Genomic DNA, 114,524 nt, shown 5'->3' with positions numbered 1-114,524 from the left:
CGTCGGGGGAGCAGGTGGTGAGGCGGCGTACGGACGCGGGAGAGCGCAGTGGTACAGAGTCGGCAGGGGGCGACGGCCGAGCACGGCGTCCTGACCAGGATCGGGCAGGCCGTCATGCTGCACCGCGGCGGCGACCGTGAAGAAGCCCGTAAGCGGATGACCGCACTGTGGCAGGAGCTCGGGCCGTACGCCGACGCGTACCAGCGCTGCACGCTCGCCCACTATCTGGCCGACACGCAGGACAGCCCTCTGGAGGAACTGCGCTGGGACCTGCGGGCCCTGAGTGCGGCTCAGGGGTGCCGGGGGCATGCGGACGCGGGGCGTGCGGAGCTGCGGGCGCTGCTGCCCGCGCTCCATCTCGATCTCGCGGCGGATTACGCCCGGCTGGCCCGGCACCCCGAGGCCCGCTGGGAGCTGGGGCGCGCCCGTACGGCACTGGCCGCCCTGGAGGACGACTCGCACCGCCAGGGCATCCGCGCCGCCATCGAGCGCCTCCAGCAACGCCTGGACCGAGCGGGCGGCTCCCGGGCGTAGCGCGCACCCTCGGGGCGACGGACGACGAACCGGCAGGCCGTCCGGCGGGCCAGGCGGCGTGCGGCGCCCCGGGGTGGGTCAGACGCCCGTGTCGCCGTCCAGGCGTTCGCGGAGGAAGTCGGCGTGGCCGTTGTGGCGGGCGTATTCCTCGATCATGTGGAGGTAGATCCAGCGCAGGGTCAGCTCCTTGCCCGGGAGGCGGTCGGGGGCCGGCTCGTCCAGCGTGCGGCCCTCGGCGGCCTTGGCGGCGAGCTCCACCTCCGTCCGCCAGGTGGCCAGTGCCTCGGCGGCGGTGTCGTGTTCGCCGAAGTGCCAGTCGCGGTCCCAGTCCTCCTCGTCGCAGTAGATCCACGGGAGGTCCTCGCCGGTCATGATCCGCCGGAACCAGTGGCGCTCCACCTCCGCCATGTGGCGCAGCAGGCCGAGCAGGGTCAGCTCCGAGGGCGGTACGGAGGCGGTCCGCAGTTGTTCTTCGGTGAGCCCCGCGCACTTCGTGGCCAGGGTCGCGCGGTGGTAGTCCAGCCAGCGCACCATCTGCGTGAGTTCGTCGCCGGTGCCGATGGGGACGGTGCGTGCTGGATCGGGTGTGGTCATGCCGCCCAGCATGGCCGCTGCGGCGCGCGCCGACCCGGTTTTTCCCGGTTCGGCCCCTGTGGCCCGCAATTTTGCGCCAGCCTTCAGAAAACGGGGTACGGCGGGCGCCCCGGACTGCTCCAGGAGGGGGCGCCGAGCATGTGTCGCCGACCGGTCCCCGCCGGGTGGCCCGCGTCCGTCGTCCGGCCGCTCGGGGCCGCCGTCCGACCGCGTAGGCTCGGGGCCGCCCGGCAAGCCGGGCCCGGACGTCCAGCGATTCTCCAGACCAGAGGTGAAACAGAGTGAAGGTAGGCTGCATCGGCCTCGGTGACATCGCGCGGAAGGCGTACCTTCCGGTGCTCGGGGTGCAGCCCGGGGTCGAGCTGCATGTGCAGACCCGGACCCCCGCCACCCTCGAACGGGTCGCCGACAGCCTTCACCTGCCTGCCGCGCAGCGCCACGGCGACCTGGAGTCGCTGCTGGGGGCCGGGCTGGACGCGGCGTTCGTGCATGCGCCGACCGGAGCGCACCCGGAGATCGTCAGCCGGCTCATAGAGGCGGGCGTGCCGACCTATGTCGACAAGCCGATTTCTTACCATTACGAGGAGAGCGAGCGGATCGTGCGGCGGGCCGCCGACCGTGGCGTCAGCCTCGCGGTCGGGTTCAACCGCCGCTACGCCCCCGCCTACGCGCAGTGCCTGGAGCACCCGCGCGAGCTGGTCCTGATGCAGAAGAACCGCGTCGGGCTCCCCGAGGACCCGCGCACCCTCGTGCTGGACGACTTCATCCACGTCGTCGACACGCTGCGGTTCCTGGCGCCGGGGACCGTCGACCAGGTGCACGTGCGGGCGCGTGTCCGGGACGGGCTGATGGAGCACGTGGTGCTGCATCTGGCCGGGGACGGGTTCTCCGCCATCGGCACGATGAACCGGCTCAGCGGTTCGGCCGAGGAAATCCTCGACGTTTCCGGGCAGGACACCAAGCGGCAGGTCGTCAACCTCTCCGAGGTGATCGACCACAAGGGGCAGCCGAGCGTACGGCGGCGTGGCGACTGGGTGCCGGTCGCCCGGCAGCGCGGGATCGAGCAGGTGTCGCTCGCCTTCCTGGAGGCGGTACGCGCCGGGACGCTGCTGACCGCCGAGGACGCGCTGCGTACGCACGAGCTGTGCGAACGGGTGATCACCGAGGCGCTGGACCAGGCCGCCTGAGGTCTCACCGCCCCGCCCGTCAGCCCGGCCGCCGCAGCGCCCGTACCCCCGCCCGCAGGCAGTACGCCGCGACCGCGAGGAGCGCCGCGTACAGGGGCCAGTCGCCGAGGCGGACGTACGGGCTGGTGCCGTGGGCCAGTGGGACGTCGTAGACGGTGGCGGTGGTGCGGTCGGTGGTCAGCCGGTCGCCGAGCTGTTCGCCGTGCGGGCCGTGGACCGCGCTGACGCCGGTCAGCGTGGCGTGCACCATCGGGCGCCAGGTCTCGGCGGCGCGCAGTGCGGCGAGCGAGGCGTGCTGTTCGGGGGCCCAGCTCTCCTGGAAGGAGGAGGTCGCGGACTGGGCGACCAGGAGTCCCGCGCCCTGGCGGACCAGACGGCGGCTCATGTCGGGGAACGCCGTCTCGAAGCAGACGAGGGGACCGAAGCGCAGCCCGGCGGCCGGTGCGGCGTCCGTTGCCATGACGACCTGGCGGGTGCCGCGGTGGCGGTCCTCGGTGGCGGCCTTGCCGACGCTGGTGGCCCAGCCGAGTATCGAGCGGGCCGGTACGTACTCGCCGAACGGCACCAGGCGCATCTTGTCGTAGCGGTCGCCGGTCGGGCCGTCCGGGCCGATCAGTACGGACGACTTGTAGATACCGGGGCGGTCGGCGCGCCGGGCGTCCACGTTGACCAGCAGGTCGGCGTCCACCTCGCGGGAGAGCGCGGCCAGCCGGGCCCGCAGGTCCGGGCGGCGGGTCAGGTCGGCGCCGACGCTGCTCTCGCCCCAGACCACCAGGTCCACGCCGCGGCCCGCGAGAGTACGGGTCAGCCGCTCGCCCCGCGCGAACCGGGCGTCGGGGCCGACCACCACGCCCGCCTGCACCACCGCGATCCGGGCCGTACCGGCGGGTTCGGGGCCCGGTGTCCACGCCCAGGCCGCGCCCGTCAGCAGGGCGACGGCCAGCAGCCCGCCGAGTGCGGCCCGCCGCGCCGTGGGGACCAGCAGCAGCACGGCCAGCCCGGTGTTCACCGCGACGAGCAGCAGCGTCAGCAGCCAGACACCGCCGAGGGAGGCCAGCCGCAGGGCGGGCGCCACCTGCCACTGGCTCGCGCCGAACACCCCCCACGGCCCGCCCAGGTACTCCCAGGACCGGACCAGTTCGATCAGCAGCCAGCCGGACGGTACGAGGACCAGCGCGGCCAGGCACCGCCTGCCGCCCGCCCCGGTGCCTGGCCGCCGCCGCAGCAGATCGCGGACGAGCATGCCCCACGGCGCCCACAGCGCCCCGAGCAGTGCGGCCAGTACGAGGAGGAAGACGTGCAGGCTGGGCAGCAGCCAGTGGTGCACCGCCAGCATGAAGCCGGTGCCGCCCAGCCAGCCCTCCAGCGCGGCGCGGCGCCGGGTGGCAGCCGTGGCGAGCAGGGCCAGCCAGGGGACCAGGGCGACATAGGCCGACCACCACAGGGCGGGCGCGGGGAAGCACAGGGCCGGCAGGGCGCCGGCCGCCGGCGCGGCGACCGCGCGCCACCAGGGGGAGCCGGGGCTCCTGTCCTCTCGGCCGGCCGGGCGGCCCATACCGTGTCCCCCTCTCGGGTCGGACGCCCAGTGTGCGCCACGACGCCGATCACGCACAGGGGGCGCGGCGGCACATGTTCAGGAGGACACCGTGCGGGGGAGGCCCCTCACGGCTTCTTCGCCGGCCCGACCTGGCGCCATTTCTCGTGGACGACCACCTCCGCCAGGCGCCAGCCGTCCGGGGTGCGGTGGGCGGTGAAGGCGTAGCGGCCCGCGCAGGTGTAGTTCGGGGCGAGGGCGCCGTGGCCGCGCGGGTCGGTGCCGGAGGGATCGGAGGCGGGCGGTGCCGCCGGGTCGGCGAGCCGCATCGGGTTGAGGTAGTCGGCCCGTACGGTGGCGGTGTCGCCGGGGGCGCCGTCCCGGGTGTCCAGGGTGATCCTGCGGTTGACTATCAGGTGCTGGCGGACGGGGAAGTGGCGCATCATCTCCGCGAGCCAGGCGGCGATCTCCTCGGAGCCGCCCTCGATGCCGCCGGCCGAGCGGTAGTCCGCCCGGCCGTCCTTGGTGAAGAGCTCCCGGTAGGCGGCCCAGTCGCCGTCGTCGACGGCGATGGCGTAACCGGTGACCAGGTCGTCGATCGCGAGGCGGTCCATGACGGTCGAGTGTTCAGCGCGCTGAGTCACCCTCCGAGTGTTCGGCATCGGCCGGTCGCCGCCAAGGGGCGGGACCGGCCGGTGTGATGCCGTATCAGCTCACGGCCGCTGCCGGTGCGCCGCCGCGACCGGTGCACGACCGTCACCGGTGCACGGTCCGCCGTCAGGCGACCGCCGGCGCCGTCAGTTGACCGCCGCCGCCTTCGGCGTGGCCGGCGACCCGGCGAACTGGGTGCGGTACAGCTCCTCGTAGCGTCCGCCCGCCGCGAGCAGCGCCTCGTGGGTGCCGCGCTCCACGATCCGGCCGTCCTCGACGACGAGGATCAGATCGGCGGACCGTACGGTGGACAGCCGGTGGGCGATCACCAGGGAGGTGCGGCCCGCCAGCGCCTCGGTCAGGGCTTCCTGCACCGCCGCTTCGGAGGTGTTGTCCAGGTGCGCGGTGGCCTCGTCGAGGATGACCACCCGAGGGCGGGCCAGCAGCAGCCGGGCGATGGTCAGCCGCTGCCGCTCCCCGCCGGAGAGCCGGTACCCGCGCTCGCCGACGACCGTGTCCAGGCCGTCGGGGAGGGAAGCGATCAGGCCGTCCAGGCGGGCCCGGCGCAGTACGTCCCACAGCTCTTCCTCGGTCGCCTCGGGCCGGGCCAGCAGCAGGTTCTCGCGGAGCGAGTCGTGGAAGAGGTGGCCGTCCTGGGTGACCATGCCGAGGGTGTCGCGCAGCGAGGCGGCGGACAGGTCGCGTACGTCCACGCCCCCGACGCGTACGGCGCCCTCGTCCACGTCGTACAGCCGCGGCAGCAGCTGCGCGATGGTGGACTTGCCCGCTCCGGAGGAGCCGACCAGGGCGACCATCTGGCCCGGCTCGGCGCGGAAGGAGACGTCGTGCAGGACCTCGTCGCCGCCCCTCGTGTCCAGCGTCGCGACCTCTTCGAGGGAGGCGAGGGAGACCTTGTCGGCGGCCGGGTAGCCGAAGCGTACGCCGTCGAACTCCACGGCCAGCGGACCGTCGGGCACCTGGCGGGCGTCCGGCTTCTCGCTGATCAGCGGCTTGAGGTCCAGTACCTCGAAGACCCGCTCGAAGCTCACCAGGGCGCTCATCACCTCGACGTGGGCGCCGGAGAGCGCGGTGAGCGGGGCGTAGAGCCGGGTCAGCAGCAGGGCGAGGGAGACGATCGCGCCGGGGTCCAGGCTGCCGCGCAGCGCGAAGAATCCGCCGAGTCCGTAGACGACGGCCAGGGCGAGGGCGGAGACGAGGGTGAGCGCGGTGACGAAGTACGTCTGCACCATGGCGGTACGGACGCCGATGTCGCGTACCCGGCGGGCCCGCGCGGCGAACTCGGCGGACTCCCGCTCGGGCCGCCCGAAGAGCTTGACCAGCGTGGCGCCGGGTGCCGAGAAGCGCTCGGTCATCTGGGTGCCCATCGTGGCGTTGTGCGTGGCGGCTTCCCGGCGCAGCTGTGCCAGGCGCCGGCCGACGCGCCGTGCCGGCAGGACGAACACGGGGAGCAGTACGAGGGCGATCAGGGTGATCTGCCAGGACAGGCCCAGCATCACGACCAGTGTGAGGACGAGCGTGACGATGTTGCCGACGACTTGGGAGAGGGTGTCGCTGAACGCCCGCTGCGCGCCGATGACGTCGTTGTTGAGCCGGCTGACCAGGGCGCCGGTGCGGGTACGGGTGAAGAAGGCGACCGGCATGCGCTGGACGTGGTCGTACACGGTCGTGCGCAGGTCGAGGATCAGGCCTTCGCCGATGGTGGCGGAGAGCCGGCGGGTGAGCAGGCCGAGGCCCGCCTCGGCGACCGCGATCGCGGCGATCAGCCCGGACAGGCCGAGCACGAGCTCCGTCGAGGAGCGGTGCACGATCGCGTCGACGACCCGGCCCGCGAGCAGCGGAGTGGCCACCGCGAGCATCGAGGTGACGGTGCTGAGCAGCAGGAACGCCACGAGGTTGCGGCAGTGCGGGCGGGCGAAGGCCGCGATGCGGCGCACCGTCGCGCGCGAGAAGGGGCGCTTGTCCTGCTGCGCGGTGACGGTGCTGTGCATCGAATGCCAGGCGGCGACTTCCATGTCCATCGCGGACCTCCGGGATGCGGTCGTCCGTCGCGGTCGGGAATGACCGGCGACACAGCAGGAAGCTATGACCTCAACCAATGTTGAGGTCAATTGCTTCCCCGGAGGTCCCCGTGAGGAGTACTCTTCGGTCCTCAGTCCGCCGCGCGGCGCCAGGCGGCCGCGCGCAGCAGCCGCAGCCCGTTCAGCCCCACCAGGACGGTCGAGCCCTCGTGGCCCAGCACGCCCAGCGGCAGCGGCAGATGGCCTGCCAGGTCCCAGATCACCAGGCCCCCGATGCACACCGACGCGATGACGAGATTCTGGGTCACCAGCTTGCGGGCGCGCCGGGAGAGCGCGACCACGGTGGGCACGGCGCCGACCTCGTCGCGGACGACCACCGCGTCGGCGGTCTCCAGCGCCAGGTCCGAACCGGCCCGGCCCATCGCCACGCCGCTGTCGGCGGCGGCCAGCGCGGGCGCGTCGTTGACGCCGTCGCCCACGACCAGCACCCGTTCGCCCTGTTCCTGCCAGGCGCGTACGGCCGCCACCTTGTCCTCGGGCAGCAGTCCGGCCCGTACGTCGGACATCCCCGACTCGTCGGCGGTACGGGCGGCGGTGCGGGCGTTGTCACCGGTCAGCAGGGCGGGTTCGGCGCCGGTCAGGGCGCGCAGCCGGGCGACGGCCCCGGGCGCGCCGGGACGCAGCCGGTCGGCGAGCGCGAGGACGGCGGCGGGCGTTCCGTCGATCAGTACGACGACGGCGGTGCGGCCCTCGTCCTCGTATGCGGCGACGGCCTTACGGGCATCGGCCACGCGGTCCCCCGAGTCCAGCAGGCCCGCCGGGCTGCCGACCCGGACCGTGCGCCCGCCGACCTCCGCGCGGACGCCCTGGCCCGGTACGGAGGAGAAGTCCTCGGCGTCCGCCAGGTCCAGGCCGCGGTCGCGGGCCGCGGTGACCACGGCGCGGGCGAGCGGGTGCTCGCTGGGGAGTTCGGCGGCGGCGGCCGCCGCCAGCGCCTCGTCCTCGGCGAAGCCGGGCAGCGCCCGGACGGCGGCGACCCGCGGGGTGCCCTCGGTGAGGGTGCCGGTCTTGTCCATCGCGACGCGGGTGACCGAGCCCAGCCGCTCCATCGCCACCGCCGACTTCACCAGCACGCCGTGCCGGCCGGCGTTGGCGATGGCGGAGAGCAGGGGCGGCATGGTGGCCAGCACGACCGCGCACGGCGAGGCCACGATCATGAAGGTCATGGCGCGCAGCAGCGTGGACGTGAGGTCGGCGCCGAAGGCCAGCGGTACCGCGAAGAGCGCGAGCGTGGCCACGACCACGCCGACGGAGTACCGCTGCTCGATCTTCTCGATGAACAGCTGGGTCGGCGCCTTGGTGCCGCTCGCCTCCTCGACCATCGTCACGATGCGCGCGATGACCGATTCGGAGGCGTCCTTGTCGACGCGGAGGCGAAGGGCGCCGGTGCCGTTGAGGGTGCCGGCGAACACCGTGTCGCCCACGCGCTTCTCGGCGGGCAGCGGTTCGCCGGTGATGGACGCCTGGTCCACCTCGCTCGCGCCGTCCAGCACGGTGCCGTCGGCCGGCAGCCGCTCGCCGGGGCGTACCAGGACGGTGTCGCCGACCGCGAGCGCCGTGGCGGCGACGGTCTCCTCGCCGTCCGCGGTCAGCCGTACGGCGGTGGACGGCGCGAGGTCGAGCAGACCGCGTACGGAGTCCTCGGTGCGCCGGGTGGCCAGCGCCTCCAGCGCACCGGAGACCGCGAAGATCACGATGAGCAGTCCGCCGTCGAGGTACTGGCCGATGGCGGCGGCGCCGATCGCCGCGACGACCATCAACAGGTCGACGTCGAGGGTGCGTTCGCGCAGCGCCGTCAGGCCCGCCCAGCCCGGCTCCCAGCCGCCCGCCGCGTAACACACGGCGTACAGCGGGCCCCACGCCCAGGCGGGGGCGCCCGCGAGGTCGAGCGGGAAGGCGATCAGGAAGGCGAGCGCGGCGAGCGCGGCCCAGCGGACCTCGGGCAGCGCGAAGAGCCTGGTGCGGCGGGGGAGCGCCGCCGGGGCGGGTGGCGCCGGAGCGGTGGCCGTGGCGGCCGGGTGCTCGTCGGCCAGCGTGGAAGCCATGGGGAGGACACCTCGGGGAGCGGACGGAGACGCGCGCGGGACGGGCGGGGGACCCGGACGCGCGACGTGACGGACGGGGACGGTTACCAGGTACGCATGAAGACCTCTTCATGCGTACCTGATGAAGTCACCATAGCGGAATACATGAAGAGGTCTTCAAATATGCTGGTCGTTACGATGGGCGCATGGGACATGGAGTCGACGCCCGGGTCACGCCGGCCGAGCATCTGGACGCGGAGTCCGCCGCGACCATCGCCGCCACACTTCAGGCGCTGGCCACGCCGTCACGCCTGATGATCCTCACCCGGCTCCGCCAGGGCGCCTGCCCGGTGGGGGAGCTGGCCGAAGCGGTGGGCATGGAGCAGTCGGCCGTCTCCCACCAGCTCCGGCTGCTGCGCGCGCTGGGCCTGGTCACCGGCGCCCGCCGGGGCCGCCGCATCGTCTACAGCCTGTACGACAACCATGTCGCCCAGCTCCTGGACGAGGCCGTCTACCACATCGAGCACCTCCGTCTGGGCGCCCGTGACCTGCCCGCCGACGACGCGGCCGAGCAGGACTGAAGCCCCGCTCGGCCGTCGCCGCACACCTCACCCCTCAGCCGTCCGAGCGGCTTCCCGTCCGGGCCTTGACGTCGTCCGCCGAGAAGTAGACGTCCGTGCGCTCGAAGTCGCGCAGCGTCGCGTCCCGGCCCGACTGGAACCCGGTCCGTACGAAATCGTCCCCCGCGGTGGCGTTGAGCAGCCAGTTGGCTACGGTACGGAACCGCGCGGTACCGGTCCGCAGCGCCATCAGGTGATAGCCGCGTGCCACCACCTGCGCGGGCAGGCCGACCAGTTCCTTGCCCAGCGGCCGGGACACCGCGTCGACGCCCCCGAGGTCGACCACCAGCCCCAGGTCCTTGTGCTTGTACGGCGTGCAGAGCCGGCCGCGGAGCGAGGCGATGATGTTCTTCGCGGCGTGCTTGCCCTGGCGCTGCGCGTGCTGCGCGGTGGGCGGGCAGACCGCGCCGCCCTCCTTGGTGATGTCCGGTACCGCGGCCGCGTCACCGCAGGCCCAGACGCCGGGCATGCGCGGCACGGACAGGTCAGCGTGGACCGCCAGCCGGCCCTTCACGGTCTCCGCGCCGAGCGTGGCGATGAGCGGGCTCGCGGTGACGCCGGCGGTCCAGATCAGCGTGTGGCAGGGGAGCACCCGGCCGTCGGTGAAGGTCACCGTGTCCTCGGTGACCGATTCGACGGACACCCCGAGCGACACCTCGATGCCGCGCTTGCGCACCAGTTCCATCGCCTTGGTGCCGAGCCGCTCGCCCAGCTCGGGCATCAGCCTCGGTGCGATGTCGATCAGATGCCACTTGATCTCGTCCGGCTCGATGCGGCCCGCGTACCGTTCGACCGCCGCACTGGTCAGCCGCTGCAGGTACGCCGCCGTCTCGGTACCCGCGTAACCGCCGCCGACTACGACGAACTGCAGCCGGGCCTCCTTCTCGGCCGGGTCTGCGCAGCACGCGGCGATGTCGAGCTGCGCGATGACGTGGTCGCGGATGTACGCGGCCTCGGCGAGCGTCTTCATGCCGAGCGCGTGCTCGGTCAGGCCCGGGATGTCGAAGGTCCGGGTCACCGAGCCGGGGGTCAGGACGAGGTGGTCGTACGGCACGTCGACGGTGTCGCCGGTGATCTGGCGGACCACGCAGACCTTGGCGGCGGTGTCCACGCCGACCACGCCGCCCGGCACGAGCCGCGTCCGGCGCAGTATGCGGCGCAGGGACGGGGCGATGGACTGGGGTGTGACCACGCCGGCCGCCAGGTGCGGCAGCAGTGGCAGATAGAGCTCGTAATTGGTGGGGGAGACCAGCGTCAGCTCGGCCTCGCGGGCCTCCAGGCCGTGTTCGAGGGCGCGGGCGCATTCCACGCCGGCGAAACCGCCGCCCACGATCAGCACTCTGGGTCGTTCCATCACGGTCCTCGCAATATCGGCAGCAGGAGCCCGGTGGCGACGCCACCCCTGGACACGCTGGCACGCACCCCTCGGGCCCGCCATCGGGCCGGGGTCCGGGTCGCGCGACCGGGTGAGTACCGGGCGTTCCAGGGGCGCCGGGTGCCCCGCGAGGGCGCCGGTAATCACCGTGCGGCCGTCGCGTTCCCCTGAGCGTCCCTCGTGGCGCGCTGATAAGCGCTGCTGCATCAATACGCACCGAAGACCTATCACGATCTTCTTCTCAGGGCCCGTCGCAGGCGGCAGGCTGTTCCCAGCGGCGCCGAGGGGCGCCGAACGGGGGACGGCGGGGGCGTCGGCGCAGGTCCGTGTGTGCCGGCGCGCCCGCCCGCCCGGACAGCACGGCACGCGGGTCTTCCCTCTGTGCACACGACAGCGAGAAGGAAGCGCGGAGGGTGGCGAAGAGTGGCGGAAGGGGGTCAACAACTTTCCGGTACAACCAAGTTGTTGACTCGGGACAGCAGAGCCGGGTACACCGTATTCACACGTAACGGACCGGCCGATGACCCGGACCCTGCCGACGGCCGGCACGGCGCGGATTCCCGAACGCTGACGGTGGTCGTTGCAGACCTTTCTCCGCGGGTGTCCCCCACCTCCGCAAGCCTCCATCGCCGGTGTACGGCGTGATCGCGCGCCTCGGCCGAACAGTGAAGTGGGGACGGGGATGGCCGAAGAGAGGCGGTCCTTCGGGGGCCGCGAACGGGCCGTGGGTGCCACCACGGTCATCGAGCTCTGCGGGGAACTGGACATTCTGGCGAGGATCAACCTGGCCGAGCGGATGGACGTGCTCACCAGCACGGTCCGGCCCGACCTGATCGTCGACCTGCGTCAGGTGACCTTCGTGGACTGCAGTGGACTGTCGCTGCTGTGCCGGGCACGGCTGCGGATCATCGACCGGAAGGGACGTCTCCGGATCGTCTCGGACGACGGCAGTGCCGGTGTGGTCCGGCTGCTGCGCCTGACCGGCCTCCTCGACTGCTTCGAGGTCCATCCCGATCTGCTCTCCGCGCTCGACCCCCTGGGTGCGACATCCGACGACGCCATCGCCTGACCGGCCGCCCTCTGTCCGGCCGTCGCTCGTGCGGTCATTGCCTGTGAGGTGCGCGCATCCCTCCCCGATGCATTAATGCACCGTTCCGTTCGATAGATTAATGCATCAACTCGCCGCGGCCAAGGGGTAGGTGAGGATCGCCCGCCCCTTCCCGGCTCGCCGCGCGCCACTCCCCGACGAACTGCCGCACGCTCGGGTGACGGTGCGGCGGATCGGCGCAGGTGGCCTGGGCTATCACGGCGCGCTGCCGCGGCGTGCCGCGCCAGGCCCGCTCCTCGTCACCCGCGTCCAGCAGCAGCCGTGCCGTCCGCCCGAGGGTGAACACCGTCGTGCGGACATCGATGATCGCGCCGCGCACCCACTCCTCCGGCGCCATGAACCGGCGCGACCCCGGCAGCCGGTCCGCCTGGAGGACGAACGGCCCGCGACGGTACTCGTCGAGGTCGATGAGGTGCGGGGTGTGCGTCGCGAAGTCGTACAGCACCGCCCCGTCGTAGAAGTCCACCGCGACGTGGCCCGCCTGCTCCACCGCCAGGTGCGCGTCCATGATGCGGTCCAGCGCCGCCAGCACCCGCTCCAGGGGCAGCGCCCGGAAGCGCGCCATCGCGGCGCCCGGCGGCTGCCCGGGGAGCTTCGCCGGGGCACGGTGGTACAGCGGCTCGCCGTCCCGCCAGGGCAGCACCGTGGCGGTCCGCTCGCCCACCCGCAGCCGGTGCACCTGCGGGACGATCGCGGGGTGCTGTACGGCCCGGTGGAACGCCCAGCCGCGGTCCAGCGACCGCTGCGCCGCGTCCGTCAGCGCCTCCTTCACGCACCAGCGCTCGCCGTCCGGGAGTCGCACACCGTACGTACGGCACCCCGAGTCATGGACGGGCCCGGCCGCGAACACCTCGCCCACCCGGGCGAGATACGGCTCGACGGCGGACACCTCGTACGTTCCGAGCAGCGGATGGTCGGTCATGCCGAGCATCCTGCCAGCGGCCCCGGGCCGGGCGGCGCGGCCCCGCACGCGGCCGACGATTTCCGGCCTCGCCCGCGAGCAGCCCCGGCAGGCGCCCGGCGACGGGCGGGAACCGCCCGCTGAGCCGCCTGCCGGGGCCGGCCCACCCGTTCACGCGCCCTGACCGACGGAAACATCCCGTATTGAGTAAAAATGACGTATACGCGATGTGGAAGTGAGCGTGATGGTGACTGAGCAGCCGCACGGGGCCGGGGCGGGGGACGGGGCGGACGGACCCGTCGGGGAGTCCTCGGTCGTGCCGGCGCTGAACGTGTTCGACCCGGCGCCGGTGGCCGTGGCCGTCTTCCAGGGGCCCGAGCACGTCCTCACGTACACCAACGCCGTCTACCGGCGGCTCTTCGGCGACCGGCCGCTCGGCGTGCCGGCCCGTCAGGCGCTGTCCGACCTCCAGCCGCAGGAGCACTTCACACTGCTGGACCGGGTGTACTGGACGGGGGAGCCGGTCGCCGTCGGCTCCGACCGGCCGGTACGCCTGGAGGACGGGCGGGGCGAGGTGCACGACCGCTGGTTCAGCCTCAGCCTCTCCCGGGCCGTGCCCGCGGGCCGGGCGGGAAGCCGGGAGGAGGCGGGCGTGCTGCTGGTGGCCATGGAGGTCACCGGCGAGGTGACCGCCAAGGAGCGGGCCCGCCTGCTGTCGGAGAAGCGGCTGCGCGCCCTCCACCGGTACCAGAGCCTGGTCACGGCCGGCGCGCAGAAGGTGTGGGTCACCGACCGGGACGGCGGGCTCATCGAAGGCAGCCCGGCGTGGGAGCGGGTCACGGGCATGTCGTGGGAGCAGCTGCGCGGCCACGGCTGGCTGGACGCCGCGCACCCCGAGGACCGCCCCGAGCTCGCCGAGGCGTGGTGGCGCGCGGTGCGGGAGGTGCCGGAGCTGTTCCGGCACCGCTTCCGGCTGCGGCACAAGGACGGCTGCCACCGCCACTGCGAGCTGCGCGCGGTCCCGATCAGGGAGGGCGGCCGGGTCGTGGAGTGGGTCGGTGCCTGTGCCGACGTCGAGGACCAGTGGCTCGCGGAACGCCGCAAGGAACTGCTGGCGCGGGCCTCCGCCGCGGTGACCGAGTCGGCCCGCGCCGACCATGCCTTCGCGGCGGTGGGCCGGGTGATCGTGCCCGAGCTGGCCGACGCCTGCGGGGTGTATCTCTTTCCCGAGAGCGAGCCGGGGGCCGAGCAGGAGTCGGGGGTCATCCACCGGATCTCCGCCACCATCCGGGACGGGCTGTCGCCGGGCGTGGCTCCGCTGGGCCCCGAACGGGTGCTGCCCGGGTCGGCCTTCGACCAGGCGATCCGTGAGCGCCGCCCGGTCCACCGCAGGATCGGGCCCGGCCCCGTGGCGCCCGAGGCGGTGCCGCCGGGTGTCGCGCCGTGGGCGGAGACGGTGGGCGTCCACGACGTGGTCATGTTCCCGGTGACGGTGGCCGGCAGCGTCCATGCGGTGGTCGCCGTCTACGCCTGTCATGACCGGGAGGGGTTCAGCCGCGACGAGCTTCGCCTGGTCCGGGCCGTGCTCGACCAGTCCCTGCCGGTCTTCAGCACCAGCCTGGAGCTGCGCCACACCCAGCGCATCGCCCTCGCCCTGCAGCGGAGCCTGCTCACCGACCCGCCCGTGGTCGACGGCCTGGAGATCGTCGCCCGTTATCTGCCCAGCTCCATGGCGGACGAGGTCGGCGGCGACTGGTACGACTCCTTCCTGCTGCCCGACGGTGCCACCACCCTGATCATCGGTGACGTCGCGGGCCACGACCTGACCGCGGCCGTGGCCATGAGCAAGATGCGCAACATGCTGCGCGGCCTGGTCGTCGACCGGCAGGAGCCGCCCGGCGACATCCTGCGCAGGCTGGACGTGAGCACCCAGATCCTCGGCACCGAGGAGGGCACCGCGACCTGTGTGTACGCCCGTATCGAGGGCCCGGAGGGCGGGCCCTGGCAGCTGCACTTCAGCGTCGCCGGACATCCGCCGCCGCTCCTGGTCACGGCCGAGGGCGAGGCGCGGTTCCTGGACGCGGCCCAGGACATCATGCTCGGCGGGCTCGCCCCCGACCAGGAGCGGGCGAGCACGAAGGAACCGCTGCCGCCGCGCAGCACCGTCCTGCTCTACACGGACGGCCTGATCGAACGCGCCGACGAGGACATCGACGAGGGACTGGAACGGCTGCGCCGGCACGCCGCCAGGCTCGCCACGGAGCCGCTGGACGACTTCTGCCGCGCCCTGGTCGCGGAGCCCGCCGCGTCCAGCAACGACGACATCGCCGTGATCGCGGCCCGCATGCCCGGCCCCGAGGGGCAGGAGCCGGAGGGCTCGGCGACCGTCTGCTGAGCGGCGGACGCGCCCGCTCTCCCGCAGGCTCTCGCCGATCGGGGGTGTCGCCCCGTCACCGGGGGCGGTGCCACTCCGGAGCCGGCGGAACGGCTGCGGTTCTGACGAACTGTCCGCGGTGGTAGACCAGCGGGCGGGACTCACGGCCCGGTTCCAGCGCGAGCACCCGCCCGATCACCACGTCGTGGTCGCCGGCGCCGTGCACGTCGGTGACCTCGGCGTGCACGCGCAGCAGTACCCCGCGCAGTGACGGTGTGCCCCACCGCGACAGGTCCCAGCCCAGCCCCTCGTACTTCCGTCCCGTGCGCGACCCGAAGCGTGCGGACAGCTCCGTCTGGTCCTCGCTCAGTACGTTGACAGCGAACCGGCCGGCGGCCCGGATCCGCGGCCAGCTGCGGCCTCGATGGTCGGCGCAGAACAGCACCAGTGGGGGAGCGAGGGACACCGAGGCGAAGGACTGGCAGGTGAAGCCGACCGGTTCGCCGCCGTCCAGGCCGGTCACCACCGTCACCCCGGTCGCGAAGGCGCCCAGGGCGCGCATCTGGCGCGGTGTCGGGGGAGCGGCGGCGGGTGGCGGCTCCGCCTGGGGCCGGCCGGTCGGCACGGGCTGGGCTGTCGTCGCAGGCTGGGCTGTGGTCGTCATGAGGGTCACCTCGACTGGTCCGGCGCGGGGCAGTCCGCCGCGCTGTGGCTCGACGGTGGACCGTCGCCGCCGGGCCCCGCCGCGCCGCAGGCCACTGCCGCGCGGTGCTGTCGAGTTCCCCCGGTCCCCTTGCGTACACGGTCCCAAAGCCGTACCGCCCCAGGGAAACCAAGGTCAGAACATCACGGACCGGAGTGTCGAGTCCGTGCCCCCGGCCGGGGTCATGACACAGGCTCTCAGATGGCCGCGCGGATCGCCCGCTCGAAGCCCTCGACATGGCTGCGGGCCAGCTCGGCGGCCTTGTCCGGGTCGGCGGCCGTGATGGTGCGGATCAGTGGGCCGTGCTCGCCGATGTGGCCCGCCATGCCGGGCAGGCGGTCGACGAAGAGGCACCACACACGGGTGGCGAGGTTGTCGTACCGCACGAGGGTGTCCTCCAGGTACGGATTGTGCGTGGCGGCGTAGATCGCGCGGTGCACCGCCAGGTCCAGGCGCATCAGGCCGTCCGGGCCGTGGCCCTGCTCGTCGGCGCTCTCCAGCTCGCGCAGCAGGCCGGTCAGCCGGGTCCGGTCGCCGTCGGTGGCGCGCCGGGCCGCCTGCGCGGCGGCCATCGGCTCCAGCTGCCGGCGGACCTCGGAGATGTGCGCGAGGTCGGTGATGTTGACCTCGGTGGCGAAGGTGCCGCGGCGGGGGAACGTGGCGATCAGCCGCTCGTACTGGAGTCGTTTGAGCGCCTCGCGCACGGGGGTGCGGCCGAAGCCGAGGGACTGGGAGAGCTGGTCCTCGTTGATCGGGGCGCCGGGCCGGATGTCCAGCATGACCAGCCGGTCACGGATGGCGCGGTAGGCCTGCTCGGCGAGCGAGAGCTCCTCGGTACGCAATTCGGCAGCGCTCATGAAGGCACCTCTTGACCTGTTCTCCGGACTCCCATACCTTACCGCACAGCCTGATATATCAGTTGCTCTTCAACTGGATTCTAGGAGTGCGCCATGACAGCGAACCCTACGAACGCCCTTATCTCCCCGCTCGGCGCGCTCGACCCCGAGGTCGCGGCCGCTGTCGACGCCGAACTCCACCGTCAGCAGTCCACCCTCGAAATGATCGCGTCGGAGAACTTCGCTCCGGCCGCCGTCATGGAGGCCCAGGGCTCGGTCCTCACCAACAAGTACGCCGAGGGCTACCCGGGCCGCCGCTACTACGGCGGCTGCGAGCACGTCGACGTCGTCGAGCAGCTGGCCAGGGACCGGGTCAAGGAGCTCTTCGGGGCCGAGGCCGCCAACGTCCAGCCGCACTCCGGCGCGCAGGCCAACGCGGCCGCCATGTTCGCGCTGCTCCAGCCCGGTGACACCATCCTCGGCCTGGACCTCGCGCACGGCGGTCACCTCACCCACGGCATGCGCATCAACTTCTCCGGCAAGCTCTACAACGTCGTCCCGTACCACGTCAGCAAGGACGACCTGCGCATCGACATGGACGAGGTCGCGGCACTCGCCCGCGAACACCGGCCGAAGATGATCGTCGCGGGCTGGTCGGCCTACCCGCGCCAGCTGGACTTCGCCGCCTTCCGCCGGATCGCGGACGAGGTCGGCGCGTACCTGATGGTCGACATGGCGCACTTCGCCGGGCTCGTCGCCGCCGGGCTGCACCCCAGCCCCGTCCCGTACGCCGATGTCGTCACCACGACCACCCACAAGACGCTCGGCGGCCCGCGCGGCGGCGTGATCCTCTCCAAGGCGGCGCTCGCCAAGAAGATCAACTCGGCGGTCTTCCCCGGTCAGCAGGGCGGCCCGCTGGAGCATGTGATCGCCGCCAAGGCCGTGGCGTTCAAGGTCGCCGCCTCCGAGGAGTTCAAGGAACGGCAGCGGCGGACGCTGGAGGGTGCCCGCATCCTCGCCGGGCGGCTGCTCGCCGACGACGTCGCCGAGACCGGCGTCTCCGTCCTCACCGGCGGCACCGAGGTGCATCTCGTCCTCGTCGACCTGCGCGCCTCAGCGCTCGACGGGCAGCAGGGCGAGGACCGGCTGCACCGCATCGGCATCACCGTCAACCGCAACGCCGTCCCCTTCGACCCCCGCCCGCCGATGGTCTCCTCCGGCCTGCGCATCGGCACCCCGGCGCTCGCCACCCGCGGCTTCGGCCGGGAGGAGTTCCGCGAGGTCGCCGACATCATCGCGCAGACGCTCAAGGACGAGCCCGACGAGGAGCGGACCGCCGCGCTGCGCGGCCGCGTCACCGCGCTCGCGCAGAAGTTCCCCCTGTACCCGGGCCTGGACGGAGCCACCGTATGAGCACGACACCGCTGCCCGAGCACCCCGCCCACCTCTGGCGCAACCCCGAGCCCCGCTCCTCCTACGACGTGGTCATCGTGGGCGGCGGCGGACACGGCCTGGCCACCGCCTACTACCTCGCCACCGTCCACGGCATCACGAACGTCGCCGTCCTGGAGAAGGGCTGGCTCGCGGGCGGCAACATGGCCCGCAACACCACCATCATCCGCTCCAACTACCTCTGGGACGAGAGCGCGGGGATCTACGAGCACGCGCTCAAGCTGTGGGAGGGCCTGCCCGCCGAGCTGGACTACGACTTCCTGTTCAGCCAGCGCGGCGTCCTCAACCTCGCGCACACCCTCCAGGACGTACGCGAAGGCGTCCGCCGGGTGGGCGCCAACAAGCTCAACGGCGTGGACGCCGAGTGGCTGGGCCCGGAGGAGGTCGCGGAGGTCTGCCCGATCCTCAACGTCTCCCGCGACACCCGCTACCCCGTACTCGGCGGCACCTACCAGCCGCGGGCCGGCATCGCCAAGCACGACCACGTCGCCTGGGCGCTGGCCCGCCGCGCCGACGAACTGGGCGTCGACATCATCCAGCACTGCGAGGTCACCGGCTTCGTGAAGGACGGCGGCCGGGTCGTCGGCGTGGAGACCGACCGCGGCCGCATCAACGCCGGCCGGGTCGGCCTCGCGGCCGCCGGTCACAGCAGCGTCCTCGCCGAGAAGGCCGGTTTCCGCCTCCCGGTGCAGTCCCACCCCCTCCAGGCCCTGGTCTCCGAACTCCACGAACCGGTCCACCCGACCGTCGTGATGTCCAACCACGTGCACGTCTACGTCTCGCAGGCGCACAAGGGCGAGCTGGTGATGGGCGCGGGCGTCGACTCCTACAACGGGTACGGGCAGCGCGGCGCCTTCCACGTCATCGAGCAGCAGATGGCCGCCGCCGTCGAGCTCTTCCCCGTCTTCGCGCGGGCGCACGTGCTGCGCACCTGGGGCGGCATCGTCGACGTCACCCCCGACGCCTCGCCGATCATCTCCACCACACCGGTGGACGGCATGTACGTCAACTGCGGCTGGGGCACCGGCGGTTTCAAGGCCACCCCGGCCGCCGGCTGGACCTTCGCGCACACCATCGCGACCGGCTCCCCGCACCCGCTCAACGCCCCCTTCGCCCTCGACCGCTTCGTCACGGGCGCCCTGATCGACGAACACGGCGCCGCCGCCGTGGCCCACTGAGAGGACGGCACGGTGCTCCGACTGAACTGCCCATGGTGCGGTCCCCGCGACGAGACCGAATTCCACTACGGGGGCCAGGCCCACGTCCCCTACCCCGGTGACCCGCACGCGCTCGACGACCGGCAGTGGGCCGAGTACGTCTTCTACCGCGACAACCCCAAGGGTCCCTTCGCCGAGCGGTGGATGCACGCGACCGGCTGCCGCCGCTGGTTCAACGCCGTCCGCGACACCGCCACCTACCAGGTGCTGGCCACCTACCGGCTCGACGAGCCGCGCCCCGACGTCCTGTCCGAGGGAGGGACCCGATGACCGACCAGCACCGCCGCCTCCCCTACGGGGGCCGCGTCGACCGCGCCACCACGCTCCGCTTCACCGTCGACGGACGCGAACTGACCGGCCATCCGGGCGACACCGTCGCCTCCGCGCTGCTGGCCTCCGGCATCGTCGAGGCCGCGCCCTCGATCTACCGCGGCCGTCCCCGCGGCATCACCGCCGCCGGCGTCGAGGAGCCCAACGCGCTCCTCCAGCTCGCCGGGCCGTGCTCCGAGGGCATGCTCCCGGCCACCACCGTCGAGCTGTACGACGGCCTGGCCGCCACCACGCTCTCCGGCCAGGGGCGGCTCGACCCGACGCCCGACACGGCCGTCTACGACAAGAAGTACGTCCACACCGACGTCCTGGTCATCGGTGCCGGGCCGGCCGGACTCGCGGCCGCCGCCACCGCCTCGGCCACCGGCGCCCGGGTCGTCCTCCTCGACGAACAGCCGGAAGCCGGGGGCTCGTTGCTCTCCGGGCGCGGGCAGACGGTCGACGGCCGGGGCGCCCTCGCCTGGGTGCGGGAGACCCTGGCCGCGCTGGACGCGGCGCCTGAGACGACCGTGCTCACCCGCACCACCGCCTTCGGCTCGTACGACGACAACTACGTGCTCGCGGTGCAGCGCCGCACCGACCACCTCGGCTCCCAGGCGCCCGAGGGCGTCTCACGGCAGCGGCTGTGGCACATCAGGGCGGCGCGGGTCGTGCTGGCCACCGGCGCCCACGAACGGCCGCTGGTCTTCGCCGACAACGACCGCCCCGGCGTCATGCTCGCCTCCGCCGTCCGGACGTACGTCAACCGGTACGCCGTGGCCCCCGGCGCCCGCGTCGTCGTCGCCACCACCAACGACAGCGCCTACGAGACGGCGGCCGACCTCTACGCGGCCGGTGTCGAGGTGGCGGCGGTCGTCGACACCCGCACCGAACTAACCGACCTGGCGGGGGAGTTCGCCACGGAGACCGGTGTCGAGGTGCTGACCGGCAGCGTGGTGACCGGCACCGCCGGAGACCCGCGGCTGACCGGCGTCACCGTACGGGAGCCGGCGGAGGACGGGCGGCTGACCGGCCCCGCCCGGTCCTTCGACTGCGATCTGCTCGCGGTCTCCGGCGGCTGGAGTCCCGTCGTCCACCTGCACAGCCAGCGGCAGGGGAAGCTGCGCTGGGACGAGGGCCTGGCCGGCTTCGTGCCCGACGGCGCGGTGGGCGGCCAGCACCTCGCGGGCGCGGTGTGCGGGACGTACGGCCTGGCGGACTGCGTCGCGGACGGGGCGCGGGCCGGCGCACTGGCCGCCACGGAGGCGGGGTTCATGACCGCCGTGCCCGACGCGCGGACACCGGAACAGCCCGCGCCGGTACGCGCCGTCTGGCTCGTCCCTGGTGAGGGGGACGACCCGGGCGCCTGGGACACCCACTTCGTCGACCTCCAGCGGGACGTCACCGTCGCCGACGTGCGGCGCTCCACCGGGGCCGGGATGCGCGGCGCCGAGCACGTCAAGCGGTACACCTCGCTCGGCACCGCCAACGACCAGGGCAAGACCTCCGGCGTCAACGCCATCGGCGTCATCGGCGAGCTGCTGAAGGAGGGCAGCGCGCCCGTCTCGCCCGGTGACATCGGCACGACCACCTACCGCGCGCCCTACACCCCCGTCGCCTTCGCCGCCCTGGCCGGGCGCGAGCGCGGCGAGCTCTTCGACCCGGTGCGCCGGACCGCGGTCCACGACTGGCACGTCGAGCAGGGCGCGGAGTTCGAGGACGTCGGGCAGTGGAAGCGGCCGTGGTACTACCCGCGGCCCGGCGAGGACATGGCCGCCGCGGTGGAGCGCGAGTGCCGCGCGGCCCGCGAGGGCGTCGCCTTCATGGACGCCTCCACCCTCGGCAAGATCGAGATATGGGGAGCCGACGCCGGCGAATTCCTCAACCGGATCTACACCAACGGCTTCAAGAAGCTGAAGCCCGGCTTCGCGCGCTACGGCGTGATGTGCAAGCCGGACGGGATGATCTTCGATGACGGGGTGACCCTCCGGATCGCCGAGGACCGCTACTTCATGACCACCACGACCGGCAACGCCGCCGCCGTACTGGACTGGCTGGAGGAGTGGCTGCAGACCGAGTGGCCCGAGCTGGACGTCAAGTGCACCTCGGTCACCGAGGAGTGGACCACCGTCGCGGTCGTCGGCCCGAAGTCCCGCGACGTCATCGCGCAGGTGGCGCCCGGCCTGGACGTCTCCAACGACGCCTTCCCCTTCATGACCTTCCGCGAGACCACCCTCGCCTCCGGCGTGCCGGCCCGCATCTGCCGGATCTCCTTCTCCGGCGAGCTGGCCTTCGAGATCAACGTCTCGTCCTGGTACGGCAGGGCGGTCTGGGACGAGGTGCACGACGCGGGCCGCCCGTACGGCATCACCCCGTACGGCACCGAGACCATGCACGTGCTGCGGGCCGAGAAGGGCTTCATCATCGTCGGCCAGGACACCGACGGCACGGTCACCCCGCAGGACGCCGGGATGGACTGGGTGGTCTCCAAGCTGAAGGACTTCATCGGCAAGCGCTCCTTCACCCGTCCCGACACCGCACGCACCGACCGCAAGCACCTGGTCGGGCTGCTGCCCACCGACCGCACCACCCGGCTGCCCGAAGGCACCCAGCTCGTCGACCAGGGCGTCCCCGTGACGCCGGAGGCCGGCCCGGTCCCCATGCTCGGCCATGTCACCTCCGCCTACTACAGCCCGGCGCTCGGCCGCCCGTTCGGCCTGGCACTGGTGAAGTCGGGACGGGACCGGATCGGCGACACCCTGCTCGCCGTCGTCGGCGACGACCTCGTACCCGTCGAGGTGACCGGACCCGTCCTCTACGACCCCGAAGGGACCAAGCGCGATGGCTGAGCCGACCTTCACCGACACCGCCACCGGGCCGGCGGCGCTCCGCCGCAGCCCGCTCGCCCACCTCGCCGACCGCCTCCGGGAGGCCACGGTCACCGGGCGGCGCGGTGTCGCCGTCAGCGAGTGGCCGTACGCCACCATGGTGAGCCTGCGCGTCGAGCCGGGCTCGGCCGCCGCCGGGCGTATCGAGAAGTGTCTCGGCGCCGCGCTGCCCGCGTACTGCGGGGAGACGGCGCCGGCCGGACCGCGTACCACCCTGTGGCTCGGGCCCGACGAGTGGCTGGTGGTCGCGCCGCCCGGCGCGGCGCCGTTCACCGCCGAGCTCCACGAGGCGCTGGCGGGCGAGCCCGGCTCCGTCGTCGACGTCTCCGCCCACCGGACCGTCGTGGAACTGCGCGGCCCCGCCGCCCGGGACGTCCTCGACAAGGGCTGCCCGCTCGACCTGCACCCGAGTGTCTTCACCCCGGGCCAGGCGGTCACCACCCAGCTCGGACCGGTCCCCGTCATCCTCTGGCGGACCGCCGAGGACACCTACCGGCTGCTCCCGCGCTCCTCCTTCGCCGACCACCTGGCGCGCTGGCTGATCGACGCGATGGCCGAGTACGCCCGGCCGGAGGTGCCCTGACGGTGCGCCACTCGTGCGCGGCGCCCGCCTCGGCCGGGCAGTAAATACCACAAAAGGCGGTCATTCCGTGTCAGTCTGAAAGGGTATGACATGGAATGACCGTTCTGTGGGTCGACGCGCCGCGCGGGACGTACCGCGAAGGAAGGGGAACTGATGACTGGGCGGACGGCTTATGAGCCGGCGAACTGACCGGATGGGGGTGGCCCTGGGGGTGCTGCCGCTGCTCGGGCTGCTGACCGCCGCGTGCTGGGCAGCGGCACCCGAGGAGAAACCGCCGTCCGGGTTCTGGGTCGACCCGGACTCCGCGGGCGCCCGCAAGGCGCGGGTGCTGGCCGAGCGGGGCCGGGAGGCGGAGGCGGGCCTGCTGCGCCGCATCGCCGACCGGCCCGTGGCCGTCTGGCTCACCGAGGACGACCCCGCGCCCCGCGTGGCCCGCATCACCAAGGAAGCGGCCGGCGACGGCCAGGTGCCGGTCTTCGTCGCGTACAACATCCCGCAGCGGGACTGCAACCACTACTCGGCGGGCGGCGCCGGCAGCGACCGCGCCTACCGCCAGTGGGTCACCCGGCTGGCCGAGGGACTGGGCAGCCGCAAGGCGGTCGTCGTGCTGGAACCGGACGCGGTGCCGCACACCGTCGCCGGCTGCCGCAACCGCGCCCGCACCGACCGCATGGCACTGCTGGCCGAGGCGGTCGAGAAGCTCAAGGCGCGCCCCGGCGCTTCCGTCTACGTGGACGCGGGCAACGCCTCCTGGATCAAGGACATCGACGCGCTCGCCACGTACCTGACGTCGGCAGGCGTCAAGCGCGCCGACGGCTTCGCGCTCAACGTCTCCAACTTCCAGACCACCGAGGCCAGTCAGGTCTACGGCGACAAGCTCTCCCGGGCGCTCGGCGGCTCCCACTACGTGATCGACACCAGCCGCAACGGGAACGGGCCGCCCCCGGACACCCAGGACCACGAGACCGGCGCGGAGAACTGGTGCAACCCGCCCGACCGCGCGCTCGGCACACCGCCCACCACCCGCACCGGCCACCCCCTCGTGGACGCGTACCTGTGGGTCAAGCGGCCAGGGGAGTCGGACGGCACCTGCCGCGGCGGGCCGCCGGCCGGCCAGTGGTGGACCGACTACGCCCTGCAGCTGGTGCGCGGCGCCGTGGAGACCCCGCAGGCACCGCAGCCGCCACGGCGGCCGGAACCGGAGCCCCCGCAGCGGCCGTCGCCGGAGCCTCCGCAGCAGCCGGCACAGGAGCAGGCCGGCGCCGGAGCTGCCTCACCGGCGCCGGCCGCCTCCCCGGTCACTTCACGTGAACCCACTTCGCCTGCGACGGAGTCCCCCGCGCGTCCGTGAGGAAGAGCATGTACCAGCCCCGGGGCACCAGCGAATAGCTCTTGGGCACCTTCACCGACAGGGTCCCGCCGCGCCGCGTGAAGTCCAGCGCGACGGACCGCTGCTCCACGTCGGTGACATGGGTGACGGCGCTCGGGCGCATCAGCCGGACGGACCGCACCTTCCCGGCACCGGCCACGGTGAAGCGGGTCGTCCCGCCCCGCTCCACCTCGGCCGGGCCGTGCGCCGCCGCGGGCCGCGTCCGCGCGTAGAGGTACGGCGGCGTGTAGACCTCGATGCGCTTCTCGAACTCCCCGCCCCGGCTGTTCGCCCGGTCCGCGAAGAGCGGGTCCGAGCCGAAGACCGCGATCCGGCCGTCCGGCAGCAGCAGCGCCTCGGAGTGGTAGTTGCGGCCCACCGCCGGGTCGGCGACCCGGGTGAAGGCACGCGTGCGCGGGTCGAAGATCTGGGCCTTGTGGTTGTCGCTGGCGCCCTTGCCGCGGTAGTCGCCGGACCCGTTGCTGGTGAACACCTTGTCGTCCGGGGTGAGCACCGCGTTGAGGTAGCGGGTGCCCTCCGACAGCTCGGGTCCGTTCCGGTACCGCGGCTTCTTCTCCGTCAGGTCCACCAGCGCGGTGCGGCCGGTGGACCGCGGGGACTCGCCGACGCCGCCTCCGCCGAGGAGCATGACCTGCTGCTTCTGGGCGGGCGGCAGCAGCACGGACGCCGAGGTCTCGGTCAGGCCGGGCTGCGGCAGTCCCGGTACGGGGGTGAAGGTGTTCTTCTTCACGTTCCAGATGCCGGGCACGCGGCCCTTCTCGGCCGGGCCGTAGCCGGCGTTGGAACCGGAGTAGAAGAGCGTGCCGTCGCCGGTCAGGAAGAGCGCGGGGTAGGTCGGGAAGTAACGGTTCGGCCCCTTGGACCACTTGCGGGTCCTCGGGTCGTAGATCTCGTTCTTGCCCGGGATGATCTGACCCATGTCGTCCAGCCCGGACACCGCGAGGACCTTGCCGCTCTTGAGGGTCACCAGGGTCGGGTACCAGCGGGCCTCGCGCATCGGGTCGACGCGGAGGTACCGCTCGGCGACCGGGTCGAACTCGTACGCGTCCTTCAGCCCCTGGAAGTCCTTCTTGTCCAGGCCGAGCTTGGTCGCCAGCCCGTAGTGGTTACGGGCGTCCGCGCCCTTGAGCCCCTTGATGCTGTACTGCGCGGCCGCGTTGGTCACCCCGGCCTTCCCGCGCCGCACGGCCTCGACGAACACCCGCGCCTCGCGCGCCGTGACCCGCAGCTTGCCGCTCCCGTCGGGCGTGGCGCTCTTCTTGGCGCGCGGCACGACCACCGGGAACTGCGAGCGGTATTCGACGCCCTTCGGGCTGCGGAAGACGGTGCCCTTGGGCAGGGTCCTGGGCTTGTCGGGGTCCTCGTTCTTGACGACCATCAGGCCGCCGGCCCGGGTGACGTCGCCCTTGAGCTTCTCGTACCGGCGGGTGCCGCCCGCGACCAGCAGCTTGCCGCCGGGCAGTTGGGCGTGGCCGGCGCAGAACATGTCCTTGGGGGTGTGGATCTCCTTGAAGGTGTTCTTCACCGGGTCCCACAGCACGCTCTGGAAGGTGCCGGCGTCGAAGTTCTTCTCGTCGTTGCCGGAACCGGCGATCATCAGCACCTTGCCGGTGTGCAGCAGCGCGGCGTGGATGGAGTTGATCCGGTAGCGCTCCGGGACGTCGACCAGGTCCCAGTGGCCGTACCGTGCCTTGTAGGACGGCTGATTGATCTTGTACTCGTGGTACTTGTGCGAGGCATAGCCGATGACCGCCGGGGCGTTCATCGCGCCGACCGCACTCAGTGCGAGGGCACCGACCGCCATCTTGCGGGTGCGGGGGCTGGGTCTGAATCTCACGGTGGAAGCCTCCTGAGGGCGAGGCGGTCCGAGAGGACCAGAGAGAACGGGCGGGGTGCTGCACAGGGGGACGAGTGGGGGATCAGGGTGGCGTGGGCGCGTCGGCCGCGTCGGGACCGGGCAGGCCGCCCCCGGTGTCGGGACTCCGCAGGTACTCCGCCACCGCCCACCGGGACGAGGCGACCTGGACCAGGTCCTTCAGCCGCGAGGCCGACGGCCCGTAGCAGACGTAGTACGAGATCCCGTGCGGGTCGCCGCCGGACCGCCGGGCCAGCACCCAGTGCCCGTAACCGTCCTGCGCGGCCGGGCGGATCGTGACCCGCGCCCACGTGCAGTCGCGCGCGTCACAGGGGCCCGCCCGGCCCGGGACGCACTTCCACGCCTGCACGGGGAGGGCCGTGACCAGCGTGTCGACGCGGGCGTCCGCGCCGTCCCCGGTGTCCACCGTGTCGTTGCCGCCGAGGGCCAGCACGTACGGGACGCGGGACCGCTCCAGCCAGTCACGGAGCGGCTTGTCCCGCCCGTACGCCGCGTCGGCGGTGATCCAGGAGAACGGGGCCTCCGTGTCGAGTGCGTGCCGCACCAGCTCCCGGAAGCGCTCCGCCTCGCTCGCGGTGGCGGTCTCGTCCTCGTGCGTCGCGTGCCCGTCGTCGTCGGTCCCGAGCCGCCCGTCGTCGTCGGTCCCGAGCCGCCCGGCGGCGGGGACCGGCTCCGGGCGGGCCGGTGCCGGGCGCCGGGCGCGTCGCCGCTCGTACGCCAGCGAGACACGCCAGACGGCCGCCGGGGCGACGGCGGCCACCAGCGCGAGCGAGGCCCAGGTCCGCATGGCCACATGGGTGTTGCCGAGGAAGACCGAGGCCACCAGCGTCGCGGCGAACGCGCCGGCCCACACCAGGTGGGTGGTGAACGTCCGCAGCCGGTCCGGGTTGGCGGTGTCACCCTTCGAGGTGACGACGAAGCCGGCCTTCCGCCGCAGTACGGCGCCCGTCAGGGAGCGGGCGTACAGCGGCGCGGACATCGCGGACATCGCCATGCCCGCGATGCCCGAGGAGCCCTGCGGTTCGTGGGGACTGACGTTGTGCCGCCGGTTCCACAGGTACAGCCCGATCTGGAGGGCCGCGGCGTCGCTGTACAGCATCATCCACATCTCCGACTGGACCTGGACGCCGGAGGAGCCGAGGCACAGGAACAGCGCGCAGGACAGACCGCCGATGACCCAGTTGATCCCGGCGATCGGGTAGTACGTCACCATGAGCCCGTAGTTGAGGGCCTGGCCGGGGGAGAGGCGGAAGACCGCCCGCCAGAACTGCCGGAGGATCGTTTCGTAGGTGCCGCGGCTCCACCGCAGCTGCTGGTTGAAGAAGTCGGTCCAGGTGGCCGGGCCCTCGCCCACGGCCAGGACATCGGGGGTGTAGACCGAACGCCACGGGCGGCCGGTGGCGGGATTCCGCCGGCGGTGGATCTCCAGACCGGTGGCCATGTCCTCGGTGATGGAGTCGTAGAAACCGCCGGCCTGCCGCAGGGCGCTGATCCGGGAGCAGTTGTTGGTGCCGACGAACATCGGGGAGCCGTAGGCGTTCCCGGCTCGCTGAATCAGCGCATGGAAAAGGAACTGCTGGCTCTCCGAGGCCTTGGCGACCGTGCTGTCGTAGTTCCCGTACACCTGCGGGCCGACGACGAAAGCCACGTCCGGGTCCCGGAAAAAGCCCATCATGCGTTCCAGGTACGCGGGCAGCGGAACATGGTCCGTGTCCACGCCCGCCAGGAATTCATAGGCGTCGCCGTGGGCATCCAGCCAGGCATTGTAATTGCCGTGCTTGGTTCTCGCGCGGAACGGTCCGGACGGCTGATTCCATTTCTCCACGCCCTTGCGGGAGAAGTGCCGGACGCCCAGTTCCTCGCACAGCCGCCGTACTTCGGGGACGTTTCCCTCGTCCAGCAGCCAGACGTCCAGCGGCCCGTCGTGCCGCAGGGCGACGGCACCGGTCAGCGTCGCCCGGACCATCTCCAGGGGCTCCTTGCCGGGGACGAAGGTGGTCAGGAACGCCACCCGGGTGCCGGGCGCCGCACGGACCGGCACCGGGTCCCGGGCGACGAGCGTGGCGTGCGCGATGGAGACGACGTTCAGGACGCGGAAGGTCTCCAGCAGGCCGATGGAGACGAGCATGACCGTGTCGGCGAAGACCTGCCAGCCCGCTGCGTACTCGCGGTGCACCCAGTGCTGCGGCCGCATCAGCCAGATGAGCAGCGCCAGCGAGGCCAGCGGCGCGCAGGCCAGCAGCAGGGCCGTCAGCAGCCGGTGCGAACTGCTGCTCAGCAAGGACCGGTACCGCACCCGGTACGGCTCGGCACCGGATTCCGGCGTGGTCAGCGGACCGGCCAGCCGGCTGAATTTCTCGTAGTCGTAACGGGGGACGGACGGCGGGTCGCCGGCAGGGGAACGGATTCCGGCTTCTGTGCCCCCTTGCGCTGGTGCGGAACGGTCCATGACCGCCCCCGTCGGGTGGCCGCCGTGCTCATCCATGGCAGTTTTCCGCGAGAACGCCACGTTACCCCTCGTCACGTATGTCTTTATCAGATCGAACGGGCCACTAAAACGCTAAGCTAACAAACCTTCTGTATGGCGGTCGGTCAGCGTCCCCGCGGGCCCGCCCGAATGGCGGCGGGGGCCGGTCGGGGCAGCCCGGCGGCGGCGGTTTTCGATGCGTCCGAACAGGTGAAAAACCGATATCTCCGCAACTTCGGGTGCAGCTCGTCCGATCAAGAGGGGGAAGGGATGCGGCAGCACGGCCGCCTCTCACGCTTTTGCAGAAGAAAGGCCAGTTGTCATGTCACGAATGGCGAAGTTCACCGCTCTTACGGCTCTTGCGACCACCGCGCTCTTCGGCGGGGCGACCGCCGCCTCCGCGCACGGTGGCGGCGGTGGCGGCGCCTCCGCCGTGGGCGGCGCCGCGGGTTCCCCCGGTGTGCTGTCGGGCAATGTGCTCCAGGTTCCGGTCAGCGTCCCGATCAACGCCTGCGGTAACACCGTCGACATCATCGGCCTTCTGAACCCGGCCTTCGGCAACAGCTGCGCCGGCACCGTTCCGCAGCAGCAGAACCACAACAACCACCACCACAACAACCACCACAACAACCACCACCACAACCACCACAACAATCACCACAACGGGCGCTGAGGCAGCAGCACGGAGCCCCTCCCGTCCGGTGCTCCCAGCCCGGCACCGGACGGGACCAGCATTCGCGGGAGGGGCTTTCGAGGAAGGGGCTCTCAGAAGGGCAACCGTGCTCAGCGGCGCTCCAGTACCTCCGGGTTGGCGCAGTGGGACAGGGCCTCGCCGCGGACGAAGCGGCCCACTTCGGCTCCCACGATCCGGGCGGCCTTGTGGGCGACGCCCTGGCTGCCGCCCGCGATGTGCGGGGTGAGGACGACGCCGGGGGCGGTGAGCAGGGGCGACCCTGCGGGGACCGGCTCCTCGGGGAAGACGTCGAAGCCGGCGGCGGAGAGCCGGCCGGAGGCGAGCGCGTCACAGGCGGCGTCGTAGTCGAGCAGGGCGCCGCGGGCACAGTTGACCAGTACGGCCCCCTCGGGCATGAGGTCGAGCTGCTTCCGGCCGAGCATGCCGGTGGTCTCCTCGGTGACCCGGGCGTGCAGCGAGACGATGCGCGAGCGGCTCAGCAGCTCTTCCAGGGAGACCTGCTCGGCGATGCCCGCCAGCCGCTCCGGATCGGCGTACGGGTCGTGGACCAGCACCGTCGCGCCGAGCGCGAGCAGCACCTTGGCGACCCGGCTGCCGACCGCACCGAAGCCGACCAGCCCGACGGTCGCGCCCTCGATCTCGATGCCGCAGTTGTCGTAGTCGAAGTAGTCGCCCCGCCAGACGCCGCGTCGCAGGTCGGTGTGGACGTCGCCGAGGCCGCGGGCCGCGGCGAGGATGAGTGCCAGGGTGTGCTCCGCGGTGGCCACGGCGTTGCGGCCGGGCGCGTAGCAGACGGCGACGCCGTGCCGGGTGGCCGCTTCAAGGTTGGCGTTGACCGGGCCGCCACGGCTGGCGCAGAAGAGTTCCAGGTCGGGGCAGTGGGCGAGGATGCGTTCGGTGAGCGGGGCCAGCTGGGTGACGCAGACGCGGACGCCCTGGAGCGCCTCGATCATCTGGTCCTCGGTGCCGGAGGCCTCCTGGACCTCGGCGACCGGCCCGAAGGGGGTGTGCGGCCAGGGCAGCAGCAGTTCGCGGACCTCGGCGGCGCCGCCGGTCGCGGCGCCGACCTGTTCGGCGAGCAGACGGGGCAGGACGAAGTGGTCGCCCGCGGCGAGGACGGTGGTGGACATGTGGTTCGTTCTCCGTGGGTGCGAGGTACGGGGTGCGAGGTACCGAGGTACGGGGTACGGGTCAGTGGATGCCGGGAACGGGCACGGCACAGGGGGCGTTCAGACGCAGCAACGACGCCTGCCCGTCGCGGAGACGCAGTTCGGTGAGGGCGCCGTTCTCCAGCGCCGGGAAGACCGTGCGGTACGTACCGAGGGGAATGCCGAGCTCGCGGCAGAGCAGCAGACGGACGAGGGTGGAGTGGGCGACGACGAGGACACGCCCTTCGGGCAGTTCCCCGGCGAGGCCGGCGAGGCAGGCCGCGGCCCGCGCGGCGGCCCGCTCGGGGTCCTCGCCGCCGGGGAGGTGATGGGTGACGGGGTCGGCGAGGAACGCGTCCAGCCGCTCCGGGAACACCTCCCGCATCTCCGTCCGGGTGAGCCCGTCACCCCGCCCGAAGTCGACCTCCACCAGGCGCTCGTCGATGCGCGGTGTCAGGCCCAGGGCGTGCGCGGCCGGCTCGGCGGTGAGCCGGGCGCGGGAGAGCGGGGAGGAGACCACCGCGTCGATGCGGGCCCCGGCGGCCCAGGCGGCCAGCTCCGCCGCCTGCGCGTGGCCGCGTTCGGTGAGGGCGACGTCGGTGCGCCCGGCGTAGCGGTTCTCCGCGTGCCAGACGGTCTCGCCGTGGCGTACCAGAAGGAAGTCGGTCACTGCTGGGCCTTTCTGACGGCGTGCTCGGCCACGTCGGGGGCGAGCAGGCCGCGGTCGTTCAGCGCGGCCACGAACGCCAGGTAGGCGGGGACGAAGCGGGCGGTGCGGGCGGGATCTGGGCGGAGTTCGGCGCGGTCGCGGACCATCGCGGCGGCGGCCTCGGTGAGCGGGGTGCCGTCGGCGGTGGCGGCGAGCACGGCCATGCCGAGGGCGCCCTCGGCGTGTTCGGGCAGGGTGACGGTCCGGCCGAGCACGTCGGCGCGCAGCTGGTTCCAGTACGTATTGCGGGTGCCGCCGCCGGTGAGGGTGAGCGGCCCGTCGACCGGGGCGCCGAGGTGGTCGAGGTAGTCGAAGCAGAGCCGTTCGAGGCAGGCGACGCCGAGCAGGTGGGCGTGGAAGCGCTCCGCCTCGTCGGCCGGCTCGCCCAGCACGAACGGCCGCGCGTCGGGCGCCCGGAAGGGGAAACGCTCCCCGCCCGAACCGGCCAGTGGATACGCGACGGCGTCGTGGCCCCCGCGCGCCGCGGACGGGCCGCCGCGTACGGCCCGCTCGGTCAGGTCCGCCAGGTCCGCGCCCGGGAACTCGCGGGTCAGTGCGCCCGCGCCGCTGCTGGACGCGGCACCGGGCAGCCAGACGTCCCCCGGGCCGCGGTGGCAGTAGACGAGGCCGCCGGGGTCGCGGACCAGGCGCGGGCTGACGCCCTTGAGGACGAGCGTGGTGCCGAGGACGGAGTTCCACGCGCCGGGAGTGAGCGCGCCGGCCCCGATCTGCGCTGCGCAGCCGTCCGTCATGCCCGCGACGATCTGCACGCCTTCGGGGATGCCGGTGGCGCGCGCCGCGGCGGCGCACACCGTACCGAGCACGGTGCCGGGACGTACCACCTCCGGCAGCAGGGAGCCCGGCACGCCGAGCGCGGCGAGCTCCTTCTCCGGCCAGCACTCCGCGAGCAGGTGGTAGCCCGTCTTCAGGGCGTGGCCGGCGTCGCTCGCCACCTGGCGGCCCGCCAGCCGCCAGGTGATCAGGTCCACTTGGTGCAGCAACCGGGTCCCCGGGACGGTGGCGGCCGCGGAGTGCTCCAGCAGCCACAGCAGCTTCGGCAGTGCCCACGAAGGCTGCATGGCGTGGTAACCCAGCTCCTCCCACACCGTCGCGCCGGCCTCGTTGACCCGTACGGCCTGCGCTGCGGCGCGTCCGTCGTCGTACATCAGGCCGGGGGTGAGCGGGGTGCCGTCCGCGTCGGCGAGCAGGATCGTGCCGGACGTGCCGTCCAGGGCGAGGGCGGTCACCCGTGGCGGGTCGATGTCCGCGAAGGCTTCGCGGCAGGCCGCGGCCAGCGCGTGCCACCACTCCTCGGGGTCCTGCTCGTGCCGCGCGCCGGTACGGCTGCTGTGCAGCGGCCGGGAGGCGGCGGCGAGCACCCGGCCGCCGGCGTCCACGGCGACGGCGCGGGCGCTCTGGGTGCCCAGGTCGAGGCCGAGCCGTACGGGGTCGGGGTGGCGGGGCATGTCAGTTCTCCTCCTTCGGGGCGTACGGCTGCCGGTCCTTCGGGGCGTACGGCTGCCACCCGGCGTCGCGGGCCAGTGCGCGCCAGGACAGGAAGGCGGCGTACCGCTCGGTGTAGAGCGCGGCGCGCTCCGGGTCTGGCTCCCAGGCGGGGCCCATGTGGACGTACGTGTCGGCGGCGCGGTGCATGCTGGACTCGGCGCCGGTGAGGACGAGACCGGTGAGGAAGGCGCCCTTCGCGCCCAGTTCGGTGTCGGTGGAGCGGGTGGTGGGCACGCCCGTGACGTCCGCGATCAGGCCGCACCACGCGTCGCTCCGCGCCCCGCCGCCGCACAGCCGCAGTTCGCTGACCTCCGTACGGGAGGCGGTGAGCGCGTCGCGCAGGGTGAGTGAGAGCCCTTCGAGGACGCCGCGGGCGATGTCGGCCCGGGAGTGCTCCAGGCTCAGCCCCCAGAAGGTGCCGCGGGCGCGCGGGTCCAGGAAGGGCGCACGTTCGCCGGCGGGGGAGAGGTACGGCAGGAAGGCCAGGCCGTGGGCGCCGGGCGCGGAGCGGAACGCCTCGGCGCACAGTTCCGCCGCGCCGGAGAGGCCGAGCACCCCGGCGGTCCAGTTCAGGACCTCGGTGCCGGAGAGGGTGGGGAAGGCGCGGAGTACGCGTTCCCGGCCGCGGTAGGCGATGTTGATGCCGCTCGGCTCGCCGGTGGTGTCGACGGCCGTGCGGACCACCTCCGCGCAGAGCGTGGTGCCGAGGACGGCGCACGCCTGGCCTGGATTGACCACACCGATGCCGCGTGCGGTGGCGGCGATGTCGTACGGGGCCATGACGACGGGCAGCCCGGCGGGCACGCCGAGTTCGGCGGCGGCCGCCGTGGTGATCTCGGCGATGCGCCGGTCGTCGCCGACCACGTCGGGCAGCAGCCGCTCGGCCCACCGGAGCCCGAAGAGGTCGATGACCTCCTGGTCGTACGTGCCGGTCGCGTGGTCGAGGAAGGGCGCCGAGGCGTCCGACTCGTCGATCACCCGCTCGCCGGTGAGCCGGAGGAAGAGCCAGCCGGCGGCGGTGAGCGCGGTGGCGGAACGGGCCGGCCGCTCGGGGTCGTGCTCGGCGAACCAGGTGAGGAGCGCGTTCGGCAGGCCCGCGAAGGTGAGCGAGCCGTTGCGGCGGAAGGCGTCCGCCAGGACCCCGGCGCGCTGCCACTCGGTGACCGTGTCCGCGGCCCGTCCGTCGGACCACAGGACGGCGGGACCGGTGGGCCGGCCGTCCTCGTCCACCAGCCAGCAGCCGTCGCCCTGCGCCGTGAAGGTGACCAGCCACACCGGTGCGGCGCCCCGGTCCCGCACCGCGGCGAGCGCCTCCCGCACGGTGTGCACCACCGCGTCCCACACGGCGTCCATGTCCTGCTCGGCCCAGCCGGGATGCGGGCGGTCGACCTCGGTGGCGCGCCGGGCGACGGCCACCTCGTGGCCCCCGGCGTCGTAGACCACGGACTTGATCAGCGAGGTGCCGACGTCGATGGAGAGTACGGACACGGGTCACACTCCTTCGGAGGCGCCGACGGCGGCCGGGGCGGACGGGACGGAGGGCCGGGCGTCGCGTTCGGCGGGCGTCCGCAGCCACAGGGCCAGCACCCCGCTCAGCGCGTACAGACCGGCGAAGATCCAGATGACGCCCTGCACACCGAGCGGCCCGAGGAAGACCGCGACCAGGGCCGGGCCGACGAACGTACTGGCACCGGCGCCCAGATTGAGGGCCGCCATCGCCTGGCCCTTGTGCGCGGGGGCGAGCGACGGCATCAGCGCGGAGAGCGGCACGTACCCGGCCAGCGTCGCGCCGAACAGGCCGGCCACCAGCAGGCACAGCGCGTACTGCCCGCCCAGCACGGTCGGCACGTAGTACAGCAGCAGCGAGGTGACCGTGCAGCCGAAGCCGCCGCACCAGGCGACCGTGCGCCGCCAGCCGATCCGGTCCCCGAGCACACCGAAGACCAGGTTGAAGACGATGTTGACCGCGAACATCACGGACAGCAGGCGCAGCCACTGCGACAGGCTCAGCCCGACGGTCTGCGTGAAGAACGCCGGCAGGCAGACCAGGAAGCCGAACTCCGGCACCGTATTGATCATGCGGACGACGGCCCCGGCACCGATCCGCGGATTGCGCCCCAGCAGCGCCAGGCTGCCGAAGAGCGTGGCCAGCGGCCGTTCACCGGCCGGGGCCAGCCGCGCGAAACCGGTCCGCTCGCGGACGAGCAGCAACGCGATCAGCCCGCCGAGGACGACCAGGCCGAGCGAGAACCACAGGGTGCGGTAGGCCCCGATCTGCGGGACGAGGAAGCTCGCGGTGAGCGAACCGAGCGTCGGCAGCCCGCCGGTGAAGGCGAACCAGAACCAGCCGACGGCCGTGCCGAGCCGCTTCTCCGGTGCCGTCGCCGCGATCCACACCAGGAAGCCGAAGGCGAAGAGCGGATAGCCGATGCCGCGCAGGCCGTAGCTGAGGAGCAGCAGCGGATAGTTCATCGAGGGCACCGCGATCGCCAGCATGAGCACCTGGAAGCCGATCCAGGCACCGAACCCCGCCATCATGACCCGGCGCGGTCCCCACAGGTCCGACAGCGCGCCGGACAGCCACGCGGCGACGGACGCCGTGATGCCGTACACCGTGAACAGCATCGCCACCCGCTGCGCGGACAGGCCCTGTTCCACGAGGTACGGCGAAAGGTACCCGGACTCGACACCGTCACCGATCATGAAGACGAGCACGCCGAGGAATCCCCAGGCCAGCCCGCGCGGGATGCCGAGCCGGTCGGTCCAGGCAGGCCGCCGCTCCGCGTACGGCGGCCCGGTCGGTGGGGGAGCGTCACTGGCCACGAGGCACCTCTTCCGGTGGTACGGGGCGGCCGCGCCCCTGACCGACGCCGCCGGGCCCCTTCGGCGTCGATGCAACGCGGGCCGCGCGGCGCCGGTCAACGGCCGCTGCCGGACCTCTCGCGGACCCGGGCGGCCGCCGCGTGAAAACGGCCGGCGGCGGAGTGCCCTACCGCGGGCTTAACATGACGGCAATGCGACGTGAGCTCGGCATTCCCGCGCTGACCTGGGGCGGGGGAGCGGCTCCGCCGTGTGAGATCCGAGTGAAGTTCACGAGAGGTTCCCGCAGTGACCGAGGACGACGGCAGCGCGCCCGGTGGCGCCGTGCGGCGGGCGGACGTCCAGCAGGAGCGGCGGCAGCGCATCCGCGAACAGGTCGCCGCCGAGGGCTTCGTGCGCACCGCGGAGCTCGCGCGGGAGTACGCGGTCAGCATCATGACGATCCACCGCGACCTCGACGTCCTCCAGTCGCAGGGCTGGTTGCGGAAGGTGCGGGGCGGCGCCTCCTCGCTGCCCTCGCTGCTCTTCCACGGCGATCTCAGCGAGCGCATGCACGCCATGAACGCGACCAAACACCGGCTCGCCAGGGCCGCACTGCGGATGCTCGCCCCCGGCCAGGCAGTCATGATCGACGAGTCCACGACCTGCCTCGCGCTGGCCCAGCACCTCACCGAACGCGCCCCGCTCACCGTGATCAGCAACTTCCTGCCGGTCATCAAGCTGCTGGCGGGGGAGCCCGGCATCAGCCTCCTCGCCCTGGGCGGCTCCTACTACCCGGCGTACGACGCGTTCCTCGGCCCGCACACCGCCGAGTCGGTCCGCTCCTTCCGCGCGGACGTGCTGTTCATGTCCACCACGGCCGTCACCGGCGACACCTGTTACCACCAGTCGCAGGAGACGGTGCAGGTCAAGCGGGCGCTGATGAACCGGGCCGGGCGCCGGGTGCTGCTCGTGGACCACACCAAGTTCACCCGCCAGGGCATCTACGCGCTGGCCCCGCTCACCGACTTCGACACCGTCCTCGTCGACGACGCCCTGCCGGTCGCCGAACTGCGCCGGATGCGGGACCTCGGCGTGCCGGTGACGACCGTCAGCGGCGGGTAGCCCCGAGGCGGCGCACGGCCCCCGCAGCGGGGCCGGGCGCCCGGCGCCGCACCTGGCGCGGGGCCGCCGCCCGGTCGGCGGCGCCCCGCTGCACCACGACGACCGCGACGAGCCCGAGCGCGAGGCCGGCGGCGGTCCGCAGGGAGAACGGCTCGCCGAACATCAGGGCGCCCCAGACCGCCGTGACCGGCGCCATCAGGAACATCAGGGTGTTGACGGCGGTGACGCCCCGGCGGCGCAGGACCAGCCAGTACAGCCCGTACCCGCCGAACGTCGCGAACGCCACGAGCCAGCCGATCGCGAGCCAGAACGACGCCTCGGGCGGCGGCGCAGCGGCACCCGTGCACAGCGCCAGAACGGTGAAGACGACCGCGCTGGCGGTGCAGTGCACGGTCAGCGGGACGGACGGCGCGACGCGGGTGCGGGACCGGCTCTCCAGGAAGGTGGCGGCGACCAGCGCCAGCATGCCGAGGAACGGCACGGCGTACGCCCACCAGGGCACGCCCCCGGCAGGGCCGCCGGGCGTACCGCCGGACGTCGCGTCCGCCAGGGTGACCACGGCGACGCCGGCCACGCCCAGCCCGAGTCCCAGCCACTGCCGCCGCGAGACGTACTGGTGCAGCAGCGGCCCGGCCAGCGCCCCCGCGACCAGCGGCTGCACGCCGTCGATCAGGGCGGTGGTACCGCTGGAGACGCCCAGCTGGATGGCCGCGTAGACGCTCAGCAGATAGCCGCTCTGCGAGAGCACGCCGATCACCGACTGGCGGGCCAGGTCGCGCACGGTGAGCCCCCGCCACGCGGCCCGGCGCATCACGGCGACCGCCACCAGTACCACGGCGAGCGGCAGGAAACGCCACATCAGGATCGTGACCGCCCCGGCGCTCCCCGCGCCGAGCTTGGCGCCGATGAAGCCGGAGCTCCAGGTGAGCACGAAAGCGGCCGAGAGGAGGAAGTTCATACGGGCCCCCGGAAGACAGCTGGACAGGGCAGCTGCATACCGACAGGTATACAGAACGGTTTACTCGCTGCTTCGACCGTACTATACAGATCGGTATAGTGGGGGCGTGGGTACGGACGAGAACACGACGGACGCAGCGGCGCCGGCCGAGCGGATCCCCATGACGCCCGGCGCGCGGCGGGTACGCGACGCCGCGGCGCGGCTGTTCTACGAGCGCGGCATCCATGCCGTGGGGGTGGACCTCATCGCGGCCGAGGCCGGGGTCACCAAGAAGACGCTCTACGACCGGTTCGGATCCAAGGACCGGATCGTCGTGGAGTACCTCGCGGACCGGGACGAACGCTGGCGGACGTTCCTCGACGGCCGGCTCGGGGAGGCGCCGCCCGACCCCGCGGCACGGATCCTGGCGGTCTTCGACGCGTCACGGGAATGGGCGGGCGAGCACAGCAGACGCGGCTGCAGCATGGTCAACGCGCACGCCGAGATCACCGACCCGGCCCACCCCGCGTACGCGGTGATCAGCTGCCAGAAGGCCTGGATGCTGGAGCTGTTCACCGGGCTCGCGCGGCAGCTCGACCCCGGCGGGGCCGAGGAACGGGGACGCACGCTGATGCTGCTGCACGAGGGCGCCCTCGTCACGCACGGCATGGGCGTCTTCCCCGACGCACTCGGCCACGCCCGCCGTCAGGCGGCGGCACTGCTGGCCGGAACGGCCCGCGGGGCTCAGTCCGGCAGGTCGGGCAGCCGGCCCGGGTCGGCGAAGGAGTAGGGGGCCCAGGGGCCGGTCAGCTCGATGTGCAGCTCGGGGGAGCGGGCGACCAGGCCGCCGACCGTTTCGGCGAACGCGCCGGCCTCCTCACGGGGCACCAGGTACGCACTGTCGAGCAGGTTCCGGCCGTGCGGGTACGGGGCACCGGCGATCGGGGAGGTCCAGTAGGCGGAGGTGGCGCAGGCGGCGGCCATGCCGGACGGACAGGCGTCCTGCGGGTGGTGCACCCGGCTGCACTCGGCGGCGTCCGCCAGCGCATGGTGCGCCGCGCGCGCCAGCCCGTCCGCCGACCCGACGGTGCCGCCCGCCGTGGCCCCGCCGGAGCCCGCGGCACCGTCGGGCTCCGCATCGTCCGCGTACGCCTTCACGCCCCACTCCAGCCGTCCGTCCAGCCGGGTCAGCAGCCGCCGGTACAGGTCGGCACGGTCGGCGAGCGCCCGGCGTACCTGTTCCACGTCGCGGTGGACCGTACCGAGGCGCAGCGGCAGCACACACACCGTGGCGGCCGCCTCGTCGACGACCCTGCGATGGGCCTCGGCGGCGGCCTGCGCGGACAGGACGGAGACATCAGCACGGGAGTCCCCCGGGGCGTCCGGGGGACCGCACGCCCCGCGAGGCCCGTAAGGGGCGGACACCAGTGCGGCCAGCGGCCCTTCCGCCACCACGAGAACGGCGCCGCCGCCGACCCCGGTGAGCCCCGGTCGCGGCCGGAACCCGCTGCGGACGATGCCGTGGACATGGACCGGGCCCGCGCGGGGGCCTGTATCGGAATGCGGGGTCACGCCACCGCCCTCTCCGTACGCTCTCGCGTTCGAACGTTCTCCCGTTCGAATCTCTGGCGGTACGAGTACCGGCGTACCGCCCCAGCAAACCCGCCCACCGAGCGAAGGCGCGGCCCGCGCGGGGACGGGCTAGCCTGCTGACAGGGCCACTCAGCGGCCGAAACGCGAGCAACAACGCACTCGTACGCGCAGTCCCCCGCATTCCCACCGGTACCTTCCACCGAATGGGGGTAGCCGGACCACAGGGACACGGGGGAACGGGGAGCAGAGGGAGCGGAGCGAGCCGAGGGAGGCGGCAGCCATGCAGCACATCGGCGGGCGATGGCGGTGGCGGCGGTGCCCGCTGCGCCGCAGGTGGGACGTGTGGGACGCCTGGCTCGGCCTGGTGACGGCCCTGGCCCTGCTCCTCGGCGTACCGGCCGTCGGCCTCTCCGCCGGCCTCGCCACCTACGGCGCGCAGCGCGTGGAGCGCGCCGAACAGCTCGCGGACCGCCGGACGCTGACCGGCCGTCTGCTGGAAGCCGTCCCGGCCGACCCGTCCGCCACCGGCTTCGCCGCGGGCATCGACCAGGTGCCCGCCAAGGTCCGCTGGACCGGGCCCGACGGCCGCCGGCACACCGGCACCGTGAAAGTCGACCCCGGCACCCGCAAGGGCGCGGCCGTCACCGTCTGGACCTACCACGACGGGCGGCTCGCCGACGCACCCATGACCACCGCCCAGGCCGCGGACGACGGCGTCGCCGCCGGCCTCGGCACCGGCATGGCACTCGGCCTGGCCATACTGGCCGTCCGCTGGGGCGGCCGCCGCTACCTGGACCACGCACGCCTCGCGGACTGGGAACGCGAATGGGCACAGATAGGCCCGCGATGGGGACGCAACCCCATCTGACCCCCGCACCGCCGCACCCCACGCCTCCCGCACACCGCCGCACCCCACGACGGCCCACCCCCCGGACCACCCGGCCTACGCGCCCCCGGCCAGCAGCCCCGCGATCTCCTCGTGCAGCCCCGCCGGAAACTCCGTACCCCACCGCCCGGCCGCCTCCGCCACGAGCTCACGGCTCCACCGCCAGCTCGCCTCCGCCGCCGACCGCAGCTCCTCAGGGCGCGCGGCACACGTCGTCGCCGTGTACCGCGCCACATCCGCCGCGGGCAGATCCGCCTCCAGCGCCCGGCTCGGAGTCAGCCAGTGACCCGTCGAGCCGCGCAACAGCCGGCACAGCTGGAGCTGCTGCGGAGCGATGATCGTCTGCAGCAGGGCATGACCACGGGCCGTCTCCCCGCGCGCCAGCACATGCCCCAGCATCAGCGTCCAGTTCGCCAGCTCGTCCGCACACCCCTGCGCCGTCGCGACCGGCTCCGGCGGCCGGAAATCCTGGAGCGTACGCGCCGCCTCGGTCAGCCGCCCGGACCGGTCGAGCAGCACGGCCGCCCCGGGATCCGGCAGGTGCACCATCCCCCGCCAGCCACGCACCTCCTCGACACCACGCCCGGCCGGCTCGAAGTGGAACTCACCGCGCATCAGATCGGCGAAGACCACGGCGAGGATGCCGTACATGTTCGTGTACGCCAGCGACACCGGCGCCAGCCGCTCGACGAACTCCCGCCCGTCGAAAGCGGCCGGCTCCGCGTCCGCCACGTACACATACGCATCGAGATCCGAGTGCTCGTCCGCCTCGCCGACCGTCCACGACCCGTACAACAGCACCCCCGCCACCCGCGGATCGGCCTCCGCCACCTCCCGCAGCCGCGCGACGCGCGCCGCCAGCCGGACCGGCCGGGACCGTTCCGACCCTCGCTCAGCAACGCCGAAAGACACCTCAACACCTCCTGGAACGACAACCGCCGCCACCCTAGGGACCGGCCTGCGCCACCCGCGAGGCAATAACGACGCGCACCGCCGACACCGCACGGACCGGCCCGGCACACCCCCGCTCGCTATCCTGGGAACGGCGCGGTGAGATGTTCCGGCCCGGCGGTCCACCGCGGGAGGCACGGTGACATGGACCTGAACACGGTGACCGAGGTACGGGACGCGCGGGAGCGGGCCCCCTGGCAGCCGGGCGACTGCTGGCTCGCCGGCGGCACGTTCCTGTTCTCCGAACCACAGCCATGGATCCGCCGCCTGGTGGACCTGGGCCGGACCGGCTGGCAGCCGGTCACCCACCTCCCGGACGGCGCCCTGGAGATCGCCGCGACCTGCACCCTCACCCAGCTCTCCCGCTACGCCCGGACCTCCACGGCACCGGCCGCACCCCTCGTCGAACAGTGCTGCCGCGCCTTCCTCGCCTCCTTCAAGATCTGGAACCTGGCCACCGTCGGCGGCAACCTCTGCAACGCCCTCCCCGCCGGACCGATGATCTCCCTCACCGCCGCACTCGACGGCCGATGCCTGCTCCGCTCACAAGCCGGCGTCCTCCGCCGCATCCCGGTCACCGCATTCGTCACCGGCGCGGGCGAGAACGACCTCGGCGAAGGCGAACTGCTGCGCTCGGTGACCCTGCCCGCCCGCGCGCTACGCCGCCGAACGGCCTTCCGTCAGGCCTCCCTGTCCGGACTGGGCCGCTCCGGAGCCCTGCTCATCGGCACCCTCGACCCTTCCGACGGCACCTTCACCCTGACGGTCACCGCGTCGACCGCACGACCGGTACGGCTGTGCTTCCCGGCCCTGCCGGCCGCCGCCGGCCTGCGGGACGCGCTCGCCGGCACCGTACGCGACGACGACTGGTTCGACGACGTGCACGGGCTGCCCGCATGGCGGCGCCACATGACCTTCCGGCTGGCCGAGGAGGTACGGCGGGAACTGGACGAGCTACGACAGGAACCGGACGGGAGGGACACCCGCCCATGACCCCCGCCATCCGCGTCAACGGGCGGCCCTGCGGCACCGAGCCGCGCCCCGGCCAGTGCCTCCGCACCTACCTGCGCGAACACGGCTGGTTCGGGGTCAAGAAAGGCTGCGACGCGGGGGACTGCGGCGCCTGCACCGTGCACGTCGACGGAGAGCCCGTGCACAGCTGCCTCTATCCCGCCTTCCGCGCGGCCGGCCGCTCCGTCACCACCGTCGAAGGACTGGCGGCACCCGACGGCGCACTCCACCCCGTACAGCAGGCGTTCCTCGACGCGCAGGGCTTCCAGTGCGGCTTCTGCACCGCCGGCTTCCTGATGACCACCGCGGCACTGGAGCCGGAACACCTCACCGACCTGCCCCGCGCCCTCAAAGGCAACCTCTGCCGCTGCACCGGCTACCGCGCCGTCGAGGACGCCGTACGCGGCGTACGGCACACCGAGGACCACGACACCGCCGGGACGGTGGGCCACAGCCTCCCCGACCCGGCAGGCCACCACATCGTCACCGGCACCGCCCGCTACACCCTCGATGTCGACGTGCCGGGACTCCTCCACATGAAACTGCTCCGCTCACCGCACGCACACGCCCGGATCACCGCCCTCGACACCACCGCCGCCCTCCGGACCCCCGGCGTACGCGCCGTCCTCACCCACCACGACGCACCCGCCCCGCACTACTCCAGCGCCTGCCACGAACACCCCGAGGAGGACCCCGCCGACACCCGGGTGCTGGACGACACCGTGCGCCACGTCGGCCAGCGCGTCGCGGCCGTCGTCGCCGACACCGAGGCCGCCGCCGAAGAGGGCTGCCGCCGCATCGCGGTGACGTACGAGGTGCTGCCCGCCGTCCTCGACCCCGAAGAGGCCATGCGGCCCGGCGCCCCCGTCGTGCACGACAAGGACCCGCACACCTCGCGGACCGCCCGGCCCCGGACCAACATCGTCGCCGAAGTGCACACCGGGACCGGCGACCTCGCGGCCGGACTCGCCGCGGCCGACGCGGTGTACGAGGAGACCTTCCGCACCCAGCGCGTCCAGCACGCCAGCCTGGAGACACACGGCGCGATCGCCTGGTTCGAGGACACCGGCACCGACGAAACGGCGGCCGAAGGTACGGTGGCCGAAGGGACGGCGACCGACGAGGCGGCAGCCGACGCAGCGGCGACCGGACAGCGGCTCGTCGTCCGCTCCAGCACCCAGACCCCCTTCCTCACCCACCGCACCCTCTGCACCCTCTTCGGCCTCACACCCCGCACCCTCCGCGTCGTCACCGGCCGCATCGGCGGCGCCTTCGGCGGCAAACAGGACATGCTGGTCGAGGACATCGTGACCCTCGCCGCACTACGGCTGCGCCGCCCCGTGAAGCTGGAGTACACCCGGGCCGAGCAGTTCCACGGAACGACCACCCGGCACCCCTTCACCGTCCACGTCACGGCCGGCGCCCGCCGCGACGGCACCCTGACCGCCCTCCGGCTGCGCCTCGTCGCGGACACCGGCGCCTACGGCAACCACGGACCGGCCGTCCTCCACCGCGCCTGCGACGAAGCACTCGCCCTCTACCGCTGCCCGGCGGAGCAGGTGGACGGCTACGCCGTCTACACCCACACCGTCCCCGCCGGCGCCTTCCGCGGCTACGGCCTCGGCCAGGCCGTCTTCGCCGTCGAATCAGCCCTGGACGAACTGGCTCACCGCCTCGGCCTCGACCCCCTCCACCTCCGCGCGCAGAACCTCGTCCGCCCGGGCGACCCCCTCCGCACGCCGCCCGGCGGAACGGCGGAGCCGCACCTCGGCGACGACGGCCCGGACCGGTGCCTGGAAGCCGTCCGCCGGGCCCGCGCCGAGCCCGCGCCGCCGGCCCCCGACGGCTGGCTCACCGGCGAGGGGGCCGCCCTCGCACTGCTCGCCTCCGGACCGCCCGGCGGCCACCACGCCACGGCCCGCGCCGCCCTGACCGCCGACGGCACCTACGTACTGTCCGTAGGCACCCCGGAGTGCGGCAACGGCACCACCACCGTCCACCAGCAGATAGCCGCGGAGGAACTGGGCACGACAGCCGCGCGCGTGACGGTACGTCAGTCCGACACCGACCTCGTACCGCACGACACCGGCGCCTTCGGCTCGACCGGCACGGTGGTCGCGGGCAAGGCGACACTGCGCGCCGCGCGGGCGCTGGCCGACGTGCTCCGCGCCGCCGCGGCACGGCACGTGGGCGTGCCGATCGCCGACTGCCGCCTCACCGAGGACGCGGTGATCGCCGGAACCCGACGGGTACCGCTCACCACGCTGTACGCGGAGGCCCGCGCGGCTTCCGACGAAGGCCGGGAACTGGCCCCCGGCGAGGGCCGGGATTCGGTTGCCGGCGAGAGTCGGGAACTGGCCGCCGGCGAGGGCCGGGAACTGGCCGCCGACGGACACTCCGGCGGTACCCGGCGCTCGGTCGCCTGCAACGCACACTGGTTCCGCGTCGCCGTCGACCCCGGCACCGGCGAGATCCGCATCCTGCGCAGCGTGCACGCCGCCGACGCGGGCACGGTGGTGAACCCGGCGCAGTGCCGCGGCCAGATCGAGGGCGGCGTGGCCCAGGCCCTGGGCGCCACCCTCCTCGAGCACCTCGACATCGACGAGCGCGGCGCGGTCACCACCGACACCTTCCGCCGCTACCGGGTGCCCGCCCTCGCCGACGTTCCCCGTACCGAGGTGCGCTTCGTGGCGACGACGGCGGACGCCGTCGGGCCGCTCGGCGCCAAGCCGATGAGCGAGAGCCCGTTCAACCCGGTAGCGGCAGCCCTGGCCAACGCGGTACGGAACGCGACCGGAGTGCGCTTCACCGCACTGCCGCTGACCCGCGACAGAGTATGGCCGGCGCTGGACTGACCCATGACCGGTCCACGGTCACCGCCCGGCGCGCGCCCGACGGGCCGTCATGTGCGGGCAGCGGGCGCCGCGCGCGAGGAACGGGGCGGGGAAGGCGACGGCGGTCTCCTCGGTCATCGCCGCGAAGAACCGGCGGCCGTCCGCGGTCTGCCGGGAGGTGTACCAGCGGTAGGCCGCCGCCGGGGCGAGCGCGCGGTGCAGCGCCTCGCGGGCCAGGCCACGGCCCCGCCAGTGCTCGGCCACGGCGATGTTACGGATCCAGCCCCGCCGGCACTCGTGGCACAGCTGGTAGTCCAGCCGCCCCACGGCCCGCCCCGCCGCGTCCCACATCCCGATCTCCCGGCGCCCGGCCGGCACCGTGGGCCCGGACTGCCGGTAGCTGACGGATGCGGCATCCGGGACGGGCCCGCGGCGGGGCACCGGCGCCACCCGCCGCGCAGGCCTCCGCCGCGCGGGCTCTCGGTCCAACGGCACTCCACGCCCTCCCGCCCGAAGCGTCGCGCCCGGGTTCCGCCCCGGCCGCGCTTCTACAGACTTGTAGAGTACGCGCGTCCACGGGCCGCGGGGGCGGCGGTTCGCGGATTCGGTGGTTGCGGCGGGCCGGCGGGAGAGCGGTTCGGTGGGGTGGCGGGGCGGTGGGGCGGTGGGGCACCGGCGTTGTCAGTACCCCCGAGTACTGTGTTGAGAAGGGGACCTCGTCACCCCCAAGGGGGAGAAGGGGGGCGGAAACGGTACGCCGCCGCCTTCACCCCCGGGCCACTGCCGGGCTACGGTACGGCGCTGACGCACCGGTACGGTGATGCGCGGTGCGCATACCGCGGTGGGAGGCAGGAGTCGGTGGCTGAGCTCGGGCTGCAGGACACCCATGGGATCCTGGCGCAGCCGTGGGTCAGGCAGGACCGTACCAGCGCGGGCCTGGGCTGGGAGCACCTCTACCTCTCCACCCAGCGCGAACTGCCCTACCGTGCGGCCTTCGACGGCGCCCGCAGCCATCTGCTGATCCTGCACCTGGACGGCCCGGTCACCGTCAGCCGCGGCCGGCGCGGGCTCACCGCCGCCCGCCGCGTCCCGCCCGGCGGGCTCTTCCTGCACCCCGCGGACACGGAGCTGGACGTCGAGCTGGGCGGCCGGCTGGACACCGTGCACGTCTACCTGGCCGACGAGGCGCTGCAAGCAGCCGCGGGGGACCGCCCCGTGCGGCTCGCCGAGGAGTTCGGCGTCACCGACCAGCTGATGGAGCAGCTCGTCCTGGCGCTGGAGGGCGTCGTACGCGAGCGGGACCCGGGCGCGCGCACGTACGCCGACCAGCTCGGGATGATGATCGCTGGGCAGCTGGCGCGGCACCACAGCACCCGCCGCCGTCCGGTCCAGGGCCCGGTCCGGCCCCGCGCCGGGCTGACGGAGCGCCAGTTCGCGGCCGTACGTGAACTGCTGGACGCCCGGCTGGCGGACCCGTTGCCGATGGCCGACCTGGCCGCGGCGGCCAACTTGAGCGTCAGCCAGTTCGCCCGCGGCTTCAAGGCGCGTACCGGGCTGCCGCCGCACCGGTACCTCATGCGGCTCCGGGTCGAACAGGCCTGCCGGCTGCTGCGCACGACCACGGTCCCGATCAGTGAGGTCGCGGCCCGCTGCGGCTTCTCGCACCAGGAACACCTGACGCGCGTCCTGCGCGCACAACTGGGCACCACACCGGGCGCACTGCGCCGCGCCCGCTGACGCCCGTACGGCAGGCAGCCGCGTACGACGAGCAGCCCGCCCCGGCCCCTGCCCGGACGCGCTTTTCGTGCAGCGGGCGCGGCAGGATCGTGCAGGCGTCGGGGCGGTCGCCCGGCCGATACTCGTCACCCCACCTGCCGATCACGAACCGTGAGAGTCGGAGCGAGTCGCATGCGCGCATTCACCTACGCCGGCCACCCCGCCCGGGTGGTCTTCGGTACCGGGACGCTGAGCCGCCTGCCCGAGGAGCTGGCCCGTCTGGGTGCCGGCCGGGCCCTGGTCCTCACCACGCCGGGGCGGGCGGACCTGGCCCGCCGGGCCCGGGAGGTCCTGGGCGCGGCGGCGGCCGGGGAGTTCACCGGCGCGGCGATGCACACCCCCGTCGAGGTCACCGAACGGGCCGTGGCCGCCGCCCGGGAGCTGGCCGCCGACTGCCTGGTCGCCGTCGGCGGCGGTTCGACCACCGGCCTGGCCAAGGCGGTGTCCGCACGGACCGGACTGCCGCAGGTCGTCGTGCCGACCACGTACGCCGGGTCCGAGGCCACGCCGGTGCTCGGCGAGACGGAGAACGGCGTGAAGACCACCCGTTCGGCACCGGAGATCCGGCCGGGCACGGTCCTGTACGACGTCGACCTCACCCTCGGTCTGCCGGTGCGGGTCTCCGTCACCAGTGGCATCAACGCGATGGCGCACGCGGTCGAGGCGCTGTACGCGGCGGAGACGGACCCGGTGACCGAGCAACTCGCGTTGCGTGCGATCGAGTTGCTGAACGCTGCACTGCCCCGCATCATCGCCGACCCGGCCGACCGGGAGGCGCGGGCCGACGCGCTGGAGGCCGCCTGGCTGGCCGGTACCTGCCTCGGCAGCGTGGGCATGGGGCTGCACCACAAGCTGTGCCACACCCTCGGCGGATCCTTCGGCCTGCCGCACGCCCCCACGCACACCGTCGTGCTCCCGTACGCCATGGCGTACAACGCGCCCGCCGCGCCCGACGCGATGCGCCGTATCGCCCGTGCGTTGGGTGCCGCGGACGCGCCCACCGCCGTACACGACCTGATCCGGCGGCTCGGCGCGCCGACGAGCCTCGCCGGCCTGGGGCTGGCCGAGGCCGACCTGCCGCGCGCGGCCGAGCTCGCGACCGCCACCCCCTACCCCAACCCCCGTGCGGTCACCCGGGACGGCATCGCGACGCTCCTCGCCGACGCGTTCGCGGGCCGCCGCCCGGCCCCCGCCGATCCCCTCGCGGACTCCCTGCACACCCTCCTCGGGCAGGTCACCGCCGGGTTCGCGGGGGCGCCCGACGCGCGCGTACGGCAGCTGCTCACCGATCTGACCCGCCGGCTGCACGGTTTCGTCGCCGACAACGGCCTCACCGACGCCGAATGGCGGTACGCCATCGACTTCCTGACCCGCACCGGACAGCAGTGTTCCGCGACGCGTCAGGAGTTCATCCTGCTCTCCGACACCCTCGGGATCTCCAGCGCCGTCGACCTGCTCACCCACTCCCGTACCGCCGGGAGCACCCCGTCCGCCGTCCTCGGCCCCTTCTACGTCGAGGGGCCGCCCGCGCTGCCGGACGGCGCCGACCTCGCCGAGGGGCTGCCCGGCACCCCGATGTACGCCGACGTGCGGATCACCGATCTGGACGGCGAGCCGCTGGCCGGTGCGGTCGCCGACGTCTGGCAGTCCGACGAGAACGGTCACTACGACGTCCAGCTGCCCGACCTCGACGGGCCGCAGCTGCGCGCCCGTTTCCGCGCCGACGACGAGGGCCGGATCCGCTTCCGTTCCATCCTGCCCTCGGAGTACCCGATTCCCGACGACGGGCCGGTGGGGCACATGCTCGCCGCTGTCGGGCGGCATCCCTACCGTGCTCCGCACGTCCACTTCATGATCAGCGCGCCGGGGCGGCGCACGCTCGTCACCCAGCTCTTCGTGGCCGGCGGCGCGTACATCGATGCCGACGCCGTCTTCGGCGTCAAGGACGCGCTGGTCATCGACTTCCCCGAACACCACGGCCCGACCCCCGACGGCCGCCCCGCCGACGGCCCGTGGCGCTCCCTCGACCACACCTTCCGCCTCGCCCCCGAAGCCACCTCCGGAGACCGGTAAGACCATGACCGACCCCACCGCCTGTGCCGCCACCGCCGACGCGTACGACACCGACGTGCTCGTCGTCGGCAGCGGACCCGCCGGCAGCAGTGCCGGCCTGCTGCTCGCCACGTACGGCATACGCACCACCCTCGTCAGCAAGTACGGCTGGACCGCCGACACCCCGCGTGCCCACATCACCAACCAGCGGACCCTGGAAGTCCTGCGCGACCTCGGCATCGAGGACCAGGCGCTGGCCGCGGGCACCCCGCAGCACCTCATGGGCGACACCGTGCTGTGCACCGCGCTCACCGGCGAGGAGATCGGCCGCATCCGTACCTGGGGCACCGGTGACGACCGGCTCTCCGAGTACACCGCCGCCAGCCCCTGCCCGATGACCGACCTGCCGCAGAACCACCTCGAACCGATCCTGGTGGGCAACGCCGCCGCGCGCGGCGCCAAGGTCCGTTTCGACACCGAGTTCGTCCGCCTGGAGCAGGACGAGGACGGTGTCACGGCCCACCTCCGCGACCGGCTGCGTGGCGACGACTTCACCGTCCGCGCCCGTTACCTGATCGGCGCGGACGGTGCGCGCAGCCGCGTCGCCGAGCAGGCGGACCTGCCCATCGCGGGGCAGGAGGGCAAGGCCGGCAGCATGAACATCGTCTTCCGCGCCGACCTGAGCGCGCACGTCGCCCACCGCCCCAGCGTCCTGTACTGGGTCATGCGGCCCGGCGCGGCGACCGGCGGCATCGGCATGGGCCTGGTCCGGATGGTCCGCCCCTGGAACGAGTGGCTGCTGACCTGGGGTTACGACATCAACGAGGCGCCCCCGGAGATCGACGGGGCGGAGGCCCGCCGCATCGTCCACGACCTGATCGGCGACGACACGATCGACGTCGAGATCACCTCCACCTCCCTGTGGACCGTCAACCACACCTACGCCACCCGCTACGCCACCGGCCGGGTCTTCTGTGCCGGGGACGCCGTGCACCGCCACCCGCCGTCCAACGGCCTCGGCTCCAACACCTCCGTCCAGGACGCCTACAACCTCGCCTGGAAGCTGGCGATGGTGGTACGCGGCCAGGCGGGCGAGGGCCTGCTCGACACCTACACCGCCGAACGCGCCCCCGTGGGCCGCCAGATCGTCGACCGCGCCAACCTCAGCCGCGACCAGTTCGGCCCGATCTTCCAGGCACTGGGCATCGGTGGCGGCGCCGACCAGGAAGGGATCGCGAGTGCGCTGGCCGCCTGCCGCGCACCGGACACGGCGGGCGCACGGCGGCGGCGCGAGCTGGACGCGGCGATCGAGCTGAAGAACTACGAGTTCAACGCGCACGGCGTGGAGCTGAACCAGCGGTATGCCTCCGCCGCCGTGCTCGACGACGGCACCCCGGCGGAGGAGTGGCCGCGCGACCGGGAGCTGTACCACCAGCCCAGCACCCGCCCGGGCGCCAAGCTCCCGCACGTCTGGCTGACGGACGCGCACGGCCACCGCGTCTCCACCCTCGACCTGATCGGAAAGGGCCGGTTCACCCTGGTCACCGGCCTCTCCGGGACCGTGTGGCAGACCGCCGCCACGGCCTGCGCCACGGACCTCGGCGTTCCCCTGACCACGGTACGCATCGGCACGCCCGCCGCCCGCGACGCGTACGGCGACTGGCACCGCCTCAGCACCACCGAGGAGTCCGGCTGCCTCCTCGTCAGGCCCGACGGTTACGTCGCCTGGCGTAGGCACGCCGCTCCCGGCACGGCGGACGAGGCCCGCGCGGAGCTCGGCAAGGCACTGGCGGCCGTGTTGCAGCGCTGAGGAACGGGAGCGCCGGCGGCCCGGCCGGCCGTCGGCGCCTCGTCGTCAGGGGATGTAGCGGGTGCGGTCCGTGCACAGCGACCAGATGACGAAGACGCCGAGCGCGATGCCGACCGTGGCCCAGATGGGCTGGTACGGCAGCCACATGAAGTGCGCGATCACGTACAGGCCCGCCAGGACGATGCCCGACATGCGGGCCCAGCGGGCGCCCTTGAGCAGCCCGAAGCCGGTGATGGCCACCACGATGCCGAGGATCAGGTGGATCCAGCCCCACACGGTGGTGTCGAACTCGTAGACGTAGGTGCCGGTCAGCTCGTTGCTCAGCAGGTACACCTTGTTGTTGGCGATGCCGGCGATGCCTTCCAGGACGCCCAGAACCCCGGAGACCAGCATCAGGACGCCGGCGAAGAGCGTGCCGCTGGCCGCCCAGACGTTCTCCGGGCCGTGCGCCCGGGGTTGCTTGGGGCCCGCTGCGTGGGGTGCTGCCTGCGACATGGTGGCTCCCCTCCGTGACATACGGGTACGAATGTCGTCGGTCCAGCGTCGTCCCGCCGCGCCCCGCTGTCCACCGGATACGTCGCCGACCGCACGAACCCGGTCCCGGACGGGCACGCCCGCTGGACACCGGGACCGGACGGCCTCAGCCTCCTTCGGGCGCGCCGAGGAAGTGGAAGCCGGGGCGCGGATGCATGAGGAAGTCGTGGTGCGAGATGTTCCACGCGTACGCCCCTGCCATCCCGAACGCCACTCGGTCACCGGCCCGCAGACCGGCCGCTGCCACGCCCCGGGCGAGCAGGTCCTTGGGCGTGCACAGCTGGCCGGTCAGCGTCACCCGGTCACCCACGGCCGCCGGGCGGGGCCAGGGATGCGGCCAGGGACCGTCGGCGGGCAGCACCGTGCAGGGCTGGTCGTGGCCCTTGGTGGCGGGCGTGCGCAGATGATGCGTGCCGCCGCGGACCACGGCGAACTCCGCACCGTGGCTGCGCTTCACGTCCAGCACCTCGGTGACGTACCAGCCGCAGTACGCGGTGAGCGCGCGGCCCGGCTCGATGCGCAGCGTCAGCTCCGGGTGCGCCGCGGTGAGCCGGGCCAGCCCTGTGCCGTACGCGGTCCAGTCGAAGCGGCGCTCCGGCGCGGTGTAGTCGACGGCCATGCCGCCGCCGACGACCACTTCGGGGAGGGGTATGCGGTGCCGGGCGGCCAGGCCGGTGGCCCAGGTGACGATCGAGCCGGCCACCGCCAGCTGGGCGGGTGCCTCCAGTCCGCTGGCCAAGTGGGCGTGTACGCCCCGTAGTTCGAGGTGCGGGTAGGTGCCGTCGGTGAGCAGGCGTACGGTCTCGTCGGCCTGTTCGGGGTCGATGCCGAAGGGGGCCGGGCGGCCGCCCATGGTGAGTGCGCCGCCGTCCAGGGCGCCGCCGCTCACGGGGAGGTTGAAGCGGGGCAGTACGGCGACGCGGCGGCCGGGGGCGTGGCGTACCGCCAGGGCGGCGAGCATGTGCAGCTCGTGCACGCTCTCCACGTGGAACCGCTCGACGCCGGAGGCCAGCGCGCCGGCGAGCTCCGCCGGGGTCTTGCCCGGGCCGCCGAAGGCCAGCGGGAGGCCGGGCACCGCCTTGCGGACGTGGGTCAGCTCGCCGCCGGAGGAGACCTCGTAGCCGTGCACGTACGGCCGGAGCGCGGCCAGCACCTCCGGTTCGGGATTGGCCTTGGCCGCGTAGTACAGCTCGACCCGGCCGGGGAGGGAAGCCCGCACGTGACCGGCGTGGTTCCGCAGTGCCGTCAGGTCGTAGCAGTACGCCGGGAGGTCCTCGGGCCGCAGGGTGCGGACGCGGTCGCGGACGGCGGCGGTGGGGGCGGTCATCAGGCGTTCCCGGCGGTGGCGGAGAGGACGGAGGCGGCGAGCGGCGAGGGCAGCGGGACGTAGCCCGCCTCGCGGTCGGCCTTGCGCGCCCAGCGGGTGAGCAGGTTGGCCTTGGCGGGCAGCGGTACGCCCGCGAGCAGCGCGGCCAGCCGCGGCGGGCAGCCGTGCAGGTCGGCGTGGTGCTGGAGGGCGCGGCGCACCTCGCCCCACAGCGCGGCCTCGGTCTCCGGGTGCAGGTCGGCGAGGGCGGCGAGCAGTTCGCTGAGGTGGTTGACCAGCAGGCAGTACACCACCCGGTCCCAGCCGCGCTGCGCGTCGTACGTCAGGGGCCCGGCGACCTCGGCGGGCAGCGTGGCGAGGAGGTCGGCGTGCCGCTCGGGGAGCAGTTTGGTGCCCTCCAGGTCGCGCAGCAGTACCTGCGCGGGCATGCCGGCGCCGTCGACGCAGATCAGCACGTTCTGCAGATGCGGTTCGAAGACCAGACCGTGGTCGAAGTAGGCGGCCAGTACCGGGGGGACCAGCAGGTCGAGGTAGGCGGCCCACCACTTGAGCGCGGTCTGCGGGTCGGCGCCGGCCGGCAGCCGGGAGATGTGCGCGGGACCGGCCGGGTACTCGTCGGCGACGGCGGCGGCGAGCAGCGGCGTGGTGCCGGGCAGCAGCCGCCGGGACAGCCCCTCGCGGACGATCACCCCGAATCCTTCGAGCAGCGCGGTGTCGGGGGAACCGTCGGGTCCGGGGAGGGCCAGGCTGCGGTACGCGGGCTCGCGGAGCACCGCGCAGCCGGGGAAGCGGGCGGCCAGGCCGTCCAGGACCGGGGCCAGCAGCCGGGTGAGCGCGACCGCGCCGGACAACTCGTAACTGGCGTTCTTCCGCAGGCAGTTGGTGATCCGGACGTTCAGGCTGAACTTCAGGAAGGTGTCGGCCGTGTAGAGGGTGCGGACCGAGGCGGTCGCGGCGTAGGGCACCTCGCCGGCGCCCAGCACGCGGACGTCGTCCCGCGCCACGGCCGCCCGGAGGCCCGGATGGCCGCGCAGCAGCTCGTACTGCCAGGGGTGCGCGGGCAGCAGCCGGTATCCGGCGGGCACCGGTGCGCCGGACGCGTCCAGCGGAGCGGCGGCGTCCGGCACCGCGGTCTCCTCCGCGACCAGCTGCTCGCGGACGGCGAGCAGCAGCAGCGGGAAGGTGCCGCCGGTCTCGGGCGCGTACGCCTGCCAGGCGCCGGGGTCGCCGGTGCGGGCCTTGGGGGTGGGGTGGAAACGGTGGCCGAGGACGAGCGACTGCTCGGAGGCCACATAGGCGTCGTGCCAGTCCCAGGCGCCGTCACCGGCCGCACCGGCGTCCTCCGGCGCCGGCCGGCCGGCCAGCGCCGCCGCGGTCGCCCGGTGGCCGGCGGCGACCTGGTCCAGGAACTCGTCGTTGGTCACCCCGGTCCGCAGCGTCAGCTCGGCGTGCACGTACTCGGCCAGCCGCCGCCAGCCGATCTCGGCCCACCCGTCGCCGGTCCGCTCGGACACCGGGCCGCTGAAGCGGTGCGCGCCGATCAGCGACGTACGGCGCAGCGCGACCCGCAGCTGCACGTCGCGGCGGGGCAGTCGCAGGAGCAGGTGGCCCCGGTCGACGGCGGTCTGGTGCTCGGGGCCGGAGACCTCACGGAGCAGGCAGTTGAGCAGGGTGTGCGCCACCGCGTCGTCGGCGGTGGGCAGCCGGGCGGGGGAAGCGGGGGCCGGGGTACCGGTGCGTTCGGTTGCGGGGTTCGTCAGCGGAGGCATCAAGAGCTCCTGCGAGTAGCGGAAAGACGGCGGAAGAGAGGCGGGAGGGCGGTCGCGAGCACGGTGACCGCGGCGATCGCGGTGCCGATGAGCAGGGGAGCCGACGGCCCGAACAGGCTGTTGCCGGCCGCGGCGGCCAGGCCGGCGGCGACCGCGCCGGCCTTGGAGAAGAACTCGATGGAGCCGAACAGCCCGCCGGGCGCCCGGCCCTCGGCGCAGTCGGCGGCCAGCACGGACATGCAGACCAGCCCCAGCGTGAGACCGGCGCCGAGCAGTACCCGGACGGCCAGGAAAGCAGGCAGCGAGTCGGCGAGGTCGTGCCCGGCCGAGCCCAGCGCGACGCAGGCGAAGCCGAGCGCCACTCCGAGCCGGGGCCGGGTGCGGAAGGCGGCGTGCACCGCCATCGCGGCGACCAGGTAGCACATGTGCGGCAGTGCGAAGAGCACGCCGGACACCAGCGCCCCGGTCCCCGGTATGCGCTCCTTGACGAGCGAGATCAGATACGGGAAGGAGACCACCGTCGAGAGGACGAAGACGAACTCCAGGGCCAGGAGGGCGCGCAGCGTCCCGCGGTTGCCGCGTGCGGACCCGGCCGGGTCCGCTCCGGCCGTACCGGCACCGTGTGCCCCGGCCCGGCGCGGTTCCGGCAGCACCGTGAGCATCACCGCCGCGGCCAGCGGCAACACCGCGAGCAGCGCGTACTGCCGGTGCGGTGACAGCCACGGCGACAGCGTGCCGACCACGATCGGCGCGAGGACCAGTGCGGCCCGGGCGCTGCCCTGCATGAGCGTCAGCGCCCGGGACAGCGCGGGCCCCTCCAGCGCCGCGGCCAGATAGCCGTTGGACGCGGCGAACGTGCCGCCCAGGACGCCCTGGAGCACCAGCGCGGCGGTGAACGTGGCCACCGAGTCGGCCCACCCCGCGAACAGGAACGCGGCGGCCAGCCCCAACTGCGCGCGCAGCAGCAGCTTCTTCCGGCCGAAGCGGTCCGCCAGCCGTCCCCACAGCGGGGCGACGAGCCCGCCGAACAGGGTGGGGACGATGTAGAGCAGACCGGCCCACCGGGCACCACGGTCACCCAGGCCGGGCAGGATCTCGGTCAGGAACGGCGGCAGGCCGAGCGCCGCGAAGGACGCCACGAAGTAGCAGCCGGCCACCGCGTGCACCTGACGGCGGCCGAGCCCCGGCACCGCCGGGCCGCCCGGCGGAACGGCGGGCGCCGGGCACGCCTGCGGCGCGGTGGCGCTCACCGGGCACTCCCCGCCGGCCGCAGGTAGTTGGGGCCCGTGGTGTAGTGCTTGTTGATGTCGGCCGCGCCCGAGCGCTCCTTCGACAGCAGCGTCCCCGCGCTCACCATCGCCTTGACCGGCAGGTACGGCGCGTCCAGCAGCCGTGCGCGCAGGACGGTGCCCGGTTCGCCGGGCCCGGTGCCCAGCCGCCCGACGGCGTCGGCGAGGCGGTCGCGGACCAGCCCCAGCAGCCGGTCCAGCGGCGCCCGGCCGTGCCGCGCCAGCCCGAAGGCGTACGCACCGGCACACAGGTGGACGGTGATGGTGGTGAACACGTCGGCCACCGGACCGTCGCTCTCACCGCATATCCGCCCGTCGGCGAAGTCCGCCGGGTCCGGCGCGGCCGCGCCCAGCCGCTCCCGCAGCCGTACGGTGTTGATCCGGGGCGCGTCGTTGTCCTTGAACAGCAGCCGCATCCGGGTACCGCCCGTGGCCGTCCGGTCCAGCAGCAGCGAGACGTTCTGCTGGTGGGACTCCAGGGCGATGCCGTAGCCGAAGAGCGTGGTCTGCCAGTCGAACAGCAGGGTCAGGCAGGCGTCGAGCAGCGCGAGCGGGTCGCCGCCGTGGAACCGGTCGGCGAGGTGGTCGATGACCAGCCGCCCGCCGGGCGCCGGGGCGAGCAGCGCGGCCAGCGGGACGACGGCGCTGCCGTCCAGGCCGGCCGGGTAGCGGCGGCACAGTACGGCCAGCAGCTCGTGCCCGGCGTGCGCGTACACCGTCTCGTCGGCCTGGAGCACCGACTCCCGGAACCGCGGCTCACGGGCGAGCACCGTCTCCAGCAGCCGCTGGCCCGCCGCGCCGTCGACCAGGGTGGGCGGCTTGATGGTGCGCCGGTTGCGCAGCCCCAGCGTCGAGGTGGCCAGCGGCAGTTTCAGATGCGTCCGCGGGTCGGCGGCCGCCGCCACGGTACGCATCGACAGCGTCGGTACGGTCTCCAGCCAGGGGCGTTCGGTCAGCACCGCGTCCGCGGTCAGGCCCGTCTCCCGGAGCGCGGAGCGCAGCGGGCCGCCGGCGGTCAGCGGGTGCACCGGCAGCGCGAGGTGGCTGCGGTTCAGGTCGGGGCGTGCCAGGTCGGCGGGCATCGGCCAGCAGGCGGGCAGTGCGTCGGCGCCGCCGGCCACGGTGACAGCGGCGCGCGGCAGCAGCAGCCAGCGCAGCGGGAACCGGGGGTGGAACTCCGGCGCGTACGCCCGCAGCAGCTCCTCGTCCAGGCCGGAGCGCCCGCGCGAGGCCGGGTACACCGGGTGGTCGAGGCGGGCCGCGAGCGTGTCGTGGGCGAGCCCCGCGGCCAGACCCGTCCAGCGGGCGGGGTCCGGGCCGTGCCGGTCCGTCAGCGCGGCGGTCACCTCGTCCCGCGTCGCGGCGTGCAGCCGCAGCGTCGCGAGGGTCTGCCGGCACTCCTCGGCGAAGGCGTCGAAGCCGTCGTGGTCGAGCGGGTCGGCGTGCGCCCGCAGCGCGGCGAGGACGTCGGCGAGGCCGCTCAGCCGGGCGCCGTCGGCCTCGCGGACGAGCAGCGGCAGCCGGGCCGCGTACTCGGCCTGGTAGCCGTCGGGCGTCAGCGGCAGCAGCAGCGCTTCGCCGGTCCCGGCGGGCAGTCGCAGCCACTGACCGTCCGGGCGCTGCAGGACGGTGCTCCGGGTGCGCAGGCCCGCCACGTCCTCCCGCAGCAGCGCGCTCAGCACGCGCACCAGCAGCGCGCGCTCCGCCGGCCCGCACGCCGTCCCCGTGCCGGTGCGGGTCCCGGTAGCGGCGGTCACGGGGTGATCTCCCAGCGTTCGGTGGCGAAGAACGCCTCGGCGGCCCGGTCGACGGCCCGCTGGTCGCTGCCGACGGCCCGCAGTACGCCGAGGTAGTCGCGGTTGGTGCGGTAGTGCGGGTGCGTGCTGCCGACCGCGCGCAGCGGACGGTACGTCAGACGGACGCCGTCGACGGTGCGGTCCTGCGCCGCGGGTGCGGCGGTGAGGGTGCCCGCCCGGTCGGCGAGGGCGTACCGTACGTCCGCCGCGCGGCCGGTCCGGGCGCCGAGGCCGGCGGGCAGCGGCTCGCCCAGGTGGGTGCGGAGGATGTGCGCGAAGAGCGGTACGTCCAGCACCTGCGCCAGCAGCAGGTCGCACTGGTCACCGATGGCGCGGTAGTTGACCTCGATGAGCCGGGCGCGGCCCTCGTGGACCACGAACTCGGTATGGCAGGCACCGAACCCGACGCCCAGCGCGCGCAGTTGGGCCAGTACCTGTGCCACGACCGGCTCGGGGTGGGATGCGACGAACGTGAGGCGCTCCTCGATGAAGGCCGGGGGAGGGGACACCGTGGTGTGGAATCCGCCGAGGACGTGCAGGGTCCGGCCGTCGCCCAGGGTCTCCAGGGTGAACAGCTCGCCGGGCAGGTACTCCTCGGCGACCAGCGCCGCTTCCGGCCGCCGGGACCGTATCTCCTTGGCGCGCTCGACCAGTTCGCCGGGCCCCTCGGCCAGCACGACGTCCTCGCTGGCCACCCCTTCGCGGGGCTTGAGGACACAGGGGTACGGCAGACCGGCGGCGGCCAGCGTGCCCGGTTCCTCATGGGGCGCGAGCTGTGCGGACCGTACGGTGTCGAGGCCGGCGGCGGCGAGGTGGCGGCGCATCTCGGCCTTGTTCTTGGCGCGCAGCGCCGCACGCCAGTCCTTGCCGGGCAGCCCGAAGTACGCGGCGGCCAGCGCCGCCTGGGTCTGGAGATGGTCGCTGTTGGTGAAGACCGCGTCGGCGGGGCCGTGCGCGGCGATCCGGCTGATGACCGCGCGGACGTCGTGGACGTCGCACTCGATGATCTCGGTACGCGGATATCTCCCGTGGTGGGCCGCCGGCTGGTCCGTCAGGACGGTGACGTCGAGGCCGAGGCGGGCGGCGGCCGGGAGGAAGCCGTCGGTGACCGAGTCGGTGGGGTTGAGCGCGAGCAGGTGCATCCGCATGAGCGGGACCCCTTCGGGTTCGGGGGTGGTCCGGGGTGGTGCGGGGGCGGGCCGGGGACCGCGGACCGCCCCCGCGGGTGTGTCACTTCTCGGGCAGTTCGACGCCGGTGGCCTCCGCCACGTCGGCGAGCATGTGCCCGGCGGCCTGGATGCCGATGCCGGACATCCAGGTCTCGTCCGGTACCTCGAAGACCTTGCCGTTCTTGACGGCGGGCAGGTCCTGCCAGACCGGGTTGGTGGTCACGTCCTTCTTCCGGGTCTTGGCCGGGGTGTCGGCGACGGTCACGAAGACCAGGTCGGCGTCGGCCTTGTCGATCTGCTCAGGACTGACGTCGAGCATGGGCTCCGCCGGGTCGGTGGAGGACTGCGAGGCCGGGCGGGCCAGACCGATGTCGTCGAGCACGACACCGCTGAAGGAGGCCTTCGTGTAGAGGCGGGTCGGTCCGGCGACGAAGCGGACCACGGAGGCGGAGGGCATGGTGCCGGCCTTCTTCTCGACGGCCTCGCCCAGGTGCTTCGCGCGCTGCTCGTACCGCTTCATCGCTGCGGCGGCCCGCTTCTCCTCACCCAGCGCCTCGGCGTGCACCTTGAGATTGGCCTTCCAGGGGCCGCCGGTCGTCTCGGTGAACACGGTCGGGGCGATGGCCTTGAGCTTGTCGTAGACCTTCTCGTGCCGGACCTTGGAGGACAGGATCAGGTCGGGCTTCAGGCCCGCGATCTTCTCCAGGTCGGGTTCGAGGAGCGGCCCGACGTCGGTGACGCCGTCGACCTTGTCCTTGAGGTACGCGGGGAAGCCGCCCTCGGTCTTCATGTGCGGCGAGACCGCGCCGACCGGCGTGATGCCGAGCATGGTCACGTCGTCCAGCTCGCCGGTGTCCAGGACCACGACGCGCTGGGGCCGGGCCGGTATTTCCACCTCGCCCATCACGGTGTCGAGCGTGCGCGGGAAGGCGCCGGAGGCGGCGCCCTCGGTCTCGTTCTCCCCTTCGGACGCCGCGCCGCCGCACGCGGTGAGGGCCGCGGCGCCCAGGAGGACGGTGAGCAGTGCGGTGAGCAGCCGGGCGGGGCCGCGTGGAGCTGATCTGTTGGCCATGGGAGTCCAGTTCCTTGCCTGTGAGCGGAGCAGGGACGGTGTGGGGGGTGGGACCGGGAAGGGCGGTCAGGCGGAGACGGCGGTACGCCGCGCCGCGCGGCCCTTGGGGACGACCAGCGGGGTGCCGGTCTCCGGATCCGGTACGACCCGGCAGCCCACGTCGAAAACGGACTTGACCAGCGCCGCGTCGAGGACCTCGGCCGGGGGGCCGACAGCGGCCGGCCGGCCGTCCTTGAGGACCACGAGGTGGTCCGCGTAGCGGGCGGCCTGCCCGAGGTCGTGCAGCACCATCACCACGGTGCGGCCGGCTTCGGCGTGCAGTTCCGCGATCAGGTCGAGCACGTCGAGCTGGTGCCGCAGGTCCAGGAAGGTGGTGGGCTCGTCGAGCAGCAGCAGTGCGGTGTCCTGGGCGAGCGCGAGGGCGATCCACGCGCGCTGCCGCTGGCCGCCGGAGAGCCGGTCCACGGGGTGGTGGCGCAGGGCCGCGGTACCGGTCCGCTCCAGCGCCGCCTCGACGGCGGCCTGGTCCTTCGCCGACCAGGGGCTGAGCAGTTTCTGGTGCGGGTAGCGGCCGAGCCGTACGAGTGCCTCGACGGTGATCGCGTCGGGGGTGACGGGCTGCTGGGGGAGCAGCCCCATGCGCAGTGCGAGTGCCTTGGCGGGCATGCGGTGGATGTCGGCGCCGTCGAGGGTGACGGTGCCGGCGGCCGGCGCGAGCAGCCGGGCCAGGCCGCGCAGCAGGGTGGACTTGCCGCAGGCGTTGGGGCCGACGACGGCGGTCACGGCGCCGCCGGGCAGTTCGAGGTCGAGGCCGCCGACGATCAGCTGGTCGCCGTAGCGCAGGTCGAGGCCGTGCGTGGAGAGCTGGTTGGCGGTCATCGGACGCTCCTCCGGACGGGACTGCTCTGACGGGTCATCAGCACCAGCAGCCAGGGCGCACCGAGGGTGGCGGTGACCACCCCGACCGGCAGCCCGCCGACCGGCAGCAGATGCTGCGTCACCAGGTCGGAGACGAGCAGCAGGACGGCGCCGGCGAGGCCGGTGAGGGCCAGGGTCCCCGCGGTCGGCGGCCCGGCGAGGAAGCGCACCGTGTGCGGGACGGCCAGCGCGACGAACGCGACAGGGCCGGCGAGGGCCGCGGCCAGCGAGGCCAGTGCCACGGCCGTGACCAGGATCTGGAGACGCGCGGCGTCGGTCCGTACGCCCAGCGCGCCGGCCGCTTCGTCGCCGAGGCCGAGCACGGCGAGCTTGCGGTGCAGCAGGACGGCGGCGGCCAGCGTGGCCAGCACCGCGGCACCCGCGGCCCACACCTCCGTCCAGGTACGCCCGTACACCGAGCCGGTGGTCCACTGGAGCGCGGACCCGGCCAGTTCGGCGGGGAAGCGTACGACCATGAAGTTCACGGCGGCGGTCAGGCCCGCCTGGACGGCGAGGCCCACCAGTACCAGCCGGGTGGCGCTGACGCCGGAGCGCCACCCGAACACGCCCAGCAGCACGGCGGCGAGCAGCCCGCCGCCCAGCGCGGCGAGCGGGACCAGCGCCTGGGACGCGCCGGCGGCGAGCATCGCCACCGCGCCGAAGGAAGCGCCGCCCGTCACGCCCATCACGTCGGGCGAGGCGAGCGGGTTGCGGAACATCCGCTGGAGCAGGGCGCCGGACACCGCCAGGCCGGCGCCCGCGACGACGGCCGCGGCCGTCCGCGGTGCCCGGAACTGCTGGACGATCAGTACGTCCCCGCCGTCACCGAGGCCGACCAGCCCCTTGAGGGCCGCACCCGGCGACAGCGGTGTCTCGCCGGCCGCCACCGAGCAGACGACCAGCGCCAGCAGGACGGCCAGTGCCGTACCGGACAGCAGGAGGGTGCGGCGCCCGGAGTGTGCGGGCCCGGCCGCGGGCCGGTCGGTGACGGGTGCCTTGCGGGACCGTGCGACGACGCTCACCGGGCCACCTTCCGGGCCAGTACGGCCAGCAGCGGGGCACCCAGGAAGGCGCTGACGATGCCGACCTGCAGCTCGGAGGGGCGGATGACGACCCGGCCGAGGACGTCGGCGGCGAGCAGCAGGAGCGGGCCCGCGAGCACACAGCCGGGCACCAGCAGGCGGTGGTCGGTGCCGAGCAGCAGCCGTACGAGGTGGGGTGCGGCCAGGCCGATGAAGGCGATGGGCCCTGCCACGGCGACCGCCGAGCCCGCGAGCAGTACCACCGCGAGCCCGCCGGCCAGCCGGATGCGGGTGACGGGCACGCCCAGTGCCTGCGCCGAATCGTCGCCCAGCGCGAGGGCGTTGAGTGCCGGGGCGATCGCCAGGGCGAGGAGGAGACCGAGTACGAGAGTGGGCAGCATGGGGGCGAGGACGGCGAGCGGGCGGTCCGCCAGCGAGCCGGCCAGCCAGAAGCGGGCCTCGTCCAGCGACCGCTTGCTCGCCAGCATCACCGTCGACGTCCAGGAGAGCAGCACCAGTTGGAGCACCGTGCCGCCGAGCGCGAGCCGTACGGGGTCGAGGTCCCCGGCGCGCCGGGCGAGCGCCTGCGCGAAGAGCGCGGCGCAGGCAGCCCCGGCGAAGGCGAACCAGACGTACTCCACGGGCCGGGTGAGATGGAAGGCGAAGATGGCGACGACGACGGCGAAGCCCGCGCCGTTGTTGATGCCGAGCGTCGTCGGCGAGGCGAGGGGATTGCGGGTGATGCCCTGGACGACCGCGCCGGCCACGCCCAGCGCGGCGCCGACCGCGAGGCCCACGAGGGTGCGGGGCAGCCGCAGGCCGGTGACCACGAGGGCGTCGCGTCCGTGTGCCGTTCCCGCCAGCGCGTCGAGGACGGTGGACAGCGGCACCGAACGCGCGCCCACGGCAAGGCTGAGGGCTGCGCACACCGCCAGCGCGCAGACGCCGGCGAGGAGCAGCGGGATGCCCCGCCGTAACGCTCCGGGGGTCCGCGCTCCGTTCAACGGGGCTTCGGTAGCTGATGGTTCGGTCATCACCACGCGTCGTTACGTTAGGTTAGGCAAACCTAAACCTGCAAGTGAGGGGACGGGAATCGGCGACCTGAGTGCTTCCACGCCCCGGCGTGAGCGCGGTGGCCGCAAGCCCCATACCCGCTCACGGCATCCCTGCCACCTCCGCGGGGGCACAAATACGGTTGTCCGGAAGCACGCACCTTGCTGAAGTGACGGGATGAATCACGAAGAGGTGCTCGCGGAGTACGACCGGCGCATGCGACAGGACGCCAGGCCCGACGGCCCCGGAACCCGGATCGAGCGGACGGACGGCGTGGTCCGGCAGACCGGCGGACCGGCGGACGGCTGGCACGGCGTCCTCTGGGCCGACCTCACGCCCGCCACGGCGGACGCCGCCATCGCCGCCCAGATCGAGCACTTCACCGCGCTCGGCCGCGCCTTCGAATGGAAGCTGCACTCCCATGACCGCCCGGCCTGCCTCGCCGGCCGGCTCCGCGCGGCCGGCTTCGTCCCCGAGGACGAGGAGACCGTCATGGCCGCCAGGACCGCCACCCTGCCGGCCAGTGCCGACCTCCCGGCCGGCGTCCGGCTGGAACCGGTGACCGGCCCCGCCGGCGTCGACCTCATGGTGGCCGTCCACGAGCAGGCCTTCGGTCCCGGCCGCACCCGGTTCGCCGGGCAGCTGACGGCCCGGCTCGCCGAGGCACCCGAGTCGGTGGTGGCGGTGGTCGCGATGGCCGGCGACACCCCGGTGAGCGCGGCCCGGATGGAGTTGCCGGCCACCGCACCGTTCGCCACGCTCTGGGGCGGCGGCACCCTCCCGGAGTGGCGGGGCCGTGGCCTGTACCGCGCCCTGATCGCCCACCGCGCCCGCATCGCCGCGGCACGCGGCTACCCCTACCTCCAGGTCGACGCCTCCGACCGGAGCCGCCCCATCCTCCAGCGCCTCGGCTTCACCGCGCTCACGACCACCACGCCGTACGTGTACGGGAGCTGACATCCGCCGGCCGCCCGGCGGGGGCCACGGTCACGCCTCCTCCGCCGTGCCACGGGCCAGCCGCAGCGTGACGATCTCGAACGGGTGCAGCTCCAGGGCGAGGCCGCCGTCCTCGCACGGCTCGCCGCCGGTCCCGGCCGGCCGCTCCAGCAGATCGCACCGGACCGCGGAGGCCACCGGGAAACCGCAGTCCAGCCGGGTCCGGACGCGTCCGCCCCGGGCCTCGTGCAGCCGTACCACCACATCGCCGCTGCCGTCGTCCGCGAGCTTCACGGCGGTCACGGTGACGGCGTCGCCGGCCACCGACACCAGTGGCTCGACCGCCTCGGCGGACCCCGCCACCCGCCGCTCCGGCAGGTTCAGCGCCCAGCCCTCGCGCACCGCGTCACCGATCCCGGCGCCCGGCACGAGCGCACAGCGGAAGCGGTGGACGCCCTGGTCCGTGCGCGGGTCGGGGAAGCGCGGCGCACGCAGCAGGGAGAGCCGTACGGTCGTGGTGGTGCCGCCGCCGGTCTCCCGGGCGGCGCGCGAGGCGTCGTACCCGTACGACGAGTCCGTCACCACCGCGACGCCCCAGCCCGGCTCCTCGACGTGCACGAAACGGTGCGCGCACGCCTCGAACTTCGCCGCGTCCCAGCTGGTGTTGGTGTGCGTGGGCCGGTACAGATGGCCGAACTGGGTCTCCGCCGCTACCCGGTCGGCGTGCACGTCGAGGGGGAAGGCCGCCTTGAGGAACTTCTCCGTCTCGTGCCAGTCCACCTCCGTCGCGATCTCCAGCCGCGCCGCTCCCGGCGGCAGTGTCAGCACCTGCGTGACGGACGAGGAGCCGAAGGCGCGCCGGACCCGTACGGCACCGGCCGTGCCGCCGTCCACCGCCTCCACGGCCTCCGCGTCGACGAGGTCCGTCACCGTGTTGCGGTAGAACTCGTCCACGTCCCAGGCGTCCCACATCGTCGGGAAGTCCTGGTGCAGCTGGAGCAGGTTGGCCGCCCTGCCCGGGGCGAGGGTCTCCCGCCCGGCCCGCAGGTCGTACAGCGAGACCAGCAGCCCGCGGCCGTCCACCTCGGCCCGCAGCAGTCCGTTGTCCAGCACGTAGCCGCCGCCCGCGCGCGGCACGCAGCCGGTGCCGTTGGGTGCCGCCCGCTCGGGTCGCGCACCGCGCGCCGGTACGCCCTCCCGCCCGTGCGGGGCCGCGTTGAACACCAGCGTGGCGCCTGCCGCCGGGGCACCCGCCAGTGCCCGTTGCGCCGCGCCGATCAGCTCCTCCAGCTCCGCCGCGATGCGCGCGTACCGCTCGGCCGCCTCGCGGTGCACCCAGGCGATCGACGTGCCCGGCAGGATGTCGTGGAACTGGTGCAGCAGCACCTCCTTCCACAGCCGGTCCAGCTGCGCGTACGGGTACGGGTGGCCGGTGCGCACCGCCGCCGTAGCCGACCACAGCTCCGCCTCGTACAGCAGGTGCTCGCTGCGCCGGTTCCCCTGCTTCGTACGGACCTGGCTGGTCAGCGTCGCGCGGTGCAGCTCCAGGTACAGCTCACCGGTCCACACCGGTGCGTCCGGGTACTCCGCGTGCGCCTTCTCGAAGAAGTCGGCGGGCTTCTCGAACGTGACCCGCGCCGAGCCCTCCAGGTCACCCAGCCTCCTGGCCCGCGCCAGCATGTCGCGCGTGGTGCCGCCGCCCCCGTCGCCCCAGCCCGTCGGCGCCAGCGACCGCGTCGCCGCGCCCTTCTCGCGGAAGTTGCGGGCCGCGTGCGCGACCTCCTTGCCCGACAGCTGCGCGTTGTAGGTGTCCATCGGCGGGAAGTGCGTGAAGACCCGCGTCCCGTCCAGGCCTTCCCACCAGAACGTGTGGTGCGGGAACTGGTTCGTCCGGCTCCAGGAGATCTTCTGCGTCAGGAACCACTTCGCGCCCGCCTGCCGGACCAGCTGAGGGAGCGCTGCCGAGTAGCCGAAGGTGTCCGGCAGCCACACCTCCTCCGTCTCGACCCCGAACTCCTCCAGGAAGAACCGCTTGCCGTGCACGAACTGCCGGGCCAGCGCCTCGGACCCCGGCATGTTGGTGTCCGACTCCACCCACATGCCGCCCACCGGCACGAAGCGGCCGTCCGCCACTGCTTTCTTCACCCGCGCGTACACCTCGGGCCGGTGCTCCTTCAGCCACGCGTACTGCTGCGCCTGCGACATCGCGTACACGAAGTCCGGCTCGTCCGCCAGCAGCGCCGTCATGTTGGACGCCGTACGCGCCACCTTCCGCACCGTCTCGCGCAGCGGCCACAGCCACGCCGAGTCGATGTGCGCATGCCCGACGGCGCTGATCCGGTGCGCGGAGGCGTGGGCGGGCGCGGCCAGCGCATCCGTCAGCAGCTCGCGGGCGCGAGCCGCCGTACCCCCGATGTCCTGGAGGTCCACCGCGTCCAGGGCGCGTTCCACCGCGCGCAGGATCTCCCACCGGCGCGCCGAGTCCTCGCCCAGCTCGGCCATCAACTGACCCAGCACCTCCAGGTCGTGCGCCAGCTCCCACACGGTCTCGTCGAAGACGGCGAGGTCCGTCCGGGCCAGCTTGTACTGCGGCACGTCACCGGCCGTCTCCCGGTCGCCCAGCTCGGTGGGGAGGAAGGGGTGGTAGTCCAGGATCACGGGGTTGGCGGACGCCTCGACGTGCAGCAGCACCTCCTCACCGCCACGCACGGGCGCGCCGATCCGCACCCACTGGTTCCGCGGGTTCAGCCCCTTCACCGGGGAGCCGTCCGGGCGGTACACCAGCCCCTCGCACTGGAAGCCCGGCATGTTCTCGTCGAAGCCCAGGTCGAGCAGCGCCTCGACGGTACGGCCCGCCCACTTCTCGGGGACGGTGCCGCTGACCGTGAACCAGCTGGTGCCCCACGGCGGTCCCCACGGCGCACCGGCCTCGATGGGCGTACGCGGCGCCGCGAGGCCCTCGGCGACCGGCACCGGCTCGCCGGGCGCGTGCCACACGCCGACGGTCAGCGGCACCGACTCCGGGTACACGGCGGGCCACAGGCGCTCGTCCAGCACCCGCTTCAGTCGGGCTTCGGTGGTGGTGCGGTGGTCGTGCATGGTGGTGGGGCTCCTTCACGCCTCGTGGGGCTGGATCACTTCCGCGATACCGCGGTCCTTCAAGTACGCGCCGTCCGCGGCCCGTTCGCGCCGTACGCAGGCCGGCCGCAGCCCGCGTTCCGCGAGCCGCATCCACGCCTCGAAGACCGGGCCGCCGGGCGCGCACGGGGTGCCGCTCTCCACGGCCAGTGCGAGGGTGCGCGGCGCCGGAACGTGCGGCGCGGCCCGCTCCTCGCGTACCGCCGCGGCGAACGCCTCGCCGGCCGGCTTGACCCGCCGGTCGTTCGTCAGCAGCCCGAGGCTGTACTCCAGCTCGGGGAAGTCGGCCAGCGCCCGGTCCACGTCGTGCGAGCACCACCACGTGATGCCCCACAGGCCCGGGCAGTCCAGCGCGGCGCGCACGGTGTCCCGTACGAACGCGGGGGCGTGCTCGGCGGGGATGTGCGGCACGGGTGCGCCGACCTCCTGGAGCCACACCGGCCGGGCCGGGTCCTCGGCCCACGCCTTGGACAGCTCGATCAGGTACGCGGCGTGCTGCGCGGTGGCCGTGGACTCCCGGCCGTACCGCTGCGCCGTCCCGTTGAACACCCACGCGTGTACGGCGGTCAGCGCGCCGAGGGTGGCGGAGTGTTGCGGCGTGAAGGGGTGCCCGTCCAGGTACCACGCCGCGTCGTAGGAGGCGTGCAGATGCAGACGGCCCGGCGCGCCCCGCTCGCACGCGGCCAGCATCCGCTCCAGCCACGCGCTCGCCTGCTCAGGGGTGATGCGATCCGGGTCGGGGTGCGGGTCGCCGGAGAACTGGTTGGTCTCGTTGCCGAGGGTCATGCCGAGGAAGTTCGGCCGGTCCGCGAGGGCCGCCGCCAGCGTCTCCAGGTACGCGGCCTGCCCGTCCAGCACGTCCGGGTCGGTGAAGAGGTTGCGGCGGTGCCAGGTGGTGGTCCAGGCGGGCACGAAGTCGAAGCTGGAGAGGTGGCCCTGGAGGCCGTCGACGGCGACGTCCAGGCCGCGTTCGGCGGCCGCGTCGGCGAGGGCGACCAGCTGGTCGACGGCCCGCGGACGGATCAGCGTGCGGTTGGGCTGGAAGAGCGGCCAGAGCGGGAAGACGCGTACGTGGTCCAGGCCGAGGGCCGCGACGGAGTCCAGGTCGGTCCGTACCTCGTCCAGGTCGAAGTCGAGCCAGTGGTGGAACCAGCCGCGGGTGGGCGTGTAGTTCACGCCGAAGCGCAAGGGGTGCATACGCAGGGGTCCTGTTCCTTCGGTGGTGAGTCAGCCCTTGACGGCGCCCTCGCCCACGCCGCGGAAGAAGTAGCGCTGCAGACAGGCGAACATCACGATCAGCGGGGCCACCGCGATGACGGTTCCGGCGGCGACCACCCGCGGCTTGTCCGCGAAGGTGCCGTGCAGGAAGTTCAGGCCGACGGTGAGGGTGAAGTGGTCCGGGTCGGAGAGGACGATCAGCGGCCAGAGGAAGTCGTCCCAGGCGCCCATGAACGCGAAGATCGCGACGACGGCGAGGGTGCCCTTCACCGATGGCAGCGCGATGCGCCGGAAACGCTGCCAGACGTTCGCGCCGTCCACCACGGCCGCCTCCTCGACCTCGTAGGGGAGGGCGCGGAAGGCGTTGCGCATCAGCAGCACGTTGAGCGCGCCGACGCTGCCCGGGAGGACCACGGCGACCAGTGTGTTGTTCAGGCCCAGGTCACGCATGGTGGTGAACTGCGCGATGATGATCGACTCCAGTGGGACCAGCAGTGCGGCGACGAAGACCAGTCCGGCCGCCGTACGGCCGCGGAAGCGCAGCCGGGCCAGCGCGTAGCCGGCGAGCGAGGCGCCCACGCAGTTGGTGAGGACGTTGGCGGCGGCGACCTTCAGGGAGTTCAGCGCGTAGTCCCACACCGGAATGATGCGGGCCACCTCGGCGTAGTTGGCGAGCGTCGGGTCGTGCGGGACGAAGGAGGGCGGCGAGGGGTAGATGTTCTCGGCCGGGCCCTTGAGCGAGGTGGACAGCTGCCAGAGGAAGGGGCCGATGGAGATCGCCAGGACGACGAGCATCAGCACGTAGCGGACGGTCCGCTCCGTGCGGCCGACGCGGGTCACTCGGTCTTCTCCTTACGGTCGGCGCGCAGTACCAGCAGCATCAGCAGCAGCGCGATGCAGAAGATGACGAGGGAGAGCGCGGAGGCGTAGCCGACCCGGCCCGACAGGCCCGTACCGGAGCGCTGGACGAGCATCACGAGCGTGCTGTCCTCTCCGGCGGGGCCGCCGGTGGGCCCGGCCAGCAGGTACACCTCGGAGAACACCTTGAAGGCGGCGACCGAGGACAGCGCGCCGACCAGCACCATCGTGGAGCGCACGGCGGGCACGGTGACGGTGACGAACCGGCGTACCGGCCCCGCGCCGTCCACGGCCGCCGCCTCGTGCAGCTCCCTGGGCACCTGCGCCAGCGCCGCCAGGTAAATGATCATGTAGTAGCCGAGGCCCTTCCACACCGTCAGGGCCATCGCGCACAGCAGCACCAGCCCGGCGTCCCCGAGGAAGGACACCGGCCCCGCGCCCACCATCTCCAGCATGCTGTTGAGCAGCCCGCGGTCGTCCAGCATCCAGACCCAGATCAGCGCCACCACGACCACGGAGGCGACCACCGGCGTGTAGAAGGCGGCCCGGAAGAACACCACTCCCTTCAGCGGCTTCTCCACCAGCAGGGCCACCAGCAGCGGCAGCAGCACCGTGCAGGGCACCACGACCACCACGTACAGCAGACTGTTGCGCAGCGCGGTCCAGAACTGCGGGTCGTGCAGCATCTCCTGGAAGTTGCGCAGCCCCACCCACACGCCCGGGGTGAGCGTACGCGCGTCGGTGAAGGCGTGCTGCACCGTGCTGAGGAACGGGTACAGGACGAAGGCGGCGACCACCGCCAGGCCCGGCAGCAGGAACAGCCAGGGGCTGGCCGCGCGATGGGTACGTACACTCATCCCTCAGCCCTGCTGCAGCAGCCGGTTGCTCTGCGCGACCGCGTCGTCCAGCGCCTGCTTCGGCGACTTGTCGCCCTGGAGCGCCTTGGCGACCTCGTTCTGCAGGACGGTCTTCATCTCCTCCGTCATCACCACGGGCGTGTAGTTGACCGCACCGTCCAGCATCTTCGCCGCGGCGACCCGCACCCGGCCCTCGTCGGTGCCGTCGTCCTCCGTCCAGTACGGCTTGTCGAGCGAGCCCTTGGTGCTGGGGAAGACCGCGACCTGATGCGCGAAGGCCTCCTGGTTGCGCTGGTTGGTCACGAACCGCGCGAAGGCGATGGCCGCTGCCTTGTGCTCGCTGCGGTCGTTGATGCCCAGGCCCATCACGTACATGTTGGGCTTGCCGGTGTCGGCGGGCGCGTCGGTGATGCCGAGGTTCTTGTAGAGGTCCGGCGCGTTCTCCTTGAAGTTGGCCAGGTCGTGTGCGCTGCCCGGGTTCATCGCCACCCGCTGCTGGAGGAACTTCCGCCCCGCGCTCTCCGGAGTGGCGTTCAGTGCCTGGGAGTCCAGCCCGCCGCTCTCGAACAGCTTCTTGTACTCGGTCAGCAGCTGCACGCCACGCGGCTCGTTGTACGTGAAGCGGGTGGCGTCGGCGTTCATCAGCTTCACGCCGTACCGCCCGAAGTCCTCGATGGCGGGCACCCCGGCCAGCGTGGCGACCTTGCCGCCGGAGGCCTTCGCCATCTTTCCCGCGTCGGCGAAGAGTTCGTCGTACGTCGTCGGCGGCTTCTCGGGGTCCAGCCCGGCCTTCTTGAACAGTGCCTTGTTGTAGAAGAGCGGGCCGGTGTTGAGGTACCAGGGGAAGGCGTACGCGCCGTCCAGGCCCGGCAGTCGGTTGCCCTTCCAGGCCTCCGGGGTGTACGTGCCCTTCGCCTTCGCGGTGACCGGCTCCTTGTCGAGGTTCATCAGCAGCCCCGCCTTGGCCAGCGGGTAGGACAGGTCGGGCGAGACGTTCACGACGTCGGGCAGGGTGCCGCCGCCGGCGTCAGCGCTGAGCTTCTCGGGGTAGTTCTCGGCCGGCTGGTCGATCCACTTCACCTTCGTGCCGGGGTGCGCCTTCTCGAACTCGTCGATGAGGCCTTCGAAGTAGTCCTTGTACTGCGCCCGCAGGTTCCAGGTCTGGAAGGTGATGTGGCCGCTGACCTTGCCGTCGGCGGCACTGCCGCCGCCGTCGGTGCCGCCCCCGCAGGCGCCGAGGAGCAGCGCACCCGCCAGCAGTGGTACGGCGGTACGGGCGGGTCCGGTCACACGGGTACCCCGGAAAGTGCGCATGGCCGCAGGGCTCCTTCGGTCGGTCCTGGGTGGGCGCACCAAAAGGTGCCCGCAGCCGCCGAGTTACGTCAACACTTTGCGCGCCTATTTCTTTTCTCCGCGTTGTAAACGCAGGCCAGCGGGGTAAGTCGGGGACTGTTGCGCGAACTGCTAATGCGCTTTAGTCTTTCCGCACTCAAGCGCATTAGTTGGGAAGTGGAAGAGGGAGCATGCGCCGTACGCCGGCCCGGCGGCCGACCATGAAGGACATCGCCCTGCGCGCCGGGGTGTCCGAGAGCGCGGTCTCCTTCGCGCTCAACGGCCGCCCCGGCGTCTCGCCCGTGACCCGGGACCGCATCCGCCGGGTCGCCGAACAGCTCGGCTGGCAGCCCCGTGCCGCGGCGCGCGCGCTCTCCGGCGAGGGCTCAGCCACGGTCGGGCTGGTACTGGCCCGCCCGGCCCGCACCCTCGGTGTCGAGTCCTTCTTCCTCCAGCTGGTCTCCGGCATCCAGGAGGAGCTGGCCGAACGGAAGCTGGGCCTGCTCTTCCAGGTGGTCGAGGGGCTGGAGGCGGAGTGCGCGACCTACCGCCGCTGGTGGGCCGAGCACCGCGTGGACGGCGTCCTGGTCGTCGACCCGCGCCAGGACGATCCGCGCCCCGGCCTGCTCGGCGGCCTCGGACTGCCCGCCGTCATGATCGGCGCCCCCGCGCCGGCCGCGGCGGACGGCGAGACCCCCGCCGTCTCCACGCTCGGCGCCGACGACGCCGGCATCATGGCGGCGATCGTCGGCCATCTCCACGCACTCGGCCACCGCCGTATCACGCACATCGCCGGACTGCCCGAATTCGCCCACACCCAGCGCCGGATCGCCTCCCTGCGCGCCGAGGCGGCCCGCCTCGGCCTCACCGAGACCACCTCCGTGACCACCGACTACTCCGACAGCGAGGGCGCCGCCGCCACCCGCCGGGTGCTGGACCAGCCGCAGCCGCCCACCGCCCTGATCTACGACAACGACGTACTGGCCGTCGCCGGGCTCGCCGTCGCCACCGAACGCGGCATCCGCGTCCCCGGCCGGCTCTCCCTGGTCGCCTGGGACGACTCGGTGCTCTGCCGCAGCGTGCACCCGGCACTGACCGCGCCGCTGCGCGACACCGCCGCCTTCGGCCGGCACGCGGCCCAGGCCCTCACCGCGCTCCTCGACGGTGCCCCCGCAGGCCACACGCAGGAACCGCTGCCCCGGCTCGAGCCGAGGGGCAGCACGGGACCCGCACCGGCCGCGGTGGCGCAAGAGGGCCCTTCCGGCCCGTAGCGGTCATCCTGAACTCGCCCCTGCCGCGGTCCTCTTGAGGCCACGTCCGCACGGGGCGTTCCCAGTCGTTCGGAGATCAACTACCGTTGACGGAGAGCTCTGTGGCCGCCGCGGTGCGTGACCGGCCGCGGCGGATCCCCGTCAGGGAGGCCGGATGACGTTCCATTGCGAGTACGCCTGGCTCGGCGGCACCGGCGTCGCCGAACAGGTCCTCATCGACGTGGCCGACGGCCGGATCACCCGCGTCACCGACCACACCCCGGCACCGCCCGGTGCCGTCCGACTGCCCGGACTCACCGTCCCGGGCCTGGCCAACACCCACTCCCACGTCTTCCACCGCGCCATCCGCGGCCGCAGCCAGAGCGGCGTCACCGACTTCTGGCGCTGGCGCGACGTCATGTACGACGCCGCCGGACACCTCGACCCCGACCGCATGTACGCCCTCGCCCGCGCCACGTACGCCGAGATGGCCCTCTCCGGCATCACCGCCGTCGGCGAGTTCCACTACGTGCACCACAACCCCGACGGCACACCGTACGAGGACCCCAACGCCATGGGCCGCGCGCTCGCCCGCGCCGCCGCCGACGCCGGCATCCGCCTCACCCTCCTCGACACCTGCTACCTGATGGCCGACATCGACGGCAGACGGCTGGAAGGCGTGCAGCGGCGCTTCAGCGACGGCAGCGCGGAGGACTGGGCACTGCGCACCCACGGCCTGCGGGACGGCGACCGGCTGCGGATCGGCGCCGCCGTGCACAGCGTGCGCGCCGTGCCGCGCGAGGCGATGACGTTCGTCGCCGCCGACGCCCGGCGCCGCGGCGTGCCGCTGCACGTCCACCTCTCCGAGCAGCCCGCCGAGAACGCCGCGTGCCGCCAGCGGTACGGCCGTACCCCCACCCGCCTGATGCACGAGAAGGGAGTACTGGGCGAGGGCGCGACGGCCGTGCACGCGACGCACCTGGACTCCGCCGACATCGCGCTGCTCGGCGGCTCCCGCACCGGCGTCTGCCTGTGCCCGACCACCGAACGCGACCTCGCCGACGGGATCGGTCCCGCCGGGCGGCTGGCGGCGGCCGGCACGCCGCTGAGCCTCGGCAGCGACGCGCACATGATGATCGATTTGTGGGAGGAGGCCCGTGCGGTGGAACTGGACGAGCGGCTGGTCAGCGGCCGCCGCGGCCACTGGACCGCCGGTGAACTCCTCACCGCCGCGACCTCGGCCGGCATGACCGCGCTCGGCTGGGACGCCGGCCGGATCGCACCCGGCAAGCACGCCGACCTCACCACCGTGCGGCTGGACTCACCCCGTACGGCCGGGGCGCGAGCCGGCGATCCACTCGCCCACGCCGTCTTCGCCGGTACCGCCGCCGACGTCAGCCATGTCGTCACCGGCGGCGAGGTGATCGTCGAGGACGGGCGCCACCTGCACGTCGAAGACGTCGGTGGCGCCCTGGAGAAGGCGATCACGAACCTGCTGTCCGGCTGACGGCCACCCGCGGCGCCGGGCCCACCCGGGCCCGGTGCGCGCCGATCAGCCCGGCGTACCGGCGTCCGCTGTCCTTCAGGGTCCGCCGCTGGGTCGCGTAGTCGACGTGGACCAGGCCGAAGCGCTTGTCGTAGCCGTAGGCCCACTCGAAGTTGTCCAGCAGCGACCAGGCGAAGTAACCGGCCAGCGGCACACCCTGGTCCACCGCGTCGGCGCAGGCGGCCAGGTGTTCCTCCATGTACCGGACCCGCTCCGGGTCGTGGACCTGGCCGTCGGGGCCGACGGTGTCGGGGTAGGCGGAGCCGTTCTCGGTGACGTAGAGGCAGCGGGCCCCGTAGTCCTCGGTCATCCGCCGCAGTGTTGCCGTGAGGCCCGCGGCGTGCACCTCCCACCCCATGCCGGTGTGGCGTGCCCCGGGCACGTCGGTCTGCCGGGCATACGGCAGCGGGCCCGCCGGGTCGTCCGCGACGACGTTGCGGAAGTAGTAGTTCAGGCCGAGCCAGTCCAGCGGCGCGGCGATGGTCTCCAGGTCACCGGCGCGTGCCGGCGGCTCGGTGCCGTACAGCTCCACCATGTCCTGCGGGTAGCCGCGGCCGTGCAGCGGGTCCATCCACCAGCGGTTGGTGTGGCCGTCGGAGCGGCGCGCCGCCGCGTGGTCGGCGGCGCTGTCGCTCGCCGGCTCGCAGTGCGTGAGGTTGTTGACGATGCCGACCCGGGCGCCGGGCACCGCGGCCCGGATCGCCTGGACCGCGAGACCGTGCCCGAGGTGCAGGTGGAAGGAGGCGCGGACGGCGGCGGTGACGTCGGTCAGGCCCGGCGCCATCCGGCCTTCGAGGTGGCCGATCCAGGCGGAGCACAGCGGTTCGTTGAGCGTGGCCCAGTGCTGGACGCGGTCGCCGAGCCGCTCCGCGACGACCGCGGCGTACGCGGCGAAGTGCTCGGCGGTCTCCCGTTCCGGCCAGCCGCCGCGGTCCTGCAGCGCCTGCGGCAGGTCCCAGTGGTAGAGGGTGGGGTACGGCGTGATGCCCGCTTCCAGGAGGGCGTCGGTGAGCCGGTCGTAGAAGTCCAGGCCCGCCTTGTTGACCGGCCCGTCGCCGCCCGGCACGACCCGCGGCCAGGCCACCGAGAACCGGTAGGCGTCCGTCCCGAGGCGACCCATCAGGGCGATGTCCTCGCGCCAGCGGTGGTAGTGGTCGCAGGCCACGTCGCCGGTGTCACCGTTGTGGACCTTGCCGGGGGTGTGGCTGAAGGTGTCCCAGATGGACGGCGCGCGGCCGTCCTCGGCCGCCGCGCCTTCGATCTGGTACGCGGCGGTGGCCGTCCCCCACACGAAGCCGGCGGGGAGCGAGTCGAGGTACGAGTCGGACACGGAGTTCCTTTCCGCGGTGGTCACTTGACGGCGCCGGCCGTGAGTCCGGCGACGAGGTAGCGCTGGAGGAGCAGGAAGCCCGCGACGACGGGGACGCTGACCACGAGCGAGGCGGCCATGATCTGGTTCCAGTACACCTCGGTCTGGGTGGCGTAGCCCTGGAGGCCGATCGCGAGCGTGCGGGTGGTGTCGTTGGTCATGACCGAGGCGAAGAGCACCTCACCCCAGGCCGTCATGAAGGAGTAGATCGCCACCGCCACGATGCCGGGGACTGCGGCCGGCACGACGACCCGTACGAGGGCACCGAGCGGCCCGCAGCCGTCGACCTGCGCCGCCTCGTCCAGGTCCCGCGGGATGGAGTCGAAGTAGCCCACCAGCATCCAGATGGACAGCGGCAGGGTGAAGGTCATGTAGGTGAGGATCAGGCCGCCGCGCGAGCCGTAGAGCGCGACGCCGGTGGCGTTCCCGATGTTCACGAAGATCAGGAACAGCGGCAGGAGGAAGAGGATGCCGGGGAACATCTGCGTGGACAGCACCGTGACGGTGAACAGCCGCTTGCCCCGGAAGCGGTAGCGGCTCACCGCGTACGCGGCGAACACCGCGATCACCACCGAGCAGCCGGTCGCCGCGCCCGCCACGATCAGCGAGTTCACGAAGTACCGGCCCAGCGGCACGGTCTCCCAGATGTCCAGGTACGGCTGGAGCGTCACCCGGCTGGGGAACCACCTGAAGGCGCCGGTCACGTCCTGCAGCGGCTTGAGTGAACTGCTGAGCATCACGTACAGCGGCGTCGCCGTGAAGAGCGTCAGCAGGGTGAGCAGCACCCGCCGGGTCCAGACGAAGGACCGGGGCGGCGCGGTGGGCGACGTGCCGGCCTCAGCCATGCTCGCCCCTCCTTCCACGGCCGGTGACCAGCAGGTACACCGCCGTCACGACGAGCAGGAAGAGCAGCAGCAGGACGGACATGGCCGAGCCCGAGCCGAAGTTCCACGTCTCGAACGACGCCTGGTAGATGTGGATCGAGATCAGGTCGGCGGACTCCGGCGCCGCCTTGCCGAAGAGCACGTACGGCACGTTGAAGTCGTTGAAGGTCCACAGGAAGAGGACCAGGACCAGTACCTGATTGACGGGCCGCAGCGCGGGCAGTGTGATGTGCCGGATCTGCTGCCGGATGCCCGCGCCGTCCAGCTGCGCCGCCTCGTAGGACTCCCGCGGGATGTTCTGCAGCGCCGCCGTCAGCATCAGGAACGCGAACGGCCAGGTGCGCCAGACCGAGGTGACCACCAGCGCGAGGAAACTGTTGTCGCCGACCAGCCAGAACGTCGGCGAGTCCGTGAGCCCCAGCTGGTCGTGCAGGACGTGGTTCACCAGCCCGTTGTCCCGCTGGAGCAGGAAGGACCAGGTGATCACGGCGGTGTAGACCGGCAGCGCGTACGGGGTGAGGAACAGCGCCCGCAGCAGACCGCGGCCGCGGAACCGGTCCTGCATCAGGATCGCGGCCGTCACGCCGAGCAGCCAGGCCAGGCCGACGGCGAGCACGGTGAAGGTGCAGGTGACCGCGAAGGAGTGCAGCAGCGCCCGGCCGACCGGGGCGTCGAAGTCGACCGCCACGCGGAAGTTGTCCAGGCCGGCCCACGGGGCCGCGCCCCAGTTGCGGATGTACTCGTGGGTGAGTTCCTTGAAGCTCATCGCGATGCCGATGACCATCGGCACGATGTGGATCAGCAGTTCGAGCGCGAGGGCGGGGAGCAGCAGGAGGTAGGGAAGGCCGCCGCGCCTGAGCCGGCCGGGGAGGAAGGGCCGGCGCGGCGGCCGGTTCTCAGAGGCTGCGCCGGGCAGCGACGTGTCCGGCGCAGCCGTTCCGACGCCCTCGTGCTGTGCGGTGGGGGTGGTCATGGCGCGGGTCTCACTTCTGCATCTGCTGCTGGGCCTCGGTCAGCTTCGCCCGGACCTCGGCGGTACCGATTTTCTTGCCCGCCGCCGCGTCGGCCAGCAGCTCCTTCATGGCGCCGCCGACCAGCGTCTCGAACTGCGACTCGTCGGGGACCTGCGGCAGCGGCGCCGCGCTCTTGGCGAGCACCTCACGCTGCACGGCCTCGTCCGGGTCACGCGGCTTGCTCTTCTGCGCGTCCAGCACGGGTGAGAGCGCCCCGTACTCGGTGGTGAGGATCCGCTGCTCCTCGGTGGAGGTCATGAACTTCACGAACTTCAGCGCGCCGTCGATGTTGTCGGTGTTCTCGAAGACGGCCAGGTTGATGCCGCCGACCATGGAGTTGACGTGGCGCCGGCTGCCCGTGTCGGCGGACTGGAAGGGCACGGGCGCCACCCCGTACTCGTCCGGCTTCATGCCGTGCGCGAGCAGCGAGGTCCGCGCGGCCTGCCACAGCAGCATCCCGGCCTTGCCGGTGGCGAAGTCCCGCACCGACTGGTTCTGCGCGTACTCCGCGTTGCCCGGCGCGGCGATCCTGTCCTTGGCGAGGAAGTCGACGTACTGCTTGACGGCCTTGACGTTCGCGGGCCTGTCGAAGGTGGGCTTGCCGGCGGCGTCGAAGAAGTCGGCACCGTGCTGCTTGCCGAAGACGAAGGCGTGGTGGGAGTTCTCCGCCACGTTGCCGCCCTCGACGGCCAGTCCGTACTTCCCGTCCTTGGTGAGCTTCTTCCCGTCCGCCACCAGCTCGTCCCAGGTGGTGGGAGGCCGGGAGATGCCCGCCTCCTCGAACATCTGCTTGTTGTAGTACAGCGCGTACGTCAGCGAGTACAGCGGCACCGCCGCCGGGTCCTTCTTCGCCGCACCGGTGGCGGCCAGCGGGGCCGGGGCGAACCGTTCCTTGCCGCCGATCTTCTGGAAGGTCTTGTCGTCGAAGGGCAGCAGCGCGCCGCTCTTCTGCAGCGACGAGGACCAGGTGTTGCCGATGTTGAGCACGTCAGGGCCCTGCCCGGAGGAGGTCGCGGCGAGGATGCGGTCGAGGAGGGTGGCCCAGGGGATGACCTCCAGCTTGACCTTGATCCCGGTCTGCTGTTCGAACTTCTTCAGCTCCGGGCCGAGCACCTTCTTGTCGGCCTCCAGGCTGGACCCCTGGTTGGTCGCCCAGTAGGTCAGCTCCTTCGGGCTGTCGTTGTTGGCTCCGCCGCCCATGGCGGTACCGCCGCCACAGCCGGTGGCCAGGGCGGCGGTCAGTGCGGTGGTGAGCGCGGCGGCTGCCGCCATACGGGTTCTACGCATGGTCGTTGTGGCCCCTCCGGGAGGCGAGCGTCAAAGCTCTGAACACGGCTCCGTATTAACTTAAGGCGTGAGTTAAGTAGTGAGAGAAGGGGTCGTCAAGACACCGGGCACCGGTAAGTTGCCGGGGGAGGAAGGAGCCACATGCCCGAACGGCACCGCAGGACGGTCCGTGATCTGCGCCGCGGCAACCGCGCGCGACTGCTGCGCAGCCTGTACTTCGAAGGCCCGCTGAGCCGTCAGGAACTCGCCGCGCACACCGCCCTGAGCTCGGCGTCCATCAGCAATGTCACCGCCGACCTGCTCGCGGACGGACTGCTGGAGGAGGCCGGCTCGGTCGGCTCCGACGGGGGCCGCCCGCGCACCCTGCTCCGGGTGGCGCCGGACGCCGGATCGCTCATCGGCGTGGACGTCGGAGAGACACGAATACGCGTCGAACTCTTCGACGTGTCGATGACCGAGCTCGCCCGATGCGAACACCCTTTGAAGGACGACGGACACAACGTCGCCCACGTCGTACGCCTCATAGCCGACGGCCTGCGGGCGGTGCGCAGCGCCGGCGTGCCGCACGGCCCGCTGGTCGGCATCGGCGTCGGCGTGCCGGGCATCGTCGAGGAGGACCCGGCACGCGGCGGCGCCGTGGTGCACGGCCAGACCGTCGGCTGGGACGCCGTCCCCCTGGAATCCCTGCTCCGCGAAGCCGCCCGGCTGGACGAGCGGACGACGCTGTTCGTCTCCAACGGCGCCAAGACGCTCGGCCAGGCGGAGATGTGGTTCGGCGCGGGCCGGGGGGCGCGCGACGCCGTCATCGCCCTCATCGGCTCCGGCGTCGGCGCCAGCGTGATCACCGACGGCAGCGCGTACGGCGGCGCTGCGCACGGCGCGGGGGAGTGGGGCCACACCACCATGCAGCTGCGCGGCCGCCGCTGCCGCTGCGGCGCCCACGGCTGCCTGGAGGCGTACGTCGGCGCGGAGGCGGTCCTGGAGCGGTGGCGGGAAGCCGGCGGCGGGGCCGCACCCGGTGCCGACGAGGAGACCGCGCTGGCCGCGCTGCTCGCCTCCGGAGCCCCGGCCGCCGCCGACGTACTGGCCGAGACCGCCGAATACCTCGGCGCGGGCATCGCCGACCTGGTCAACCTCTTCAACCCCGAACGCATCGTCCTGGCCGGCTGGGCGGGCCTCCTCCTCGGGCCCCGCCTGCTGCCCGCCGTACGGGAGGCCACCGCGGCGTACGCCCTGCGCTTCCCGGCGGCGCGCGCCACGATCGAGCTCGGGCAGCTCGGCGCGGACGCGGTGACGGTCGGCGCCGCGACGCTGCCCCTGAGCCGCTTCCTCGACACCGGGGGCGTCACGGACCGGGCCGGCCCCACGGCATCCCCCGGTGCAACGGCACGCCGGGCCGGGCCCGTCGCGGTCCGAACCGGTGAGCGCGGGCCCGGCCGGTTGGCCCCGAAAGGGTGACCGTCGCCCGGCAGCAGCTGCCGGAGGGCGGCGGCCCCGCGGTGTGCCTGCCCGCGGGCCGACACTTGGCGCGCCCCCTCGGCGCAGTGGTACCTGCTCGTCACCGCAGCCGCGCGGTCACCGGGCTGCAGGTCACCGGTGACGTACGCGCCACCACTCAGGACCACACCCTGACCCGGCGCGTTCTCAAGAACGCGCGTACGAAGGTGACGGCCCGCCTGCCGGGAGGGGAGACGCTGCGGCCGCCGGGTTACCTTCCGGAACACTCCGGCGGAACTCCCGGAAGCCCGTGCATGACATGTGGTAACTACGGCCTCATAGAGGCATTTTCGGCGCAACCGTCGCAGCGGGGCACGTGTCTAGTCAGGTGATCGGTGCTCCGTACACCGGTCCCGACCGCCTCATCACCCGTTCCACAAGGGGGACTTCCGCATGCGCAAGCCCGCATTCGCCGCCACCGCAACCGCCGTCGCCACCCTCGCCCTCGCGGTGAGCGGTGCCGTGCTCACGGCGCCCGCCGCCCACGCCGACACCGCGCCCCAGGCCACCCTCGTCCACGACGAAGGCGCACTCCGGTACCAGGCCGCCGCCGGCCAGACGAACCGGCTTTCGGTATCCGTGGCGTACACCGACGTCGACCCCTCCGAGTTCGGGTCCGACTACCTCATCACCTTCCGCGACCAGGCCGGCATGGCCATCGACCCGAGCGCGGGCGAGTGGGACGCCTGCACCTTCCCCTCGGCGGCCGATCACACCGTCGTGCAGTGCACGATCCCCGAGCCCCTGGGCTCCGACGACTCCACCACCTACGAGGTGGACCTCGGCGACGGCGACGACACGGCGACGATCGCCTCCGACACCGCCGCGATCGCGGCGGTCCACGGCGGATCGGGCGACGACGTCCTCAAGGGCACCGGACAGAACCAGTACAACGGCGGGGACGGCAACGACCGCATCGACGGCACCGACGGCCTCGGTGCCGACGGCGGGGCCGGCGACGACGTCCTCACCGGCGCCTGCCAGTACATCTGCCGCGGTGGCGCCGGAGACGACGAGGTCACCGGCACCGGTGACATCAACGCCCTGTACGGCGACGACGGCAACGACATCCTGCACGCCGGGTCGGACAACGACGAGGTCTACGGCGGCCGGGGCAACGACACGCTGCACGGCGAGAACGGCAACGACACGATGTACGGCAACAGCGGCAACGACGTGCTGTACGGCGGCGCGGGCAAGGACACCCTCTCCGGCGGCCCGGGCACGAACAAGGTCTACCAGTGACCCGAGACCCGAAGGGGGCGGACGCCTCGCCCCCTTCGGTGGCCGTCAGGGCGTAGGGCCCGCCCCCGGCCGCGCCGAACACCGGGCGGGCGGTGGCACACCGGGGTCAGCGGAACAACGCCCCGGAAACCTCCGCCGCCCACCGCCACGGAGCGGCCGTGCCGCCCGGCTGGGAATTGAAGTACTCCCAGCCGGCCACCCCGCCGAATCCGGCGTACTTCTTCCGCAGCGCGCCGACCGTCGTCCTGAGGGTCGCCAGGTCGACATAGCCGTTGCCGTTGGCCGGGGCGGTCAGCGTGCCCGCGACGACCTTCTCGGCCGGGATCAGCCCGCGGCCGATGATCGCGTCGTAGTCCCGGGTCGCGGCCAGGCTGCCCCAGCCGTTGTAGAACTGGGCGTGGAACCACGCGATGTCGCGGCCGCGGTCCCGGTACAGCTTTTCGTAGTCGAATCCGGAGAGGTTCCCGCCGCCGCTCAGCGCGCTCGCCACCGGCGCGAGGGTGATGAGGAAGTCCGGCCCGAAGTCGGCCCGCAGCGCGTCGATGACCCGCTCGATCCCGGCGAGCGACATCCGCTCCTCGACATCGAGGTCCACACCGTCCAGCCCGTACCGGCGCAGGAAATCCCGCAGCAGCGGGTAATAGGTACCGAATTCGGTGTCCAGCCGCTGGAAACTGCCCGGCGCCGCACCGCCCAGCATGGCGAGGACACGCACGCCCCGCGCCCGCATCGTGTCCAGGTCCCGCCACATGACGTCGTACTTCGCCGCCTCAGGCGGGTCGTCGTTCAGATGCACCGGCGCGTACGGCCCGCCCACGTCGTTGAGGTGAACGGCCGCCACCAGTACGTGAGTTGTCCCGGTGCCGTGCTCGGTGAGGCCGAGCGGCGAGACGTACGCGCCGTTGGAGTACTGCGTCTGGTAATAGACGCAGAGCCGCCGGCCCGGCGCCACGGCCCCCGCGGCCCAGGCCGGTGCCGCGGCGGCCGCGGACAGTGCCAGCGACGCAAGAAGCACGCCACGTCTGCTCATGTGCATCGGACTTCTCCCTTTCCCGGGACCGCATTCCGAGTGACCTGAGTGATCCAAGTGATCTGAGTGCCTCGACTGTCCTGACTGACCCCAGTGACCACTGACCGGCCGCAGGCAATTCTGGCGAGGGAGGAAGAGGAAAGACCAGACCCGGACGGCAACTAATGCGCTTTAGTGACGGGCCGGCAGCCGGGGGCGGGGGCGGCCGGACGAGGCCGGGCCCCGCGGCGGCCGACCGGCGTAGCCTCTGACGCGGCCTAGGCCACTACGTTCGACAGCGTATGGACACCCATGGGGAACGATGCTTATCTCAGGGTGTCCGGCTTTCTGGTCTTGACTGATATGGGTGCACCCATTACTGAGCGGGACGCAGCGGGCCGACGAACACACCATGCTTTTCCCACAGCATCTCCCGCCACTCCTGCCGTCGTCGGCAGCCGCATTCCGAGTGCGGGGAGGCACCGCACCGCCGCTTGCCGCACCATCACCACGGACGCGGTACAGCGTCGGTACCAGAACTCACCGGCTGGTGTCAGTACGTGCATTTACGCATGTAGTGAAGTGAGCACCACCGGCCGGTGCGTCGTCCCTTCTCCCGCCGACGCTCTGGAGAGTCATGCTGCCCTTGAGGAAACAGAGAGGCCGCTCACGGAACCGCACTCGACTGCTCGTGGCACTGGTGACCGCGGCTCTGGTGCAGATCCCCGGCGGGGTCACCGCCGCGGCGGAAAGCGCTGACCCGCTGCCAGAGATGTCAGCGCAGAGCCGTGCGCAAGAGTGGATTCGGCCCGCGACCGTGTTCGTCCAGACGAACTGGACCGCTCGTGTCATCACCGACAACTTCGGGGACATGTCGTTGCAGTGGACCGAGGCGTGCACCGGGACGATCGTGAACTCGACCGGATACATAGTGACGGCCGGTCATTGCATCGATGACGGCCTGGAAGGCGCGCAGGGCGAGGCGATCGCGCGGGTCGTCGACGCGCTCATCGAATCCGAAGAGCTTCCTGCCTCGCAACGCGGCGCTCTGATCGAGAAGATCGCGCAGGGAAACATGGGATGGATCATCCAGGGGAGGTACAGGGATTCCCGTCCGGATCGCCAAGTGCACATTCAGGTAGGCGGCGGCCACGCCACTTGGCGCATTGGAGAAGATCCCGACTTCTCGGATGACATGTCGGCTCGTGTGCTCGAGGTGAAGCCTCACAGCGAAGGCGACGTCGCGCTACTGAAGGTGGAACAAGAAGATCTTCCGGTGGCGGTGGTGTCACCGAAGAGCGGCATCCAGGAAGGCGACGAAGTCCTCGCCATCGGCTACCCCTATGGGCTCGCGAATTTCGCTGAGAAAGCTCAGGAAAAGGAAATCGCCTTGACCAGCCGGGGCGGGCGGATCGACTCCATGGACACGGAGGGACAACACGGCCAGGGCAACCTGTTCTACGCGACCAGCGCCGATCTGAGTGACGGCATGAGCGGTGGCGCCACGATCGATCTGGACGGTCAGATCGTCGGTCTGGCGAGTTCCGTATCGCTGCAACGTGACGCCAACTACATCGTGCCGGCCACGGTCGTCAGTGAGTTGCTGAGCCGCAACGGAGTGAAGAACGAACTCGGGCACCTCGACACCATTTACCGGGCGGGGCTCACCGATTTCTACCACGGCTATTACAGCGACGCCATCAACAAATTTGACCAGGTGACCGCGATCATGCCGTCCAACAAGCCGGCGGTGGAGAAGAAGGCGAAGGCAGCCGAGCTGAAGCAGAAGTACGGTGACCGGCCCAAACCCCAGCCCGAACCCCAACCCCCCGCGCCGGACGACCCCGGCGTGCCCGTGGCGTTGATCGCCGGTATCGGTGGAGGCGTTGTGCTGGCGGCGCTGCTCGTGTTCGGTCTGTTGTGGCGCCGGCGGCGGCGGAACGGTCCGCCGCCGGAGGAGCAGCACCCGCCGGCCTCCGGCGGTGCCCCGCCCGGGTACGGGCAATGGGCGGCCGGGGCGTCCCGGCCGCGCGGGTCGGAGACGGTCACCCTGCGCCGGGACCCGTCGGCCCCGGGTGGGTTCCGTCCCGAGCGTCCCCCCAAGTGCCCGCAGTGCCATTGGCCGTACAACCCCGGCGCCGTGTTCTGCACCCACTGCGGCCATCGGCTGTCGGAAGGGCAGGCCCGCTCCGAGGGGCCGGACCCGACACGTCGGGCCTCACCCGAAGGGCCGTGACCGATGCGTGAGCGGGGCTTCGAGCTGGAGCTCGAGGTGAGCGAGACGAACGCGGGGTACCGCATCGAGGCCAGGTCCGGTGTCGGTGGCGAATGCGTCGCCGACACCGGCCTCACTCCGCAGGACCTGCTGCTCGAACAGCGGCTGCAGCGTCTCCGGTTCGCCTTGCTGTCCTCCGCCGCGGTGACCCGCAGGGTGCCGTCCAGGGACGAAGAAGCGGTGCAGCAGCTGGGGGCGGAGCTGTTCGACAAGCTGTTCGTCGGGGACGTGCGGACCTTGTTCGACACGACCCGGCAGCAGGCGGCGCAACAGGACTGCTCGGTGCGGCTCGTCCTGCGGCTGCGGTCGGCGGAGTTCGCCGCGCTGCCCTGGGAGTTCCTCTACGACACGCGGCGCGACGACTACCTCTCGCTGAGCATGCCGCTGGTGCGCTATCCGGAGATTCTGGAGACGGCGCGGCCGTTGCGCGTCGCACCGCCGTTGCGGATCCTCGGCATGAGTGCCCGCCCGGCGGGGCTGGACCGGCTCGACGTGGCGGCGGAGAAGGCGCGGCTGCAGCGCGCGCTGAGTCATCTGGCGCGCGACCGCCGTATCGAACTCGACTGGGTCCAGGGGGAGACCTGGCGGGACCTCGTCCACGCCCTCAACAGCGGGAAGTGGCATGTCCTGCATCTGATCGCGCACGGGGGCTTCGACACCGTCGCCGGTGAAGGGGTGTTCTATCTGCCCGGCGGGGACGCCAGTACGTACTGTCTCAGGGCCAGTCGGCTCGCCCAGGTCGTCAATCTGCATTCCTCGCTGCGGCTGATCCTGCTGAACTCCTGTGAATCGGCCCTTGCGAGCACGACGGATCTGTTCTCCAGTTCGGCTGCCACGCTCATCCGGCGGGGCGTTCCGGCCGTGCTGGCCATGCAGTTCGAGATATCGGACGACGCGGCGATCGAATTCACCAGTTCTTTCTACGAGGGGGTCGCTTTCGGGCAGCCGATCGATGTGGCCGTCCGCAATGCCCGCCTCGAACTCAGCCTGGCCCGTCCCAACAGCCTGGAATGGGGCACCCCGGTCCTCTATCTCCGGCAGAGCGACGGCCAGATCTTCGATGTGGCGCCGACGCAGGCCCCGGTCTTCCCTGAGCAGGACGAACCGGAGAGTCCCCGGCCGGTGCAGCCGCCGGAACAGCCCTGGCCCGGACCCGAACCAGGGCCTCAGCCCCCGCACGAACCAGGGCCTCAGCCCCCGCACGATCCAGGGCCTCAGCGTTCGTTCGATCCAGGGCTCCTGCGCCCGTCCGTTCCAGGGCCTCAGCGTTCGTTCGATCCAGGGCCTCAGCGCCCGCCCGAGCCGGAGTTCCAGCCCCCGCCTGCTGACGTGCCGTATGCCCGGGTGCCGACGCCCGGTGGCCCCGTACGTCCGCCGAAGGCGCGGGGGGACCGCGGCGGCCGGAAGCGAGGGTCCGGCAACCGCCGCCGCCTCCTGGTCGTTGCCGCGGCGGTCGTCGGTGCTCTGGCTGTTCTGCTGGCGGTGATGTTCACCTCGGCCAAGCCGTCGGCTCCGACGCGGTCGGCCGTCGTCCGGGTGGAGGCCAACCAGCCCTGGACCAGGACGGGCGTGCAGGTACGGGCGGGGCAGCAGTACAGGATCGAGGCCACCGGCCGGGTCTCCTCGGAGTCGGGTACGTACAGCGGTCCGGACGGTGACGCCGGCCGGCGGAACGACTCCTTGGTCTGGGTGGAGCAGGTGAACTTCGCAGCGTTGCTCGCCAAGGTCGGCGACCAGGCCACTCCCTTCTTCGTGGGGGGTGGCGTCAACGGCCGTGCGGAGACCGCGGGGGAGTTGCTGCTCGGACTGAACGATCGCACCGCCGACGACAACACAGGGGACTTCACCGTGACCATCAGGCTCTTCAGCTGAAGGGGAAGGGGAAGGGGAAGGGGCGCAGGGTCAGCCGGAGCTCCATGCGTGCCGGGCCCGGTCGTACCGCAGGGTGGCGCCGGGTGATGCGGCGAGATCGCTGGTCAGAAGGGCGTGGTAGCCCTCGATCGGCAGGTCGGGTTCCAGGGTGATCCGGGTGCCGCTCTGCTCGTCCTGGAGGACGAGTACGTGTGCGGTACCGGTGGCCGTCGTCCGTCCGGGAAGCACGCGCTGGATCAGATTGCGCAGACTCTGGAAGGCGTCCTCGGCGAATTTCGAGGCCAGGGTGTTCAGGAAGGAAGCCAGCGGCAAGGTGGCCAGGACGAGCAGATCGAACTGGGCGCCCCGCCTGGGCGGAAGCAGCCGGACGGTGGGAGTGAGCCCCCACCCCCGGAACTCCGCTTCGATGTCATCCATCACGTCCGCGCTCAGCTTGTCGCTCAGGACGAGGTCGACTTCCATGCCTTCCATACCCCAGAACGTATCCAGCCGTCCGTACGGACGTGAAGACGTCGACACGGCCCGGCTTCGTGGACGATCGGCAGCCGGCAGGCGCTCCGGTTTCTGGCACGGCCTCAGCAGGCCCTGGGCGGCAGCAGTGCCGCGAGTTCCTGGGCTGCGGTCGTCAGGGCGGGGCGGAGGGCCAGCAGGTCGGGGAGGGGCATGCGGAAGGCGGGGGCCGCGACCGAGAGTGCGGCGTGTGCGATGCCGTCCGGGCCGGTGATGGGGACGCCGAGGGCCCGGATGCCGGGTTCGTGTTCCTCGTCGGCGACGGCGTGCCCCTGGGCCCGTACCGTCTCGATCTCCGTGCGGAAGGCCGCCCGGTCGGTGATCGCGTTGGGGCCCAGCGCGGTCAGTTCGACGCCGTCGACGAGTGCTCGGCGTACGTCCGCCGGGGCGAACGCGATCAGTGCCTTGCCCATCGCCGTGCAGTGCACCGGGCCGTGCTTGCCGGGCTCGCCGCGGACGCTCACCTGCTGCGGGCCTTCCACGTGGTGGATGTAGAGCTGCTTGTCGCCGTCCAGTACCGACATCAGGACGGCCTCCCGGCAGGTTTCGGCGAGCCTGCGCATCACGGGGAGCGCGACCCCGGCGAAGCCGTGCGCGTGCGAGACCCGCTGGCCGAGCTGGTACACCCGCAGGCCGAGCGTGTAGTGCTTCGAGCGGGCGTCGAACTCCACGAAGCTGTCCCGGGTGAGGGACTTCAGGAGCCGGTAGCACGTGCTGGTCGGGAAGCCGGAAGTGCGGGCGAGTTCCGAGAGGGTGACGCCGCCCGGGCGCTCGCCGAGCAGGGTGAGCACGTGCAGGGCCTTGCCGACCATGTCGGAGGGCGGAGCGGGGGCGGAAGTGCTGGCGGACATGTCGTCAGTTTCCCACACCGTTTCCCGTATCGCGGCAAGGGTTTCTTCCATACGGAAACAATCCGTTGACAGGCGGAAACGTGGCCGCCATTCTCTTTTCAGCTTGCGGCAGGCCTTGCCGCATCGTGGCAAAAACCCGCTCGCCCTGCCCTGCCGTCTCGGGAGAAAGGCCTCCTGGATGTCGACGACCCCGCCCCCGGCCGCCGCCCCGGCGCCCGCCGCCGCCCTCAGCCGCCGGCGCTGGACCCGGCTGATGCCCGTGGTCTTCGTGACCTACAGCTTCGCCTACCTGGAACGCTCCAACTTCTCCGTGGCCGCCGCCGGCGGCATGGCCGACGATCTGCACATCACCGGCTCCGTCTCGGCCCTGCTCGGCTCGCTGTTCTTCCTCGGCTACTTCGCCTTCCAGATCCCCGGCGCCATCTATGCCGAGCGACGGAGCGTCAAGAAGCTCATCGTGTGGTGCCTGGTGCTGTGGGGCGTGCTCGCCACCGCGCAGGGACTCATCCCCGACGTGCGCGTGCTGATGGTGGTGCGCTTCCTGCTCGGCGTCTCCGAAGCCGCGGTGCTGCCCGCGATGGTCATCCACATCACCCACTGGTTCACCTCCCGCGAGCGCGGCCGCGCCAACACCTGGCTCATCCTCGGCAACCCCGCCACCGTCCTGTGGCTCACCGTCGTCTCCGGCTATCTCGTCGAATGGGTCGGCTGGCACGGCATGTTCATCGCCCAGGGCGTACCGGCCCTGATCTGGGCGGTCGTCTTCCACAAGTGCATCGACGACCATCCGCGCGACGCCAAGTGGCTGACGCCCGAGGAGCGCACGGCCCTCGAAGGCGCCCTCGCCGCCGAACAGCGCCGGCTGCCCGCGGCGGGCGGCAGCTACCTCGCCGCGCTCCGCTCCCGCAACGTCGTCCTGCTCTCCCTCCAGTACTTCCTGTGGAGCCTCGGCGTCTACGGCTTCGTCTTCTGGCTGCCGTCCATCGTCCGCGCCGGCAGCGACGAGGGCATCGGCCTCACCGGCCTCATCTCGGCCCTGCCGTACGTCTTCGCCTGTGCCGCGATGCTCTGGAACAGCCGCGCCTCGGACCGGGCCGGCGCCCGCGGCCGGTACGTGTGGCCCTGGCTGCTGCTCGGCGCCGCCGGCTTCTACGGCTCCTACCTGCTCGGCGACGCGTTCTGGCTGTCGTACCCGCTGCTGTGCGTCGCCGCGGCCGGTATGTACGCGCCGTACGGCCCCTACTTCGCCACCATCCCCGAACTCCTCCCGCAGAAGCTGAGCGCCGCCGCCGTCGGCCTCATCAACTCCTTCGGCGCGCTCGGCGGCTTCGCGGGCAGCTACCTGATCGGCACGCTGAACGACGTGACCGGCTCCACCGCCACGTCATTCCTCACCATGGCCGGCTGCCTCGTACTCGCCGCCGCGCTGATGTGCGCGGTACGGGCGCCCCGCGCTGACGCCGTCCCGGTGCCGCTGACGGCACCCCTCACGAAGGACGCCTGACAGCAGCATGCGCATCGCCCGGATCGCCCACGCCGGCGGCACCGCACACGCCGTACTCGACGGTGACACCGCCGACCTCGTCGCCGACCCGTTCGCGGCCGGGGGAGCGGCGGGCGGCGCCGCCGCCCGTGCACCCGTACGCCTCGGCCGCCGCCTCCCGCTCGCCGAGGTCCGGCTGCTCGCCCCGGTCGAGCCGCGCACCGTCGTCGGCATGGCCCGCAACACCGGCCCGGCCGACCGCGCCCGGCCCCCGCAGGCCTTCCTCAAGCCTGCCCGCTCGGTCATCGGCCCCGAGGAGCCGGTGTACCTCCCGGACGGCATCGGCCGCGTCGACGCCGAGGCCGAACTGGCCGTCGTCCTCGCCGACTCGCCCGCCGGACACACCCCCGACACCGTCCTGCGCACCGTGTTCGGCTGGGCCGTCGCCAACGACATCACCGCCCGCGACCTGCAACGCGACGACCCGCTGTGGACCTCGGCCAAAGGCCGGCCGGGCTTCACCCCGCTCGGCCCCTGGATCGAGACCGAGCTCCCCGCACCCGACGACACCGAGGTATCGCTCGCCCTCGACGGCGTACCGCTGCGCCCCGCCTCGACCCGCGAACTCGCCCGCGGCGTGGCCGAGATCCTCTGCTACCTGGGCGGCTTCCTGCCGCTCGGCCCCGGTGACGTCGTCCTCACCGGCGCCCCCGGCGAGTACGGTCCGATCGGCCCAGGAGGGCGGGCGGACGCCACCGTCGCCGGCATCGGCACTCTGACCACACCCCTCGGCACCCCGACCACCCACGTACGCGCCGGAGGCCCCCGTTGACCCCCAGCCCTCCCCCTCGGCGCCGCCTCGACGTGGTGACCTTCGGCGAGGTCATGGGCATGCTCGTCGCCGCCGACGACGGACCGCTGGCCGACGTCACCCACTACACCCGCTCGCTGGCCGGCGCCGAGATCAACGTCGCCACCGGACTGGTCCGCCTCGGCCACCGGGCGGGCTGGGTGGGGCGCGTCGGCGACGATCCGCTCGGTGCCCACGCGCTCGCCGCCCTGCGTGCCGAGGGCGTGGACACCGCCCAGGTGACCGTGGACCCCGAGGCCCGTACCGGCTTCCAGCTCAAGAGCCGCGTCACCGCGGGCGACCCGGAGGTGGTGTACTTCCGCAGGCACTCCGCCGGCAGCCGCCTGGCGCCCTCCGAAGCCACCGACGCCTACCTACGCGGCGCCCGCCACCTCCACGTGACCGGCATCCCCGCCGCCCTCTCGCCCACTGCGCGCGCCTTCACCCACCGCGCCATGGCCACGGCCCGCGCCGCCGGGCTCACCGTCTCGTTCGACCCGAACCTGCGCCCCGCGCTCTGGCCCGACCGCGACGAGATGGTCCGGACCGTCAACGATCTGGCGGCCCGCGCCGACTGGGTACTGCCGGGACTGGACGAGGGCCGGCTGCTCACCGGCGAGCGGGCCCCCGCCGACGTGGCCCGCTGGTACCTGGCGCGGGGCGTGCGCCGCGTCGTCCTCAAGGACGGCGCGCGCGGCGCAGACCTGTACGACGCCGCGGGCGGGACCTGGGCGCAGCCCGCCCTCCCCGTACGGGCCGTCGACACCGTGGGTGCGGGCGACGGCTTCGCGGCCGGGCTGATCAGCGCCCACCTGGACGGGCTCGGCCCGCGCGCGTCCCTGGCCAGGGCCGCCGCCGTGGGCGCCCTCGCCACCACCAGCCACGGCGACCGGGACGGCCTGCCCACCCGCACCCGGCTGACGGCGTTCCTCCGCTCCCACGCCGCCGCCTGACCGACCCGTCCGGACACCCTGAGAAACACGAGGAGTTGGCCTCATGGCCGTAGAGCTGCAGATCGCCCTGGACCGGATGCCCCTGGCGCGGGCGGTCCGGATCACCGAGGCCGTCGCCCCGCACACCGACTGGATCGAGGTCGGCACCTCGCTGATCAAGCACTTCGGGATGCGCGCCGTGACCGAGGTCGCCGCGGCGGCGGGGCACGTCCCCGTACTGGCCGACCTGAAGACCGCGGACGACGCGGTGTTCGAGTTCACCCTCGCGTACGACGCGGGCGCCGCCTCCGCGACCGTCCTCGGGGCCGCCGCCGACGCGACCCTGGACGCCGCCGTGCGCGTCGCCGCCGAACGCGGTACCGAGACCGTCGTCGACCTGATGCGGACCACCGGGGGACGGCGCGCCGCCCTCGCCGCGCGGCTCCCCGCCGACACCGTGCTCGCCGCCCACGTCGGCAAGGACGCCCAGCGGGCCGGCGGCAACCCCGCCGATCTCCTCGGGCCCTGGCGGCACGGCCGCCGGGTCGCCGTCGCGGGCGGCCTGACCGCCGCCGACCTGCCGGCCTTCACCGGCCCCGACTCCGTACGTGTCATCGTCGGCTCCGCGGTGACCGCCGCCGCCGACCCCGGAGCGGCGGCCCGCTCCCTCGCCGCGGCCGCCGGCCGCTGACACCCGCCGCACCCACCCTCCCACCACGTAAGGAACCACCATGACCGACCGGCGCGAACTCCCCACCACCGCAGCCCTGCTGGACACCGTGCAGGACGAGATGCGCGGCGTGCTCGCCGCCGTCGACGCCACGGCGCTCGACACGCTCGCGGCCGTACTCCTGCGCGCCCGCCGCGTCTTCGTCGCGGGTGAGGGCCGCTCCGGCTTCATGGCCAAGGCCTTCGCCATGCGGCTGATGCACCTCGGCCTGCCCGTCCACGTCATCGGCGAGACCACCACCCCGGCCGTCGCCGACGGCGACACCGTCGTCGCGGTCTCCGGCTCGGGCACCACGGCCGGCACGGTGCGGGTCGCGGAACAGGCCGTCAGGGCGGGCGCCGAGGTGCACGCCGTGACCACCGCGCCGGACTCCCCGCTCGGCTCCCTGGCCGCCTCCGTCCTGCTGCTCCCCGCCGCGACGAAGTACCGGCGCGCCGGTGAGGCCCCCAGCGTCCAGCCGCTCTCCAGCCTCTTCGACCAGGCCACCCATGTCGGCCTGGACGTCGTGGCGCTCCGCCTCGCCCACCTGCTGGAGGTGGACAACGAGCACGCCCGCGCGGCCCACGCGAACACGGAGTGAGTGACCGTCAGCGGTGGCGGCGGCCACGGTCAGGTGTGCGGGTGCGACGTGGCATTCCCCGGTACGATCCTACCGGGCGAAACACATCAAAAGGGCTAAGCTGGACATGTCAGCTGAATATGCGTAGTTTGCCTTTTCGTTCACCGCGCTCGCGCCTGCGCTCCGGCTCCGCGCGTACGCGCCTACCGACAGATCGGATGAATGGCCAAATTGAACCTGTCCGGCGCACACCGACCACGCTCCTCCCATGAGTGCTGAAACGCTCACGGCCGAGTCCGACTTCTTCGCGCCCCGCGCGGCCATCGACGACCTCCTCCGGGCGTTCCTGACGGAGAAGGCGCAGACCGCCGCCCTGCCCGGCCAGTCGGCGCTCGCGCTCCTCCTGCACGACTTCCTCGATGGAGGGAAGCGGGTCCGCCCGCTGCTGTGCGTGACCGGATGGCGTGCGGCAGGGGGGCGGGGCGATCCCGCGGACGCCGTCCGGCTGGCCGCCTCCATCGAACTCGCGCACGCCTGCGCGCTCATCCACGACGACATCATGGACGCCGCCGACAGCCGTCGCGGGCGCCCCACGGTGCACCGGCTGCTGGCCGACAATCACCAACTCCCGTCGCTGGCCGAGCGGTTCGGCCTGGGCGGCGCCATCCTCGTGGGTGACCTCGCCCTCGTCTGGTCCGACGAACTGCTGCACACCACGCCCATGCCCGACACCCACCGGACCGCCGTACTGCGCTGCGTCGACCTCGCGCGGAGCGAACTGATCGCCGGCCAGCACCTGGACCTGCTCACCACCGGCGACCTCGACGTGAGCGTCGAGACGACGCTCACCGTGGTCCGCTACAAGACGGCCAAGTACACCATCGAACGGCCCTTGCAGGTGGGGGCCGCGCTCGCCGGTGCCGGACAACAGGTCATGGACGCCTGCACCGCCTACGGGGTGCCCCTCGGCGAGGCGTTCCAGCTCCGGGACGACGTACTCGGAGTGTTCGGCGACCCGGACCGGATGGGCAAGTCACACCTGGACGACCTGCGCGAGGGCAAGTGCACCAGCCTCATCGCCCATGCCCTGCGCGCCGCCGTCCCCGCCCAGGCCGGCCGGCTGCGCGCGCTGATCGGCGACCCCCGTCTGGGGGAGCGGGAAGCCGCGGAGGTCCGCGCCATCCTCACCAGCACCGGGGCCCGGGACGCGGTCGAGCGGATGATCGAGGAGCGGTACCGGCAGGCGCTGGACGCGCTGGCCGCCGCGCCCTTCCCGGCCGACGCGGTCCGCACCCTGGAGGCCGTCGCGGAGGCGACCGTACACCGCACGGCATGAGCCGCGGCACGATCCCGACCGACCCGCACACGGAAACCGCCTGCCCGAGCACGGAGTACGGAGCCGAGCAATGACGACGATGACCACGCGGGCTCCCGCGGCGGTTCTGCAGAGCGCCTGGCGCGAGATCCAGCTGAGCTGGCTCTTCATCCGCGCCGACCGCTGGACCACCGTGTTCCCCGCCACCTGCTTCGTCATCGCGGCCACCGTGCACGCACGGTTGTCCCCCTACGAGACGGTGGTCACCGTCGGTATGGGCGCGCTGTACTTCTGGCTGTTCGTCTACGAGCACACCCTGGCCAACCAGCTCGTCGGAGTGGAGGAGGACCGCCTCAACAAGCCCTTCCGGCCGTTGGTCACGGGCGACTGCACCCTCCGCGGCGCCCGGCTGCGTCTGATCGCCGTCCGGATCGCCTTCCCCGCGTACGGCTACTGCCTGGGCGTCCTGAAATGGGCCCTGATGTGGCAGATCCTCTCGCTGCTCCAGCACGAGTACGGCTGGGGCCGGCACTGGCTGGGCAGGAACCTGTACGCCGGGGTCGGGGTCGTCGCCCAGCTGGCGGCCGCCTGGGAGATCGTCGGCGTCCTCACACCGGACGCCTGGCGCTGGATCGTGACGCTGATGATCACCGTGACCCTGCTCATGTCCGTCCAGGACCTCCGCGACATCAACGGCGATCGCGCGGTGCACCGCTCCACCATGCCCCTGGTCCTCGGCGAGACGCGCACCCGGATCTTCCTGTGCGCCGGCTTCGCGGTGGGACCCGTGGCCATCCACCGCTTCCTGATGGCGCCGGCGGGCCCGCACTGGTGGATCGTCGCGACGGACCTGGTGCTCGGCGGCCTGAGCCTGCTGCTGGCGGTCCGGGTGATGCTGCTGCGCGGCCCGGAGCACGACCAGCGGACCTACCGCCTGGTGGAACAGTGGTACACCCTCGCCCTTGCCGCCTCCATCTACACACTACGCTGACCAGGGGGACCCGTCGTGCGGGCAGAGGACACACAACGGCCGTCACGGCTGCGGCTCAGCGGGGTGTGGAAGGCGTACGGCCGCAGGCACGTGCTGCGCGGCGCCGACCTCGACGTGCCGGCGGGGACGCTGACCGGAGTCGTCGGCGAGAACGGCGCGGGCAAGAGCACGCTGCTCCGGATCGCCGTGGGTCAGCTGACACCCGACCGCGGCACGGTCCTACGGACCGGTGCGGTGGGGTACTGCCCGCAACGCGCCGTGCTGAACGACTCGTTCACCGTCGGACAGCACCTGCGGCTCTTCCAGGTGGCCCACCGGCTGCCGACGCTGGACCGCGCCCGCGAGCTGATGGACCTCCTCGCGCTGACCGACTGCCGGCGACAGCGCACCGGCGAGCTGAGCGGCGGGACGCGGCAGAAGCTCAACCTGCTGCTCGCCCTGATGCACGACCCGCAGCTGCTGGTGCTGGACGAGCCCTACCAGGGCTTCGACTGGGACACCCACCAGCGCTTCTGGGCCCTGGCCGCCGGGCTGCGCGACCAGGGACGGTCGATCGTCGTGGTCTCGCACCTGCTGCACGACCTGCACCGCTTCGACGCGGTCGGCCATCTGCGCGACGGCCGTCTCGACCTCGAGGAGCTCGTCCGATGAGGCTGCACCGGGCGGCGTTCGCCGAGATGCTGCGCTGCACCCTGCTGGGCCACCTGCGCAACCGGATGGCCCTCCTCCTCGCCGTCGTGTTCATCCCCGGCTGGATCGCCGTGGCGCTCGTGTGCGCCTCGGAGCAGGTGATGGGCTTCTCGCTGGACTCCGCCGGCGGCACCGTCCTCGCCCGGGCGAGTCAGGTCAGCCAGGTGGCCAACGCCCTCGCCGCCGTCACACTCGTCACCGGATTCGTGACGTTCATGGAAACGTTCAAGGCCGGGGAGCTGGACCGCCGGCTGCTGCTCGCCGGGTACCCACGAGTCCCGATGCTGCTGGCGAAGGTCACCGCCGTGGCCCTCATCGCCGCACTCCTCGCCCTCTACACCATGGCGGTGCTGTGGCTCTCCCTGCCGGTACGCCAGCTGGGGCCGCTGGCCTTCGCGGTCCTCGGCGCGGGCCTCGCGTACGGCGGTATCGGTCTGCTGCTGGGTTCCTTGGTACGCGGTGAGCTGGAGGGCTTCTTCCTCGTCATCATGCTCAGCCTGGTCGACACCGGCCTGCAGAACCCGGTCCTCAACGTGGCCGACCTGCCCGTCCTGGCCGCCTTCCCGCTGTACGGCGCGAACCAGCTCGCGCTGGCCGCGGCCTTCACCTCCCTCGCCCCCTGGGGCCACGCACTGCTCTCGTTCGCCTGGTCCGCAGCGGCGGGCGCGCTGGCCCTGCTCGTCCTCCACGCCCGCACGCGCTCCCACTGCCGGGCGGGCACGGGCCCCGACACCGGGGCCGGCCCGGCCGACGGCCACCGGCTCAGGACTCTCGGTGCCGGACGTAGCGGCCCAGGGCCATGAGGGGGAAGACGAGCCGGTAGTTCTCGTAGTTCATGGCCACCGTCGGAGGCACGATGGCACCGGTGGCCTGCGACTCCTCCCAGGAGCCGGCAGCCGTCTGCCGCTCGGTCAGCCAGCGCACCCCGGACCGGACCGCAGCACCGTCGCCTTCCCCCGCGGCGAGCAGGGCGAGCAGCGCCCAGGCGGTCTGCGAGGGGGTGGAGGTACCGCGGCCGTGGTACGCCGGGTCGCTGTACGAGCGCCAGTCCTCGCCCCAGCCGCCGTCCTCGTTCTGTACGGACGTCAGCCACGTGACGGCGCGCCGGACGGCGGAGTGGCCGCGGGGGACCCCGGCGGCGACGAGGGCCGGGAGGACGCAGCCGGTGCCGTAGAGGTGGTTGACGCCCCAGCGGCCGTACCACGCACCGTTGTCCTCCTGGTGGTCGAGCAGCCAGCGGACGCCGCGCCGGGTGCGGGGATCGTCCCGCATCCCGAGGACGACCAGCATCTCCACCACGTGCGCGGTGACGTCGGCCGTGGGCGGGTCGACGCAGTGGTCGCCGATGTCGAAGAAGGGCAGCTTGCCGGGGAGGAAGCCGGTGACGCCGGGTTCGAAGCCCGCCCAGCCACCGTCCTTGCCCTGCAGGCCGAGGGTCCAGTGCGCCGCCCGGTGCACCGCACCGCCGACGCGGCCCCGGTCCGGGTGGGCGGCACGGCGCAGCGCGATGACCGCCTCGGCCGTGTCGTCCAGGTCGGGCCAGACCGTGTTGTGGAACTCGAAGGACCAGCCGCCGGGGGCGAGGCCGGGGTGCCGCACGGCCCAGTCACCGGGCCCGGTGGCCTGTTGGGCGAGCAGCCAGTCGGCGGCCTTGACCAGCGAGGGGTGGTCGGCCGGCAGACCGGCGTCGGTGAGGGCGGTGACGGACCAGCAGGTGTCCCACACGGGACTGCGGACGGTCTCCAGCTTCCGTACGCCGTCCTCGGGCCAGGCCGCGCTGTCCGCCACGAAATCCAGGGCGGCCTTGAGCGCCGGATGGTCCAGCGCGTAACCCTGAAGGTGCAGGGCGAGCACCGAGAAAGCGGTCATCGGCGTGACACCTCCCCAGCTGCCGTCCGTCTCCTGGCGTTCGAGGAGCCAGCGGGTGCACGCATGCGTCGCGGACCGGCGGACCGCACGGGGAGTGATCCGGCGGCCGACGCGCAGGGCGTCGTTGACGCGCCGGAAGACGCCTTCCCAGCCGTTGCCCGGCGCAGGAGGACGCCCGGAAGCGCCGGCCGGGGCGAGGAGTTCGTCGATGCCGAAGGACACCGGCCGCACGGGCCGGTGCGCACTGATGATGCTGAGGGCCACGAGTACCTGGCGGATCCAGGCGTTGAAGGAGTAGATGTTCAACGGCGCCCATTTGGGCAGGGCGATGATCTCGGGCGGCATCTCGGGCAGGTCGTCCCAGCTCCACAAGCCGAGCATGGCGAGCCACAGGCGAGGGGTCAGCTGGGCGGCCGCGACGCCGCCCTGCTCGCGCACCCATGCCGCGCAGCGCAGCATGTGGTCCTCGTCCGGCCGGTCCCCGGCCAGCCGGAGCGCCACGTACGCCTGGAGGGTGATCCCCAGGTCGCCCGGGCCGCCGGGGGCGATGGGCCAGGTGCCGTCCGCGCTCTGCCGGGAACGGATCCACCGGCCGGTCGCCGCGGTCACCTGGGCGTCCGTGCGGTCCAGGAAATGCCGGAGGAAGAGGTCCTGGGCGTCATAGCTCATGTCGCACTGCGCGAAGCCCAGCCACCACCCCTCCGTGTGCTGCCGGGCCAGCAGCTGCTCCGTGGCCCGCCGCACCGCTCGTCGGGCGGCCTCCTCGGTCTCCTCGGCTCCTTCGGAGGCGTCCTCCGCCCGTGAGGCGTCGTCGGCTGTCGTCGTCATGGCACTCCCGCACGTCTCTCTCACCCGTGACCGCATATGCCGCGAAGCTACCCATAAGCGACGGACCGGTGCAGCCGGACGCGCGCGGAGTCACACATCCGCCGCACGGAAAGCCACGCTGCGGGGTCAGCGCAGGAGCGTCTTGGTCATCATGTGCGCGGGCGGGCCCGCGGAGCCCCACGGGCCCGCCGTCCGTCAGACCGGGCCCAGCAGGGAGTTGCCCGGTGCGTCGGGGTCCTCGCTGAAGTAGTACTCGCGGACGGCCGCCAGGATCTCCTCCCGGGTGACGTAGCCGTCCTCGTTCCGGTCCAGCTTGCGGAACGCGGCCGTGCTGTGCTCCTCGGGGATGCCCATCAGGGCCTTGTACCAGCGCACGTGCTCGTCGAGGCCCAGCCTCCCGTCCTTGTCGGTGTCGGCGATGTCCATCGCTGCCTGGATGAACGGCTCGTACAGCGTGCGGAAGCCCTCGTCGTCGGCGATGACCTTCGTGTGGAAGGCGTTCTTGAACTCGCTTTCGGTGAGCCGCCCGTCGCGGTCCTTGTCGGCGGCTTCGGCGAGACTGTTCCACACGGCGCCGAGCCGCTCCTTGAGCGTACGTATTTCCGGGGAAGCGGGTGCGTGTCCGAACTCCTGCGCCATACGTTCCGCGGCGCGCACGAAGTCGGTCCTTTCGACGACCCCGTTGTCGTCCAGGTCGTAGGTCTCGAATCGACGGCTCAGCTTTTTGTCGAGGAATTCTGAACCCGGCACGGTTCCTCCTCACAATGGTGGAGCCCTGTTCATCCGGAACGTAGCAACCGCCGCAGGCCGGAAACAGGGCTGTTCCGGCCGCCGTCAGCCGTCGTTGGCGGGGTTGCCCGCGGTCAGCGCCGGGTCCTGGATCGCCACCGGGGCCAGGATCTCCTCCATGGCCTTGAGCAGCCCGGGCTCCAGCCGCACCCCGGCCGCCTGCACGTTCTCCGCGACCTGCTCGGGCCGGGAGGCGCCGATGATGGCGGCGGAGACGTTGCGGTTCTGCAGCACCCACGCCACGGCCAGCTGGGCGAGCGAGAGCCCCGCCTCCTCGGCGAGCGGCCGCAGCTGCTGGACGCGCTCCAGCACCTCGTCCCGCAGCCAGCGCGCGACGAAGGTGGCGCCGCCCTTCTCGTCGGTAGCCCGGGTCCCGGCCGGCAGCGGTGCGCCCGGCAGGTACTTGCCGGTCAGCACGCCCTGCGCGATCGGCGACCAGACGACCTGGCCGATGCCCAGCTCCTCGCTCGCCGGCACCACCTCCGGCTCGATCACCCGCCACAGCGCCGAGTACTGCGGCTGGTTGGAGATGAACGGGACCTTCAGCTCGCGGGCCAGGGCATGCCCGGCGCGCAGCTGGTCGGCGGTCCACTCCGACACACCGATGTAGTGCGCCTTGCCGGACCGGACCACGTCGGCGAAGGCCTCCATGGTCTCCTCCAGCGGCGTGGAGTGGTCGTACCGGTGCGCCTGGTACAGGTCGACGTAGTCGGTGCGCAGGCGGCGCAGCGACCCGTCGATGGACTCCATGATGTGCTTGCGGCCCAGGCCCCGGTCGTTCCGGCCGGTGCCGGTCGGGAAGTAGACCTTGGTGAAGATCTCCAGCCCCTCGCGCCGCTCGCCCTGGAGCGCGGTGCCCAGCACCGACTCGGCCCGCGTCTCGGCGTAGACGTCGGCGGTGTCGAAGGTGGTGATGCCCGCGTCCAGTGCGGCACGGATGCACGCGGTGGCCGCGTCCTGCTCCACCTGCGAGCCGTGCGTGAGCCAGTTCCCGTACGCGATCTCGCTGATGGTCAGGCCACTACGGCCCAGGCGGCGGTATTCCACGGTGTCAGCTCTCCCTCTCTCGGACTTCTGCCCTGCGGAACCATCCTGCCCCGCTACGCCATTCCCACCCGGCGCGCCACAGTGACCGAATCACGCCACGACGGCCGGAACGCACCACACGAGTTTGCCGCGCCGCTGCATGACTCCGGCGTGATGGGTACTCGGCGGTCCGATCCCGGAGCAGGCGCGTGGCGCGCCGGTCTTCACGCGTGTCTGTCATGACGCGGACCGCGTGCGCACGGTAGAAGGACGGGTAGCCGGGGCCCCGCAGCCGATATGAAGGAGGTCCCTTGAGTAGGAAGAATATCTTTGTCGTCGGTCTGGACGAGGGAAACCTGGCGGAACTGCGCGCCATTCCCGACGCCGCGGAATACGCTTTCCACGGACTGCTCACCCCCGAAGAACTGCAGGAGGGGGAGGTGTCCGTGCCGGAGCTGCTGGAAAAGGCGTACGGAATCCTGGACGCCTTCGAGGGCAGCATCGACGCCATCGTGACCTACTGGGACTTCCCCGCCAGCACCCTCGTGCCGATTCTCGGCGAGCGGTACGGCACCCGGCACACCAGCCTGGAATCCATCGTCAAGTGCGAGCACAAGTACTGGAGCCGGCTGGAACAGCAGAAGGTCATCGACGAACACCCCCGCTTCGGCCAGGTGGACCTCACCGCCGAGCGTCCCGAGCCGCCGGAGGGCGTACGGTTCCCGATGTGGCTCAAGCCCGCCCTGTCCTACTCCTCCGAGCTCGCCTACGGCGTCAAGGACGAGCAGGAATTCCAGGAGGCGGTGGAGAAGATCCGGCAGGGCATCAGCCGGGTCGGGCGGCCCTTCGAATACATTCTGGACCAGCTCGACCTGCCGCCGGAAATGGCCGGCGTAGGCGGTCAGGTCTGCCTGGCCGAAGAGGCCATTGCCGGAATCCAGGTCGCCGTGGAGGGCTACGTCCTCGACGGCGAGGTCACCGTCTACGGAACGCTGGACTCCGTCAATTACCCCGACAGCTCCAGCTTCCTCCGCCACCAGTACCCCTCCACACTGCCGCCGGACGTCGTACAGCGGCTGCGGACCGCCAGTGAACGGGTCATGCGCCAGATCGGCATGGAAACCGCGACCTTCAGCATCGAATTCTTCTACGACCCGCACACCGATCAGATCAACCTGCTGGAGATCAACCCCCGGCACTCGCAGTCGCACGCCCAGATCTTCCACTACGTCGACGGCACACCGAACCACCACATCATGGTCGCCCTGGCCCTCGGCAAGGACCCACGGCTGACGCAGGACGCGGGCCGGTACGAGATGGGCGCCAAGTGGTACTACCGCTGGTTCACCGACGCGGTGGTCAAGAACGTGCCCACCCCCGAGGACATCGAGCGCATCGAGCAGGAGATCCCCGGCGTCCGCATCGAGATGGTGCCGGAACCGGGCAAGCGCCTCTCCGACAGCCCGCAGCAGGACAGCTACAGCTGCGAACTGGCACACATCTTCACCGGCGCCGACAGCGTGGACGAGATGACGGAGAAGTACAACCGAGCCGTGGCGGCCCTGAACCACCACTTCGAGGGCACCCCGCCGCCGGAGGCCACCGGCCGCTGACCGCCGTCCCCGCCGGCGAGGCGAGCAACCACGGCACCCAGGAAAGGAGCACGGCAGCCGCATGCAGTACGTGAGCGACCTGCCCCACGCGACCAAGCAAGAACACCACGTCGCGATCCCGATGCCCGACGGCACCCGGCTCTCCGCGCACATCTGGCGTCCCGTCACCTCCGACGGGGAGCCGGTGCCGGCGATCGTGGAGTACATCCCGTACCGCAAGCGGGACCTGACCTCCGTACGCGACTCCATCCACCACCCCTACCTCGCCGGCCACGGCTACGCCTGCGTCCGCGTCGACCTGCGCGGCACCGGCGACTCCGAAGGCGTCCTGCTGGACGAGTACCTGGAACAGGAACAGGCCGACGCCGAAGAAGTGCTCGCCTGGATCGCCGACCAGCCCTGGTGCGACGGCAACACCGGCATGATGGGCATCTCCTGGGGCGCCTTCGCCGCGCTCCAGGTCGCCGCCCGGCAGCCCGCGAGCCTGCGCGCCATCGTCATCGCGTCCTTCACCGACGACCGGTACAGCGACGACATGCACTACATGGGCGGCACCCTGCTCTCGGACAACCTCGGCGAGGCCGGCACCATGTTCGCCTACGCCACCTGCCCGCCCGACCCCGCGGTCGTCGGCGACCGCTGGCGCGACATGTGGCACGAACGCATGGAAGCCACCCGCCCCTGGGCCCTGGAATGGCTGCGCCACCAGCGCCGCGACGACTACTGGAAGCACGCCTCCGTCTGCGAGGACTACGACTCCGTCAAGGTGCCCGTACTGGCCTCCAGCGGCTGGGCCGACGGCTACTCCAACGCCGTCTGCCGCCTGCTCAGCAACCTCGACGTACCGCGCAGGGGACTCATCGGCCCCTGGTCGCACAAGTTCCCCCACCTCGGCGAACCCGGCCCCGCCATCGGCTACCTCCAGGAAGTCGTGCGCTGGTGGGACCACTGGCTCAAGGGCGCCGACAACGGAGCCATGGACGGCCCCATGCTCCGCACCTGGATGCAGGACAGCATGCCGCCCTCCACCTCCTACGAGGAACGCCCCGGCCGCTGGGTCGGCGAACCCGTCTGGCCCTCCCCGCGCATCGAGCGCCGCGTGCACCCCCTCACCCGGCACCGCATCGGCCCGCCCGACGAGACGGTCAGGGAGGACCAGCCCCGGGACGAGGAACGCGACGACGCCGTGCGCGGCGACGCCCTCACCGTCGAGTCCCCCCTCTCCGTCGGCCAGTTCGCCGGCAAGTGGGCCTCCTACAACGCACCCCCGGACCTGCCGTACGACCAGCGCGAAGAGGACGGCGGCTCGCTCGTCTTCGACAGCCCCCCGCTCACCGAACCGCTGGAGATCCTCGGCACCGCCACCGTCGAACTGGAGGTCTCCGTCTCCGAACCGGTCGCCATGGTCGCCGCCCGGCTCTCCGACGTGGCCCCCGACGGCAGCGCCACCCGCGTCACCTACGGCCTGCTGAACTTCACCCGGCGGGACGGCACCGGCGTACCCGAACCCCTCGAACCCGGCCGCCGCTACCGCGCCACCGTCCAGCTCAACTGCACGGCACAGGCGTTCCCCGCCGGCCACCGGCTCCGCCTCTCCCTGTCCACCTCCTACTGGCCGCTGGCCTGGCCGCCGCCCCGCCCCGTCCGGCTCACCGTCTACGAAGGCACCAGCGCCCTCGCCCTGCCGGTACGCCCCAACGACGTACCCGACGACGTGCCCGACCCCGCCTTCGGCGAGCCCGAAGGCACCGAGCCGCTCCCCACCACCCAGCTGCTCCCCGTCGAACAGCGCTGGGACGTCAAACGCGACCTGGTCAACTACCACAACGCCCTGGAGATCGTGAAGGACGCCGGCCTCGTACGCTACGAGGAGGCCGACATCGACGTCGGCCGCCGCGCGTACGAGCGGTACACCTCCGTCGCCGACGACTTCACCTCCGTACGCGGCGAGACGACCTGGACCATGCGCTTCCGGCGCGGTGACTGGGACGTACGCGTCGTCACCCACCAGGCCCTCTGGTCCAGCGAGGACTGCTTCTGCATCGACGCCACCCTCGACGGCTACGAAGGCGACCGCCGGGTCTTCTCCCGCACCTGGAACGAGACAGTCCCGCGCGACCACCTGTGACCCGGGGTACCCGGCCCACGCGTCGGCGGAGAAGAGGCGGACATGCGGAGTCCTGACGGCGGCACGGCACACGGCCGGGCCCGGAACGTGGCCGAGACAGCGGTGTGGTGGGCCGCCCTCTTCGCCCTCTGGACGGTCCTCATCACCACCGTCGACCCCCTGGAGACCCTGGTCGGGGCCGCCGTCTCCCTCGTGGGCGCGGTCGCCGCCGGGGCCGCCCGGCGGGCGGTGACCGACCGGTGAACGGCTGGCTCGCGGCCGCCGCCGCACTCATGACGCTCGGCCTCGCCCCCGTCCTGTGGTGCGTCGCCACCGGACCACTGCGCCGCCGCGTCGCCGCGCAGAACACCGGCACCCTCCTCGTCTGCCTCGTCCTCCTGCTGCTCGCCCGCGGCTACGACCGGCCCCCCTACACCGACCTGGCCCTGGTCGTCGCCCTCCTCGGCCCCGTCGGCACCCTCGTCTACGCCCGGCTCCTCGGCCCCGAAATGGGCGACGACCCACCACAGAGCCCCCTCACCGCAGCCTTCGCGCTCACCGCCACCGCCGCCGTCCTACTGCCCCTCTGCGTCGCCGAAGGCCCCGGCCGCTCCCTGGCCAAACTCCTCGTCATCGGCGCCCTCCTGGCCGGCGGCAACATCATCTCCGCCAAAGCCCTGGCCGGCGCCCGCCCGAAGGAGCCGGACGACCATGGCTGACCTGCTCATCGCCCTCGCACTGCTGCTCGTCGCCGCGGCCGCCACCGCAGCCGTCGCGGTCCGCGAACCCGCCCGCCAGGCACTCGCCCTCTCCCTCCTCGGCCTCACCCTCACCCTCCTCTTCACCGTCCTCCAGGCCCCCGACGTCGCCCTCTCCCAGCTCGCCGTCGGCTCCGCCCTCACCCCCCTGCTCATCCTGCTGTCCGTACGCAAGGCCCGCCGCCGCTCCCTGGACCAGGTACGCGCCGAACAGGAAGCGGAGGACGGCCGATGAGCCGACGACTGCGCATGTGGGTACTCCTCCTCGGACTCACCGGCGTCGCCGCGACCCTGGTCACCGCCGCCCTGCGACTGCCCGCCTTCGGCACCGCCACCCACCCCTACGGCGACCGCGCCGTCCGCGAAGCCCTCGCCCACCGCACCGCCAACGCCGTCGCCGCCGTCAACTTCGACCAGCGCGCCTTCGACACCCTCGGCGAGGAATCCATCCTCTTCGCCGCCGTCCTCGGCACCGTCGTCCTGCTCCGCCAGGCCCGCGACGAACGCCAGGTCACCCCGGCGCCCGCCCGCGTCTCCGCACCCGTACGCCGCTACGCGCTCGTCCTGCTCCCCGTCACCCTCGTCACCGGCCTCTACATCGTCGCCCACGGCCAGCTCACCCCCGGCGGCGGCTTCCAGGGCGGCGTCGTCGCGGCCACCGCCCTCCACCTGCTCTACATCGCCGTGGACTACCGCGCACTCGAACGCATCCGCCCCATCGGCCTCTTCGAAGTGGGCGACGCGGCAGGCGAGGCCGCCTACCTCGTCACCGGCGCCGCCGCACTGCTCGCCGGCTCCGCCTACCTCGCCAACGTCCTGCCCCACGGCACCTTCAACACCCTCGCGTCCGGCGGCACCGTCCCCCTGCTCAACGCCGCCATCGGCATGGAAGTCGCCTGCGCCGTCGTCGTACTGCTCGCCCGCTTCCTGGACCAGGCCGTCGAGATCGAGGAGGAGGGAGAAGAACAATGACCGCGGACAGGAGGCACGCACCATGATGGACGTACTGCCCTACCTCGTCGCCGCCTGGATCTTCCTCGTCGGCTGCCACGGCCTCGCCACCAGCCGCAACCTCATCCACGCCGTCGGCTGCCTCGCCGTCTGCCAGGCCGCCACCTACGTCCTGCTGCTCGCCGTCGGCTACCGCGACGACGCCACCGCTCCGGTCCTCGCCGACATCACCCCCGGCTCCCGCCCCGTCGTCGACCCCGTCGTCCAGGCCCTCGCCCTCACCGACGTCGTCGTCGGCGCCACCGTCACCGCCCTCCTCCTCGCCCTCGTCATCCAGGTCGCCAAACGCCACCACACCCTCGACCCGGACGAACTCTCGGAGCTGCGCGGATGACCCACCTGCTGCCCCTCGTCATCGCCACACCCCTGCTGGGCGCAGCCCTCCTCGTCGCCGCCGGCCGCTTCGTACCGCGCATCGTCGCCGAAGCCGCCGGCAGCGCCGTCGCCGCCACCACCGCGGCCCTCGCCCTGTACCTGCTGCTCACCGCACCCTCACCCGTCGTCGAATGGCTCGGCGGCTGGACCCCGCACCACGGACACAGCGTCGGCATCGTCCTCCACGCCGACCACCTCGCCCTCGGCACGGCGGCCCTGGTCTCCCTCCTCGTCCTCGCCGTCCTCATCTACTCCTGGCGCTACTTCGACGAACCACCCCGCAAACACGCGGGCTCCTTCCCCGCCCTCGTCCTCCTCTTCCAGGCCGGCATGTGCGGCTTCGTCCTCACCGGCGACCTCTTCAACGCCTTCGTCTTCTTCGAACTCATGGGCGTCGTCGCCTACGCCCTCACCGGCTACCGCGTCGAGGCCGCCAAAGCCGTCCAGGGCGGCCTCACCTTCGGCGTCGTCAACTCCCTCGGCGCCTACGCCATGCTCATGGGCATCGCCCTGCTCTACTCCCGCACCGGCGAACTCGCCATGCGCCACATCGGCGCCGCACTCGACGCCCGCGGCGCCCCCCGACGCACTCGTCCTCGGCTCCTTCGTCCTCCTCCTCACCGGACTACTGGTCAAGGCCGCCGCCGTCCCCTTCCACTTCTGGCTCCCCGACGCACACGCCGTCGCCCCCACCCCCGTCTGCATGCTGCTCTCCGGCGTCATGGTCGAACTCGGCGTCTACGGCACCGCACGCGTCTACTGGACCGTCTTCGCCGGCCCCGGCGGCATCCCGCCCGAAGCCGTCACCCGCACCCTCCTCACCTTCGGCGTGCTCTCCGCCGCCGTCGGCGCCGTCATGTGCTGGTACCAGCGCCACATCAAACGGCTCCTGGCCTTCTCCACCGTCGCGCACACCGGCCTCTTCCTCATCGGCCTCGGCCTCCTGACACCCGAAGCCACCAGCGGCATCACCCTCTACGTCATCGGCCACGCCGGCGTGAAGGCCGCACTCTTCGCCTGCGCCGGCATCCTCCTCGACCGCTACGGCTCCATCGACGAGTACGCCCTGCACGGCCGCGCCCGCGAACTCCGCCTCACCGCCGGTTACTTCACCGCCGCCGCACTCGCCCTCGCCGGACTGCCGCCCTTCGGCACCGGACTGGGCAAAGCCGTCACCGAGGAAACCGCCGGCCCCTGGTTCACCGCCCTGTTCGTCCTCGTCTCCGCCGTCACCGGGGGAGCGGTACTCCGCATCGCCGCCCGCGTCTTCGGCGGCCTCGGGACACCACCCGCCGACGGCGCGGAACGCGAGACCAGCGGCGAGCGGGAACAGCCGGAGACCGAACAGCAGCTGACCCGCGTACCCGCCACCATGCTCGCCGTGCCCGGTGTACTGCTCGCCGGGGCCCTTCTCGCCGGCGTGACACCCGCCCTGCACGCCGCGGTGGCCCTCGCCGCCGACGAAGCGGCGCCCGGCGTCACCGTGGCCGTCATGCCACCCCACTGGTCAGCCGCCGGGCTGCTCCTCGGCCTGCTCTCCGCCGCCGTCGCCACGGGCCTCGCCGTACTCGCCGTACGCCACCCCCAGCACACCCGCAGCCGCCACTGGCTGAATCCGCTCCGGCTGCTGCACTCCGGCCACATCGGCGACTACGTCGCCTGGACCATGGCCGGCACCGCACTGCTGGCCGCACTCACCCTGACCGGCCTGCTCTGAGGTACCCCTCGGTCTTCCCGGAAGCTCAGCCGCGGCCCGCTCCCGAGACGTCACCCGCCACCGACGCGCCCGCCGCACCGGCCGGCGCCTCCGTGATGTCCAGGAAGACATGATCGGCCTGTGGCCAGGTGCGCTCGACCTCCCGCTTGATCCGTACACACACCAGCTCGACCCGCTCGCTGTCCAGCCCCGGCGCCAGGTCGATACGGGCCGCCAGCAGCCAGGATTCCTCCCCGAGCCGCATGGTCAGCAGCTCCGCCACGTTGTCCACCTCCGGCTGCCCGATCAGCAGCCCCCGGATGTTCTCCCGCAGCCCCGCGTCGACCGACTGGCCGATCAGATTGTCCCGGGCCTCCCTGCCGAGCCGGTACGCCACGTACACCAGCAGCAGCCCGATCGCGAACGACGCCGACGCCTCCCACACCGCCTCACCGGTGACCAGGTGGAGCACCATCCCGGCCGCCGCCAGCAGCACCCCCAGCACCGCCGCACCGTCCTCCGCGAGGACCGTCCGCAGCGCCGGATCACTGCTCCCGGCCTTCTGGACGCGCAGCTGGTACACCGCCCGGACCAGCGAACTGCCCTCGGCGACGAACGCCACGCCCAGGACGATCAGACCGGCCGTGTAGCCGCTCGGCGACTCGTGCGAGCCTTCCCGCAGCGCGCTGACCCCCTGGAAGAAGGAGAAGCAGCCACCCATCACGAAAATGCCGACCGCGGCCAGCAGCGCCCAGAAATAGCGCTCCATGCCGTATCCGAAGGGGTGACGGCGGTCGGCGGGACGGCGGCTGCGGCGCAGCGCGGCGAGCAGGAACAGCTCGTTGAGACTGTCGGCCACGGAATGCGCCGCCTCCGACAGCAGTGCGGGCGAGGCGGACAGCAGACCGCCGACGGCCTTTGCGAGCGCGATGAGGAGATTCGCCGCGAGTGCCACGACAACGGTCACTCGGGTACGGCCGTCGGAATCCTTTCGCTTCACCATGAATCACCGCCGCCATTCGGGGGACGCGAGGGTTGCGATCGATCGGTAATACGCATCAACGGAGCGTGTACCCGGTTCGATGAATGAGAACCGCGGAGGCATTTCCGCAACCGGACCGAAGGCGAAAAGGTGAGTGACGATGGTGGACATCGGTTATACGATGATGACCGAGCAGGCGGGCCCGCGCGAACTTGTCGACCATGTGGTCATGGCCGAACGCGCCGGTTTTGATTTCTCGGTCACCTCGGACCATTACTTCCCCTGGCTGGAATCCCAGGGCCACGCCCCGTACGCCTGGAGCGTCCTGGGCGCCGCGGCGCAGGCCACCTCCCGCATTCCCCTGATGACGTACGTGACCTGCCCCACGACCCGGTACCACCCCGCGATCGTCGCCCAGAAGGCCGCGACGATGCAGCTGCTCGCGGAGGGCCGGTTCCGGCTCGGCCTCGGCTCGGGCGAGAGCCTCAACGAGCACGTCGTCGGGCAGGGCTGGCCCACGGCTCCGGTCCGGCTGGAGAAGCTGGAGGAGGCCATCGAGATCATCCGGGCGCTGTTCTCGGGTGACGAGGTGACCTACCACGGCGAGTACTTCGACGTGGACCAGGCGATGCTGTGGGACCTGCCCGACGAGCCGCCGCAGATCGGCGTCGCGGTGTCCGGCGGCCGGTCCTGCGCGATCGCGGGCCGCCTCGGCGACCTGGTCATCGCCACGGAGCCGAAGCGCGAACTGCTGGAGAAGTTCGACAAGCACGGCGGCGCCGGCAAGCCGCGCGTCGGTCAGATCCCCGTCTCGTACGACACCGACCGGGACGCGGCGATCGCCCGGGCGCACGACCAGTTCCGCTGGATGGTCGGCGGCTGGCCCGTCAACAGCGAGCTGCCAGGACCGTCCGGCTTCAGCGGCGCCACGCAGTACGTACGCAAGGAGGACATCGCCGAGGCGTTCCCCTGCGGCGACGACGTCGAGACGTACGTGAAGGCGGTCAAGGCCTACGCGGACGCCGGCTTCACCGAGGTCGCCCTCGTCCAGATCGGCGGGGACCAGCAGGAACCGTTCATCGACTGGGCCCAGAAGAACCTGCTCGACGAACTGCGGGCGCTGTAGACGAACTCCGGGCGGTGCGGGGGTGTTCCGGGCGGTGCGGGGGGTGGGACGCGGGCGGGGGGCGTCGGGGCGGGGCGGGGCGCGGGGGTGGGCCCCGCAGTACCGTTTCCGCCCCCTCTTCCCCCATGGGGGTGCACGAGGTCCCCTTCTCAACACAGTAGCCGGGGGCACTGACACCGGCCCCGCCCCCCGGCGTCCCGCCAGGCACCCCCCCCGCCCAGGCACCCCCTGCCCCTCACCCCCGGCCACGTGACGGCTCGACGAGGCGATCGCCGGACAGCAGTGTGCCGGCCTGCTTGACGTGCTGCAGCACAGGTGAGATCTCCATACTCTGCAGGCCGGCCAAGGAACCGATGCGATCGGACGTGAACTCGAACAGCTCATCGAGGTCCCGGCAGTGCGCGACCGCGTGGACGTTGCAGGGGCCCGAGATCGCCGCGGCAAAGGCGATCTCGGGCTCCTGCGCAAGTGTGCGCCCGACGGACTTCACCGCCGACGGGTGCACGCGCAGCCACAGGTTGGCCCGAGCGCGATACCCCAGGGCGACTGCGGCGATCTCGACATCGATGTGGACGACGCGGCGCCGGAGCAAGGCGCTGAGGCGACGTGACACGCGCCCCGGAGTGGAATCCGCCGCTGCGGCGAGGTCGACGAGACTGGCGCGACCGTCCGCGGCGAGCGCGCCGAGGATCTTCTCGTCCTCAGTGGTGAGGTGTACGGGATCGCGAGCGACCACGGGGGATTCGGTGAAAGGCGGACCGTCGCTCCCGAGCGTGGCCTCCTCCTCCGGGGACAGCACGCCTTGCAGGGCGGTCCAGTAGTGTCCGCGCCCTCCCACGAACTGACGGAGTTCAGCGTAGGCGTTGATGTCGAGCACCGCCGCGGTACGCGGAAGCCGTTGACCGAGCAGGTTCTCGCGCTGTTCCCGGGTCCGTGACTGGATCGCGCAGGTGACTTCGCAGCCCGCAGCGCCCAGGGCGACCCAGTTGACATCGTCGCGCTTGGCGAGCGCGTCGGCGATCGCTGCGACGCTGCCGGGACGGCAGCGGAGCCGCACCAGCCACCTGCTCTGTCCCAGCGCCCCCGGGTCGACCATACCGGCGACGCGGATGACGCCCTCGGCGCGCAGCCGCCGGTACCGGCGGTTCACGGCGCTTTCCGTGAGACCGAGCGCGACCGCCATCGAGGCGAAGGAAGCCCGCGGAGCGATCTGCAGTGCGCGAATGATTCGCACATCGTCCGGCTGCACGGCGAGGGATTCAGACATGGACGCACCTGGCATGAAGGGAATCTTACGAACAGGCCCCTTCGGCTCGCTCCGGCGGCGCCGCGGCGGACACACTCGCACCCTACGGCTCGCACGGCTGCAGAGCCGGCACAGCATCACCGATCGACACCGCTCTCGGGTCCCGGTGACACACACGAAGAACTCACAAGAACTCACCACGTGGAGAACGGAGATGACGCTGGATGTCATCGACTGACACCGGACAGAGCAGGCCGACCGCTCTCCTCATCGGTGCCTCGCGCGGCCTCGGCCACGCGATGGCGGCCGAATTCCTCGACAGGGGCTGGAGCGTCATCGGCACGGTCCGCGACACCACGGCCCGCACGCCCCTGCACGATCTCGCTGACCGGGCCGACGGACGCGTCACCATCGAATATCTCGACATCAACGAGCCCCACCAGCTGGCATCCCTGCACGAACGCCTCACACGGCACCGGCTCGACCTGCTCTTCGTCAACGCAGGCACCACGAACAACGAGTCGGCACCGATCGGCGCGGTACCGACAGCCGATTTCGTCGAGGTGATGGTCACCAACGCACTCAGCCCCATGCGCGTCATCGAAGCGCTCGAAGGCCTCGTCACCGCCACCGGACTCATCGGAGTGATGTCGTCCGGGCAAGGCAGCATCACGAACAACACGAAGGGGGGACGCGAGGTCTACCGGGGAAGCAAAGCGGCCCTGAACATGTTCATGCGCAGCTTCGCGGTCCGGCAGGCCGGGACGCAGCGCGGCTTCGTCCTCCTGGCGCCGGGCTGGATACGCACCGCACTCGGGGGGCCGGACGCACCGTACACCGTCGAGGAGAGCGTCCCGCTCCTGGTGGATGTCCTGCTGGCCAAGCTGGGCACGCCCGGCCTGGAGTATCTGGACCGCTCGGGCCGGACCGTCCCCTGGTGAGCCCTGCCGAACCGTACGCGAGGCGCCGTCAGCGGCGTCACCACGCGACCTGCCCGGCCTGCGCGCCGCCCTCATAGCCACTAGCCGCCCTCATAGCCACTCGCCGCCTCGGATGCGTGCGGTGGCGTCCCTTCAGGAGACCGCATACAGATGAGGACCGTTCCTCTCATCGCTGTCGAAGAACACTGGATGATGCCGGAACTGACGTCCGCGCTTCGCGCCGCGCACCGTCCCGACGAGAGCCTTCTCCTCAACGAGATGGGTGACAATCAGCCATGCCTGGAGGACCTGGGGGCCGGCCGCGTCGCAGCCATGGACGCTCAGGACATCGACCTGTCGGTCCTCGCCCTGACGCCGCCGGGAACACAGCCGCTGCCGCCCAGCGAGGCCGTGCCGCTGAGCCGCGCCGCGAATGACACGGCCGCGGCAGCCGTCGCCCGGCATCCGGGCCGTTTCCGTGCCTTGTCCACCCTGCCCATGTCGTCACCCAAGGATGTCGCGGACGAGCTGGAAAGGGCCGCAAGGATGGGGCACGTAGGCACCATGGTCCACGGCCGGTCGGGAGACCTGTTCCTCGACGATCTCGTCTATGACGACTTCTTCACCGCCGCGTCGGAACTCGGCCAGCCGGTGTTCATCCACCCGCAGCTGCCCTCGGCGGCCGTCCGTGACGCCTCTTACCGCGGATTCGGCCCCATGACGGAACTCGCCCTCGCCACCTACGGGTGGGGGTGGCACCTGGACGCCGCGACAGCGGCACTGCGGCTGATCCTGCGAGGGACGTTCGACCGTCATCCCGGGCTCCAGGTCGTGCTCGGCCACTGGGGGGAAACGCTGCTGTTCTGGCTGGACCGAGCCGACAGCCTTTCCCGTATCGCCGGGTTGCGGCGCTCAGTTCTGGAATGCATCCGGTCGAACTTCTACTTCACCGCCTCCGGCATGCTGAACCCGGCACTCCTGCAGCATGCCCTGGCCGTCACCTCTGTCGACCGTTTGCTCTTCTCGACCGACTACCCCTTCCAACGGCCGGCCGGAGAGGACATCGATGCCTTTCTGAGCCATTTCCCGTCCGACGCGGAACGTCGGCGGTTCTCCTCGGCCAACGCGGCATCGTTGTACGGCGTCGAGCTTTAGCTGTGGGGGTGGGTGTGGCTGCGGCCCCTGCTTTCGGTCTCCGCCGCCCGTTCCCTGCGGCGTTCCCGCTGGGGCTGCACCGTGTACTTCGGGTCCTCCGCCGAGGCCATGCCGGCGTGGAAGACGCCGAAGCGGGTGAGGGCGGAGCCGGTGAGCAGGGCGAGGCCGCCCGCGACGGCGGCCGGGCGGCTGCGGCCGCCGAGCAGGCCGGCGGTCGCCGCGCCCGCCACGGTGAGTGCCTGGGCGCAGCGCATCAGCTTGCCGGCCTTGCCCGAGCGGTAGGTCTCGGCGACCATGCCGAGCCGCCGCTCGGCGGCCGCGGTGGCTGCCTTGTCCGCCGCCGCTGCCAGTACCGCCGCGCACCGTGCGGGGCCGGTCTCCCGGGTGGGGGAGACCACCAGGGCCATGCCGGAGGCGGCGGCGGTCGCGGAGGCGGCGAAGAGGTACGGGAGTTCGCGGTGTGCACCGTGCCAGGCGGGCACCGCCGTGTCGGCAGCGAGCACCGCGGTGTACGTGGTGACGGCAGGACCGAGCACCGCGGCCGCGCCGGTCGCGGCGGCTCCGGCGCGCGGCAGCCACCCGGTCACCGCGCTCGCGGCCGCGGCACCCGCCATCGGCCCGTACCCCGCCAGCAGCCAGGAGCCGACGCTCATCGGGGAGGTCGGCTTGCAGACGCGGAGCATGTGGGCGAAGCGGGCGGGGCGGCCCAGGTCGTTGATCAGGGCGGCCGTGGAGAGGGAGATCGCCGCGAGGGAGGAGATCTTCAGGGCCTTGGCCATCGTGGGGCGGCCGGTCAGCTGGGCGCCCGCGGCCAGCACCGAGCCGGCGCCGGCGAGGCCGCCGGTGAAGAAGTACCCGGCGATGTCCCGGTCCTTCCAGGACGGCGCCTTGATGACGGGGCGGCCGTAGTACGAGTCGAACTCGGCGCGCGGCACCATCAGTTCCTCGCCCTTGCCGCGCCGCCCCTTATGGCCTTTCCCCTGGATGCCGGTCGTCGTCCCGCTCATCGCCGTCCCTTCCGTCGCAGGAGCGCAGGGAGCACGAAGGAGGCCACGGCGCCCGCCGCCACCGACAGGGCCGCCGCGCCCGCGTGCTTCCACATCGCGGGCAGGTCGCGGGTGGTGACGACCGGGTCCGGCGGCAGCCCGTAGACCTCGGGTTCGTCCAGGAGGAGGAAGAACGCGCCGTCGCCGCCGACGCCGTCCTCCGGGTCGTGCCCGTAGAGCCGGGCTTCGGGTACGCTGGCCTCCTGGAGCTGGTCGACGCGCAGGGCGGCGCGTTCGCGCAGCTCGTCCAAGGGGCCGAACTGGATGGAGTCGGTGGGGCAGGCCTTGGCGCAGGCCGGTTCCTGGCCGGCGCCGAGCCGGTCGTAACACATCGTGCACTTGAAGGCGCGGCCGTCGTCCTTGCGCTGTTCGATCACGCCGTACGGGCAGGCCGGTACACAGTAGCCGCAGCCGTTGCAGATGTCCTCCTGGACGACGACCGTGCCGTACTCGGTGCGGAAGAGCGAGCCGGTGGGGCAGACGTCCAGGCAGGCGGCGTGCGTGCAGTGCTTGCAGACGTCGGAGGACATCAGCCAGCGCACGTCCCCGGCGGGCCGCTGCGGGTCCTCCTCGGCGAGCGGGAGGTGCGTACGGCCGTCCGGCGCGGCCGACTCCGCCGGGACCTGCCGCGGTGCGGACTGCTCGATGAACGCCACGTGCCGCCACGTCGAGGCGCCCAGGCCCTGGGTGTTGTCGTACGACATGCCGGTGAGCGTCAGGCCGTCCTCGGGGATGGCGTTCCACTCCTTGCACGCCACCTCGCACGCCTTGCAGCCGATGCAGACGGAGGTGTCGGTGAAGAAGCCGACCCGTGCGGGCGGGTCCGGGTGTCCCGCGTCCCCTGCGGGGTCCGGTTCCGGGCCGCTGAAGAGGCTGCCGGTCTCGAAGAAGACGCCGGTCATGACTGGTGCTCGCTTCCCGTGAGCTCGGTGATCCCGGCGCGCCGCCGGTAGTCGGCGACCAGCCGCGGCAGGTCGG

94 protein-coding genes and 3 pseudogenes (1 of these 97 only partly in view) are annotated in these 114,524 nt (G+C 72.5%); 47 read left to right on the top strand and 50 right to left on the bottom strand.

The genetic code is table 11. The features are described from left to right. Positions 1–48: 48 nt before the first annotated feature. Positions 49–534: a hypothetical protein gene (locus tag AAC944_RS04680; protein WP_030611717.1), complete on the top strand. Its 486-nt coding sequence runs from the start codon at positions 49–51 to the stop codon at positions 532–534. A 78-nt stretch (positions 535–612) separates the two neighbouring features. Here the strand turns inward: AAC944_RS04680 and AAC944_RS04675 are convergent, their stop codons facing one another. Next, a complete protein-coding gene (locus tag AAC944_RS04675) occupies positions 613–1,128 on the bottom strand; it encodes a DinB family protein (RefSeq protein ID WP_030611720.1) in 516 nt (171 codons plus the stop codon). A 281-nt stretch (positions 1,129–1,409) separates the two neighbouring features. On the opposite strand from AAC944_RS04675, the gene AAC944_RS04670 reads away from it, so the two are divergent. Next, positions 1,410–2,315 (top strand): Gfo/Idh/MocA family protein, encoded by a 906-nt coding sequence (locus AAC944_RS04670; RefSeq protein WP_030611722.1) that lies wholly within the window; start codon positions 1,410–1,412, stop codon positions 2,313–2,315. Between the two features lie 19 nt (positions 2,316–2,334). Here the strand turns inward: AAC944_RS04670 and lnt are convergent, their stop codons facing one another. From lnt to AAC944_RS04650, 4 genes are all read right to left on the bottom strand, one after another. Next, complete coding sequence (gene lnt / locus AAC944_RS04665; protein ID WP_030611725.1) at positions 2,335–3,870, bottom strand: apolipoprotein N-acyltransferase; 1,536 nt, start codon at positions 3,868–3,870, stop codon at positions 2,335–2,337. 107 nt (positions 3,871–3,977) lie between these two features. Next, entirely contained in the window at positions 3,978–4,493 is a 516-nt protein-coding gene (locus AAC944_RS04660) for a nuclear transport factor 2 family protein (protein ID WP_037771727.1), read from the bottom strand. Between the two features lie 153 nt (positions 4,494–4,646). Continuing rightward, entirely contained in the window at positions 4,647–6,539 is a 1,893-nt protein-coding gene (locus tag AAC944_RS04655; RefSeq protein ID WP_030611729.1) for an ABC transporter ATP-binding protein, read from the bottom strand. Positions 6,540–6,670: 131 nt separating this feature from the next. Beyond that, a complete protein-coding gene (locus AAC944_RS04650; RefSeq protein ID WP_030611731.1) occupies positions 6,671–8,644 on the bottom strand; it encodes a heavy metal translocating P-type ATPase in 1,974 nt (657 codons plus the stop codon). Positions 8,645–8,829: 185 nt separating this feature from the next. Between AAC944_RS04650 and AAC944_RS04645 the strand changes: the two genes are divergently transcribed. Beyond that, positions 8,830–9,204 (top strand): ArsR/SmtB family transcription factor, encoded by a 375-nt coding sequence (locus tag AAC944_RS04645; RefSeq protein ID WP_030611733.1) that lies wholly within the window; start codon positions 8,830–8,832, stop codon positions 9,202–9,204. A gap of 34 nt (positions 9,205–9,238) precedes the next feature. Here the strand turns inward: AAC944_RS04645 and AAC944_RS04640 are convergent, their stop codons facing one another. After that, a complete protein-coding gene (locus AAC944_RS04640; RefSeq protein ID WP_030611734.1) occupies positions 9,239–10,597 on the bottom strand; it encodes an NAD(P)/FAD-dependent oxidoreductase in 1,359 nt (452 codons plus the stop codon). A 703-nt stretch (positions 10,598–11,300) separates the two neighbouring features. On the opposite strand from AAC944_RS04640, the gene AAC944_RS04635 reads away from it, so the two are divergent. After that, a complete protein-coding gene (locus AAC944_RS04635) occupies positions 11,301–11,687 on the top strand; it encodes an STAS domain-containing protein (RefSeq protein ID WP_037771728.1) in 387 nt (128 codons plus the stop codon). 97 nt (positions 11,688–11,784) lie between these two features. Here the strand turns inward: AAC944_RS04635 and AAC944_RS04630 are convergent, their stop codons facing one another. Further along, positions 11,785–12,648 (bottom strand): serine/threonine protein kinase, encoded by an 864-nt coding sequence (locus AAC944_RS04630; RefSeq protein WP_051871569.1) that lies wholly within the window; start codon positions 12,646–12,648, stop codon positions 11,785–11,787. 223 nt (positions 12,649–12,871) lie between these two features. On the opposite strand from AAC944_RS04630, the gene AAC944_RS04625 reads away from it, so the two are divergent. Continuing rightward, complete coding sequence (locus AAC944_RS04625) at positions 12,872–15,022, top strand: SpoIIE family protein phosphatase (RefSeq protein WP_078888423.1); 2,151 nt, start codon at positions 12,872–12,874, stop codon at positions 15,020–15,022. Positions 15,023–15,077: 55 nt separating this feature from the next. On the opposite strand, the gene AAC944_RS04620 is transcribed toward AAC944_RS04625, so the two are convergent. Next, positions 15,078–15,665 carry a flavin reductase family protein gene (locus AAC944_RS04620; RefSeq protein WP_078888424.1) on the bottom strand — a complete coding sequence of 196 codons (588 nt, stop codon included), beginning with the start codon at positions 15,663–15,665 and terminating at the stop codon, positions 15,078–15,080. 236 nt (positions 15,666–15,901) lie between these two features. After that, positions 15,902–16,561, bottom strand: coding sequence for a GntR family transcriptional regulator (locus AAC944_RS04615; protein WP_030611748.1), 660 nt, complete (start codon positions 16,559–16,561; stop codon positions 15,902–15,904). A gap of 93 nt (positions 16,562–16,654) precedes the next feature. Here AAC944_RS04615 and glyA point away from each other — a divergent pair, with 93 nt between their 5' ends. The 6 genes from glyA (at position 16,655) to AAC944_RS04585 (ending at position 24,340) form a co-directional block, all read left to right on the top strand. Continuing rightward, on the top strand, positions 16,655–17,953 hold the full coding sequence (glyA, locus tag AAC944_RS04610) for a serine hydroxymethyltransferase (RefSeq protein ID WP_368396862.1): 1,299 nt from the start codon (positions 16,655–16,657) through the stop codon (positions 17,951–17,953). Next, positions 17,950–19,170, top strand: a complete 1,221-nt coding sequence (locus tag AAC944_RS04605) for a sarcosine oxidase subunit beta family protein (RefSeq protein ID WP_030611754.1) — start codon at positions 17,950–17,952, stop codon at positions 19,168–19,170. The genes glyA and AAC944_RS04605 overlap by 4 nt, the downstream gene beginning before the upstream one ends. Positions 19,171–19,182: 12 nt before the next feature. Continuing rightward, complete coding sequence (locus AAC944_RS04600) at positions 19,183–19,479, top strand: sarcosine oxidase subunit delta (protein ID WP_030611756.1); 297 nt, start codon at positions 19,183–19,185, stop codon at positions 19,477–19,479. Then, positions 19,476–22,367, top strand: a complete 2,892-nt coding sequence (locus AAC944_RS04595; protein ID WP_030611760.1) for a sarcosine oxidase subunit alpha family protein — start codon at positions 19,476–19,478, stop codon at positions 22,365–22,367. The genes AAC944_RS04600 and AAC944_RS04595 overlap by 4 nt, the downstream gene beginning before the upstream one ends. Further along, positions 22,360–22,989: a sarcosine oxidase subunit gamma gene (locus AAC944_RS04590; protein WP_030611764.1), complete on the top strand. Its 630-nt coding sequence runs from the start codon at positions 22,360–22,362 to the stop codon at positions 22,987–22,989. The genes AAC944_RS04595 and AAC944_RS04590 overlap by 8 nt, the downstream gene beginning before the upstream one ends. A gap of 172 nt (positions 22,990–23,161) precedes the next feature. Continuing rightward, positions 23,162–24,340: a glycoside hydrolase family 6 protein gene (locus AAC944_RS04585; RefSeq protein ID WP_078888425.1), complete on the top strand. Its 1,179-nt coding sequence runs from the start codon at positions 23,162–23,164 to the stop codon at positions 24,338–24,340. Here AAC944_RS04585 and glxA read toward each other — a convergent pair. Both glxA and AAC944_RS04575 read right to left on the bottom strand, forming a co-directional pair. Continuing rightward, a complete protein-coding gene (gene glxA, locus AAC944_RS04580) occupies positions 24,288–26,216 on the bottom strand; it encodes a radical copper oxidase GlxA (RefSeq protein ID WP_030611770.1) in 1,929 nt (642 codons plus the stop codon). The two genes, AAC944_RS04585 and glxA, sit on opposite strands and share 53 nt — an antisense overlap. 706 nt (positions 26,217–26,922) lie before the next feature. Continuing rightward, positions 26,923–28,704 (bottom strand): annotated as a pseudogene (locus tag AAC944_RS04575) (glycosyltransferase family 2 protein); the annotation flags it as partial. A gap of 349 nt (positions 28,705–29,053) precedes the next feature. On the opposite strand from AAC944_RS04575, the gene AAC944_RS04570 reads away from it, so the two are divergent. Then, a complete protein-coding gene (locus AAC944_RS04570; protein WP_438272781.1) occupies positions 29,054–29,395 on the top strand; it encodes a chaplin in 342 nt (113 codons plus the stop codon). Between the two features lie 110 nt (positions 29,396–29,505). Here the strand turns inward: AAC944_RS04570 and AAC944_RS04565 are convergent, their stop codons facing one another. From AAC944_RS04565 to AAC944_RS04545, 5 genes are all read right to left on the bottom strand, one after another. Next, positions 29,506–30,546 (bottom strand): 2-hydroxyacid dehydrogenase, encoded by a 1,041-nt coding sequence (locus AAC944_RS04565; RefSeq protein ID WP_030611779.1) that lies wholly within the window; start codon positions 30,544–30,546, stop codon positions 29,506–29,508. A 61-nt stretch (positions 30,547–30,607) separates the two neighbouring features. Continuing rightward, on the bottom strand, positions 30,608–31,234 hold the full coding sequence (locus AAC944_RS04560) for a histidine phosphatase family protein (protein ID WP_030611783.1): 627 nt from the start codon (positions 31,232–31,234) through the stop codon (positions 30,608–30,610). After that, on the bottom strand, positions 31,231–32,739 hold the full coding sequence (locus AAC944_RS04555; RefSeq protein WP_030611785.1) for an FGGY-family carbohydrate kinase: 1,509 nt from the start codon (positions 32,737–32,739) through the stop codon (positions 31,231–31,233). The genes AAC944_RS04560 and AAC944_RS04555 overlap by 4 nt, the downstream gene beginning before the upstream one ends. 1 nt (position 32,740) lies before the next feature. Continuing rightward, complete coding sequence (locus AAC944_RS04550) at positions 32,741–34,267, bottom strand: FGGY family carbohydrate kinase (RefSeq protein WP_051871571.1); 1,527 nt, start codon at positions 34,265–34,267, stop codon at positions 32,741–32,743. Between the two features lie 3 nt (positions 34,268–34,270). Then, entirely contained in the window at positions 34,271–35,602 is a 1,332-nt protein-coding gene (locus tag AAC944_RS04545) for an MFS transporter (protein ID WP_368396858.1), read from the bottom strand. Positions 35,603–35,923: 321 nt separating this feature from the next. On the opposite strand from AAC944_RS04545, the gene AAC944_RS04540 reads away from it, so the two are divergent. Further along, the gene (locus AAC944_RS04540; protein WP_030611792.1) at positions 35,924–36,703 is read left to right on the top strand and encodes a DeoR/GlpR family DNA-binding transcription regulator; all 780 of its coding nucleotides are present in this window, start codon (positions 35,924–35,926) and stop codon (positions 36,701–36,703) included. Here AAC944_RS04540 and AAC944_RS04535 read toward each other — a convergent pair. Continuing rightward, complete coding sequence (locus tag AAC944_RS04535) at positions 36,690–37,661, bottom strand: DMT family transporter (RefSeq protein ID WP_030611793.1); 972 nt, start codon at positions 37,659–37,661, stop codon at positions 36,690–36,692. The two genes, AAC944_RS04540 and AAC944_RS04535, sit on opposite strands and share 14 nt — an antisense overlap. A gap of 160 nt (positions 37,662–37,821) precedes the next feature. Here AAC944_RS04535 and AAC944_RS04530 point away from each other — a divergent pair, with 160 nt between their 5' ends. Beyond that, positions 37,822–38,430 (top strand): TetR/AcrR family transcriptional regulator, encoded by a 609-nt coding sequence (locus AAC944_RS04530; protein WP_037771807.1) that lies wholly within the window; start codon positions 37,822–37,824, stop codon positions 38,428–38,430. Here AAC944_RS04530 and AAC944_RS04525 read toward each other — a convergent pair. Beyond that, entirely contained in the window at positions 38,385–39,212 is an 828-nt protein-coding gene (locus AAC944_RS04525; protein ID WP_051871573.1) for a GvpL/GvpF family gas vesicle protein, read from the bottom strand. The two genes, AAC944_RS04530 and AAC944_RS04525, sit on opposite strands and share 46 nt — an antisense overlap. A 301-nt stretch (positions 39,213–39,513) precedes the next feature. Here AAC944_RS04525 and AAC944_RS04520 point away from each other — a divergent pair. After that, positions 39,514–40,017: pseudogene (locus AAC944_RS04520) on the top strand (Rv1733c family protein); the annotation flags it as partial. Between the two features lie 159 nt (positions 40,018–40,176). Here AAC944_RS04520 and AAC944_RS04515 read toward each other — a convergent pair. After that, positions 40,177–41,031: a nucleotidyltransferase domain-containing protein gene (locus AAC944_RS04515; protein WP_051871574.1), complete on the bottom strand. Its 855-nt coding sequence runs from the start codon at positions 41,029–41,031 to the stop codon at positions 40,177–40,179. A 183-nt stretch (positions 41,032–41,214) separates the two neighbouring features. Here AAC944_RS04515 and AAC944_RS04510 point away from each other — a divergent pair, with 183 nt between their 5' ends. Together AAC944_RS04510 and AAC944_RS04505 are read left to right on the top strand one after the other, a co-directional pair. Beyond that, positions 41,215–42,063 (top strand): FAD binding domain-containing protein, encoded by an 849-nt coding sequence (locus tag AAC944_RS04510; RefSeq protein WP_030611806.1) that lies wholly within the window; start codon positions 41,215–41,217, stop codon positions 42,061–42,063. Further along, positions 42,060–44,936, top strand: a complete 2,877-nt coding sequence (locus tag AAC944_RS04505; RefSeq protein ID WP_030611808.1) for a molybdopterin-dependent oxidoreductase — start codon at positions 42,060–42,062, stop codon at positions 44,934–44,936. The genes AAC944_RS04510 and AAC944_RS04505 overlap by 4 nt, the downstream gene beginning before the upstream one ends. Before the next feature lie 18 nt (positions 44,937–44,954). Here AAC944_RS04505 and AAC944_RS04500 read toward each other — a convergent pair whose 3' ends face one another. After that, on the bottom strand, positions 44,955–45,356 hold the full coding sequence (locus AAC944_RS04500) for a GNAT family N-acetyltransferase (protein ID WP_196942884.1): 402 nt from the start codon (positions 45,354–45,356) through the stop codon (positions 44,955–44,957). Positions 45,357–45,773: 417 nt separating this feature from the next. Between AAC944_RS04500 and AAC944_RS04495 the strand changes: the two genes are divergently transcribed. The 3 genes from AAC944_RS04495 to AAC944_RS04485 all read left to right on the top strand — a co-directional run bounded on the left by AAC944_RS04495 (position 45,774) and on the right by AAC944_RS04485 (position 50,553). Continuing rightward, positions 45,774–46,652 (top strand): helix-turn-helix domain-containing protein, encoded by an 879-nt coding sequence (locus AAC944_RS04495; protein ID WP_030611814.1) that lies wholly within the window; start codon positions 45,774–45,776, stop codon positions 46,650–46,652. A 171-nt stretch (positions 46,653–46,823) separates the two neighbouring features. Then, positions 46,824–48,764 (top strand): maleylacetate reductase and hydroxyquinol 1,2-dioxygenase domain-containing protein, encoded by a 1,941-nt coding sequence (locus AAC944_RS04490; protein ID WP_030611817.1) that lies wholly within the window; start codon positions 46,824–46,826, stop codon positions 48,762–48,764. A 4-nt stretch (positions 48,765–48,768) separates the two neighbouring features. Continuing rightward, the gene (locus tag AAC944_RS04485; protein ID WP_037771732.1) at positions 48,769–50,553 is read left to right on the top strand and encodes an FAD-dependent oxidoreductase; all 1,785 of its coding nucleotides are present in this window, start codon (positions 48,769–48,771) and stop codon (positions 50,551–50,553) included. Between the two features lie 45 nt (positions 50,554–50,598). Here AAC944_RS04485 and AAC944_RS04480 read toward each other — a convergent pair whose 3' ends face one another. The 10 genes from AAC944_RS04480 to AAC944_RS04435 form a co-directional block, all read right to left on the bottom strand. Continuing rightward, positions 50,599–51,048: a DUF7144 family membrane protein gene (locus AAC944_RS04480; RefSeq protein WP_030611822.1), complete on the bottom strand. Its 450-nt coding sequence runs from the start codon at positions 51,046–51,048 to the stop codon at positions 50,599–50,601. A 145-nt stretch (positions 51,049–51,193) separates the two neighbouring features. Beyond that, positions 51,194–52,414 carry a type III PLP-dependent enzyme gene (locus AAC944_RS04475; protein ID WP_030611825.1) on the bottom strand — a complete coding sequence of 407 codons (1,221 nt, stop codon included), beginning with the start codon at positions 52,412–52,414 and terminating at the stop codon, positions 51,194–51,196. Further along, positions 52,414–54,183 carry an IucA/IucC family protein gene (locus tag AAC944_RS04470; protein ID WP_030611828.1) on the bottom strand — a complete coding sequence of 590 codons (1,770 nt, stop codon included), beginning with the start codon at positions 54,181–54,183 and terminating at the stop codon, positions 52,414–52,416. Before AAC944_RS04470 ends, AAC944_RS04475 begins: the two co-directional genes overlap by 1 nt. Further along, entirely contained in the window at positions 54,183–55,373 is a 1,191-nt protein-coding gene (locus AAC944_RS04465; protein WP_037771812.1) for an MFS transporter, read from the bottom strand. The genes AAC944_RS04470 and AAC944_RS04465 overlap by 1 nt, the downstream gene beginning before the upstream one ends. A gap of 56 nt (positions 55,374–55,429) precedes the next feature. After that, entirely contained in the window at positions 55,430–57,229 is a 1,800-nt protein-coding gene (locus AAC944_RS04460; RefSeq protein WP_030611836.1) for an IucA/IucC family protein, read from the bottom strand. Then, positions 57,226–58,416, bottom strand: coding sequence for an ATP-grasp domain-containing protein (locus tag AAC944_RS04455; protein WP_030611839.1), 1,191 nt, complete (start codon positions 58,414–58,416; stop codon positions 57,226–57,228). Before AAC944_RS04455 ends, AAC944_RS04460 begins: the two co-directional genes overlap by 4 nt. An 82-nt stretch (positions 58,417–58,498) precedes the next feature. After that, entirely contained in the window at positions 58,499–59,509 is a 1,011-nt protein-coding gene (locus AAC944_RS04450; protein ID WP_030611842.1) for an ABC transporter substrate-binding protein, read from the bottom strand. 66 nt (positions 59,510–59,575) lie between these two features. Next, on the bottom strand, positions 59,576–60,388 hold the full coding sequence (locus tag AAC944_RS04445) for an ABC transporter ATP-binding protein (protein WP_030611845.1): 813 nt from the start codon (positions 60,386–60,388) through the stop codon (positions 59,576–59,578). Then, positions 60,385–61,338 (bottom strand): FecCD family ABC transporter permease, encoded by a 954-nt coding sequence (locus AAC944_RS04440; RefSeq protein WP_438272814.1) that lies wholly within the window; start codon positions 61,336–61,338, stop codon positions 60,385–60,387. Before AAC944_RS04440 ends, AAC944_RS04445 begins: the two co-directional genes overlap by 4 nt. 107 nt (positions 61,339–61,445) lie before the next feature. Beyond that, positions 61,446–62,414 carry a FecCD family ABC transporter permease gene (locus AAC944_RS04435; RefSeq protein WP_030611850.1) on the bottom strand — a complete coding sequence of 323 codons (969 nt, stop codon included), beginning with the start codon at positions 62,412–62,414 and terminating at the stop codon, positions 61,446–61,448. Between the two features lie 265 nt (positions 62,415–62,679). On the opposite strand from AAC944_RS04435, the gene AAC944_RS04430 reads away from it, so the two are divergent. After that, on the top strand, positions 62,680–63,459 hold the full coding sequence (locus AAC944_RS04430; protein WP_030611852.1) for a GNAT family N-acetyltransferase: 780 nt from the start codon (positions 62,680–62,682) through the stop codon (positions 63,457–63,459). A gap of 30 nt (positions 63,460–63,489) precedes the next feature. Here AAC944_RS04430 and AAC944_RS04425 read toward each other — a convergent pair whose 3' ends face one another. Genes AAC944_RS04425 through AAC944_RS04405 form a run of 5 tightly spaced genes read right to left on the bottom strand, consistent with a single transcriptional unit; the run spans position 63,490 to position 70,823 of the window. Next, a complete protein-coding gene (locus AAC944_RS04425) occupies positions 63,490–66,537 on the bottom strand; it encodes an alpha-mannosidase (RefSeq protein ID WP_030611855.1) in 3,048 nt (1,015 codons plus the stop codon). A 15-nt stretch (positions 66,538–66,552) separates the two neighbouring features. Next, complete coding sequence (locus tag AAC944_RS04420) at positions 66,553–67,773, bottom strand: glycoside hydrolase 5 family protein (RefSeq protein ID WP_030611858.1); 1,221 nt, start codon at positions 67,771–67,773, stop codon at positions 66,553–66,555. Between the two features lie 30 nt (positions 67,774–67,803). Next, a complete protein-coding gene (locus AAC944_RS04415; protein ID WP_078888441.1) occupies positions 67,804–68,589 on the bottom strand; it encodes a carbohydrate ABC transporter permease in 786 nt (261 codons plus the stop codon). Between the two features lie 41 nt (positions 68,590–68,630). Continuing rightward, entirely contained in the window at positions 68,631–69,509 is an 879-nt protein-coding gene (locus AAC944_RS04410) for a carbohydrate ABC transporter permease (protein WP_030611864.1), read from the bottom strand. 3 nt (positions 69,510–69,512) lie between these two features. Next, positions 69,513–70,823: an ABC transporter substrate-binding protein gene (locus AAC944_RS04405; RefSeq protein WP_030611867.1), complete on the bottom strand. Its 1,311-nt coding sequence runs from the start codon at positions 70,821–70,823 to the stop codon at positions 69,513–69,515. A gap of 209 nt (positions 70,824–71,032) precedes the next feature. Between AAC944_RS04405 and AAC944_RS04400 the strand changes: the two genes are divergently transcribed. Both AAC944_RS04400 and AAC944_RS04395 read left to right on the top strand, forming a co-directional pair. Next, positions 71,033–72,112, top strand: coding sequence for a LacI family DNA-binding transcriptional regulator (locus AAC944_RS04400; RefSeq protein ID WP_030611870.1), 1,080 nt, complete (start codon positions 71,033–71,035; stop codon positions 72,110–72,112). Between the two features lie 154 nt (positions 72,113–72,266). Next, entirely contained in the window at positions 72,267–73,598 is a 1,332-nt protein-coding gene (locus tag AAC944_RS04395) for a formimidoylglutamate deiminase (RefSeq protein ID WP_030611875.1), read from the top strand. On the opposite strand, the gene AAC944_RS04390 is transcribed toward AAC944_RS04395, so the two are convergent. The 4 genes from AAC944_RS04390 to AAC944_RS04375 are packed head-to-tail and all read right to left on the bottom strand — an operon-like array spanning position 73,576 to position 78,190. Further along, complete coding sequence (locus AAC944_RS04390) at positions 73,576–74,967, bottom strand: GH1 family beta-glucosidase (protein ID WP_051871577.1); 1,392 nt, start codon at positions 74,965–74,967, stop codon at positions 73,576–73,578. The genes AAC944_RS04395 and AAC944_RS04390 overlap by 23 nt on opposite strands. Positions 74,968–74,987: 20 nt before the next feature. Continuing rightward, complete coding sequence (locus tag AAC944_RS04385; protein ID WP_030611880.1) at positions 74,988–75,851, bottom strand: carbohydrate ABC transporter permease; 864 nt, start codon at positions 75,849–75,851, stop codon at positions 74,988–74,990. Beyond that, entirely contained in the window at positions 75,844–76,863 is a 1,020-nt protein-coding gene (locus AAC944_RS04380; protein ID WP_030611884.1) for a carbohydrate ABC transporter permease, read from the bottom strand. The genes AAC944_RS04385 and AAC944_RS04380 overlap by 8 nt, the downstream gene beginning before the upstream one ends. 10 nt (positions 76,864–76,873) lie before the next feature. Then, positions 76,874–78,190: an ABC transporter substrate-binding protein gene (locus AAC944_RS04375; protein WP_030611886.1), complete on the bottom strand. Its 1,317-nt coding sequence runs from the start codon at positions 78,188–78,190 to the stop codon at positions 76,874–76,876. A gap of 141 nt (positions 78,191–78,331) precedes the next feature. Between AAC944_RS04375 and AAC944_RS04370 the strand changes: the two genes are divergently transcribed. Both AAC944_RS04370 and AAC944_RS04365 read left to right on the top strand, forming a co-directional pair. Next, positions 78,332–79,648 carry an ROK family transcriptional regulator gene (locus AAC944_RS04370; RefSeq protein WP_051871578.1) on the top strand — a complete coding sequence of 439 codons (1,317 nt, stop codon included), beginning with the start codon at positions 78,332–78,334 and terminating at the stop codon, positions 79,646–79,648. Positions 79,649–80,080: 432 nt separating this feature from the next. Beyond that, positions 80,081–80,932, top strand: coding sequence for a calcium-binding protein (locus tag AAC944_RS04365; RefSeq protein ID WP_030611890.1), 852 nt, complete (start codon positions 80,081–80,083; stop codon positions 80,930–80,932). Between the two features lie 106 nt (positions 80,933–81,038). On the opposite strand, the gene AAC944_RS04360 is transcribed toward AAC944_RS04365, so the two are convergent. After that, entirely contained in the window at positions 81,039–81,962 is a 924-nt protein-coding gene (locus AAC944_RS04360; RefSeq protein WP_037771817.1) for a glycoside hydrolase family 18 protein, read from the bottom strand. Between the two features lie 670 nt (positions 81,963–82,632). Here AAC944_RS04360 and AAC944_RS04355 point away from each other — a divergent pair. Then, positions 82,633–84,177, top strand: a complete 1,545-nt coding sequence (locus tag AAC944_RS04355) for a trypsin-like peptidase domain-containing protein (protein ID WP_030611894.1) — start codon at positions 82,633–82,635, stop codon at positions 84,175–84,177. A gap of 3 nt (positions 84,178–84,180) precedes the next feature. Continuing rightward, positions 84,181–86,088 (top strand): CHAT domain-containing protein, encoded by a 1,908-nt coding sequence (locus AAC944_RS04350; protein WP_030611896.1) that lies wholly within the window; start codon positions 84,181–84,183, stop codon positions 86,086–86,088. A 30-nt stretch (positions 86,089–86,118) separates the two neighbouring features. On the opposite strand, the gene AAC944_RS04345 is transcribed toward AAC944_RS04350, so the two are convergent. Next, positions 86,119–86,559, bottom strand: a complete 441-nt coding sequence (locus tag AAC944_RS04345) for a hypothetical protein (protein ID WP_051871579.1) — start codon at positions 86,557–86,559, stop codon at positions 86,119–86,121. 104 nt (positions 86,560–86,663) lie between these two features. Further along, positions 86,664–87,449, bottom strand: a complete 786-nt coding sequence (locus tag AAC944_RS04340; protein ID WP_037771736.1) for an IclR family transcriptional regulator — start codon at positions 87,447–87,449, stop codon at positions 86,664–86,666. A gap of 178 nt (positions 87,450–87,627) precedes the next feature. Here AAC944_RS04340 and AAC944_RS04335 point away from each other — a divergent pair, with 178 nt between their 5' ends. The 9 genes from AAC944_RS04335 to AAC944_RS04295 all read left to right on the top strand — a co-directional run bounded on the left by AAC944_RS04335 (position 87,628) and on the right by AAC944_RS04295 (position 95,802). After that, on the top strand, positions 87,628–88,953 hold the full coding sequence (locus AAC944_RS04335) for an MFS transporter (protein ID WP_051871580.1): 1,326 nt from the start codon (positions 87,628–87,630) through the stop codon (positions 88,951–88,953). A gap of 7 nt (positions 88,954–88,960) precedes the next feature. After that, a complete protein-coding gene (locus AAC944_RS04330) occupies positions 88,961–89,764 on the top strand; it encodes a fumarylacetoacetate hydrolase family protein (RefSeq protein ID WP_051871581.1) in 804 nt (267 codons plus the stop codon). Further along, a complete protein-coding gene (locus tag AAC944_RS04325; RefSeq protein WP_030611910.1) occupies positions 89,761–90,735 on the top strand; it encodes a sugar kinase in 975 nt (324 codons plus the stop codon). The genes AAC944_RS04330 and AAC944_RS04325 overlap by 4 nt, the downstream gene beginning before the upstream one ends. Before the next feature lie 43 nt (positions 90,736–90,778). Continuing rightward, positions 90,779–91,405 carry an orotidine 5'-phosphate decarboxylase / HUMPS family protein gene (locus AAC944_RS04320; protein WP_030611913.1) on the top strand — a complete coding sequence of 209 codons (627 nt, stop codon included), beginning with the start codon at positions 90,779–90,781 and terminating at the stop codon, positions 91,403–91,405. A gap of 40 nt (positions 91,406–91,445) precedes the next feature. After that, positions 91,446–92,024: a 6-phospho-3-hexuloisomerase gene (hxlB, locus tag AAC944_RS04315; RefSeq protein ID WP_051871582.1), complete on the top strand. Its 579-nt coding sequence runs from the start codon at positions 91,446–91,448 to the stop codon at positions 92,022–92,024. Between the two features lie 247 nt (positions 92,025–92,271). Beyond that, positions 92,272–93,339 carry a polyprenyl synthetase family protein gene (locus AAC944_RS04310; protein WP_030611919.1) on the top strand — a complete coding sequence of 356 codons (1,068 nt, stop codon included), beginning with the start codon at positions 92,272–92,274 and terminating at the stop codon, positions 93,337–93,339. A gap of 70 nt (positions 93,340–93,409) precedes the next feature. Next, positions 93,410–94,309: a somaliensene A/B synthase gene (gene stsC / locus AAC944_RS04305; protein WP_030611922.1), complete on the top strand. Its 900-nt coding sequence runs from the start codon at positions 93,410–93,412 to the stop codon at positions 94,307–94,309. Positions 94,310–94,324: 15 nt separating this feature from the next. After that, the gene (locus AAC944_RS04300) at positions 94,325–94,960 is read left to right on the top strand and encodes an ABC transporter ATP-binding protein (protein WP_030611924.1); all 636 of its coding nucleotides are present in this window, start codon (positions 94,325–94,327) and stop codon (positions 94,958–94,960) included. After that, positions 94,957–95,802: a hypothetical protein gene (locus AAC944_RS04295; protein ID WP_051871583.1), complete on the top strand. Its 846-nt coding sequence runs from the start codon at positions 94,957–94,959 to the stop codon at positions 95,800–95,802. The genes AAC944_RS04300 and AAC944_RS04295 overlap by 4 nt, the downstream gene beginning before the upstream one ends. Here the strand turns inward: AAC944_RS04295 and shc are convergent. The 3 genes from shc to AAC944_RS04280 all read right to left on the bottom strand — a co-directional run bounded on the left by shc (position 95,762) and on the right by AAC944_RS04280 (position 99,532). After that, on the bottom strand, positions 95,762–97,696 hold the full coding sequence (gene shc / locus AAC944_RS04290; protein ID WP_030611932.1) for a squalene--hopene cyclase: 1,935 nt from the start codon (positions 97,694–97,696) through the stop codon (positions 95,762–95,764). The two genes, AAC944_RS04295 and shc, sit on opposite strands and share 41 nt — an antisense overlap. A gap of 195 nt (positions 97,697–97,891) precedes the next feature. Continuing rightward, on the bottom strand, positions 97,892–98,446 hold the full coding sequence (locus tag AAC944_RS04285; RefSeq protein ID WP_030611933.1) for an EF-hand domain-containing protein: 555 nt from the start codon (positions 98,444–98,446) through the stop codon (positions 97,892–97,894). 84 nt (positions 98,447–98,530) lie between these two features. Further along, the gene (locus AAC944_RS04280) at positions 98,531–99,532 is read right to left on the bottom strand and encodes an aldo/keto reductase family protein (protein WP_030611936.1); all 1,002 of its coding nucleotides are present in this window, start codon (positions 99,530–99,532) and stop codon (positions 98,531–98,533) included. Between the two features lie 290 nt (positions 99,533–99,822). Here AAC944_RS04280 and AAC944_RS04275 point away from each other — a divergent pair, with 290 nt between their 5' ends. The 8 genes and pseudogenes from AAC944_RS04275 (at position 99,823) to AAC944_RS04240 (ending at position 107,092) form a co-directional block, all read left to right on the top strand. Then, complete coding sequence (locus AAC944_RS04275) at positions 99,823–101,124, top strand: ATP-grasp domain-containing protein (protein ID WP_030611939.1); 1,302 nt, start codon at positions 99,823–99,825, stop codon at positions 101,122–101,124. A gap of 61 nt (positions 101,125–101,185) precedes the next feature. Continuing rightward, positions 101,186–103,252, top strand: a complete 2,067-nt coding sequence (locus AAC944_RS04270; RefSeq protein ID WP_030611942.1) for a CocE/NonD family hydrolase — start codon at positions 101,186–101,188, stop codon at positions 103,250–103,252. A 42-nt stretch (positions 103,253–103,294) separates the two neighbouring features. Then, on the top strand, positions 103,295–103,495 hold the full coding sequence (locus AAC944_RS04265; protein WP_037771738.1) for a hypothetical protein: 201 nt from the start codon (positions 103,295–103,297) through the stop codon (positions 103,493–103,495). After that, positions 103,492–103,950, top strand: coding sequence for an MrpF/PhaF family protein (locus AAC944_RS04260; protein WP_030611945.1), 459 nt, complete (start codon positions 103,492–103,494; stop codon positions 103,948–103,950). Before AAC944_RS04265 ends, AAC944_RS04260 begins: the two co-directional genes overlap by 4 nt. Further along, complete coding sequence (locus tag AAC944_RS04255) at positions 103,943–104,224, top strand: Na(+)/H(+) antiporter subunit B (protein WP_030611948.1); 282 nt, start codon at positions 103,943–103,945, stop codon at positions 104,222–104,224. The genes AAC944_RS04260 and AAC944_RS04255 overlap by 8 nt, the downstream gene beginning before the upstream one ends. Beyond that, positions 104,221–104,961: an MnhB domain-containing protein gene (locus AAC944_RS04250; RefSeq protein ID WP_030611951.1), complete on the top strand. Its 741-nt coding sequence runs from the start codon at positions 104,221–104,223 to the stop codon at positions 104,959–104,961. Before AAC944_RS04255 ends, AAC944_RS04250 begins: the two co-directional genes overlap by 4 nt. 22 nt (positions 104,962–104,983) lie before the next feature. Continuing rightward, the gene (locus AAC944_RS04245; RefSeq protein WP_030611954.1) at positions 104,984–105,334 is read left to right on the top strand and encodes a sodium:proton antiporter; all 351 of its coding nucleotides are present in this window, start codon (positions 104,984–104,986) and stop codon (positions 105,332–105,334) included. Then, a pseudogene (locus AAC944_RS04240) lies at positions 105,331–107,092 on the top strand (complex I subunit 5 family protein). Before AAC944_RS04245 ends, AAC944_RS04240 begins: the two are co-directional and overlap by 4 nt. A gap of 25 nt (positions 107,093–107,117) precedes the next feature. Here the strand turns inward: AAC944_RS04240 and AAC944_RS04235 are convergent. Beyond that, on the bottom strand, positions 107,118–108,074 hold the full coding sequence (locus AAC944_RS04235; RefSeq protein WP_030611961.1) for a cation diffusion facilitator family transporter: 957 nt from the start codon (positions 108,072–108,074) through the stop codon (positions 107,118–107,120). A gap of 139 nt (positions 108,075–108,213) precedes the next feature. Between AAC944_RS04235 and AAC944_RS04230 the strand changes: the two genes are divergently transcribed. Continuing rightward, positions 108,214–109,179 (top strand): LLM class F420-dependent oxidoreductase, encoded by a 966-nt coding sequence (locus AAC944_RS04230; protein ID WP_030611963.1) that lies wholly within the window; start codon positions 108,214–108,216, stop codon positions 109,177–109,179. A gap of 235 nt (positions 109,180–109,414) precedes the next feature. Here the strand turns inward: AAC944_RS04230 and AAC944_RS04225 are convergent, their stop codons facing one another. Then, the gene (locus AAC944_RS04225; RefSeq protein ID WP_368396849.1) at positions 109,415–110,446 is read right to left on the bottom strand and encodes an Lrp/AsnC family transcriptional regulator; all 1,032 of its coding nucleotides are present in this window, start codon (positions 110,444–110,446) and stop codon (positions 109,415–109,417) included. Between the two features lie 203 nt (positions 110,447–110,649). On the opposite strand from AAC944_RS04225, the gene AAC944_RS04220 reads away from it, so the two are divergent. Both AAC944_RS04220 and AAC944_RS04215 read left to right on the top strand, forming a co-directional pair. Continuing rightward, positions 110,650–111,366, top strand: coding sequence for an SDR family oxidoreductase (locus AAC944_RS04220; RefSeq protein WP_030606255.1), 717 nt, complete (start codon positions 110,650–110,652; stop codon positions 111,364–111,366). A 150-nt stretch (positions 111,367–111,516) separates the two neighbouring features. Next, positions 111,517–112,500, top strand: coding sequence for an amidohydrolase family protein (locus AAC944_RS04215; RefSeq protein WP_030606258.1), 984 nt, complete (start codon positions 111,517–111,519; stop codon positions 112,498–112,500). Here the strand turns inward: AAC944_RS04215 and nrfD are convergent. The 3 genes in view from nrfD to fdh are tightly spaced (each overlapping or abutting the next) and all read right to left on the bottom strand, a layout consistent with a single transcriptional unit that may run on beyond the window. Further along, a complete protein-coding gene (gene nrfD / locus AAC944_RS04210; RefSeq protein WP_030606261.1) occupies positions 112,497–113,507 on the bottom strand; it encodes an NrfD/PsrC family molybdoenzyme membrane anchor subunit in 1,011 nt (336 codons plus the stop codon). The genes AAC944_RS04215 and nrfD overlap by 4 nt on opposite strands. Continuing rightward, the gene (locus AAC944_RS04205) at positions 113,504–114,448 is read right to left on the bottom strand and encodes a 4Fe-4S dicluster domain-containing protein (protein ID WP_030606264.1); all 945 of its coding nucleotides are present in this window, start codon (positions 114,446–114,448) and stop codon (positions 113,504–113,506) included. The genes nrfD and AAC944_RS04205 overlap by 4 nt, the downstream gene beginning before the upstream one ends. Further along, a protein-coding gene (gene fdh / locus AAC944_RS04200; protein ID WP_030606267.1) for a formate dehydrogenase crosses the window boundary here: on the bottom strand, positions 114,445–114,524 show its 3' end. 3,196 nt of this gene lie beyond the right edge of the window; 80 of the gene's 3,276 nt are visible here — the last part of the coding sequence; the start codon falls outside the window, past its right edge; its stop codon occupies positions 114,445–114,447. Before fdh ends, AAC944_RS04205 begins: the two co-directional genes overlap by 4 nt.

The organism is Streptomyces sclerotialus (genome assembly GCF_040907265.1).
Classification (GTDB): Bacteria; Actinomycetota; Actinomycetes; order Streptomycetales; family Streptomycetaceae; genus Streptomyces; species Streptomyces sclerotialus.
This window is presented reverse-complemented; position numbering and strand designations above follow the sequence as displayed.

What these genes read in the sequence shown, in the direction of transcription:
- AAC944_RS04675 (WP_030611720.1), bottom strand. Translation starts at nt 1,128, where the DNA reads ATGACCACACCCGATCCAGCACGCACCGTCCCCATCGGCACCGGCGAC.
- lnt (WP_030611725.1), bottom strand. Translation starts at nt 3,870, where the DNA reads ATGGGCCGCCCGGCCGGCCGAGAGGACAGGAGCCCCGGCTCCCCCTGG.
- AAC944_RS04655 (WP_030611729.1), bottom strand. Translation starts at nt 6,539, where the DNA reads ATGGACATGGAAGTCGCCGCCTGGCATTCGATGCACAGCACCGTCACC.
- AAC944_RS04650 (WP_030611731.1), bottom strand. Translation starts at nt 8,644, where the DNA reads ATGGCTTCCACGCTGGCCGACGAGCACCCGGCCGCCACGGCCACCGCT.
- AAC944_RS04645 (WP_030611733.1), top strand. Translation starts at nt 8,830, where the DNA reads ATGGGACATGGAGTCGACGCCCGGGTCACGCCGGCCGAGCATCTGGAC.
- AAC944_RS04640 (WP_030611734.1), bottom strand. Translation starts at nt 10,597, where the DNA reads ATGGAACGACCCAGAGTGCTGATCGTGGGCGGCGGTTTCGCCGGCGTG.
- AAC944_RS04635 (WP_037771728.1), top strand. Translation starts at nt 11,301, where the DNA reads ATGGCCGAAGAGAGGCGGTCCTTCGGGGGCCGCGAACGGGCCGTGGGT.
- AAC944_RS04630 (WP_051871569.1), bottom strand. Translation starts at nt 12,648, where the DNA reads ATGACCGACCATCCGCTGCTCGGAACGTACGAGGTGTCCGCCGTCGAG.
- AAC944_RS04625 (WP_078888423.1), top strand. Translation starts at nt 12,872, where the DNA reads ATGGTGACTGAGCAGCCGCACGGGGCCGGGGCGGGGGACGGGGCGGAC.
- AAC944_RS04620 (WP_078888424.1), bottom strand. Translation starts at nt 15,665, where the DNA reads ATGACGACCACAGCCCAGCCTGCGACGACAGCCCAGCCCGTGCCGACC.
- AAC944_RS04615 (WP_030611748.1), bottom strand. Translation starts at nt 16,561, where the DNA reads ATGAGCGCTGCCGAATTGCGTACCGAGGAGCTCTCGCTCGCCGAGCAG.
- glyA (WP_368396862.1), top strand. Translation starts at nt 16,655, where the DNA reads ATGACAGCGAACCCTACGAACGCCCTTATCTCCCCGCTCGGCGCGCTC.
- AAC944_RS04605 (WP_030611754.1), top strand. Translation starts at nt 17,950, where the DNA reads ATGAGCACGACACCGCTGCCCGAGCACCCCGCCCACCTCTGGCGCAAC.
- AAC944_RS04595 (WP_030611760.1), top strand. Translation starts at nt 19,476, where the DNA reads ATGACCGACCAGCACCGCCGCCTCCCCTACGGGGGCCGCGTCGACCGC.
- AAC944_RS04590 (WP_030611764.1), top strand. Translation starts at nt 22,360, where the DNA reads ATGGCTGAGCCGACCTTCACCGACACCGCCACCGGGCCGGCGGCGCTC.
- AAC944_RS04585 (WP_078888425.1), top strand. Translation starts at nt 23,162, where the DNA reads ATGAGCCGGCGAACTGACCGGATGGGGGTGGCCCTGGGGGTGCTGCCG.
- AAC944_RS04570 (WP_438272781.1), top strand. Translation starts at nt 29,054, where the DNA reads ATGGCGAAGTTCACCGCTCTTACGGCTCTTGCGACCACCGCGCTCTTC.
- AAC944_RS04565 (WP_030611779.1), bottom strand. Translation starts at nt 30,546, where the DNA reads ATGTCCACCACCGTCCTCGCCGCGGGCGACCACTTCGTCCTGCCCCGT.
- AAC944_RS04555 (WP_030611785.1), bottom strand. Translation starts at nt 32,739, where the DNA reads ATGCCCCGCCACCCCGACCCCGTACGGCTCGGCCTCGACCTGGGCACC.
- AAC944_RS04535 (WP_030611793.1), bottom strand. Translation starts at nt 37,661, where the DNA reads ATGAACTTCCTCCTCTCGGCCGCTTTCGTGCTCACCTGGAGCTCCGGC.
- AAC944_RS04530 (WP_037771807.1), top strand. Translation starts at nt 37,822, where the DNA reads ATGACGCCCGGCGCGCGGCGGGTACGCGACGCCGCGGCGCGGCTGTTC.
- AAC944_RS04510 (WP_030611806.1), top strand. Translation starts at nt 41,215, where the DNA reads ATGGACCTGAACACGGTGACCGAGGTACGGGACGCGCGGGAGCGGGCC.
- AAC944_RS04505 (WP_030611808.1), top strand. Translation starts at nt 42,060, where the DNA reads ATGACCCCCGCCATCCGCGTCAACGGGCGGCCCTGCGGCACCGAGCCG.
- AAC944_RS04490 (WP_030611817.1), top strand. Translation starts at nt 46,824, where the DNA reads ATGCGCGCATTCACCTACGCCGGCCACCCCGCCCGGGTGGTCTTCGGT.
- AAC944_RS04485 (WP_037771732.1), top strand. Translation starts at nt 48,769, where the DNA reads ATGACCGACCCCACCGCCTGTGCCGCCACCGCCGACGCGTACGACACC.
- AAC944_RS04480 (WP_030611822.1), bottom strand. Translation starts at nt 51,048, where the DNA reads ATGTCGCAGGCAGCACCCCACGCAGCGGGCCCCAAGCAACCCCGGGCG.
- AAC944_RS04475 (WP_030611825.1), bottom strand. Translation starts at nt 52,414, where the DNA reads ATGACCGCCCCCACCGCCGCCGTCCGCGACCGCGTCCGCACCCTGCGG.
- AAC944_RS04470 (WP_030611828.1), bottom strand. Translation starts at nt 54,183, where the DNA reads ATGCCTCCGCTGACGAACCCCGCAACCGAACGCACCGGTACCCCGGCC.
- AAC944_RS04455 (WP_030611839.1), bottom strand. Translation starts at nt 58,416, where the DNA reads ATGCGGATGCACCTGCTCGCGCTCAACCCCACCGACTCGGTCACCGAC.
- AAC944_RS04450 (WP_030611842.1), bottom strand. Translation starts at nt 59,509, where the DNA reads ATGGCCAACAGATCAGCTCCACGCGGCCCCGCCCGGCTGCTCACCGCA.
- AAC944_RS04445 (WP_030611845.1), bottom strand. Translation starts at nt 60,388, where the DNA reads ATGACCGCCAACCAGCTCTCCACGCACGGCCTCGACCTGCGCTACGGC.
- AAC944_RS04430 (WP_030611852.1), top strand. Translation starts at nt 62,680, where the DNA reads ATGAATCACGAAGAGGTGCTCGCGGAGTACGACCGGCGCATGCGACAG.
- AAC944_RS04425 (WP_030611855.1), bottom strand. Translation starts at nt 66,537, where the DNA reads ATGCACGACCACCGCACCACCACCGAAGCCCGACTGAAGCGGGTGCTG.
- AAC944_RS04420 (WP_030611858.1), bottom strand. Translation starts at nt 67,773, where the DNA reads ATGCACCCCTTGCGCTTCGGCGTGAACTACACGCCCACCCGCGGCTGG.
- AAC944_RS04415 (WP_078888441.1), bottom strand. Translation starts at nt 68,589, where the DNA reads ATGCTCGTCGTCCTGGCGATCTCCATCGGCCCCTTCCTCTGGCAGCTG.
- AAC944_RS04410 (WP_030611864.1), bottom strand. Translation starts at nt 69,509, where the DNA reads ATGAGTGTACGTACCCATCGCGCGGCCAGCCCCTGGCTGTTCCTGCTG.
- AAC944_RS04405 (WP_030611867.1), bottom strand. Translation starts at nt 70,823, where the DNA reads ATGCGCACTTTCCGGGGTACCCGTGTGACCGGACCCGCCCGTACCGCC.
- AAC944_RS04400 (WP_030611870.1), top strand. Translation starts at nt 71,033, where the DNA reads ATGCGCCGTACGCCGGCCCGGCGGCCGACCATGAAGGACATCGCCCTG.
- AAC944_RS04395 (WP_030611875.1), top strand. Translation starts at nt 72,267, where the DNA reads ATGACGTTCCATTGCGAGTACGCCTGGCTCGGCGGCACCGGCGTCGCC.
- AAC944_RS04385 (WP_030611880.1), bottom strand. Translation starts at nt 75,851, where the DNA reads ATGGCTGAGGCCGGCACGTCGCCCACCGCGCCGCCCCGGTCCTTCGTC.
- AAC944_RS04380 (WP_030611884.1), bottom strand. Translation starts at nt 76,863, where the DNA reads ATGACCACCCCCACCGCACAGCACGAGGGCGTCGGAACGGCTGCGCCG.
- AAC944_RS04375 (WP_030611886.1), bottom strand. Translation starts at nt 78,190, where the DNA reads ATGCGTAGAACCCGTATGGCGGCAGCCGCCGCGCTCACCACCGCACTG.
- AAC944_RS04370 (WP_051871578.1), top strand. Translation starts at nt 78,332, where the DNA reads ATGCCCGAACGGCACCGCAGGACGGTCCGTGATCTGCGCCGCGGCAAC.
- AAC944_RS04365 (WP_030611890.1), top strand. Translation starts at nt 80,081, where the DNA reads ATGCGCAAGCCCGCATTCGCCGCCACCGCAACCGCCGTCGCCACCCTC.
- AAC944_RS04360 (WP_037771817.1), bottom strand. Translation starts at nt 81,962, where the DNA reads ATGAGCAGACGTGGCGTGCTTCTTGCGTCGCTGGCACTGTCCGCGGCC.
- AAC944_RS04350 (WP_030611896.1), top strand. Translation starts at nt 84,181, where the DNA reads ATGCGTGAGCGGGGCTTCGAGCTGGAGCTCGAGGTGAGCGAGACGAAC.
- AAC944_RS04345 (WP_051871579.1), bottom strand. Translation starts at nt 86,559, where the DNA reads ATGGAAGGCATGGAAGTCGACCTCGTCCTGAGCGACAAGCTGAGCGCG.
- AAC944_RS04340 (WP_037771736.1), bottom strand. Translation starts at nt 87,449, where the DNA reads ATGTCCGCCAGCACTTCCGCCCCCGCTCCGCCCTCCGACATGGTCGGC.
- AAC944_RS04335 (WP_051871580.1), top strand. Translation starts at nt 87,628, where the DNA reads ATGTCGACGACCCCGCCCCCGGCCGCCGCCCCGGCGCCCGCCGCCGCC.
- AAC944_RS04330 (WP_051871581.1), top strand. Translation starts at nt 88,961, where the DNA reads ATGCGCATCGCCCGGATCGCCCACGCCGGCGGCACCGCACACGCCGTA.
- AAC944_RS04320 (WP_030611913.1), top strand. Translation starts at nt 90,779, where the DNA reads ATGGCCGTAGAGCTGCAGATCGCCCTGGACCGGATGCCCCTGGCGCGG.
- hxlB (WP_051871582.1), top strand. Translation starts at nt 91,446, where the DNA reads ATGACCGACCGGCGCGAACTCCCCACCACCGCAGCCCTGCTGGACACC.
- AAC944_RS04310 (WP_030611919.1), top strand. Translation starts at nt 92,272, where the DNA reads ATGAGTGCTGAAACGCTCACGGCCGAGTCCGACTTCTTCGCGCCCCGC.
- stsC (WP_030611922.1), top strand. Translation starts at nt 93,410, where the DNA reads ATGACGACGATGACCACGCGGGCTCCCGCGGCGGTTCTGCAGAGCGCC.
- AAC944_RS04295 (WP_051871583.1), top strand. Translation starts at nt 94,957, where the DNA reads ATGAGGCTGCACCGGGCGGCGTTCGCCGAGATGCTGCGCTGCACCCTG.
- shc (WP_030611932.1), bottom strand. Translation starts at nt 97,696, where the DNA reads ATGACGACGACAGCCGACGACGCCTCACGGGCGGAGGACGCCTCCGAA.
- AAC944_RS04270 (WP_030611942.1), top strand. Translation starts at nt 101,186, where the DNA reads ATGCAGTACGTGAGCGACCTGCCCCACGCGACCAAGCAAGAACACCAC.
- AAC944_RS04265 (WP_037771738.1), top strand. Translation starts at nt 103,295, where the DNA reads ATGCGGAGTCCTGACGGCGGCACGGCACACGGCCGGGCCCGGAACGTG.
- AAC944_RS04255 (WP_030611948.1), top strand. Translation starts at nt 103,943, where the DNA reads ATGGCTGACCTGCTCATCGCCCTCGCACTGCTGCTCGTCGCCGCGGCC.
- AAC944_RS04250 (WP_030611951.1), top strand. Translation starts at nt 104,221, where the DNA reads ATGAGCCGACGACTGCGCATGTGGGTACTCCTCCTCGGACTCACCGGC.
- AAC944_RS04245 (WP_030611954.1), top strand. Translation starts at nt 104,984, where the DNA reads ATGATGGACGTACTGCCCTACCTCGTCGCCGCCTGGATCTTCCTCGTC.
- AAC944_RS04235 (WP_030611961.1), bottom strand. Translation starts at nt 108,074, where the DNA reads ATGGTGAAGCGAAAGGATTCCGACGGCCGTACCCGAGTGACCGTTGTC.
- AAC944_RS04230 (WP_030611963.1), top strand. Translation starts at nt 108,214, where the DNA reads ATGGTGGACATCGGTTATACGATGATGACCGAGCAGGCGGGCCCGCGC.
- AAC944_RS04225 (WP_368396849.1), bottom strand. Translation starts at nt 110,446, where the DNA reads ATGTCTGAATCCCTCGCCGTGCAGCCGGACGATGTGCGAATCATTCGC.
- AAC944_RS04220 (WP_030606255.1), top strand. Translation starts at nt 110,650, where the DNA reads ATGTCATCGACTGACACCGGACAGAGCAGGCCGACCGCTCTCCTCATC.
- AAC944_RS04215 (WP_030606258.1), top strand. Translation starts at nt 111,517, where the DNA reads ATGAGGACCGTTCCTCTCATCGCTGTCGAAGAACACTGGATGATGCCG.
- nrfD (WP_030606261.1), bottom strand. Translation starts at nt 113,507, where the DNA reads ATGAGCGGGACGACGACCGGCATCCAGGGGAAAGGCCATAAGGGGCGG.
- AAC944_RS04205 (WP_030606264.1), bottom strand. Translation starts at nt 114,448, where the DNA reads ATGACCGGCGTCTTCTTCGAGACCGGCAGCCTCTTCAGCGGCCCGGAA.